This window comes from Janthinobacterium sp. 17J80-10 (genome assembly GCF_004114795.1).
In the GTDB taxonomy this organism is placed as follows: domain Bacteria; phylum Pseudomonadota; class Gammaproteobacteria; order Burkholderiales; family Burkholderiaceae_D; genus Paucimonas.
Window position 1 is genome coordinate 1,537,431 of the sequence record NZ_CP035311.1, and the last position, 115,027, is coordinate 1,652,457.

104 protein-coding genes, 1 tRNA gene and 1 pseudogene (1 of these 106 running past the window's edge) are annotated in these 115,027 nt (G+C 58.6%); 67 read left to right on the top strand and 39 right to left on the bottom strand.

All coding sequences use genetic code 11. The features are described 5' to 3' along the window. The 9 genes from epsC to EKL02_RS06995 all read left to right on the top strand — a co-directional run. Positions 1-348: the 3' end of a serine O-acetyltransferase EpsC gene (gene epsC, locus EKL02_RS06955; RefSeq protein WP_128901375.1), read on the top strand. The gene continues 588 nt to the left of window position 1, outside the view; only the last 348 of its 936 coding nucleotides appear in the window; its start codon lies beyond the left edge, outside the window; it ends in the stop codon at positions 346-348. A 9-nt stretch (positions 349-357) separates the two neighbouring features. Then, positions 358-627 carry a helix-turn-helix transcriptional regulator gene (locus EKL02_RS06960; protein ID WP_128901376.1) on the top strand — a complete coding sequence of 90 codons (270 nt, stop codon included), beginning with the start codon at positions 358-360 and terminating at the stop codon, positions 625-627. A 76-nt stretch (positions 628-703) separates the two neighbouring features. Beyond that, positions 704-1,630: a family 2A encapsulin nanocompartment shell protein gene (locus tag EKL02_RS06965; RefSeq protein ID WP_128901377.1), complete on the top strand. Its 927-nt coding sequence runs from the start codon at positions 704-706 to the stop codon at positions 1,628-1,630. Then, entirely contained in the window at positions 1,605-3,485 is a 1,881-nt protein-coding gene (locus EKL02_RS06970) for a family 2A encapsulin nanocompartment cargo protein cysteine desulfurase (protein ID WP_128901378.1), read from the top strand. The genes EKL02_RS06965 and EKL02_RS06970 overlap by 26 nt, the downstream gene beginning before the upstream one ends. A 164-nt stretch (positions 3,486-3,649) precedes the next feature. After that, positions 3,650-5,230, top strand: coding sequence for an ABC transporter substrate-binding protein (locus EKL02_RS06975; RefSeq protein ID WP_241687814.1), 1,581 nt, complete (start codon positions 3,650-3,652; stop codon positions 5,228-5,230). 55 nt (positions 5,231-5,285) lie between these two features. Beyond that, positions 5,286-6,269: an ABC transporter permease gene (locus tag EKL02_RS06980; protein WP_128901380.1), complete on the top strand. Its 984-nt coding sequence runs from the start codon at positions 5,286-5,288 to the stop codon at positions 6,267-6,269. After that, entirely contained in the window at positions 6,266-7,171 is a 906-nt protein-coding gene (locus tag EKL02_RS06985; protein WP_128901381.1) for an ABC transporter permease, read from the top strand. Before EKL02_RS06980 ends, EKL02_RS06985 begins: the two co-directional genes overlap by 4 nt. Further along, positions 7,168-8,154: an ABC transporter ATP-binding protein gene (locus EKL02_RS06990; protein WP_128901382.1), complete on the top strand. Its 987-nt coding sequence runs from the start codon at positions 7,168-7,170 to the stop codon at positions 8,152-8,154. Before EKL02_RS06985 ends, EKL02_RS06990 begins: the two co-directional genes overlap by 4 nt. Beyond that, a complete protein-coding gene (locus EKL02_RS06995; RefSeq protein ID WP_128901383.1) occupies positions 8,151-9,161 on the top strand; it encodes an ABC transporter ATP-binding protein in 1,011 nt (336 codons plus the stop codon). The genes EKL02_RS06990 and EKL02_RS06995 overlap by 4 nt, the downstream gene beginning before the upstream one ends. Before the next feature lie 16 nt (positions 9,162-9,177). On the opposite strand, the gene EKL02_RS07000 is transcribed toward EKL02_RS06995, so the two are convergent. The 3 genes from EKL02_RS07000 to EKL02_RS18650 are packed head-to-tail and all read right to left on the bottom strand — an operon-like array spanning position 9,178 to position 11,041. Continuing rightward, positions 9,178-9,588, bottom strand: a complete 411-nt coding sequence (locus tag EKL02_RS07000; protein ID WP_128901384.1) for a biopolymer transporter ExbD — start codon at positions 9,586-9,588, stop codon at positions 9,178-9,180. Further along, positions 9,588-10,319 carry a MotA/TolQ/ExbB proton channel family protein gene (locus tag EKL02_RS07005; RefSeq protein WP_128901385.1) on the bottom strand — a complete coding sequence of 244 codons (732 nt, stop codon included), beginning with the start codon at positions 10,317-10,319 and terminating at the stop codon, positions 9,588-9,590. The genes EKL02_RS07000 and EKL02_RS07005 overlap by 1 nt, the downstream gene beginning before the upstream one ends. A 2-nt stretch (positions 10,320-10,321) precedes the next feature. Continuing rightward, positions 10,322-11,041: an energy transducer TonB gene (locus tag EKL02_RS18650; protein WP_277750583.1), complete on the bottom strand. Its 720-nt coding sequence runs from the start codon at positions 11,039-11,041 to the stop codon at positions 10,322-10,324. A gap of 371 nt (positions 11,042-11,412) precedes the next feature. Here EKL02_RS18650 and EKL02_RS07015 point away from each other — a divergent pair, with 371 nt between their 5' ends. Beyond that, positions 11,413-12,006, top strand: coding sequence for a malonic semialdehyde reductase (locus EKL02_RS07015; protein WP_128901387.1), 594 nt, complete (start codon positions 11,413-11,415; stop codon positions 12,004-12,006). A 70-nt stretch (positions 12,007-12,076) separates the two neighbouring features. Here EKL02_RS07015 and EKL02_RS07020 read toward each other — a convergent pair whose 3' ends face one another. The 9 genes from EKL02_RS07020 to EKL02_RS18135 form a co-directional block, all read right to left on the bottom strand. Further along, positions 12,077-13,153: an ABC transporter substrate-binding protein gene (locus EKL02_RS07020; protein WP_128901388.1), complete on the bottom strand. Its 1,077-nt coding sequence runs from the start codon at positions 13,151-13,153 to the stop codon at positions 12,077-12,079. Then, on the bottom strand, positions 13,153-14,202 hold the full coding sequence (locus EKL02_RS07025; protein ID WP_128901389.1) for an ABC transporter substrate-binding protein: 1,050 nt from the start codon (positions 14,200-14,202) through the stop codon (positions 13,153-13,155). Before EKL02_RS07025 ends, EKL02_RS07020 begins: the two co-directional genes overlap by 1 nt. Before the next feature lie 218 nt (positions 14,203-14,420). After that, positions 14,421-15,314 carry an ABC transporter ATP-binding protein gene (locus EKL02_RS07030; protein WP_128901390.1) on the bottom strand — a complete coding sequence of 298 codons (894 nt, stop codon included), beginning with the start codon at positions 15,312-15,314 and terminating at the stop codon, positions 14,421-14,423. Then, a complete protein-coding gene (locus tag EKL02_RS07035; protein WP_128901391.1) occupies positions 15,311-16,558 on the bottom strand; it encodes an MFS transporter in 1,248 nt (415 codons plus the stop codon). The genes EKL02_RS07030 and EKL02_RS07035 overlap by 4 nt, the downstream gene beginning before the upstream one ends. 4 nt (positions 16,559-16,562) lie before the next feature. After that, positions 16,563-17,330, bottom strand: a complete 768-nt coding sequence (locus tag EKL02_RS07040; protein ID WP_128901392.1) for an ABC transporter permease — start codon at positions 17,328-17,330, stop codon at positions 16,563-16,565. A 32-nt stretch (positions 17,331-17,362) separates the two neighbouring features. Further along, positions 17,363-18,172: an ABC transporter permease gene (locus tag EKL02_RS07045; RefSeq protein ID WP_241687815.1), complete on the bottom strand. Its 810-nt coding sequence runs from the start codon at positions 18,170-18,172 to the stop codon at positions 17,363-17,365. Positions 18,173-18,218: 46 nt separating this feature from the next. Beyond that, the gene (locus EKL02_RS07050; protein WP_206732464.1) at positions 18,219-19,310 is read right to left on the bottom strand and encodes a PhnD/SsuA/transferrin family substrate-binding protein; all 1,092 of its coding nucleotides are present in this window, start codon (positions 19,308-19,310) and stop codon (positions 18,219-18,221) included. A 58-nt stretch (positions 19,311-19,368) separates the two neighbouring features. Next, positions 19,369-20,112 (bottom strand): class II aldolase/adducin family protein, encoded by a 744-nt coding sequence (locus EKL02_RS07055; protein ID WP_128901394.1) that lies wholly within the window; start codon positions 20,110-20,112, stop codon positions 19,369-19,371. A gap of 72 nt (positions 20,113-20,184) precedes the next feature. Then, the gene (locus EKL02_RS18135; RefSeq protein WP_164931972.1) at positions 20,185-20,322 is read right to left on the bottom strand and encodes a hypothetical protein; all 138 of its coding nucleotides are present in this window, start codon (positions 20,320-20,322) and stop codon (positions 20,185-20,187) included. Between the two features lie 201 nt (positions 20,323-20,523). On the opposite strand from EKL02_RS18135, the gene EKL02_RS07060 reads away from it, so the two are divergent. After that, positions 20,524-22,290 carry an ABC transporter ATP-binding protein gene (locus EKL02_RS07060; RefSeq protein ID WP_128901395.1) on the top strand — a complete coding sequence of 589 codons (1,767 nt, stop codon included), beginning with the start codon at positions 20,524-20,526 and terminating at the stop codon, positions 22,288-22,290. 181 nt (positions 22,291-22,471) lie between these two features. Here EKL02_RS07060 and EKL02_RS07065 read toward each other — a convergent pair whose 3' ends face one another. Genes EKL02_RS07065 through EKL02_RS07075 form a run of 3 tightly spaced genes read right to left on the bottom strand, consistent with a single transcriptional unit; the run spans position 22,472 to position 25,153 of the window. Then, positions 22,472-23,560 (bottom strand): ABC transporter substrate-binding protein, encoded by a 1,089-nt coding sequence (locus tag EKL02_RS07065; RefSeq protein WP_128901396.1) that lies wholly within the window; start codon positions 23,558-23,560, stop codon positions 22,472-22,474. 31 nt (positions 23,561-23,591) lie between these two features. Then, positions 23,592-24,935 (bottom strand): LLM class flavin-dependent oxidoreductase, encoded by a 1,344-nt coding sequence (locus EKL02_RS07070; RefSeq protein ID WP_128901397.1) that lies wholly within the window; start codon positions 24,933-24,935, stop codon positions 23,592-23,594. Next, positions 24,932-25,153, bottom strand: a complete 222-nt coding sequence (locus tag EKL02_RS07075) for a hypothetical protein (protein ID WP_128901398.1) — start codon at positions 25,151-25,153, stop codon at positions 24,932-24,934. Before EKL02_RS07075 ends, EKL02_RS07070 begins: the two co-directional genes overlap by 4 nt. Before the next feature lie 112 nt (positions 25,154-25,265). On the opposite strand from EKL02_RS07075, the gene EKL02_RS07080 reads away from it, so the two are divergent. Beyond that, positions 25,266-26,024 carry an ABC transporter permease gene (locus EKL02_RS07080; protein ID WP_128901399.1) on the top strand — a complete coding sequence of 253 codons (759 nt, stop codon included), beginning with the start codon at positions 25,266-25,268 and terminating at the stop codon, positions 26,022-26,024. 17 nt (positions 26,025-26,041) lie between these two features. Next, on the top strand, positions 26,042-26,830 hold the full coding sequence (locus EKL02_RS07085) for an ABC transporter permease (protein ID WP_128901400.1): 789 nt from the start codon (positions 26,042-26,044) through the stop codon (positions 26,828-26,830). 44 nt (positions 26,831-26,874) lie between these two features. On the opposite strand, the gene EKL02_RS07090 is transcribed toward EKL02_RS07085, so the two are convergent. Continuing rightward, positions 26,875-27,687 carry an ABC transporter ATP-binding protein gene (locus tag EKL02_RS07090; protein ID WP_128901401.1) on the bottom strand — a complete coding sequence of 271 codons (813 nt, stop codon included), beginning with the start codon at positions 27,685-27,687 and terminating at the stop codon, positions 26,875-26,877. Between the two features lie 127 nt (positions 27,688-27,814). On the opposite strand from EKL02_RS07090, the gene EKL02_RS07095 reads away from it, so the two are divergent. The 12 genes from EKL02_RS07095 (at position 27,815) to EKL02_RS07150 (ending at position 43,494) form a co-directional block, all read left to right on the top strand. Beyond that, a complete protein-coding gene (locus tag EKL02_RS07095; protein WP_128901402.1) occupies positions 27,815-30,412 on the top strand; it encodes a TonB-dependent receptor in 2,598 nt (865 codons plus the stop codon). Positions 30,413-30,434: 22 nt separating this feature from the next. Continuing rightward, positions 30,435-31,511 carry an ABC transporter substrate-binding protein gene (locus EKL02_RS07100; protein ID WP_128901403.1) on the top strand — a complete coding sequence of 359 codons (1,077 nt, stop codon included), beginning with the start codon at positions 30,435-30,437 and terminating at the stop codon, positions 31,509-31,511. A gap of 11 nt (positions 31,512-31,522) precedes the next feature. Next, positions 31,523-32,653, top strand: coding sequence for an ABC transporter substrate-binding protein (locus EKL02_RS07105; RefSeq protein WP_164931973.1), 1,131 nt, complete (start codon positions 31,523-31,525; stop codon positions 32,651-32,653). 49 nt (positions 32,654-32,702) lie between these two features. Beyond that, on the top strand, positions 32,703-33,764 hold the full coding sequence (locus EKL02_RS07110) for an ABC transporter substrate-binding protein (protein ID WP_128901405.1): 1,062 nt from the start codon (positions 32,703-32,705) through the stop codon (positions 33,762-33,764). A 31-nt stretch (positions 33,765-33,795) separates the two neighbouring features. Continuing rightward, positions 33,796-34,485, top strand: coding sequence for a class II aldolase/adducin family protein (locus EKL02_RS07115; protein WP_128901406.1), 690 nt, complete (start codon positions 33,796-33,798; stop codon positions 34,483-34,485). A 292-nt stretch (positions 34,486-34,777) separates the two neighbouring features. Beyond that, positions 34,778-36,646: an ABC transporter ATP-binding protein gene (locus EKL02_RS07120; RefSeq protein ID WP_206732465.1), complete on the top strand. Its 1,869-nt coding sequence runs from the start codon at positions 34,778-34,780 to the stop codon at positions 36,644-36,646. Between the two features lie 4 nt (positions 36,647-36,650). Then, positions 36,651-38,516, top strand: coding sequence for an ABC transporter ATP-binding protein (locus EKL02_RS07125; protein ID WP_206732466.1), 1,866 nt, complete (start codon positions 36,651-36,653; stop codon positions 38,514-38,516). A gap of 194 nt (positions 38,517-38,710) precedes the next feature. Continuing rightward, complete coding sequence (locus EKL02_RS07130) at positions 38,711-39,829, top strand: LLM class flavin-dependent oxidoreductase (RefSeq protein WP_128901408.1); 1,119 nt, start codon at positions 38,711-38,713, stop codon at positions 39,827-39,829. Between the two features lie 27 nt (positions 39,830-39,856). Continuing rightward, on the top strand, positions 39,857-41,008 hold the full coding sequence (locus EKL02_RS07135) for an LLM class flavin-dependent oxidoreductase (RefSeq protein WP_128901409.1): 1,152 nt from the start codon (positions 39,857-39,859) through the stop codon (positions 41,006-41,008). A 37-nt stretch (positions 41,009-41,045) separates the two neighbouring features. Then, on the top strand, positions 41,046-42,107 hold the full coding sequence (locus EKL02_RS07140; RefSeq protein WP_128901410.1) for an ABC transporter substrate-binding protein: 1,062 nt from the start codon (positions 41,046-41,048) through the stop codon (positions 42,105-42,107). 58 nt (positions 42,108-42,165) lie between these two features. Then, positions 42,166-42,858 carry a class II aldolase/adducin family protein gene (locus EKL02_RS07145; RefSeq protein ID WP_128901411.1) on the top strand — a complete coding sequence of 231 codons (693 nt, stop codon included), beginning with the start codon at positions 42,166-42,168 and terminating at the stop codon, positions 42,856-42,858. A 129-nt stretch (positions 42,859-42,987) separates the two neighbouring features. Beyond that, positions 42,988-43,494 (top strand): DUF1993 domain-containing protein, encoded by a 507-nt coding sequence (locus tag EKL02_RS07150; protein WP_128901412.1) that lies wholly within the window; start codon positions 42,988-42,990, stop codon positions 43,492-43,494. A gap of 61 nt (positions 43,495-43,555) precedes the next feature. Here EKL02_RS07150 and EKL02_RS07155 read toward each other — a convergent pair whose 3' ends face one another. From EKL02_RS07155 to EKL02_RS07205, 11 genes are all read right to left on the bottom strand, one after another. Next, on the bottom strand, positions 43,556-45,907 hold the full coding sequence (locus tag EKL02_RS07155; RefSeq protein WP_128901413.1) for a TonB-dependent receptor: 2,352 nt from the start codon (positions 45,905-45,907) through the stop codon (positions 43,556-43,558). A 369-nt stretch (positions 45,908-46,276) separates the two neighbouring features. Further along, positions 46,277-47,440 (bottom strand): LLM class flavin-dependent oxidoreductase, encoded by a 1,164-nt coding sequence (locus tag EKL02_RS07160; RefSeq protein WP_128901414.1) that lies wholly within the window; start codon positions 47,438-47,440, stop codon positions 46,277-46,279. Positions 47,441-47,482: 42 nt separating this feature from the next. Beyond that, the gene (locus tag EKL02_RS07165) at positions 47,483-48,559 is read right to left on the bottom strand and encodes an LLM class flavin-dependent oxidoreductase (protein ID WP_128901415.1); all 1,077 of its coding nucleotides are present in this window, start codon (positions 48,557-48,559) and stop codon (positions 47,483-47,485) included. Positions 48,560-48,924: 365 nt separating this feature from the next. Further along, positions 48,925-49,440, bottom strand: coding sequence for an orotate phosphoribosyltransferase (gene pyrE, locus EKL02_RS07170; RefSeq protein WP_128901416.1), 516 nt, complete (start codon positions 49,438-49,440; stop codon positions 48,925-48,927). A gap of 25 nt (positions 49,441-49,465) precedes the next feature. Further along, on the bottom strand, positions 49,466-51,346 hold the full coding sequence (locus EKL02_RS07175) for an extracellular solute-binding protein (RefSeq protein ID WP_128901417.1): 1,881 nt from the start codon (positions 51,344-51,346) through the stop codon (positions 49,466-49,468). A gap of 12 nt (positions 51,347-51,358) precedes the next feature. Beyond that, the gene (locus tag EKL02_RS07180; protein WP_128901418.1) at positions 51,359-52,969 is read right to left on the bottom strand and encodes a dipeptide ABC transporter ATP-binding protein; all 1,611 of its coding nucleotides are present in this window, start codon (positions 52,967-52,969) and stop codon (positions 51,359-51,361) included. After that, positions 52,966-54,129, bottom strand: a complete 1,164-nt coding sequence (locus tag EKL02_RS07185) for an ABC transporter permease (RefSeq protein WP_128901419.1) — start codon at positions 54,127-54,129, stop codon at positions 52,966-52,968. The genes EKL02_RS07180 and EKL02_RS07185 overlap by 4 nt, the downstream gene beginning before the upstream one ends. Position 54,130: 1 nt before the next feature. Beyond that, positions 54,131-55,192, bottom strand: a complete 1,062-nt coding sequence (gene yejB, locus EKL02_RS07190; RefSeq protein WP_128901420.1) for a microcin C ABC transporter permease YejB — start codon at positions 55,190-55,192, stop codon at positions 54,131-54,133. 33 nt (positions 55,193-55,225) lie between these two features. Continuing rightward, positions 55,226-56,575 (bottom strand): LLM class flavin-dependent oxidoreductase, encoded by a 1,350-nt coding sequence (locus EKL02_RS07195; RefSeq protein WP_128901421.1) that lies wholly within the window; start codon positions 56,573-56,575, stop codon positions 55,226-55,228. Between the two features lie 114 nt (positions 56,576-56,689). Continuing rightward, a complete protein-coding gene (locus EKL02_RS07200) occupies positions 56,690-57,358 on the bottom strand; it encodes a class II aldolase/adducin family protein (protein ID WP_128901422.1) in 669 nt (222 codons plus the stop codon). 26 nt (positions 57,359-57,384) lie between these two features. Then, a complete protein-coding gene (locus tag EKL02_RS07205; protein ID WP_128901423.1) occupies positions 57,385-58,464 on the bottom strand; it encodes an ABC transporter substrate-binding protein in 1,080 nt (359 codons plus the stop codon). Positions 58,465-59,001: 537 nt separating this feature from the next. Here EKL02_RS07205 and EKL02_RS07210 point away from each other — a divergent pair. The 8 genes from EKL02_RS07210 (at position 59,002) to EKL02_RS07245 (ending at position 71,637) form a co-directional block, all read left to right on the top strand. Beyond that, positions 59,002-61,335 (top strand): TonB-dependent receptor, encoded by a 2,334-nt coding sequence (locus EKL02_RS07210; protein ID WP_164931974.1) that lies wholly within the window; start codon positions 59,002-59,004, stop codon positions 61,333-61,335. A gap of 90 nt (positions 61,336-61,425) precedes the next feature. Then, positions 61,426-63,210 (top strand): ABC transporter ATP-binding protein, encoded by a 1,785-nt coding sequence (locus tag EKL02_RS07215; protein WP_128901425.1) that lies wholly within the window; start codon positions 61,426-61,428, stop codon positions 63,208-63,210. Continuing rightward, entirely contained in the window at positions 63,200-65,113 is a 1,914-nt protein-coding gene (locus EKL02_RS07220; protein WP_128901426.1) for an ABC transporter ATP-binding protein, read from the top strand. The genes EKL02_RS07215 and EKL02_RS07220 overlap by 11 nt, the downstream gene beginning before the upstream one ends. 230 nt (positions 65,114-65,343) lie before the next feature. Further along, complete coding sequence (locus tag EKL02_RS07225; protein WP_128901427.1) at positions 65,344-66,381, top strand: ABC transporter substrate-binding protein; 1,038 nt, start codon at positions 65,344-65,346, stop codon at positions 66,379-66,381. A gap of 61 nt (positions 66,382-66,442) precedes the next feature. Beyond that, on the top strand, positions 66,443-67,033 hold the full coding sequence (locus tag EKL02_RS07230; RefSeq protein WP_128901428.1) for an NAD(P)H-dependent oxidoreductase: 591 nt from the start codon (positions 66,443-66,445) through the stop codon (positions 67,031-67,033). Positions 67,034-67,053: 20 nt separating this feature from the next. Next, positions 67,054-68,412, top strand: coding sequence for a sigma-54 dependent transcriptional regulator (locus EKL02_RS07235; protein ID WP_241687816.1), 1,359 nt, complete (start codon positions 67,054-67,056; stop codon positions 68,410-68,412). Between the two features lie 88 nt (positions 68,413-68,500). Then, entirely contained in the window at positions 68,501-69,757 is a 1,257-nt protein-coding gene (locus tag EKL02_RS07240) for an MFS transporter (protein WP_128901429.1), read from the top strand. Between the two features lie 14 nt (positions 69,758-69,771). Next, positions 69,772-71,637 carry an ABC transporter ATP-binding protein gene (locus tag EKL02_RS07245; RefSeq protein WP_128901430.1) on the top strand — a complete coding sequence of 622 codons (1,866 nt, stop codon included), beginning with the start codon at positions 69,772-69,774 and terminating at the stop codon, positions 71,635-71,637. Positions 71,638-71,804: 167 nt separating this feature from the next. Here EKL02_RS07245 and EKL02_RS07250 read toward each other — a convergent pair whose 3' ends face one another. Further along, entirely contained in the window at positions 71,805-72,854 is a 1,050-nt protein-coding gene (locus EKL02_RS07250; protein WP_128903416.1) for an NADP(H)-dependent aldo-keto reductase, read from the bottom strand. A gap of 278 nt (positions 72,855-73,132) precedes the next feature. Between EKL02_RS07250 and EKL02_RS07255 the strand changes: the two are divergent. From EKL02_RS07255 to EKL02_RS07305, 11 genes and pseudogenes are all read left to right on the top strand, one after another. Then, positions 73,133-73,480 (top strand): annotated as a pseudogene (locus EKL02_RS07255) (aliphatic sulfonate ABC transporter substrate-binding protein); the annotation flags it as partial. A 124-nt stretch (positions 73,481-73,604) separates the two neighbouring features. Then, positions 73,605-74,609: a sulfate ABC transporter substrate-binding protein gene (locus EKL02_RS07260; protein ID WP_128901431.1), complete on the top strand. Its 1,005-nt coding sequence runs from the start codon at positions 73,605-73,607 to the stop codon at positions 74,607-74,609. 35 nt (positions 74,610-74,644) lie between these two features. Beyond that, a complete protein-coding gene (gene ssuE, locus EKL02_RS07265; RefSeq protein WP_128901432.1) occupies positions 74,645-75,235 on the top strand; it encodes an NADPH-dependent FMN reductase in 591 nt (196 codons plus the stop codon). A gap of 227 nt (positions 75,236-75,462) precedes the next feature. After that, entirely contained in the window at positions 75,463-75,657 is a 195-nt protein-coding gene (locus EKL02_RS07270) for a hypothetical protein (protein WP_128901433.1), read from the top strand. Positions 75,658-75,712: 55 nt separating this feature from the next. Beyond that, entirely contained in the window at positions 75,713-75,928 is a 216-nt protein-coding gene (locus EKL02_RS07275) for a TOBE domain-containing protein (RefSeq protein ID WP_128901434.1), read from the top strand. A gap of 28 nt (positions 75,929-75,956) precedes the next feature. Beyond that, entirely contained in the window at positions 75,957-76,790 is an 834-nt protein-coding gene (locus EKL02_RS07280; RefSeq protein WP_128901435.1) for an EAL domain-containing protein, read from the top strand. Between the two features lie 315 nt (positions 76,791-77,105). Beyond that, a complete protein-coding gene (locus tag EKL02_RS07285) occupies positions 77,106-78,239 on the top strand; it encodes a porin (RefSeq protein WP_128901436.1) in 1,134 nt (377 codons plus the stop codon). A 215-nt stretch (positions 78,240-78,454) separates the two neighbouring features. Then, complete coding sequence (gene cysT, locus EKL02_RS07290) at positions 78,455-79,315, top strand: sulfate ABC transporter permease subunit CysT (RefSeq protein WP_128901437.1); 861 nt, start codon at positions 78,455-78,457, stop codon at positions 79,313-79,315. Positions 79,316-79,323: 8 nt separating this feature from the next. Beyond that, positions 79,324-80,220 (top strand): sulfate ABC transporter permease subunit CysW, encoded by an 897-nt coding sequence (gene cysW, locus EKL02_RS07295; RefSeq protein ID WP_128901438.1) that lies wholly within the window; start codon positions 79,324-79,326, stop codon positions 80,218-80,220. A gap of 60 nt (positions 80,221-80,280) precedes the next feature. Continuing rightward, entirely contained in the window at positions 80,281-81,363 is a 1,083-nt protein-coding gene (locus EKL02_RS07300; RefSeq protein ID WP_128901439.1) for a sulfate ABC transporter ATP-binding protein, read from the top strand. After that, a complete protein-coding gene (locus tag EKL02_RS07305) occupies positions 81,360-82,289 on the top strand; it encodes a CysB family HTH-type transcriptional regulator (RefSeq protein ID WP_128901440.1) in 930 nt (309 codons plus the stop codon). The genes EKL02_RS07300 and EKL02_RS07305 overlap by 4 nt, the downstream gene beginning before the upstream one ends. Positions 82,290-82,302: 13 nt before the next feature. Here EKL02_RS07305 and EKL02_RS07310 read toward each other — a convergent pair whose 3' ends face one another. The 3 genes from EKL02_RS07310 to aat all read right to left on the bottom strand — a co-directional run bounded on the left by EKL02_RS07310 (position 82,303) and on the right by aat (position 84,993). Further along, a complete protein-coding gene (locus EKL02_RS07310) occupies positions 82,303-83,349 on the bottom strand; it encodes a quinone-dependent dihydroorotate dehydrogenase (protein ID WP_128901441.1) in 1,047 nt (348 codons plus the stop codon). A 120-nt stretch (positions 83,350-83,469) separates the two neighbouring features. After that, positions 83,470-84,192 carry an arginyltransferase gene (locus EKL02_RS07315; RefSeq protein ID WP_128901442.1) on the bottom strand — a complete coding sequence of 241 codons (723 nt, stop codon included), beginning with the start codon at positions 84,190-84,192 and terminating at the stop codon, positions 83,470-83,472. Positions 84,193-84,270: 78 nt separating this feature from the next. Then, entirely contained in the window at positions 84,271-84,993 is a 723-nt protein-coding gene (gene aat / locus EKL02_RS07320) for a leucyl/phenylalanyl-tRNA--protein transferase (protein WP_128903417.1), read from the bottom strand. A 182-nt stretch (positions 84,994-85,175) separates the two neighbouring features. Between aat and EKL02_RS07325 the strand changes: the two genes are divergently transcribed. Continuing rightward, positions 85,176-86,378: an ammonium transporter gene (locus EKL02_RS07325; protein WP_128901443.1), complete on the top strand. Its 1,203-nt coding sequence runs from the start codon at positions 85,176-85,178 to the stop codon at positions 86,376-86,378. Here the strand turns inward: EKL02_RS07325 and EKL02_RS07330 are convergent. Next, positions 86,375-86,944, bottom strand: a complete 570-nt coding sequence (locus EKL02_RS07330; protein WP_128901444.1) for an NUDIX hydrolase — start codon at positions 86,942-86,944, stop codon at positions 86,375-86,377. The two genes, EKL02_RS07325 and EKL02_RS07330, sit on opposite strands and share 4 nt — an antisense overlap. Before the next feature lie 143 nt (positions 86,945-87,087). Here EKL02_RS07330 and EKL02_RS07335 point away from each other — a divergent pair. The 10 genes from EKL02_RS07335 to EKL02_RS07380 all read left to right on the top strand — a co-directional run bounded on the left by EKL02_RS07335 (position 87,088) and on the right by EKL02_RS07380 (position 99,276). Beyond that, positions 87,088-87,164, top strand: a tRNA-Met gene (locus EKL02_RS07335). Between the two features lie 145 nt (positions 87,165-87,309). Beyond that, complete coding sequence (scpB, locus tag EKL02_RS07340) at positions 87,310-88,230, top strand: SMC-Scp complex subunit ScpB (protein ID WP_128901445.1); 921 nt, start codon at positions 87,310-87,312, stop codon at positions 88,228-88,230. Next, positions 88,211-89,842, top strand: a complete 1,632-nt coding sequence (rluB, locus tag EKL02_RS07345) for a 23S rRNA pseudouridine(2605) synthase RluB (RefSeq protein ID WP_128901446.1) — start codon at positions 88,211-88,213, stop codon at positions 89,840-89,842. Before scpB ends, rluB begins: the two co-directional genes overlap by 20 nt. 272 nt (positions 89,843-90,114) lie before the next feature. After that, positions 90,115-90,603 (top strand): ribosome maturation factor RimP, encoded by a 489-nt coding sequence (gene rimP / locus EKL02_RS07350; protein ID WP_128901447.1) that lies wholly within the window; start codon positions 90,115-90,117, stop codon positions 90,601-90,603. Continuing rightward, positions 90,600-92,159 carry a transcription termination factor NusA gene (nusA, locus tag EKL02_RS07355; protein ID WP_128901448.1) on the top strand — a complete coding sequence of 520 codons (1,560 nt, stop codon included), beginning with the start codon at positions 90,600-90,602 and terminating at the stop codon, positions 92,157-92,159. Before rimP ends, nusA begins: the two co-directional genes overlap by 4 nt. Before the next feature lie 46 nt (positions 92,160-92,205). After that, positions 92,206-95,031 carry a translation initiation factor IF-2 gene (infB, locus tag EKL02_RS07360; protein ID WP_128901449.1) on the top strand — a complete coding sequence of 942 codons (2,826 nt, stop codon included), beginning with the start codon at positions 92,206-92,208 and terminating at the stop codon, positions 95,029-95,031. Between the two features lie 96 nt (positions 95,032-95,127). Next, positions 95,128-95,517: a 30S ribosome-binding factor RbfA gene (gene rbfA, locus EKL02_RS07365; protein WP_128901450.1), complete on the top strand. Its 390-nt coding sequence runs from the start codon at positions 95,128-95,130 to the stop codon at positions 95,515-95,517. Next, a complete protein-coding gene (gene truB, locus EKL02_RS07370; RefSeq protein ID WP_128901451.1) occupies positions 95,501-96,430 on the top strand; it encodes a tRNA pseudouridine(55) synthase TruB in 930 nt (309 codons plus the stop codon). Before rbfA ends, truB begins: the two co-directional genes overlap by 17 nt. A gap of 198 nt (positions 96,431-96,628) precedes the next feature. After that, positions 96,629-98,467, top strand: coding sequence for a translational GTPase TypA (gene typA, locus EKL02_RS07375; protein ID WP_128901452.1), 1,839 nt, complete (start codon positions 96,629-96,631; stop codon positions 98,465-98,467). A gap of 113 nt (positions 98,468-98,580) precedes the next feature. Next, entirely contained in the window at positions 98,581-99,276 is a 696-nt protein-coding gene (locus EKL02_RS07380) for a DUF4197 domain-containing protein (protein ID WP_128901453.1), read from the top strand. 30 nt (positions 99,277-99,306) lie between these two features. Here the strand turns inward: EKL02_RS07380 and EKL02_RS07385 are convergent, their stop codons facing one another. Next, entirely contained in the window at positions 99,307-100,635 is a 1,329-nt protein-coding gene (locus tag EKL02_RS07385) for an aspartate aminotransferase family protein (protein WP_128901454.1), read from the bottom strand. Positions 100,636-100,770: 135 nt separating this feature from the next. On the opposite strand from EKL02_RS07385, the gene dusA reads away from it, so the two are divergent. Continuing rightward, entirely contained in the window at positions 100,771-101,775 is a 1,005-nt protein-coding gene (gene dusA, locus EKL02_RS07390) for a tRNA dihydrouridine(20/20a) synthase DusA (RefSeq protein WP_128901455.1), read from the top strand. A gap of 138 nt (positions 101,776-101,913) precedes the next feature. On the opposite strand, the gene EKL02_RS07395 is transcribed toward dusA, so the two are convergent. Together EKL02_RS07395 and EKL02_RS18140 are read right to left on the bottom strand one after the other, a co-directional pair. Beyond that, positions 101,914-102,480 (bottom strand): hemerythrin domain-containing protein, encoded by a 567-nt coding sequence (locus EKL02_RS07395; RefSeq protein ID WP_128901456.1) that lies wholly within the window; start codon positions 102,478-102,480, stop codon positions 101,914-101,916. After that, positions 102,449-102,601 carry a hypothetical protein gene (locus tag EKL02_RS18140; protein WP_164931975.1) on the bottom strand — a complete coding sequence of 51 codons (153 nt, stop codon included), beginning with the start codon at positions 102,599-102,601 and terminating at the stop codon, positions 102,449-102,451. Before EKL02_RS18140 ends, EKL02_RS07395 begins: the two co-directional genes overlap by 32 nt. A gap of 178 nt (positions 102,602-102,779) precedes the next feature. Here EKL02_RS18140 and cls point away from each other — a divergent pair, with 178 nt between their 5' ends. After that, entirely contained in the window at positions 102,780-104,129 is a 1,350-nt protein-coding gene (gene cls, locus EKL02_RS07400; RefSeq protein ID WP_241687817.1) for a cardiolipin synthase, read from the top strand. A 58-nt stretch (positions 104,130-104,187) separates the two neighbouring features. Here cls and EKL02_RS07405 read toward each other — a convergent pair whose 3' ends face one another. Next, positions 104,188-105,030 carry a PIG-L family deacetylase gene (locus tag EKL02_RS07405; protein ID WP_128901458.1) on the bottom strand — a complete coding sequence of 281 codons (843 nt, stop codon included), beginning with the start codon at positions 105,028-105,030 and terminating at the stop codon, positions 104,188-104,190. A 523-nt stretch (positions 105,031-105,553) separates the two neighbouring features. Here EKL02_RS07405 and EKL02_RS07410 point away from each other — a divergent pair. Then, a complete protein-coding gene (locus tag EKL02_RS07410; RefSeq protein ID WP_206732467.1) occupies positions 105,554-105,964 on the top strand; it encodes a BON domain-containing protein in 411 nt (136 codons plus the stop codon). Between the two features lie 72 nt (positions 105,965-106,036). Beyond that, complete coding sequence (locus EKL02_RS07415; RefSeq protein WP_128901459.1) at positions 106,037-107,140, top strand: sigma-54 dependent transcriptional regulator; 1,104 nt, start codon at positions 106,037-106,039, stop codon at positions 107,138-107,140. 170 nt (positions 107,141-107,310) lie between these two features. Here the strand turns inward: EKL02_RS07415 and EKL02_RS07420 are convergent, their stop codons facing one another. Beyond that, positions 107,311-107,649 (bottom strand): hypothetical protein, encoded by a 339-nt coding sequence (locus tag EKL02_RS07420; RefSeq protein WP_128901460.1) that lies wholly within the window; start codon positions 107,647-107,649, stop codon positions 107,311-107,313. A gap of 385 nt (positions 107,650-108,034) precedes the next feature. Here EKL02_RS07420 and EKL02_RS07425 point away from each other — a divergent pair, with 385 nt between their 5' ends. From EKL02_RS07425 to EKL02_RS07440, 4 genes are all read left to right on the top strand, one after another. Then, positions 108,035-108,598 carry a hypothetical protein gene (locus EKL02_RS07425; protein ID WP_128901461.1) on the top strand — a complete coding sequence of 188 codons (564 nt, stop codon included), beginning with the start codon at positions 108,035-108,037 and terminating at the stop codon, positions 108,596-108,598. A gap of 188 nt (positions 108,599-108,786) precedes the next feature. Further along, positions 108,787-109,713 carry an ATP-binding protein gene (locus EKL02_RS07430; RefSeq protein ID WP_128901462.1) on the top strand — a complete coding sequence of 309 codons (927 nt, stop codon included), beginning with the start codon at positions 108,787-108,789 and terminating at the stop codon, positions 109,711-109,713. After that, positions 109,710-110,216 (top strand): siphovirus Gp157 family protein, encoded by a 507-nt coding sequence (locus tag EKL02_RS07435; protein WP_128901463.1) that lies wholly within the window; start codon positions 109,710-109,712, stop codon positions 110,214-110,216. The genes EKL02_RS07430 and EKL02_RS07435 overlap by 4 nt, the downstream gene beginning before the upstream one ends. A 42-nt stretch (positions 110,217-110,258) precedes the next feature. After that, on the top strand, positions 110,259-110,756 hold the full coding sequence (locus tag EKL02_RS07440; protein ID WP_128901464.1) for a YetF domain-containing protein: 498 nt from the start codon (positions 110,259-110,261) through the stop codon (positions 110,754-110,756). 31 nt (positions 110,757-110,787) lie between these two features. Here the strand turns inward: EKL02_RS07440 and EKL02_RS07445 are convergent, their stop codons facing one another. Then, entirely contained in the window at positions 110,788-111,924 is a 1,137-nt protein-coding gene (locus tag EKL02_RS07445) for a glycosyltransferase family A protein (protein WP_128901465.1), read from the bottom strand. Positions 111,925-112,161: 237 nt separating this feature from the next. Between EKL02_RS07445 and EKL02_RS18145 the strand changes: the two genes are divergently transcribed. Next, entirely contained in the window at positions 112,162-113,001 is an 840-nt protein-coding gene (locus EKL02_RS18145) for an SRPBCC family protein (protein ID WP_164931976.1), read from the top strand. An 86-nt stretch (positions 113,002-113,087) separates the two neighbouring features. Next, positions 113,088-113,375 (top strand): hypothetical protein, encoded by a 288-nt coding sequence (locus tag EKL02_RS07455; RefSeq protein WP_128901466.1) that lies wholly within the window; start codon positions 113,088-113,090, stop codon positions 113,373-113,375. A 240-nt stretch (positions 113,376-113,615) separates the two neighbouring features. Here the strand turns inward: EKL02_RS07455 and EKL02_RS18150 are convergent, their stop codons facing one another. After that, positions 113,616-113,795: a hypothetical protein gene (locus tag EKL02_RS18150; protein ID WP_164931977.1), complete on the bottom strand. Its 180-nt coding sequence runs from the start codon at positions 113,793-113,795 to the stop codon at positions 113,616-113,618. 67 nt (positions 113,796-113,862) lie between these two features. On the opposite strand from EKL02_RS18150, the gene EKL02_RS07460 reads away from it, so the two are divergent. Further along, entirely contained in the window at positions 113,863-114,663 is an 801-nt protein-coding gene (locus EKL02_RS07460; protein ID WP_164931978.1) for a glycosyltransferase family 9 protein, read from the top strand. Positions 114,664-114,705: 42 nt separating this feature from the next. Continuing rightward, on the top strand, positions 114,706-114,999 hold the full coding sequence (locus EKL02_RS07465) for a hypothetical protein (RefSeq protein ID WP_128901468.1): 294 nt from the start codon (positions 114,706-114,708) through the stop codon (positions 114,997-114,999). Positions 115,000-115,027 lie beyond the last annotated feature (28 nt).

Genomic DNA, 115,027 nt, shown 5'->3' on the forward strand with positions numbered 1-115,027 from the left:
GCCAGGATCGGTGCCGGATTTTTCATCGACCATGGCACCGGCGTGGTGATCGGCGAAACCGCGACGATCGGCAGCCGCGTGCGCATCTATCAGGCGGTTACCCTGGGTGCCAAGCGCTTTCCGACGGATACGGAGGGCAAGCTGCAGAAAGGCTTGCCGCGCCATCCCGTCGTCGAGGACGACGTCGTGATTTATGCCGGCGCGACCGTGCTCGGACGCGTCACCCTGGGGCGTGGCGCCACCATCGGCGGCAATGTCTGGGTGACCAGCGATGTCGCACCCGGCAGCCATGTGACCCAGGCCAGCTTGCGCCTGGAGCAGGGTGCAGTCAGTGCCGCACTGGCCTGAGGATCGGCAATGCAGGATTTGACCCGCTGTTTCGGCCTGACCATCCGCCAATTGCGGGAATTGCTCGACTGGTCTCAGGAGGCCCTGGCGGAAAAAGCCAACCTGAATCGCTCGTATCTCGGCGAGATAGAGCGAGGCAAGGCGATACCGTCGCTGGTGACAATGGACAAGCTGGCGGTCGCGCTAGCGGTCAGCCTGCCGGAGTTGCTCAACCAGTGCGAGCAGCGGCGCCGTTCCCAAACCATCAAAGCCATCAATTTGATGGCTATAGCATGTTGAAATATGGCAATAGACGCCTGAAACTGCCAAGAAGATCCAGTCTTATCCTCAACCACATTTATCAATGGAGCCTACCATGGCAGATCTGCCCAATCCACAGGCACTTGGCGACAACGCCGCGCGCCAGTTAGCCAACGCGACCAAGACTGTTCCCCAGCTTTCCACCATCACGCCGCGCTGGCTGGTGCATCTGCTGCAATGGCTGCCGGTCGAGGCGGGTATCTATCGCTTGAACAAGGTCAAGAATCCGAAGGATGTACGGGTAGCATGCTCGCAGCGCGACGAATCCGAATTGCCCCAGACTTTTGTCGATTATGACGAGAAGCCGCGCGAATACTTCCTGAATGCGGTTTCCACCGTGCTCGACGTCCACACCCGCGTTTCCGATCTGTATAGCAGCCCGCACGACCAGATCAAGGAACAGCTGCGCCTGACCATTGAAACCATCAAGGAGCGCCAGGAAAGCGAACTGATCAATAATCCGGATTATGGCTTGCTGGCCAATGTGCACGATGACCAGCGCATTTCGACCCTGACCGGCGCCCCCACGCCCGACGATCTGGACGACTTGCTGACCAAGGTCTGGAAAGAGCCCGGCTTTTTCCTGGCGCATCCCCTGGCGATTGCCGCATTCGGCCGCGAATGCACCCGGCGCGGCGTGCCGCCGCCGACCGTCAGCCTGTTCGGCTCGCAATTCCTGACCTGGCGCGGCGTTCCACTGGTGCCGTCGGACAAATTGCCTATCGAGGATGGCAAGACCAAGATCCTGCTGCTGCGCGTGGGGGACAAGCGCCAAGGCGTGGTCGGCCTGTTCCAGCCAGGCCTGGCCGGCGAACAGAGTCCGGGTCTGTCGGTGCGTTTCATGGGCATCAACCGCAATGCGATTGCATCCTACCTGATTTCGCTGTACTGCTCGCTGGCGGTGTTGACCGACGATGCGCTGGCAGTTCTCGATGACGTTGAAATCGGCAAGTACCATGACTATCCTGACACCTACAAGTGAATCGCGGGCGTCGGAAGCCCAGGCAGCGCAGGGGCTTCCGGATGAATCCCTGCTGAACCGGCTGGCCGGCGAGTTTTTTTCGATGCTGCCGCAGGCCGGCGCGCGCCTGGGTCCCGGCATTGCTGGTCTAGCCGTGCCGTCTGCTGCGACCGCCACGTCGCTGCCGCAGTCTCAAACTGCGCCGGTGCTCGAACCGGTTGCCGTTGGCGCCCCGGCGGGCGCAAGTGCTGCGCCCACGGGTGCAGCCGGCTTTGCGCAAGGCGTGCCGCATGCCTATGCTGCAGCCTTGCCGCAGTCTGCTTCGCTGCCGCAGGCGCCGCAAGCCGGCGGCGCAGCCGCGCCGGCTTCGCCCTATTACTTCCTGGGCGAGTCCGGCGGCTATCAATCTTCGTCGCAGGGGCTCGACCAACTGGCCAGCCAGGCCGCGCCGGAAAATCGCGTCACGGCGCAAAGTTTCGGCTTGCCGGGGCAAGACCAGTTGCTGCAATTGCTGGGGCAGCTGTATCCCGCCACCGGCAATCGCGCCGCACCGGCGGCCGCTTCCGGCAACGGTTCCAGTTTTTACTTCCAGGATGCCGAACAATCCTACTGGGATACGGCGCCGCGCGCAGGGCAGCAGGGCGCAATTCCCCGTCCGCCTTTCGACGTGAATGCAATCCGCCGGGATTTCCCTATCCTGGCCGAGCGTGTCAACGGCCGTCCGCTGGTCTGGTTCGACAATGCGGCGACCACGCAGAAGCCGCAGGCGGTGATCGACCGGCTGGCGTATTTCTATGCGCACGAGAACTCCAACATCCATCGTGCCGCGCACGAACTGGCGGCCCGCGCCACCGATGCGTACGAAGGTGCGCGCAACAAGGTCGCGCGCTTCCTTGGCGCCGCCTCGCCCAATGAAATCATTTTCGTGCGGGGCGCCACCGAAGCGATCAACCTGGTCGCCCAGACCTTCGGCAAGAAATTTATCGGCGCTGGTGACGAAATCATCGTGTCGCAGCTGGAGCATCACGCCAACATCGTGCCCTGGCAGCAATTGGCGGCTGAGAAGGGTGCCGTCATTCGCGTCATTCCCGTCGACGACAGCGGCCAGATCGTGCTCGACGAATACCGCAAGCTGCTCAATGGCCGCACCAAGCTGGTGTCGGTGACGCAAGTGTCGAATGCCCTGGGCACGGTCACGCCGGTCAAGGAAATCATTGAAATCGCCCATCGTGCAGGCGTACGCGTGCTGATCGATGGCGCCCAGGCAGTCTCGCACCTGCGCGTCAATGTGCAGGCGCTGGATGCCGATTTCTATGTCTTTTCCGGTCACAAGGTGTTCGGCCCGACCGGCATTGGCGTGGTCTATGGCAAGCAGGATTTGCTGGAGCAGTTGCCGCCATGGCAAGGCGGCGGCAACATGATCGCCGACGTTACGTTCGAACGCACGCAGTACCAGGGCGTGCCTTCCCGTTTCGAAGCCGGCACCGGCAATATCGCCGATGCGGTCGGCTTGGGGGCTGCGCTCGATTACGTCGAGCGGACTGGGCTGGAAAGCATCGCGTTGTACGAGCATGCGCTGCTGGAATATGCCACGCACGGCTTGCAAAGCATTCCTGGCGTGCGCCTCATCGGCACCGCGCGCGAAAAAGCCAGCGTGGCATCGTTCGTGCTGGCTGGCTACAGCACGGAAGAAGTCGGCCAGGCGCTCAACCAGGAAGGCATCGCGGTGCGTTCGGGCCATCACTGCGCCCAGCCCATCCTGCGCCGCTTTGGCGTGGAAGCGACGGTGCGTCCTTCATTTGCGTTCTACAACACCTGCGAGGAAATCGATCGCCTGGTGGCCGTGGTGCGCAGACTGGCAGGTGCGCGCAGGTAGCAGTCCAAGGCGTACGCTGTCGGACATGCAGGGCGGCCGGATGATGAATCCGGCCGCCTTTTGTTTTTTTAATGCTTGTATACTGTATTTCGCAAGTCGTCCCTTATTTGTCCTTTTCCCTGGATGCCCCGTCCAGATGTACTTCAAGGAAACCCATGCTTGCCATGCAGATTAAAAAAACGGCGTTCGCCGCTATCGTCGCCGTTTTGGCGCTGTCGGCAGGCCTGGTGGCTACGGCTCCGGCGCAGGCGGCCGATCTGCGCATCGGCCTGGCCGCCGATGTCTCCTCGCTCGATCCGCACTACCTGAACATCGCCCCGAATATCGCACTTGCCTCGCACCTGTTTGATACGCTGGTGGCAGTCAGCCCCGACGGCCAGCTGATACCGGGACTCGCAAGCTCGTGGCGGGCGGTCGATGCGACCACCTGGGAATTCAAGCTGCGCTCTGGCGTCAAGTTCCATGACGGCAGCGATGTCACGGCAGAGGATGTGCTGTTTTCGCTCGACCGTCCGGCGAAGCTTGTCAACAGCCCCGGCCCCTTTACCAGCTATACCCGGCAAATCGTTGGCAAGCGGGCGGTTGACCGCGCTACCATCCGTTTGCAGACCGCGGCGCCTTATGGGCCGCTGCCGCTGGACCTGAGTTCGATTTTTATCGTCTCGAAAAAAGCGGCGCAGCAGGCTTCCAGTGAGGATTTTAATAGTGGCAAGGCACTGGTCGGCAGCGGTCCGTTCAAGTTCGTTCGCTTCCAGCGCGGCGACCGCATCGAGCTGGCGCGCAACGAGCGCTACTGGGGTGACAGGCCAGCCTGGGACAAGGTGACTTTCCGCATTATCAGCAGCAGCGCGCCGCGCCTTGCCGCGCTGCTCGCTGGCGACGTGGATGCGATTGAAAGCGTGCCGACCGCGGACATCGCCCGTCTCAAGAACAACCCGAAAGTCCACCTTGAACAAAAAGTCTCCTGGCGTACGATTTTCTGGCTCCTGGACCAGTCGGCCAGGATATCGCCGTTCGTGACCGACAAGTCAGGCAAGCCGCTCTCCAAAAATCCCTTGCAGGATATTCGCGTGCGCCAGGCAATTTCCAAGGCGATCAACCGTGAAGCGATGGCCAGCCGGACCATGGAAGGACTGGCGTTGCCGGCATCGAATATCGTTGCGCCCGGCATCTTTGGCCACAATCCGGAGTTGAAAGTGGAGAAATACGATCCGGAAGGCGCAAAAAAGCTGCTGGCGCAAGCCGGCTACCCTGATGGCTTCGCATTGACCCTGCACGGACCGAACAATCGCTATATCAATGATGACCTGATCGTGCAGACGATGGCGCAATTCCTGAATCGCATCGGCATCCAGGCAAAGGTGGAAACATTGCCGCTTTCCGTCTATTTCGGCAAGGCGCGCAATGGCGAATTCAGCGCGTCCCTGCTGGGCTGGGGCTCTTTGGCAGGCGATTTCGCCCTGCGTACGTTGCTGGGCACGCCGAACCCTGAAACCGGCTGGGGCAGTTGGAACTGGGGGAAATACAGTAACCGCACGGTCGATGGGCTGGTGCAGGAAGCGCTGGCATCGGTGGATGATGCCAGGCGCGAGGCCGCGGCAAAAAAAGCCGCCGCCATCGCACTGGGCGACTATGCGCTGGTGCCGCTGCATCATCAATATGCGACCTGGGCAATGCGCAAGGGTTTGCGCTACACTGCGCGCACCGATGAATTCACTTTTGCCCACCAGTTTCAACCACAATAAGCCGCCGCGGGCCTGCCGCGCCGGCGCGCCTGATTGCGTGGCGGGGGACTGAGCGATGGCCGCCTTTCTCATCCGTCGCCTGCTGCAAAGCCTGCTCGTGCTGCTGGCGATGTCGGTGCTGGTCTTCGCCGGCGTGCACGCGATCGGCAATCCGGTGGATGTCCTGATCGGCCCGGACGCCAGCCAGGCCGAGCGCGCGCAAATTATTGCTTCCTTCGGGCTTGACCAGCCATTGTGGCGGCAATACCTGTTGTTCCTGAAAAATGCCTTGCAGGGCGATGTAGGCCGTTCTTTCGTGTTCTCCGCGCCTGCGCTGGGGCTGATCCTCGAACGCCTGCCTGCCACGCTGGAACTGGCGCTGGCGGCGATCCTGATCGCCATCGCCACCGGCATTCCACTTGGCCTGTGGGCCGGGCTGCGGCCCAGTGGCATTGCCGCCAAGGCCATCATGGCGGCATCGATCCTCGGGGTGTCGCTGCCGACCTTCTGGGTGGGGTTGATGATGATCATGGTGTTTGCCGTGCAACTCGGCTGGCTGCCCGCGAGCGGGCGCGGGCCGACCACGCTGCTGTTTGGCGTGCCGGTCAGTTTTCTGACGTTGGAAGGCTTGCAGCACCTGTTGCTGCCGGCCCTGAATCTGGCGCTGGCGAATGTCGCACTGGTGATTCGCCTGACGCGGGCCGGCACGCAGGAAGCGCTGCTGCAGGAGTATGTCAAGTTCGCCCGCGCCAAGGGCCTTTCCAATGGCCGCATCATCGGCGTGCATGTCCTGAAAAATATCCTGATTCCGATCGTGACGGTGCTGGCGCTGCAATTCGGCGCCATCATCGCGTTTTCAATCGTGACGGAAACGGTGTTTGCCTGGCCTGGCATGGGCAAGCTCATCATTGATTCGATCCGGGTGCTCGATCGACCGGTGATCGTCGCGTACATGCTGCTGGTGGTCGTGATGTTTGTCATGATCAACCTGGTGACGGACCTGGTGTATTCGGTGCTCGACCCGCGTGTGCGCTTTGCCGGAGCGGGAGGCCAGGCATGACATCGATGCCTCGCGTATTGCTTGCGCAAACGCCAGTCCGGAGTTTTGCGCGCGATTTTTTTGCCAGCCGCATTGCTACCGTCGGCATCTTCCTGCTGCTGCTGATTTTGTTGGCGGCGCTGTTTGCGCCGCTCCTGTCGCCGCAAAACCCTTACGACCTGGCGCAACTGGATTTGCTGGATGCGCGCATGGCGCCGGGCGCAATAGCGATGGATGGCAAGCTGACTTTCATGCTCGGCTCCGACGCGCAGGGACGCGACATGTTGTCGGCGATCCTGTATGGCATCCGCATCTCGGTGACGGTTGGCGTGGCGAGCACGGCAATTGCGCTGGCCATCGGCCTGGCGCTGGGACTGGTTGCCGGCTACCGGGGCGGTCGCATCGATGCCGTGCTGATGCGCCTGGTGGATATCCAGCTCTCTTTTCCATCAATCCTGATCGCCTTGATCCTGCTGGCCCTGACCGGGCCGGGTCTTGGCAAGATCATCCTGGCGCTGGTGGCGGTGCAGTGGGCCTATTACGCCCGTACTGCGCGCAGTGCCGCGCTGGTGGAGCGCCGCAAGGAATATATTGAAGCGGCGGTTTGTCTCGGTCTTTCCTCCAGCCGCATCATTTTCAGGCATCTGCTGCCAAATTGCATGTCGCCGCTGGTGGTGGTGGCGGCACTGCAGGTCGCCTCGGCGATTTCACTGGAAGCGACCCTGTCCTTCCTTGGGCTGGGCTTGCCGGTCACCGAGCCGTCGCTGGGGCTGTTGATTGCCAATGGCTTCCAGTACATGATGTCCGGGAAATACTGGATCAGTGTTTTCCCTGGCATTGCATTGCTATTGCTGGTCATGGCCATCAACCTGGTGGCGGACCGCTTGCGCGATGTATTGAACCCACGCCTGCAGGTGTCATGAGCACATTTGCCCCGTCATCCGAACCCGTGCTGCGCGTTGCGCATCTGAGCACGCAATTTTCAGTGCGGGGCGCGGTGCTCAAGCCGGTGGACGATGTATCGTTCTCGATTCATGCCGGGCAGATCATGGGGCTGGTCGGCGAGTCCGGTTCCGGGAAGTCGATGACTGCTTATTCGATCATGGGACTGGTTGATTCGCCGCGCATCAGCGACGGCAGCATCCTGTTTCGGGGACGCGACTTGCGCGGTTTGCCGGAAGAGGGCATGCGCGCGATCCGCGGCAACCGCATCGCGATGATATTCCAGGATCCGATGATGAGCCTGAACCCGGTACTGCGCATCGATACCCAGATGGTTGAAACCATCCTTGCACATCAGGCGGTCAGCCGCAGCGCCGCGCGGCAGCGGGCGCGCGATGCCTTGGCGCGGGTTGGCATTGCGGCGCCGGATGAAAGGCTGCGGGCCTACCCGCACCAGCTGTCCGGCGGCATGCGGCAAAGGGTTGCGATTGCCATCGCCCTGCTCAACCGGCCAGACCTGATCATCTGCGATGAACCGACCACCGCCCTCGACGTCACGATACAGGGCCAGATCCTGCTGCTGATGCAAGATCTTTGTCGCGAGTCCGGAACGGCCCTGCTCTGGATCACGCACGACCTGTCTGTGGTCGCCGGCTTTGCCGATACGGTGGCGGTCATGTATGCTGGCCGCATCGTCGAGAACGGCACGGTAACGCAAGTCTTGCAGCATCCGCGCCATCCCTATACCCATGGATTGATAGCCTCGGCACCATCGCGCACGCCCCGTGGCGAAGCGCTGCCGCAAATTCCGGGCATGGTGCCCGCCTTGTCGGCATTGCCAGCTGGCTGCGCCTTTCGCGACCGCTGCACGCGCGCGACGGAAATCTGCCGTACCGTGCCACCGCTGGAAAATTTCGACGAGCGCCTGCTGCGCTGTTTTCATCCCGTGCGGGAGCCTGCATGAACCGGCCTGAAACTCCTCTGTTGACGTTGTGTGAAATCAGCAAGATTTTTTCCCCGCCGGTCGATTTCGCCAGCCGGGTGAGCAAGCTGTTTGGACGCGGGACGGCATCTGCCGGCGTGCATGCGCTTGACAAGGTGTCGCTTGCGGTCGCCGCCGGGGAAGTGCTGGGCCTGGTAGGCGAATCCGGCTGCGGCAAGTCCACACTCGGGCGCATCGCGGCCGGCTTGCTGCAGCCTTCGGCCGGCAGCGTGGCCTGGAAGGGCGTGCCGGTGAATTCGAAGGAAATGCCGCAGCAACGGCAGATGCGGCTCACTACCCAGCTCATCTTCCAGGATCCTTACGCCTCGCTCAATCCTGCGTTGCGCGTGGCCGACATCATTGGTGAGGCGCCCCAGGTGCATGGCATCGTCAGGCCGGATGAAAAAGCCGACTATGTCGCCAGCCTCTTGCGGAAAGTCGGCCTGGATCCGGCATTGTCGTCACGTTACCCGCACCAGTTTTCCGGCGGCCAGCGGGCGCGCATCGGAATTGCCCGCGCGCTGGCGGTAAGGCCGGAATTCCTGGTGTGCGATGAGGCGGTGGCGGCGCTCGACGTGTCGATCCAGGCACAGGTGATTAATCTCTTCATGCAGCTGCGCGCCGAAATGCAGCTGAGCTACCTGTTCATCAGCCACGACCTTGGTGTCGTTCGGCATGTGTCGGACCGGGTGGCAGTGATGTATCTCGGGCGCGTGGTGGAAGTGGCGCCAACCGTGACGCTGTTTGCCGAAGCGAACCATCCTTACACCGTGACGCTGCTGGCAGCCATGCCGACGCTGGAGGTCAAGAAAAAGTGCTTCATCCCGATTTCAGGCGAAGTGCCGTCGCCACTGGCGCCGCCTGAAGGTTGCCATTTTCATCCGCGTTGCCCGCATGTGATGCCGCGTTGCCGGGATGAGGTCCCGGCCTTGCTGGAGGTGGCGCCGGGACATTTCGCTGCATGTCATCTGAACGAGCAGGGGCGCTAGGCCCCGCCCGACCAGTTTATTGTGTCGCAGTAATGACAGCCAGCTTGCTGACGCCGGCACGCTCAATTACAGCCATTGCCTTGGCCACCGCCCTGTACGGCACTTCCTCGTCTGCCTGCAGATGCAGGGTCAGGTCAGGATTGGCAGTACGCAGCGCCTTCAGTTCGATTTCCAGCGTTTCGTTGGTGATTTCCCGCTTGTCGAGGTAAACCTTCGATTGCTTGTCCACTGAAACGCTTACCGGCTTCTTTAATTCCGGCGGCTGGGTCGTCACTGTTTTTGGCAGGTTGACCTTGACGGCGTTATTCATCAGCGGCGCCGTGACGATGAATGCGACCAGCAGCACCAGCATGACATCGACCAGCGGCGTGATGTTGATTTCACTGACAATGTCGTCGCCGCCTTCGCTTTGCGTGGAAAAAGCCATTATGCGTATACCTCGCGGGTTCCCGCAGTTGCCGGAGCCTTGGCCGCAGCCGATGCATCTTTCTTGGCGGCTGCAGCCGGTTCGATGCGGAAGTCGGCTCGTTGGGCCAGATTGATGAAATCGGCGCCGAAATCGTCCAGGTCGCCCCAGACAGCTTTCAGGCGGCGGCTGAAATAGTTATAGGCAAGCACCGCAGGTACAGCGACCGCAATACCGATGCCGGTGGCCAGCAGGGCTTCGCCGATCGGGCCTGCCACCACATCGAGGCCGGCCGAGCCGGTCTTGCTGATTGCGGTCAGCGCCTGCATGATGCCCCAGACGGTGCCGAACAGGCCGACGAAAGGCGCGGTGCTGCCGATACTGGCCAATACCGCATGGCCGGTTTCGAGCGAACGGCGTTCCTTCTGGATTTGCTGGCGCAGGTGACGTTCAAGCAATTCCTGACGCTCGCCGGAGTGTTCCAGGTCGTGCACGCCACTGCCAGCCTGCTTCAATGCGGTGAAGCCGGCACCGGCAAGCCGGGCAACCGGTCCGACCGCTTCCGCGCCGAGATTGGCAGCGGCTTGAAAGTCCTTGGCGCCCCAGAACAGTTTGAGATAGCGGCGATTTTGCTGTTTCAAGCGGAAATGCTGCACTGCCTTGACCACAATCAGGGTCCAGGTGGCGACCGAGAACGCGATGAGCGACCACAGCGTCCCTTCGACGATGAGTTGGGTATTGATGATTGACATGTTTAAGACCTTTCTAGTTTGAATTCGATAGGAACGGTTGCCCAGCCGTCCACTGGCGTATCGCCACGGCGGGCGGGGGCAAACATCCAGCCCTGGACTGCCGCGATGGCGGCTTCGTCCAGCATCTTGCGGCCGCTGGAGTTCTGGATTTCGACGTTGGACGGCTTGCCGGTGGCCAGCACGCGCACGCGCAGGATGACCTTGCCTTCGAGACCCATGCGCTGGGCATTGGCCGGATAGGCTGGCGGTGGGTTATGCAGGTAACCGGCATAGCCTGTGGCCTGCGTAACGGTTTCCTGTACCGGTGCGGCAACCGGCGCGGGTGGCGCCGGCGGCGGTGCCGCCACCGTCACGGCCGGTGGCGGTGTATTCGGAGCCACCGGCTCGATCTTGGCTGGCGCTGGCGCCGGCTTGGCAACTTGCGGCACGACCCGCGGCACAGGCCGCGGCGCCAGCTTCTGCGGCAGCGGCTTTGGCGGCTCCACTTCCGGTTCAGGTTCTTTCGGCTTGACCAGTTCCACCACCACCTGCTCCTGCTTGACCAGGGGCGCTGGCGGGGTGTTGTCCCAGGACGCTGCGACCGTCAAATGCAAAGCGACCACGCCCAGGCTGGCCAGCAACACGCCGACGCCTTTGCGGCGGAATGCCGAACGGTTGCCGCTGGCATCCGGCTTGATTTCCGCCGGCACCACGATACTGGTTTGGGCTTTTTCGCGAGTCACGGCAGGGGCCTGACGGCGCCGTTGCCTATTTCGGGCCGATCCCGAATGGACGCCGCCGAAGGCGTCCCAGGTTGATACAGTCATCACTTTCTCCTATGAAGCTGCAAGTGTGCAATGCGGTATCTTTCGCAAGCTTTGTGCCAGCCAATTCGCGGATAAATTGGCCTCTATGAACGGGCGCCGTGTGCGGGTGTGCACATCGACTGTTGATATCTGCGCAGCTGCAGGGCTGGGGTGCTGTTGATTGCACAGCCAAGGCGCCACGTCATACCAACGATTACACATAGCGACAGGTAACAGTGTTGACATTTGGTAATGCTAGCTGGCACGCGTCCTGCTCATGAATTCCTTTTCACTTTGCAGAGGAAGCCATGTCAGCAGCACTTGATGCCCGATCTTTGGATCAATTGTTTCGTGAGGCACGTACCTATAACCATTTTTCTTCGGCCACAGTGTCCGATGAAACGCTTCGCAGTGTGTATGACCTCGTCAAATTCGGGCCGACGGCCTTCAATGCGCAGCCCACGCGCTATGTCTTCATCCGTTCGCAGGAAGCCAAGGCACGGCTGGCGCCCGCTCTGTCATCGAGCAACCGGGATAAAACACTGGCGGCCCCAGTGAATGTACTGATTGCCTATGACAGCCAGTTTCATGAACACCTGCCGAAACTGACGGCGAGTCCGAATGCGAAGGAATTGTTTGAAAAAGTGCCTGAGCTGGTCGAGCCGACGGCGCTGCGCAGTGGCTCGCTCCAGGCCGCTTATCTGGTCGTGGCAGCGCGCGCGCTCGGCCTGGATGTCGGGGTGCTGACCGGCTTCAAGCCGGAATTGGTGAATGCGGAGTTCTTCCCGGATGGCCGTTACAAGGTCAATGTGATCGCCAATCTTGGTTATGACGGCGATTCCGCCACGCTCCGTCCGCGCGCTTACCGGTTTGCATTCGAGGAAGTGGCACAACTGTTGTGATCCACGATGAAAATTCTCGCCAGGCGCTGAAGCATTTTGCGCCCGGCGGGAATCCGCTGTCAGGAAAATCTCAGCGGGGCGCTGCAGCGACGGGCTTGTGCGCCGACCAGAAAGTGGTCAAGCCCAGGTTCTTGATGGCGGCATTGACGAACTTCGGCTCCAGCAACTCGTCCGCGTTCAAGTTCTTGCGGATCAGGTTTTGCTCTTTCGCGAACGCGACCACGCGCCGGTAATGGCTGTAGACCACGTCATCGTACAGCGGTGACCAGCGGTCCTTCCAGGGCAGGGTGGGGTCATCGTAGCTGCGTCGCACGACACTTTCCGGCGTGCCATTGCGGGTACCATCCTTGATGATGGCGTCGCGGTTGGCATCCTGCGCCGACCAGTGCTGTGCCCGCAACCACGCGGTGACGACCAGTTCGGTCAGTGCCGGATTGTTTTGCGTGAAGTCCTTCTTGGCCCAGAGCTCAGCGCGCATTTTCCGGTCAATCCGGCCCTTGCTGCTCCAGATGATGCGGCCGATGCCCTTGTCTTCGACCGGATAACCATTGATCATGAACAAGGCATCAACCGCACCGCTTGCCAGTGCGGCGGTGCCGGGCTTGACGTCCATGTTGACCAGCTTGAAATCAGTCGGCTTAAGCCGGTTATCCTCGAGAAGATGGCGAAATCCGAGTTCCCAGGGACGCCCGCGGTGCACGCTGATGCGCTTGCCTTTCAGGTCGTGGATCGACTTTGCGGTGGAGCTTGTGGGGACCAGCAAAAACTGGTCGGAACCTTGTCCTGCCGGCACCACCACGTGGGTACGCACATTGCCGGCGTTCAGGATCACCGAAGGCAGGTCGCCGTAGCTGGCAAAATCGATGCGGCCGCCGGCGAAAGCTTCATTGATGGTGGCGCCGGTGTCGCCAGTCACCGGGAACCATTCCAGCCTGACGCCGCGCTTTTTCAATTCCTGCTCCAGCCAGCCGTCCAGTTGCACCCGGTAGGCGACGCCGTTCAGGGCCGTCTTGCCAGCCTCGGCAAAGGCAGTGGTGGCGATGCGCACGACTTCGGGCTGCTGCGACCAGGCTGGCCCTGCTGCACATAGCAGCAGGGCCAGCTTCAGGGCAGCGCCGGCGTGTTTGAAAATGCCAGCACCCGCCATCACGCCGCCTGTTTCAGCAGGGCTTGGGCGGCTTCGAATGGTCGTGCATCGATCCAGCTGCGCACGTCCACCGGGTTCGGCAGGAATTTCCAACGATACAGGAAGTCGCTGAAATCCTGCAGGCCGGCAATCGAGGTTTCCGACAGATCGGTGCGCAAGCGCAAGTGGGCATCGTCGCCGTAGGCTTTGGTGACCCAGAATTCGCTGGTATTGCTTTCGCGTGCCAGGAAACGGCGCGTTTCGTCCGGATGGGTGTGGGCCCAGGCTTCGGCGCGCAACACCTGGTCGACAATGCGCACAGCCGAATCGAAATGCTGGTCGAGCAGGTTCAGGTCGACTGTCAGGGTACGAGGCGTGCCATTGTTGGCGCGGATCAGCGGCTCGGGGTGGATGCCGGTATCGATCACGGTATGCAGGCCGAACTGATTGGCTGCATGGGCGGCGTGTGCGCCTTTCAGGAAGATCGCATCGACTTCGCCACGCAGCAGGCCGACCAGCTCGGAATTCTGGCCGGCGCGACGGCCGCTGAACACATTGACGCCGGCGACCCGTTCGGCCGGCGCATCGCTCTGGCCGGCATCGATCACGTAATCGACCAGTTCGACATCGGCCACGCTCAGGCCGTCGAGCTTCAAGGCGTTTTCCAGGCCGCGGATGGCCTGGGCGCGGGAAAAGTCGATTTGCGCGTTGACCCATTTCGGCAAGCCGAAGCGGCGGCCCTTGAGGTCGCGCACGGTGTTGATGCCGCTGTCGGGCAGGGTCAGGATGCGTTGGGTTTCGTCGGCCCAGGACAGGCCGAGCACGCGCGTTTCGCGGCCGATCGAGCGGGCCCAGATCGCCGGGATGTTGCCGCCATGGCGCACCGAGTTTTGCAGCGTATGATCGAAGTGCGATTCGCGAACGGCCTTGTCATTGGACTCGCGCAGCGAAGCGATGTTGGTGGATTGCGCGCGGAAGGCATCTTCCAGCCAGCCTTTTTGAACAGCGATGCCAAGGCCGGTCGGCACCGGGCAACGGGTATACCAAAGCGTGTCGAGTGCATTGCTCATTACATTCTCCAGAAATTGAGGGCGTTAATAGGTGGAAAAACGGCATTCGCCAGTCATTTGGCAGTAGACGCGTCGGACATGCTGTTGCAAGAGCGATGCCAGAGCTATGCGCGGATTTTTGCCAGAAACTGGCGTTGACAACGCTGCGCGAGCGACCGGTTTGTTGATATGCCAGCAGCGGGCTGCTGGCATATGCGCAAGTTGCCCTTGCGTGCGGCCTAGAGCGCAATACGGCTGGCCCAGTCATCGGCATTCCATCGGCCGATCGCGGCGGGGGCAGGCAGTGGCGCGTCGCCATCCACGAGTTCGACGAAATCCGCATGCAAGCCGTCGCGGATGGCGACAAATTCGGCCTGGCCGCGCTGGCGCGGGTGGGCCAGCGGTACCGTCTGAATGCGGCGAATACGGCCGGGCCGTGCATCCAGGACGACGATGCGGTCGGCCAGATAGGCCGCCTCCTCGATGTCATGGGTCACCATCAGCATCGTGATGCCTTCATCCTGCCACAGGCGGCGCAACTCCTGCTGCATGCGCAACCGGGTCAGCGCATCAAGCGCGCCCAGCGGCTCATCCAGCAGCAACACATCCGGTCGTCCCACCAGCGCCCGCGCAATCGCGGCGCGCTGCGACATGCCACCGGAAAGCTGGTGCGGGTAGGCATCGGCAAAGCCGTCCAGACCGACACGGGAAATTTCCGCGGCAACACGTTCGCGCCTTTGCGCCGCCGGCACATCCGTATTGGTGAACGCCAGGCTGACGTTCTGTTCGACTGTCAGCCAGGGAAACAGCCGGTGATCCTGGAACACCAGGCCGCGACGCAGGTCGGTGCCGTGGATCGCCGCGTCGTCGTGCAGGAGCTGGCCTTCATATTCGGTGTCCAGCCCGGCCAGCAAGCGCAGGAGGGTGGATTTGCCGCAGCCGGAGGCGCCGACGATGGCCACGAACTCCCCTGGCTCTACGCGAAAGCTGATGTCGTCCAGCACTTTCAGCTGCTCGCCCTTCAGTTGAAACGATTTGCTGACATGGTTGATCACCAGGCCGCCGGAAGCGCGCCGGGCGCTGGCCTGAGAGGCAGACTGATTCAGTATCGCGGCGGGTATGGGGGCATTCATCGTGTTACTTCTCCTTGTGGGGGTGCCAGCGCGTCCAGCGCAACCGGGGGACGGGTGGCAAGCGCATCGCGTCGGTCGCTGCGCTGCCCATGAAAATAAAACCAGGCGGCCAACCAGGGGGCCAGCCAGATCAGGAAAACCTGGCGCAATCCGATCACGTCGGCCAGGTGGCCGGCGGCCAGCGCACCGATGGTCCCGCCGGCCATGCCGAACAGGGTCAGGTGCGAGGAAATCTTGGCCTTGTCGACAGGCGCATGCGCGATGCGGTCAGTGTTGACCAGGCTGTTGACCCCCAATCCCAGACCGAGGAGGGCGGCGGCAAATAGATAGGTGGCGCTGGTCGGAAACAGACCAAACAACAGCAGCGACAGCATGATGGCAAGGTGGGCCAAGGCGTAATAGCGGTCGCGGTGCCTGCTCTGCAACACGGCCTTGCCAAGCAGTAGCAGCACCGCAACAAAGCCCAACCCCTGCGTGGCCATCAGCCAAACTGCATGTTCCTGCGGCCAGCGCAACACGCGGATCGCCAGCAGGATCGAAAATACGCCGACGCTCGATGCGGTGAAGCTTGCTAGGATCTCGAACAGATAGGTGATGCGCACGGCCGGCAGTTGCAGCAGTTCGCGCCAGCTGCTGGCGTGGATCTGACCGCCTACGGTCTTTCTGCTGCCGGTAGAGCTCGGCAGGATTTGCCAGCCCAGCACGGCGAGGATGGTAAACATGAGCGCCGAGACGACAAAGCCGGCTTGCAGGCCCAGATGAGCGATCAGGTAATTGCCGCTCAGGGGGCCGAGGAACTGAATGCCCAGCATCAGCGTGCCCTTGTACCAGCCAGCCTTGCCCTGGCCGAGTTCAGGCAGGCGCACCAGGAAAACGGTGCTCATCGCGACAACGCGTAGCGAGATGCACAGCCCCACCAGGAACATGATCAATGCCACCCATTGCCAGTGTGGCAACCATGGCAGGATGCAGAATATGGCTGCCAATGTCAGGCTGACGCCTGCGTACAGATATTTCGGATTGCCGCGCGAGAGGATATAGCCGGCCGGCAGCGTGCCCAGCGCCATGGCAAAAGTCTCGGCGCTGCTGATGGTCGCCAGTTGCAGGTTGCTGACGTTCAGATGCAGCCCGAGCAGGGTGGCGAGCACCTTGTTCATGCCGATGGTCAGGCCTGACACCAGGGTCAGGCCGACGAAGCCGATCAGGAAATTCCGTATCTCGGCGGGTGTGCGTAGCAGGCTCATCGCGTCACTGGCTGCTCTGGCCACGCACCACAAGCCGTGCGAGCCGGTTGAAGGCAATGTTCATGGCTTGTGCCGACAGTGCAATGACCAGCACAGCCAGCAGCACCACGTCCATGCGGCCGGCCACTTCGCCATTCAGCAGCAGCGAGCCAATGCCGGGACCGGCGGAAAACAGCAGCTCTCCGCCCATGCATGACAACCAGGCGAATGCCAGCGCGTGCGTGATGCCGGTGACGATCGATGGCATTGCCGCCGGCAGCAGCACGCGCAGGAATGTCTGCGTGCGCGACAGTGTCAGGATACTGCCGACCTCGCGGTAGCGCTGTTCGACGTGGCGGATGCCTTCGCAGGTATTCAGCACGGTCGGGTAAAACGAGGCGATGACAATGACCAGCAGCTTGGCTGGATCGCCATTGCCAACCCATAAACCCAGCAGCGGTATCAGGCCAAGCAGAGGGACCTGGCGGATACTGTGGAAAAGCGGACCGATCAGGCGCTCGGCAATGCGTGACTGCGCCATCAGTGTGCCAACCGCGATGCCGATGCTGGCGCCGATGCCCAGGCCGGCGAGAGTGCGCGACAGGCTGGCGCGCAGGTGCAGCCACAACTCGCCCGAGCCGATCATCTGCAGCAGGCTATGCCATAAATCCGTCAATGAGACGAATACATAGGCTGCATGGGCGCCCTGGCGCGAGCCCCATTCCCAGGCCGCGAGCAGCAATGCCGGCAGCAACAGGCCTTTTATAACAGCGATGAATCGTGATTTTTTCATGACTATTTTTGCAATTAAAAATTCAATAACATTCAATGGCGCTTCCAGCGCATCAGATACGATTCGAGCAAGCGAAAGCCGCGGTCCAGAGAAAAGCCGATCAAGCCGGTAATCACCACGCCGACCATGACGATATCGAGGCGAAACATCTGCCGTCCCATTTCCATCATCTGGCCCAGGCCGCTGTCGGCCGCCAGCAATTCGGCGCCGACCAGCACCATCCACGACCGTGAAAGGGCAAGCCGCACGCCGGTCAGTGCGGCGGGGACAATCGCCGGCAAGACGATCCTGCGCACAACCTGGCCGCGCGTGAAGCAATAGACTTCACCTACTTCGAACAGGCGCACCGACAGGCTGCGGATTGCGTCATGTACCGTCAGCGCGACGACAAAAAAGGTGGCCTTGACGACGATGAATACTTTAAAGCTTTCCCCGATGCCGAAGAGCAGGATGAACAGCGGAATCAGCGCAACCGTGGGCAACTGGCGCAGGACGTTGAACAGCGGGTCGACATAGCTGCGCAAGGCGGAGGACAGGCCCAACAGGATGCCGAAGGCAAGCCCCGACAGGCAGCCCAGGCCAAAGCCGGCGAACAGCCGATAGAGGCTGACGCTGAGGTGGTCCAGCAGGTCGCCGCTTTGCGCAAGTTCGAGCGCGGATTGCGCAACCTGCAGTGGCGACACCAGGATTTGCTCCGGCATCCACTCCAGGCGGGTTGCGAGGGACCAGAGCAGCAGCAATAAAAATGGCGAGGTCCAGGCTGACCATGGCGCGGCCAGCCAGCGCTCTGCCAGGCTGGTGCGGGGTCTTGCCGCTCCCGGCGCGATGGCGGATGGAAGCAAAGCTTGATTTGATGTAATTGCAGAACTCATGAGCTTGGCGCCAGGATCAGGGTGTCCAGAAATTCTGGAGTTTCAGCTGTGTCAATGCTTGCTCGACAAACTGCGGCGCGAATAATTCATCGACTGCAACCGCCTTGTTGATCAAACGGGATTCTTTCGCATAGCCGGCCACGGCAGCGTAGTGGCTGCGCAAGGCCGGTGAAAACAGTGGCGCCCAGCGGGCTTTCCACTGCGCATGATCGTCCGCCAGCTCACGGCGCACGACACTTTCCAGTTGCCCTGATTCGGTTTCATGGCGGATGAATGCTTCCTTGCCGCTGTCGACTGAGGCGTTCTGGTGAACGCGTACGTAGGCGGTTGCCACCAATTGTGCCAGCTGCGGATATTTTTTCAGGAAGCCACTGTCACCCCAGAGTTCGGCACGCATTTTCCAGTCGTGTGGCGGTTTCTTGCTGGACCAGATGATTTTCCCAACCTGCTTGTCTTCCAGCAGGAAGGCATCACTCAAGGTGAAGAATGCATCCGCGCCCCCAGTGGCAACCGCTGCGGCGCCGGCCTGGGGATTCAGATTGAGAATCTTGACGTCCGACAGACGCATGCCATTGGCCGCCAGGAGTCGCGAGAAGGGATATTCCCAGGGGCGGCCGCGATGCAGTGCAATTTTCTTGCCCTTCAAGTCCTTGATCGATTGTGCCGTGGAGTTCGCCGGTACGACCAGGTAGGTGTTGTTCAGGCTGCCGCCCGGCACGACCAGTTGTGTGCGCAGGCCGGACGCATTGGCGATCACCGACGGCAGATCGCCGTACTGCGCAAAGTCGATCGATTTGTTGGCGAACGCTTCATTGACTTGTGCGGCGACCGAGTTGGTGGTGACAGGCACCCACTCGAGCTTGACGCCCAGCTTGCCAAGCTCGGTTTCCAGCCAGCGCTGTTCGACTACCAGCGCCGACGAACCTGAGAACAGGGTTTTCCCCGACGTTGCATTGCGCGCGACTGCGGCGATGCGAACCGATTCCGGCAGCCCGCCATTGGCCGCGTGAACGCTGCCTGCCAGAGGCAGCATCGATATGAGCGCGATGCATGCGAGGAAACCGGCGGCGCGTCGGCGCCTTGCGGAAAATGTTGTAGATGCAGACATGATAATTTTTCCTGTGAATACGAGAAGCCGCCGATACGCGCCGCGCAAACTTGCTTGCTTATAGATCTGTTGCCGGCAACAACGAAAGTGAGCGCGCTTTTTCAACCAGGCCGCTCATCTTCCACTGCTGCAGCAACACGCCGGGTCCGAAATCGCGCGAGCCGCCAATGGCCTCGGCGGCGATCTGGATCGTCGCGCCTTCTTCCAGGATCAGGATGAATTCGGCCAGTTTTTCCAGTCCCTGTTTGCCCCAGACAGTGGAGCCGCCGTTAGCCTCCAGAATGGCAGTGGTATGCGGATTTTTTTCGATTTCGTCGAGAATGAAATCGACTTCGGCCTGGCGGCGATCGATGTAGATCGGAATTTCCCTGAACAACTGGTAACGCTGCACCGGCACATAGCGTACCGGCAGCGTGCGGTGGGTCTGCGCCCACGCGCCGAGCGAGGGTGAGTGCACGTGTGAGATCGAGGTGACATCAGGATGGGTGCGGAACAGTTTCAGATACCGGTTGCCCCCGCCATTGCTTTTGCCAGCGTACACCTGGCCGTCGAAGCCGATTACTGACGCGACCGGCGGTTGCCCTTTTTTGAATGGCCCTGGATAGTTGACAATCACAATTTTATCTTCGCCAGGGATGCGCTCGACAAAGCCGACGGTGCCGTTGGCGGTGATGCTGCCGGTTTCGCGCAGCACGTCAAACGCGTGCTGGGCGGCCTGGCGGGTTTTTTCCGTAAACTCCAGAGCAGCCTTGCTCAGGGCTGGGCTGACTTGAGATTTGCTTGCTTCTGCTGTTTCAGACATTGTGCTCTCCGTTGGTGGATAGGACGGGAAATAAATTCTCTTTGCTTTTTTAAGCAGTCGACGTGACGTCACTCATTCTGCAAGTGGTGTGCCAGCAGCAAGAATAGGGAACAGGAGCAGCGCAAACCATTGCAGGTGCTGGCTTTCAAGCACTGGAGCTAGCGCAGGTTGAAACACCGTGTGTTGAATTGGCAGCAGTTCGTGTTGCATTGTTGTTGCTTCCCAAGCAGGTGCGTAAGGCCGCGGTGCGGCTTTGCGCGCAACAAGTGCCGACCAAAGTCGCGGGACATGCAGGGCTGGCGCTGAAACAGCGCATATTCTTATGCGCTTTTTTACTGACGGGCATAAATCCTGCTGATTAAGTGGGCGCCTTGCGCGTCCCGGAATCAATTTCACTTCTAATATCCATCCATGAAAAATCTCTGGAGAACTATCCAGTTCATCCCCGAATACCGCAATCGTGTGATCGGCGTGATCGCCGTGGGTACCATGATCGGACTGATCGGCACTGCGACCCCTTACCTGTACAAAGGCATTGTCGATGCGATAGCGTCGATGCTTGCCGGTCGCATCAGCCATGAACAGGCGACTTGGACCGTGACCCTGCTCGTCGGGCTGTTCTTTGCATTGCGATTGGGCATCGTGATTTTCGGTGCGTTGCAGAACAAGCAGGCCGATGATTTGTGGCTCGATACAGTCAGCACGTTTCGCCAGCGCGTCTTCGACAACATGACGCAAAAGTCGATCGACTATTTCGAGAAGACCCGGGTTGGCGAGATCATGGACCGCTTCGGCACCATCACCAGCATCACGATGTGGCTATCGGCACTGACCGAAGGTACCCTTGCCAACGTGCTGCAGATGCTGTTCATCATTGGCGTTTTGCTATTCAAGGCGCCAGTGATTGGCTTGATCATGGCTGGCGTGTTGATCTTTAACTTCTGGATATCGTATCGCACCGTGCACTGGACCAGGCCTTACCGGCGGGGTTGGCAGGCACTGGCGGGCCGCATGACCGGCTTGCTTGCAGAAATGGTCGGTAATATCGCCACGGTACGCAGCTTTGGAGGCGAGCCAGCAGTCAAGCAGCGTTACGACGACACGCAAGCACAGTGGAAAGTCGCACGCAACCAGTTGCATGTGACTGAATGGCGCTCCGAGCAGGCCCTGAACGTGGTGAATACCTTTGGTGTGTTCGCCGCAGTGGCGCTGGCTGCGCACGGCGCCTTGCAGGGACGTTTCACCACTGGCGATATTCTGCTGGTATTGACGCTGACGCAAACGCTGATCAATACCATCGGGCCGATCGCCCGCCAGATCAACCAGGCTGGCGAAATCGAAAGCACGGCCGAACGCCTGGTGGAATTGCTCGATGTGGAGTCGGAACTGGCAGACAGGCCGCATGCGCAAGCGTTGACAAAACTGGAAAGCATCACCTTCGAGCATGTGCATTTCCGCTATCCTGGCAAAGAAGACTATGCATTGCAGGATATTTCCTTTCATATGGCAGCAGGGCAGTCGCTGGCGCTGGTTGGCACCAGCGGCAGCGGCAAGACCACGATCGTCAAGTTGCTGATGCGCTTTTACGACCCCACCTCGGGCCGCATTCTGATCAATGGTCGTGATCTGCGCGAATACCAGCAGCGCAGCGTCCGGGCGCTGCTGGGCGTGGTGTTGCAGGATGTCGCGCTTTTCAATGACAGCATCGGCGAAAACATCGCGTTCGCCCGTCCTGGTGCGACCCTGGAGGAAGTGCGCGATGCCGCCCAGGCTGCGCACGCAGATACGTTCATTCAGCGCATGGAGCGGCAATATGAGACGCTGGTGGGCGAGCGCGGCATCAAGCTGTCCGGTGGCGAAAAGCAGCGTGTTGCGATCGCACGGGCGATTCTCAAGGATCCGCAGCTGATCATACTCGACGAAGCGACCAGCGCGCTGGATTCGGAATCCGAACATCTGGTGCAGCAAGGCCTGGAACGACTGGTATCGGGCCGCAGCTCGGTGATCATCGCGCACCGCCTGAGCACGGTCATGAATGCTGACCAGATCCTGGTGCTGCAGGGCGGAAAATTGCTCGAGCGCGGCCGTCATGCTGAACTGGCAGCAAGCGAAGGCGGGCTGTATTCGCGCCTGTTCACGTTGCAGACGCATGGGCGTCTGCATGCGGCTGCCGGCTAATTTCACTCGCAAAAAAAGCCCGCCGAAATTGCTTTCGACGGGCGCAATCCAGTCTCGGAGAGTGAGAGTTGGAGGAGACAGGTTCACTATACTGCGTGAGGCCCTGTCCTGTAATCGAATTTAATCGTATATGGATAGATGCGAAATGCTGGCGCCGTTGCCGGCGACAGGATCGATGGTTTCATGCAGCCCGTTTTTGCGTGCCTGCCGCGTATGACAAGTCGTGCAAACGGCGTTGCGCTTCTTCGAGTGGACGCGGATCGATCCAGGCATCGTAATCGAAGTCGCGGTCAAGAATGCCATACGCCAGCTGAAAGTCTTTTTGCTGGCGGAAGAGGGCGACTCGTTCGGCAGACAGGTCCGGCGCCAGCGACTGGTGGAAGCCGTCGCGGTAGGCGGCGGCCACGCCTTCTGCGGTGCCTCCGGTTTCCGCCTGCAGGATTTCGTGCACGGCGCTCAGGTTGGTCTTGGCCCATTCGGCGGCGCGCAGGGTTTGCGTCAGGAAGCGCACCAGCACGTCAAAGTGATTTTCGATGAAGTGTTCATGCACAGTGATCGGCCGCGGCGTGCCATTGTTGACACGGAAGCGCTTCTCCGGCAGCTTGTCCAGGTCGATGCCGACCGTCAGCCCCTGCTTGCGCGCGCCATCCGCAGCGGCGGCCCCCTTGACATAGACGCCATCGACCTTGCCGTCAAGCAGAGCCTGCAGGCTTTGTTGCCAGCCGCCGAACTTGTCGCCGCCAGTCGCGGCGGGATTGCCTGAGCCGATTTCGACCAGAGTGACGTCGTCGAGCGTCAGCCCTGCAGAAGCCAGCGCGCCCTTGTAGCCCGCCAGACTGCCGAACCGGGTAATGCTGCGGCCGCGGCGATTTTCGGCGATGTCGGCATCACGGAACGCCGGCAGACCCAGACGCTTGCCTTTCAGTTGCTGCGGCGTGCGGATGTCGGAATCCGGTCGCACGATGATGGACTGGCCTTCGTCGATCCAGGTCAGGCCGATCAGGCGGGTTTTTGCACCCTGTGCCTTGGCCGGAATGGCAAACAGGTTGCCGCCTTCGCGAATCAGGGTTTCCAGGCCATGTTCATAATGGTGGTGCCGCAGGGACTGGTTGCCGTCTTCCTGCAGTGAGCGCAGCTGGATGCCATCATTTATGAATTCATCATCCAGCCAGCCGAGCCGGTAGGCGATGCCGGAGGCGGTAGGAACGCCGCCGCGTCCGCTGCCAGCGCAGCGGGTGAACCAGAGGGTATCGATCTTGTTGTTACTCATGGCATTACCTTTCGTAAGAGTGGAACGGGAGTCATGCGGCTTTGATGGCTTTTAAGGCATTGGCATTCGGCGGACGATGCAGGCCGAGATGTTCTCGCAGGGTGGTGCCCTCGTATTCGGTGCGGAAGATGCCGCGCCTTTGCAGTTGCGGCACCACCAGGTTGACGAAGTCGTCCAGAGAACTTGGCAAGAGCGCGGGCTTCAGATTAAAGCCGTCGGCGGCACCGTTATGGAACCAGTCAGCCAGCTGGTCGGCGATGTCGTCCGGCGTGCCAATCACGATGCGGTGGCCCTGGACGGTGGCAAAGCGCAGGATCAGTTCGCGGATCGTGAGGTTTTCCCGACGTGCCAGCGCAACGACCTGTTGCCAGCGTCCGCGACCATTGACCGGCTCGGGAATGTTTTCGGGGAGCGGCCCGTCCAGCGGATAGGCGGAAACATCGACACCCATCAAATTGCGCTTGCCTGACAAATCCACCGCCTGCAGGAAGGAATCGTATTTTTCCTGCGCTTCCTGGCGTGAGGCGCCGATGAAGTAAAACAGGCCGGGAGTCACTTTCAGGTCGTCAGGCTCGCGCCCGTACTTGGCCAGCCGCCCTTTCACATCGGAATAGAACGCCTGTGCCGCCTCGATGGTTTGCGCGGCTGCGTAAATGACCTCTGCATACTGCGCGGCAAATTCGCGACCGGCATCCGAATTTCCTGCCTGGAAAAACACCGGGTAGCCCTGAATCGGGCGGGCGATATCCAGCAAGGCATCGACTTGAAAATGTTTGCCTTGATGATGTACCGGATGGCCGCGTTTGCCTTCCAGGAAAACCCCGCTTTCCTTGCTGGCGTAGTCGAAGGCATCGTCATCCCAGGAGTCCCAGAGTTTTTTGGAGACGTCGATGAATTCGGCCGCGCGCTCGTAACGTCCCGCATGGTCGAGTGGCTGGGCCACGCCGAAGCTTTTTTCCGCGCCCTCCGACAATGACGATACGACGTTCCAGCCGCTGCGCCCGTTCGTCAGATGGTCAATCGAGGCCAGTCGACGTGCCAGGTTGTATGGTTCATTGAAATTGGTATTGACGGTGGCGACAAGTCCGATATTTTTGGAGAAACTCGCCAATGCAGCCGTCAGCGTAAGGGGCTCGAAGCCGCCGCCGCGAGGCCGGCGCTCGATCGTATTGACTTCATCGCCGCCATTGCCAACAAAGTCGGCAAAAAAGGCGAAGTCGAATTTGCCACGTTCCAGCGTCTGGACGATTTTTACCCACTCCGCGAGACTCGGTGTGCCGCCAGCCCTGACGCCCGGCTGGCGCCAGGCATGGGCGTGGGTCCCGTATAGCTGAACAAATACCGAAAGGGATAATTGGCGTTTTCTTTGGCTCATGGTGTATTAGATGTCGGCCCATCGATGCGCTGGCCTTTAAGGTTGAAAAAATCGCTGCATGGCGGATGTACCAAGTAATAGTCAGCACAAATCACGCCAGTTATTTCAGCTTGTGCGGCGCGCGGATGGTGTTGCGTTCGCTGAAAAATCAACAGGCGCGCAGGCTGGATGATTGGAATATCAACAGCGCCTGCGTTCCATTGCTGCGAAGGCAGCAAATTGACGGCATGGATTTTCTTGGCAAGCGCCAGACTAGATGCCGCTCATTGCCAGGCAAGGCGGGCAAGGTGCAAGGCGTGCCGCAGGCACGAATATTGCGAAACCTGATGGATGAAGCATTCCATCCGTTCCACATTCATTGCTGCGCTTCCCTTTGTGTTGCTGCTTCTTGTCTGGCACCATGTCACGGCGCAAGGCTGGTATTCGCCCAAGCTACTGGTGCCGCCGCAGCAGGTCTGGCAGGCTTTTACCGAATTGCTGCAATCACAGGAATTGCAAAACCATCTCGGCATCAGCCTGCAGCGCCTGGCAATCGGTCTTGCCATCGGCAGCGTTTGCGGCATTCTGTTCGGCGTGGCGATGGCGGCATCGCGCAATCTTGAACTGATTGCGACGCCCACATTCAACGTTGTCCGCCAGGTGCCCTCGGTGGCGTTGATCCCGATATTTATCCTGATCTTCGGGATTGGCGAGACGTTCAAGCTGCTTATCATCGTCAAGGCATCATTTTTTACGCTTGCAGTGGCTGCGTATGGCGCCGTCAAGGGCGTGTCGGCGCGTTACATCGAGGTATCCCGCGCATACTGCCTGCCACGCCGGGTGGTGCTTCTCCGCATTCTGTTGCCGGCGACTGTGCCAGACATGCTGACCGGATTTCGCCTGGCGGTCGGGCGGTCCTGGGGTAGCCTGGTAGCCGCCGAATTGCTCGCTGCCGAAATCGGCATCGGGCAAATGATGGAATTTGGCCGTCAAATGTTCCGGATGGACGTCGTAATGGTCGGCATGCTGATCACAGGCTTGATCGGATTTGCCCTGGACCGCAGCGTGAAAGTCGTCGAACGCCGTCTCAACCGCTGGCGTCCTGCCTGAGTAAGGATCATACGTATATGTCACAAAATCCGAAAACAAAGATCTCCCGCTGCAAGGAAATCCTGCTGGGATTGGCATTTCCTGTTGCCGTGCTGCTGGGCTGGGAGTCGCTTTCCCGCATCAGTGTCGAATACGCGTATGCCTTCGTGCCACTGTCCAGTATCGGCGATAGTTTCATCGAACTCCTGACGGGCGGCGAACTTGTGGTCCATCTTGCCGCAAGCCTGACAACTGCAATCAAGGGATTTGCGATAGGGTGTGCCAGTGGCTTTGGCATCGGATTTTTGATGGCCTTCCTGCGTCCGCTCGATCTGCTGCTTAACCCGCTCCTGCAGGCGCTACGGCAAATTCCCAATCTGGCGCTGATCCCGTTGATTGGACTTTGGTTTGGCAATACCGAGTTTTCCAAGATGCTGATTGTCAGCCTGGCGGTGTTTGAAGTAATGGCATTGAATGCCTATGAAGGATTGCATCAGGCCGATGCCCGTCTGCTGGAGGTGGCGCGCGCGCTCAAACTCAGCCGCTGGCAGACCTTCCGCCGGATCATGGTCCCAGCCGCAATGCCGTCCGTCAGCATCGGCATTCAGCATGCGGTCGCGTTTGCCTGGCTGTCGACGGTGGGAGCCGAACTGCTGTTTACTGTTGGCCCGGGTATCAGTGGCGTGATGGAGCGCGCCCAGACAGGGGCCAGGATGGACCTCGTGATCGTTTGCCTGGTTTTCATCGCAGGGCTCGGCTATGCGATGCAGAAATTGTGCCGCAAGGCCAGCGACAGGCTTCTGCGCTGGCGAAACGCCGCTTACTGATAGCTTGCCCCTGGTGGCGGTTTGCTTCGGATGATTCCGGATGTTCAGTCGTGACGATCATCGGAAAAATCACTGAGCACATCTTCCTTGATTGCTTGAAAAGCAGTTGAGGAACGTGTCCTTGGACGTGCAATTGGCACCTGCACGATGCGTCGAATCGTTCCCGGCCGCGCATTCATGACGACAATGCGGTCGCCGAGAAAAACCGCCTCTTCGACATCATGGGTGACCAGGATCGTCGTCAGGCTTTCATTTTCCCAAAGACGCTGTAATTCCTGCTGCAATTTCAGGCGTGTCAAAGCATCCAATGCACCGAATGGCTCGTCCAGCAAAAGTAACTTCGGACGCAGCACCAGGGCGCGGGCGATTGCAACGCGCTGCGACATGCCGCCGGAAATCTGGTGCGGGTAGGCTCCTTCGAATCCGGTGAGTCCCACAGTCCTGATCTGCTCCGCCACACGCGTGCGCCGCTCTGCGTTTGGCACGGAAGTGGCTTCGAAGGCGAGGGCAATGTTCTGCTCGACTGTCATCCAGGGAAACAGGCGATGCTCCTGGAATACGATGCCGCATTCGAGCGATGGCCCTTTCACCGTGCTGCCTTGATAGACAATGGCTCCATCATGGTCGATATCCAGTCCGCCGATGAGGCGCAGCAGGGTCGACTTTCCGCAGCCCGATGCGCCGACAATCGAGATGAACTCGCCTTCCTTGATATTCAGGTTGATATTGTCCAGTACGCGCAATTCATTGCTTTCCAGCGTGTAGGTCTTGCCCACATCTTCGACGCGTAATGCGATTGCAGTGCAATCGGATGGAGTTGCCAGGATAGGTGCGCTGGCTTCTGTAATTGCATTCATTGAGAAATAACGAAAAGTTGAAAAATTCAGCGTCCAGGTTGGACTTGATCGCCGGCGCTTTTTGATATGCGACGAATTGACGTCATCCTCAAATACATAAGCAGGTTTTGCGCCAAGTGCTTTCGCATTGAATAGACAAGCGCTGTCGCGCAGCTGCTGCAGTTGCAGCAGCGATCAATCGTTATTTCAACAACTGCTGATTTCCGATCATGCGTACGACAGCATTCTTGATATCCGTCGCGCAGCTCATGGAGTCTCTTGGGCCATTGCGCCGGGATTTCGCCGTTTTTCATTCGAAGATGAACATGGCACAGCTTTTGCGTTGACAGTACGAAAGATATTTTTGAACTGTCATTTCCAGGAGAGTAATTTGAAGCACGTTCCATTTCGACAAAAGAAGTTGGCTTATGCGTTGACTTTGGCAATCGCCGCCTTCGGCGCGTCATCGTCCTACGCCCAAAAGGCGCCAGCGACTGACGTCAAGGATAAAAAAGAAAGCACTGAGAACAAGGCTGCGGTCAACGGTGACAATCCGCTGGGTTCAGTGGTCGTGACGGCGCAACGTCGTTCTGAAAAATTGCAAGAGGTTCCTGTCGCTATTTCCGTCATCGGCGCAGACACGGTGCTCAAGTCTGACCAGATCCACACAGCCAATGACATCACCCAGTTTATTCCAAACGCGTCCGCAGCATCCACCGACGGGCGTTCGCGCCCGCGCTGGTTCTTACGTGGCATTGGAACGAATGAGACTGCGGCGTCGACGGTCAGTCCAATTGGCATTTATAACGATGACGTTTTTTTGAATAACGTCTATATCCAGGCATTCCCCTTGTTCGATACCGAGCGTGTCGAAGTGTTGCGCGGCCCGCAAGGCACGCTGTGGGGCAAGAATACCACCGGCGGCGCGATCAACTTCATTTCCAAGAAGCCGACCTTCGATACCAATGGCTATGCCAAGATCAGTTATGGCAGTTTCAATGAAAAAATACTTCAGGGTGCAGTCGGCGGAACCCTGGTCGATGACAAGCTCGCTGCCCGCATTTCGGTTTATGACGAGAACCGCGATGGCTGGGTAGATAACATCACCACTGGCACTAAAGCTGGTGCGGTATCGGATTCCGCGCTTCGTGCCCAGGCACTTTGGCTGCTGACTGACGATCTCGACTTGCTGTTCAGCCTGCGCACGCGCAAGGCCAAGGGGGATGTCAATCCTTCATTCTATGTGCGTGGTCCGCAACAGGTGATCCCTAATCCGATTTACCTGGGCGCGCAACGCGGCGCCGATGCCATCGCAGCAGCCAGTAATGGCCAGGAAGAAATCGAATCCGACGGCGCGTCGGTTACGGCAAACTGGGCAATCGGTCGCTATTCGCTGACATCGATTACTTCATTCGACAAAGGCAAGCGCACCAATTTAAGTGCTTCGACGTTCGCACTGCCGATCAGTAATGGATATCAGTTGACGGACAGTCGCCAGTTCACCCAGGAGCTTCGTCTGGCTTCGCCCAAACAGGATAAGGTCAGCTGGATTGTCGGCGCCCATTATTTTGACGAGTCCATGAGTAACAATTCGGTCAGCCGAAGCAACCGTGTTGCCAATGCAAGCCGTACTTCTGCGGCCGGATTTTCTGCCGCCAGCTGGAACCAGGAACAATACGATCAGGATACGACATCCAAGGCAATTTTCGGTAGCCTGACTTATAACATCACCGAGAAGCTTGCCCTGATTACCGGCCTGCGGCGCAGCACCGAGTCAAAAGACTTCAATCTGAATTATCTGCAAAGCACCAACTCCGGTAGCGGTGCGGCGAACTCGGCGACGTTTAATGATACGGTGCCGTTCTACTTGCCCGGATCCGTGACCAATGGTCTGGACCCGTTGCAGACTGCAAACCAGTCCGCGACGTGGAGCAATACTACTTATGATTTTACCCCGCAGTACAAGATTAACGAAAACATCAATACCTATGCCCGCTACTCGCATGGTTTCCGTGCAGGCGGTTTTGTCGTTGATCAACCCACCGCCGCCACCAGAACGATCAAGAAACTCGAGCCGGAAACGCTGGATGCGTTGGAATTGGGGTTGAAGACGCAATGGCTCGACGGTCGCTTGACGCTGAATACCGCAATTTTTGGCTACAAGTACAAAGACAAGATTGAAGCTGTGCTGTTGCCAAGCGCGACCTCCGCAAGCGGCACGCGCCAGGTTCAGGAAAATGCTGCCGATGGTTATTCGCGCGGCCTGGAAGTGGAACTTGGCTGGTTGCCGACTTCAAACTTCCGCGTTTCCGGCAGCCTGGGTTACCTGAGCACGAAGTATACAAACTACTCGTCGACCGCATCCGGCCAGACGCTGAATGCGACCGGCAACAAGTTTAGCCGGGCGCCGGAATTGAGCGCGACGCTGGATCTCGAATACCGGATCCCGCTGGCGAGCGGCGCAGGCATCGTCCTTGGCACTGACTGGAGTTACCGCACCAAGCAGTACTTCAACGCGATCGATCAGGCAGAGCCGACGTTGTGGCAAGACGCCTATTCGTTTGGTAACGCCCGCATTGCCTACCAGGCGGCTAATGGGAAATATGAAGTGGCTGCATTTGTGCGCAATCTGACCGATGAAGTTTATTCGGTTCTGGCAACCGGCAGTGCCACTGGCAATTCGGCGACGCGTGAAGTGTACGGTCTGCCGCGTACATTCGGCGTGACATTGACTGCCAAATTCTAACCGACCAAGGAGGAGACTTACCATGAGCGCAACAACACCGAGGAAGCTTGATACGATCTGGTATACCCGCTGCAATATTCCGACGCCGCTCGGCATCAGTGCCCAGTTGGGCTTGTACCAGGAGGAATTTGCAGGTGACGGCATCACGATCAAGTCACTGCAGGAATCCGACAATCCGGCCGAGCAGGATTCCCACTTCGAGCATACCTTGCCGCATTCCTTCCGCCTTGGCGGGGCGGTGCCGGCAATCTGGGCGCGTGCCAAGGGTCAGGATACCCGTGTGATTGGCATTTCCTGGATCGACGAGTACCAGGCCATTCTCGCCTTGCCGGAGTCCGGCATCCGTTCGGCAAAAGATCTCAAGGGTCGCAAGCTTGGCCTTCCAAAAAGGCAAGGCCGCGATGACAGCGTCGATGTTGCGCGGGCCTCGGCATTGCGGGGTTTGCTGGTCGCCCTGGAAACAGCCGGTCTCGGACACGGCGACGCAGAATGGGTGGACGTGCCGAGCCGTCGTGCCGAGCGTGATTCCAGCGATATCGCAGCGCCTGACACCAGCGTTCGGCGCCGTCGTTCGCATAGCTATACCGCGGTTGCGCATGCGCTGGTCAAGGGTGAGGTCGACGCCATCTACGTCAAGGATGTGCGCGGTGCCGAAACTGCGCATTTGCTGGGCGCGCGCGTGGTGACCGACCTGGGGTTCCACCCGGACCCGTGGGTGCACGTCAATAACAGCACGCCGCGTCCATTGACCATCAATGCCGCAACGCTGAAGGACCATCCGGATCTGGTGCGGCGTTTCCTCAAGCGGATCGCGGAAGTGGACAGCTGGGCACGCCGCAATCCCGAGGAGGCAGTGAAGCAAATCGCTCGCGAGACAAACTGGACGGAATCCTGGGTGACTTTCGCCTATGGTAACGCTGTGCATGAAAGCCTTGGTGTCGATTTGCAGGAAAAATCTGTCAAAGGTCTGACCTTGTTCAAGGACTTCTTGTTCCAGTGGGGATTCATCAGGCAGGATTTCAATATTCAGGACTGGATTGATCCGCAGCCGTTGCGGTCGTTGCATTCGGAAGCGGCTGGCAACCGTCAGGTTGCGTGACAGGGATGGTCATGGATCCGAGAAAGCGTCAGACCCTCGAACGCCTTGCCGCCCTGGCGGCAGGTGCCTTGTCCATCCCCGGCGTGGCACAGGCGCAGGGCCTTGCGCTGCCCAAGGCCGTGCGCCTTGCCGGCGGCGCCTCTTACGCCAATGGCAGGCTGCGGCTGGGAGGGCTGGCGCACTTCATTGCCGAACAAGGCTGGCTGGAACAGCAGCTCAATCAGCGCGGCAGCAAGCTGGAATGGTTTGGCACGTCACATGCTGCAGTCGGGCCCATGATCAACGAGGCATTCACCAATGGCAGTGTGGACTTCGCAAGTTACGGAGACTTGCCTTCCGCAATCCTGAACGCGGGGGGCGTTGATACGCGCTTGCTGGTTCCTAACGGCTTGGGGCAGGGTGATGCCTTTCTTGTGGTGCCGCGCGAATCCAAGGCCCGATCCATCGAGGATCTGAAAGGCAAAAGCCTTGCGGTACACAGGGGGAGGCCGTGGGAGTTGCCCCTGGTGCGTTTGTTGCAGGCCAAGGGATTGAAATACAGCGACTTCAAGTTATACAACATCAATCCCCAAACCGGTATGTCGGCTCTGGCGAGCAAGCATGTCGACGCGCTCTTCACGATGACCGATGCCTACCTTCTGGAGGACAAGGGCGTCGGCCGCATCATCTGGTCTACCAAGGAGGCGCCGCTCGACTGGAAAACCCGTACCGAGCTATGGGGCTCCAAGGCATTCATCGACAAGTATCCGGATTTGACCCAATTAGTCGTTACTGCCTACATCAAGGCGGCGCATTGGGCTTCGCAGGAAGCCAATCAGGATGCGGTATTCGCATTGGCGACCGCCAACGGCACTCCCGAGAGCGTGGTGCGACGCTCGTATGCCGATCGAAAGTATCCATGGAAAGAACGTTACACGCCGTTATTCAACGAGGTCGTGTATGAGCACTACCGCAATACGATAGCTTTCGCTTACGACCAGAAAATTATTCAACGAAAAATCGACCTGGATACCTGGTTCGACAAGCGCTTTGTACCCGTGGCGTTGAAAGACCTGGGTATCGAAAATTACTGGAAACCGGTGACATCGACGCATGGCACTGAACGAGCGACGCAGAAATCAAAGCTGGCCGCGCATCGTTGATAGTCTGAAAAAAACCCCGTACGTACACCCAACATGAAGGAGCACGGCCATGGCCGGTAATAAACATCTGGATACACTTTGGTACACACGCTGCTCGGTGCCAACGCCCCTGAGCTTCGCGGCGCAATTCGGCTGGATCGACCAGGAATTCAAGCCCGACGGCATCGTTATCAAGTCCTTGCGCGAATCGAATGATCCGGTAGAAAGGGCTTCGCACTACGATCATAATCTGCCGCATTCCTTTCGCCAGGGCGGCAGCATTCCGCCGATCTGGGCGCGCGCCAGTGGCGCCGACACGCGTGTAATCGGCTTGAGCTGGACCGACGAATTCCAGGCGATTATCACGCTGCCGACCTCAGGAATCCGCAGCGTCAGAGACCTCAGGGGACGGCGCTTTGGACTGCCTTTGCATGAAACACGCATCGATCATAACCGCGCTTCGGCGCTGCGCGCCTTGCTGGTGTCCTTGCAGCTCGACGGTATCGCAGCTGACGCGGTCGAACGCATCGATTTGCCCGATCATAGCTATCCGGTGACAGGCGCCGGCGAGGCGCATGAGGTCGAATTTTCCACGCCTGCACGCAAACGGCATACCTACGCGAATGAGGTCTTCGCCCTGGTCCGCGGCGACGTTGATGCAATCTACGTGAAAGACGTTCGTGGACTTGAAGTAGTCAAGCTGTTGGGCGCGCATATCGTCGCCGATCTCGGCTTTCATCCGGATCCGTTCGTACGGATCAGCAATTGCACGCCGCGTCCGCTCACCGTCAATGCCAATACGATCGACGAGCATCCGGAAGTCGTCGCGCGATTCTTGCGCCGTGTAAGCGAAGCCGCAGCCTGGGCGCGCCGCCATCCGGAAGAAACCAATACCTGGATCGCGCGCGAAACCGGCTGGTCGGAACGCCTGGTACGGCAATCATTCGGGCCGGAGGCTCACCTGCATTTCGATATCGACCTGTCACAGGACAAGATCGACGGCATCAATATCTTGAAGAATTTCCTGGTCGAGCACGGCTTTTTGAAGAACGATTTTGACACGAATGACTGGATTGATTCGCGTCCGCTTGCTGCAATCGCCACTTTGCCGCCGCTGCGGCAGGCAGCTTGATTATTTTTGGCATTTAACGAAGGAGTAATAAATGAGTAATGCTTCTGTAGCTGCAGTCAACAACGTCGCCGCGATTCCACCTGCCGAATTGTCGGATTTCGCGCATCGTTCACGCTATGAGATCCAGGAGGCAGGCCGTCTTTTGAAAGAATGGGGCACGCTGTCTACCCGCGGCAAAGGTGCATTCAACGCAGCCGTTCGCGTTCCCGGCGAGGACCGGCTGGTCATCGGTGACTTCAATGATGCCGCGCTGGTCGGCTTCGATGGCACGCATTATGAAGGAAAGTTGACCCGTGGCCTGCGTGAAGTCATCGGCGTTTATGCAGCCATATTTCGCGAGCGTCCAGACATCGGCGCGGCGCTGCATACGCATTCTCCTTACCTCACGGCGCATGCAATCGCACATAAGCCATTTCGGATCAATTACTGGTCGGTGACGAAGCGCGCGGGCGTGGAAGAAATTCCGCTGGGCGACTTTGCCCCGCGCTATGCGCCCGAGCCCATTCTGAAGTCCCTGCGTGAGCATCCGAACGCGCCAGCAGTATTGCTGCGCAACCGCGGCCTGTTCACCTGGGGTAAGTCTGGCATTGTCGAAGTCGCTAAATTATTGAATAGCCTCGAAGAAGCTGCGGAAATTGGCGTCTACGCAAAGCTGCTGGGCGGCGGCCAGGCGCTGCCAGAAGGGGCTCTTGACGCCTTTCTGGCAGAACGCAAGGGCTAGTTGCCCTTCGGCGTCAGCTTGATTCAAGTGGCGCCGGCACTGAAAAGTGCAACTGCATGGCGATCATGCAGTTGCATGCAGTTCTAATCTTGGCAACTAGTCGTGTCCGGCGATGGCATCGCTTTTGCGCTTGACCGGCAATTTTCAATCTGCTGATCAACATCGGCAAGTTTGACCGGCGCGGTAAAGCTGCAGTTGCCCGCGCTCTGGCGCATATTTCTCCCCAAATGATCCGCCAGCTTCAGCGATCCCGAAAAAGCAATTTATCTTCCGAATTTGTGATGAGTGTCCTGTGAACCGCTTGAAGAACTATCCGTTGCTGAGATGCCTGGCCTTGTACCGATTGACGCCACGGCGTTTCTGGTTGACCACCGGTCTTTTTGTTGTAATCAATATCAGTCTGGCATGGCAGCAATGGCTGTTGGGCCGGGCAGTCAACGATGTCCAGCGTGGCGTTGCCGTGCAATCAATGCCTGATGGAAGTCTTGATGCGCACGTTGCCTGGCGCTGGCTGTGGATCATGGCTGCGGTGGCATTGGTGCGCGCGGCGCTGCAGTATGGGACCGGCATCCTGGCGCTCGTAATCCAGCAAGAGTTGCTGAGCACATTGCGCGCAATGATCCTGTCGCAGGCGCAGCGGCTAGACTTGTCTTACCACCTCGGGCACGGCGCCGGAGAAATGGTGACGCGGACGACGCGCGATTCGGACAAGGTGCGCGATGCCCTGATCAGTTTTTGGCGGCAATTGGTCGATACCTTGTTGGTAGTCGCCAGCGCCATGGCCTACCTGTTCTGGTACGACATCTGGCTGGGAACCGTTCCTTTGCTGTTGACAGTGCTTGGCCTTGGCATCCTGGTCAATCAGGCGGACAGGCTTGTGGCGCTCGATCGTATTGTCGGCGATACCTATGATGGGGTAAACCAGGAGCTGAACGAAGGCATTCATGGGGTTCGCGTCATCAAGGCATTCGGCCTGGAGCCACAACGCGTCGGTCGATTTCGCCAGCATGTCCAGCTGTTCATCCGGCATTCCCTTTCTGCGCTCGCGTATTCATCAAGCCGTATTCCGTTTCCGCAAATGATCGTGGCCTTCGGCCAGGTGTGGGTTCTCGGTTTTGGCATCTATCTTTTGACCCATGGGAAGCTCAATCTTGGCGAGCTGGTTGCGGCACTGCTGATGGTTAATATCCTCGTGTTTCGCATTGAGGGTGTCGGCAGGATGATCAAAGTGTTTGCCGATGCACGGGCTTCAGCCGCAAGAATATGGGAGCTGCTGGATGCGGAGCCGGCTATCCAGGGCGGTTCCAGCGCGCTGATGTACGGTGCCATCGGCGCCAGGCTGGATGACGTCGTGCTGACGCCGCCCGGTGGCGGCAATCCCGTGCTCGATCAATTGACTTTGAAAATCCATCCGGGCGAAGTGCTGGCGCTGGTCGGGGCGACCGGCGCCGGCAAGAGCACGCTGGCGAATCTCTTGCCAAGGCTGGTGACGCCGACAAGCGGCGACCTGTTTCTGGGCCGCGAGTCCGACTGGCAGATGTCGCAGGATATCAATCTCGCCAGTCTGCGCCGCAAGATCCATGTCGTGCCGCAGGAAAGTTTCCTGTTTGCCGATACGGTTGCCGCCAACTTGCGGCGAGCTGCGCCGGATGCCAGCGACGAAGATCTTTGGTGGGCGTTGCGCATGGCATCGGCGGAAGACATTATCAGCAGGCTGCCAAATGGTATAGAAACAAAGATAGGCGATCGCGGCGTCACCTTGTCCGGCGGGCAGCGGCAGCGCTTATGCCTGGCGCGCGCACTGCTCGCGCGTCCGGCGATCCTGGTTCTGGACGATTCCACCAGTGCGCTGGATGCGCTGACGGAACGCCGCATACTCGACAATATCCGCACAATGCAGCAGCAAACCGGACAGGCGACAACCGTGCTGATGATTGCAAGCAAGCTATCAAGCATCCTGCTGGCCAATCGCGTGGCCTTGCTGGCGCGCGGCAGCATCGTTGCGATCGGCAGCCACCAGGACCTGGCCGCGGGGAGCCGGGAATATCGCGAGCTGATGGGCCTCGACGATGAGGACGCCTCATCGTCGCCGGCAACCGGCGTGGGTTTGCAGCCCGGCTCGTTGTATCAATTGCGCCGCGGCGCATCTCTTGCGGAGTAAGGCTGTGGCGACCAATACATTTTCCCGGACGCGTGTGTTGTCCGATATCGAGCTGGAACAATTGCTGGCTCAACAAGACCTTGACCGCGGCATGTTCTGGCGCCTGGTGCCGCTGTTGCGGCCCGTATGGCGCGTTGTCGCCGGCGCAATTGTTCTCGAAATTATTCTGGCATTGATCAATTTTGTCCGGCCCTGGATCGTTCGCGTTGCCATAGACGATGGCTTGCTGCGAACGGCTGAGGGCGGCTGGAATGCGCATGCCAATTTGATTGCGTGGGCCGTGGCCGGCTTGCTTCTGGCCTGGGCTGCCCGCTTCGCGATTTCGGGTGCGTCGCAGTATCTGGCAGGTGCTGCGGCGGTGCGTGTAATCAATGATTTGCGGGTGCGTGTATTTGCGCATGTGCAGAATCTCAGCGTCGGCTATTTTGACCGCACCAAGGCCGGCCGCATCATTTCGCGCGTCGATCGCGACGTCGACGCCCTGGAGCCGCTGCTGATCCAGGGCCCGCCGGAACTGTTGTCCGCTCTGCTGCGCTGCGGCATCGCCGGGATCCTGTTGTGGCAGATTTCGCCACTGCTGTTTTTCAGTTTGGCAGGCGTGGTGCCGGTGCTGGCGCTGGCGACCTGGCTGTTCAAACGCATGTCGTCGCATGGGTATGCCCGTACGGCGGAAACGCGCGCGCGCTTTACCGCCCACCTGGTGGAGTCCGTCGCAGGGGTGCGCATGATCAAGCAGCTCGTACAGGAGCGCCCGAATCTTGCAAGTTATCGTCTGCTGGTGGCCGATTTCGTCGCGTCGCTGGTCCGCAACAGCAAGGTGAATGGATGGTTTGCCCCGTTCGCGGGCGTCCTGACGACTGTCGGCACGGCCGTACTTTTGATCGTCGGCGGCCAGGAAATCGCCCGAGGCCATATCACGTTTGGACAGCTTACCGCCAGCCTGTTCTATGTGCAGCTGTTTCTCGGCCCCTTGCAGGAGTTGACGGATCTGTTCGAGCGCTATGCCAATGGTGCCGCCTCGGCGCAGCGGATTTTCCTGTTGCTGGACACGCAGCCGGATATTGTCGACCCGCCACTGCCACAGACGCTGCCGCAGGTGCGTGGCGATGTGGCGTTCGAAAATGTGGTATTTGCCTACGATACCAGTTTGCCGCAACCGGTCATCAACAACCTGAGTCTGCATATTCCAGCAGGGGAAGTCCTGGCCATCGTCGGGCCTACCGGCCATGGCAAGAGCACTCTGGTGCAGCTGCTGACGCGCTTCTACGAAGTTCAGTCGGGGGCGGTCCTGATCGATGGCGTCGACATCCGGCGGCTGGCGCAAGCCAGCCTGCGACGCCATGTGGGCGTCGTATTGCAAGACAATGTTCTGTTTTCCGGGACCATACTCGATAATCTGCGCCTGGCACGGCCTGGCGCCAGCGACGCTGAATTGATCAATGCAGCCCATGAATTGGCTGTGCATGAAGTAATCGAACGCCTGCCGCATGGATATCACACCGAAGTTGGTGCGCTTGGCAGCCACCTGAGCCACGGTCAACGCCAGCTGGTATGCCTGGTGCGCGCCTACCTGGCCGATCCCGCGGTTCTGATCCTTGACGAAGCGACATCTGCGGTCGATGTCCAGACCGAGCGACGCATCCAGCATGCTTTGCGCAGGCTTTGCCAGGGACGCACCGCGATCATCATCGCCCACCGTCTGAGCACCATACGCGATGCCGACCGCATCGCAGTTATTCAGAGTGGTCAGGTAATCGAGCTCGGCAATCATGCGCAATTGTTGTCCCGGCAAGGCGCCTACGCATCACTGTATCGCGCCTATGAACAAAATGTGCTGGTGGAGCCGGACGTGTCTTCTGCATGCGTTTGATATTCACCAGACAGAAAATTCCTGCTGCTGGAATGTAAGCAGGGACTTGTCTGGCTGTTGATTTTTCTACAGGGACGCTTGCCAAAACTGCCGCATTTCCTTCTTTCCTGCCTTTCGCAGGGCATCCATCGCGGACTGCCATATGGCACGTTTTCTGCTGATAGTGGGGCACGATTTTTAGCGAGGAGAAGAAAATGGGTATTGAGGTGTTTTGGCAACTGCCGGTGCACGGCGACGGACGTGCAATCAGTCCGGAACTGTGGAACCGTGGCGATTATTCGGCCCGACGCAAGGAGCCGCATCCCTACGCGCGTACCGGGGTGCAGCGCGACGGCTATACGTTTTATGACCACCTGTCGCAAATTGCCGGCGCAGCGGATCTGGCACGTTTTGATGGTGTATGGATTCCGTTTACCGCGGCCGGTGAAGATCCCCTGATCACGGCCGGCGCGTTTGTGCGAGAAGCGCGGCATCTCAAATTCGTCCCGGCATTGCGGGCACCGCTGCTGTCGGCCGTCTATGCGACGAAAATCGCCAACAGCTTTCAGCGCCTGAGCGGCGGCCGCCTGATCTGGAACCTGGTCACGGAAGAAGATCAGCCGCGCACCTGGCACGGCCGCCACTGGAGCGTCGAGGAGCAGATCGAGCGCACCGGCGAATTCCTGGATGTCGCCAAGGGTTTCTGGCATGACGCGCCCTTTACCTACAAGGGCAAGTACTTCGAAGTCGAGAATGGCGGCTTTGCGCCGGCCTTGCAGGGACCGAAATTTCCCCAGGTGTACCTTTCGGGCGAGTCCGAGGCGGCTTATGCCTTGAGCGCACGCCATGCTGACGTCCATATCCTGCCGCTGTTGCCGCCAGAAGAGCTGAAGCCGCGCATCGCGCGCCTGAACGAACTGGCCGCAACGCACGGGCGCACGGTACGGTTTGCTGTCGAGGCCGACATTGTCGCGCGCCAGACCGCAGACGAAGCATGGGGGGATTTGCTGGTACGCTGGACCGAGGCGACTGCCAATCCGGTGGTGCCTATTTCCGCCAACGCCGCAGTCAACGTCAAGCCGCCGCTGTTCGACGAACTGGTGGCTGGCAAGAATCTCTGGTCCGGCTTTGGCCTGGTGCGCCCTGGCGCCTCGGCAGGCCTTGTCGGCAGTTATGACGACCTGGTCGAACGCGTTCGCGAATACCTCGATATCGGTGTCGACAGCTTCATATTTGCCGCCAATCCGGCGCTGGAAGAAGCCTACCGCCTGAGCGAAAAGCTGCTGCCGCGTCTGCGTGCACTCAATACCGTCGGCCAGGCCAAGGCGGCCTGACCTGCAACCCTATTCAAGGAGATTTACATGGCACAGTTTCACTGGAGAATTCCGATTCACGGCGACAAGGGCGATATTAGTTCGAACAACTATACGCGCGGTACCTGGGGACCGCTGGTCGACGGCAATCATGCGCCGACCGTCATCAATGGCGAGGCCGACTACCGCACGCCGTATCATGATTATCTGCTGCAGGTCGCCAAGGCTGCCGAGATCGCCGGCTTTGACGGCGCGCTGATCCCGTCCTTCGCCGATTCGGAAGATCCATGGGTGATCGCATCCTCGATTGCGCGCCATACCAAGACGCTGCGCTTCATGATTGCCTACCAGCCCGCCTGGTTCGATCCTCTGTATGCAGCCAAGGCATCGGCCAGCCTCCAGCGCCTGTCTGGCGGCAGGCTGCTTTTCAATATCATTACCGGCGGCGGCGGCCCCGGCCAGTTGTGGTGGGGCGATCGCATCGCCCATGCGGACCGCTACACCCGCACCACCGAGTTCCTGGATGTGCTCAAAGGCGTATGGGAAGGCAAGCCGTTCAAGTATAACGGCAAATTCTTCCAGTTCGAAGAGGCGTTCCTGCCCGAGCCGCTGGCCGGCCAGCGCTTCCCTGAGCTGTATTTCGTCGGTTCGTCCGATGTCGCCCTTGCGGCGCAAGGCAAGCATGCCGACTTCGACCTGACCCACCTTGAACCGGAACAGAACCTGATTACCAAGTTCAACCGGGTCAAGGAACTGGCATCCAAGGACGGCCGTACCGTCAAGCCGGCCGTGCGCTTCAATATCATTGCCCGCCGCACGCCGGAAGAGGCATGGGCGGTGGTGCGCCGTGCCTGGCAAAACGTCAATTGGGATGCTATTGAAGCCCGCCGCCGCAACCAGCGCGGCGGCGATGGCGTCGGTTCCTGGCGTATCGATGCAACCCGCAATTCCAGAGTTGAGGACTTGATCGTCGAAGATTTGTGGGGCGGCTTCGGCACGCTTGGCAGCCAGGGTTCACCGCTCGGATTCGTCGGCAGCTACGAGCAGGCGGCAGAGCGCATCGACAAGTTCATCCGCCTCGGCGTGGATGGCTTTGTCCTGTCCAGCACGCCGGCGCTGGAAGAAGCCTTCCATGTCGGTGAAGAAGTATTGCCACTGGTGCGCGGCAGTGCGCCCACACTGAAACTGGCCAAATTCTAGGCCAATCTGCTGTTCAATCTATCCTCAAGGAGTATTCATGGCAGCATCACAGGAAAACAAGGTCGATACCGTCTGGTTCACCCGATGCCCGGTACCGACCGCAACAGGGCTTGCCTACAAACTGGGCTGGCTCGGCGAAGATTTTGCGCAGGATGGCATCGAGCTCAAGACGTTGCAGGAAGTTGGCGGCGAACTGGCGCGTCATCACTATGACCACGAATTATCGACTCTGGTGCGCGAGGGCGGCAATCTGCTTGCGTTGCCGGCCAGGGCGCAGGGCGCGCCGACGCGGCTGGTCGGCCTGACCTGGATCGACGAGTGGCAGGCGATCCTGGTGCGTCCGGATTCCGATATTCGTACGCCCCAGCAATTGAAGGGCAAGCGCCTGGCATTGCCGGCATTTCGCGAAGACGACCTCAAAAACAACCGGCGTGGCCGCAGCATTGCGCGCGGCATGAGCCTGGCAGGCTACAAGGGCGCCCTGGCCTCTGTAGGACTGACGCTGGATGACGTCACACTGGTCGAGCTCGGCGGCAAGACGTCGTCGGGAAACAATCGCGACAACCTGGGCTTCAGTCTGTGGGAAGGCCTGGCGCCGCTGATCAACGGTGAAGTTGACGCCATTTACGTCAAGGGTGCATCGGCGGCCGAGGCAGCGCGCAAGGCTGGCGCCATTGTCGGCATCGACCTGGACAAGCTGCCGGAAAAGCGCTTCCGCGTCAACAATGGCACGCCGCGTCCGATCACGGTGCATGAAGACTTGATCAACAATAACTTCGAACTTCTTGTGCGCTTCCTTTACCAAACCCTGCGGGCGGCGGAATGGGCGAAAAGCCACAAGGATGAAGTGCTGCAAATCCTGCAGGGCGAAACCCGCGCCGGCGGTGAAGGGGTGGCAGAGGCGTATCGCGACGGCTTCCATCTGTCGCTGGCACCGGACTTGTCGACCGAACGTGTCGAGCTGTTCCGTCAGCAAAAGAACTTCCAGCTCGTGCACGGTTTCCTGGATCGTGATTTCGATTTCGATGCCTGGATTGATCCGCGTCCGCTGGCCGAAGCCGAGCGTCGTTTGCGCGAAGCCAATCGCGCCGCGGCCTGATAACAGCGCGCCTCGCAAGGGCGCGCTTTCATTTTTCATCCTTATCAAGGAATAACACATGTCAGCACAACTCAGTCCGGCCGCCGAAGCGTTTGTCGAAGAAGTCAAGCGTCAGGCCGCCAAGGCCTTTGCCGTATACCGCGCCACCAATACCATTACCTCCAATGGCACGGTCGGCTTCACCGAACGCATTCCGGGAGAAGACAAGCTGGTGTCGGTCTCCTATCCAGGCCCATGGGATGAAGACAAGCCGCTGCAAGCCAATGTCGTCGGTCTGGATGGCACCGTCTATCTCGGCCAGTCGCGTGGCGACCGCTGGATCAAGCTGTTTGCCAAACACCCCGATATCACGACGATTTCGCATGTTCATGCGCCCAAGCTCGGCGCCTGGGCGCAGACCCATCGCACCTTGCCGATCCGCTATGTGCCGGTGCAGCGCAATCATCTGATTCGTGAGATCCCGGTGTATATCGATCGCCGGCAAAGCCAGGAAGACTTCATCCTGGATCAACTCGAGATCAATCCCCATAACACAGCCATCCTTGAAGCCAACGGTGGCGCCACCGTGTGGGGACGCGAGGGCCTGCGCAAGACTGCCGAGTTCATCCTGCTCCTGGAAGAGGGCGCCGGTGTCCAGATCGAAGCCGAATCGATTGGCGGTTCGCGGGAATATGGTCCGGGCGTATTGCAGCAGCAATGGGGCCGTCGCAACCTGGTGGACAAGGCACGCGAGCTTGGCTTTTCGGTTTGAAACTTGAGCTTTAAGTGGCGCCGGCATGCATTGACCCGCTAAGGGTGCGCGTGCCGAACGTAACAGCAAAGCCGGCCAGGGCCGGCTTTTTTATATCGATTTTTTACCGCAACTAATGGAGTATTTCGAATGAGCGTTTCCCTGTATCAGGTGTCCGTGCCGGTATTTACACGGTTTCTCAACAATCTTTCCGCCGTCCTGGAAACAGCCGCCGCGCATGCGGAGCAAAAGCGCGTCGAGCCAGCGGTGCTGCTTGGCAGCCGCTTGTATCCGGACATGTTCGCCCTGTCCAAGCAAGTCATTCGCACTGCCGATGCTGCCGTTGGCGGGGCCGCGCGTCTCGCGGGCCTGGAGGTTCCAACATTCGAGGCCAATCCCGATTCATTTCCAGGCCTGGTGAATTACCTCAAGCAGGCAGTGGAATTCCTGGCGACATTGACCGCCGCACAGATCGACGGCCAGGAAGAACGCGTCATCACGCTCAAGCGGGGCAATGACACCAGGACGGTGCAAGGGCAGCAGCATTTGCTGAACAATGTCTTGCCAAATTTTTACTTTCACCTCACCACGGCGTACGGCATTTTGCGCCATAACGGCGTGGAAATTGGCAAACAGGATTTTCTGGGCCGCGCATAAAAAAAAGGCAAGCGCTGTTGGCGCTTGCCGCTCTTGGTCATGCCGGCCATGCCGGCATGAATCAGAATTGCGCCTTGTAATTGACGCCGATGGTGCGCCGCTGACCCCAGATCACCGTGTCGCCGTCGACCGTGCCAGGAACAAAGCTGGTCAAGGCATGGTTCTGGTAGATGGTATCCGCCAGGTTGTTGACATAGGCTGTAAAAGTGTGTTTTCCGCCAGGTAGCACATAGGATACGCGGGCATTGGCAATGGAGTAGCCATCCTGGTTCAGGAAGCTGCGCGCGTTCGTTTGCGGATCGACGTAGAAAAACTGCTTGGATGTATAGCGCCAGTCGCCGCCGAGAATCACCTTGCCGCCATTGCTGACGGGGATGCGGTAGTCGGCCGCCAGCAAGGCGGTCACATGCGGCGAACGGACGAATTCATTGCCGGCGCGGCTGCCACCGTTGTTCTGGATATCGAACTCGTCAAAGCGGGTCTGCAGCAGGCCCAGATTCGCATTGATATGCAGGTTTTCGGTTGGCAGCGCTTCGATTTCCAGTTCGGCGCCGTTGACATGGCCCTTCGCGACGTTTTGCAGATAGCTGACGGATTGAGTTGGGTCGCCGTTGAACAGGCCAGTGATATTCACCTGGGCATTCTTGTACTTGTAGTGGAATACGTTGGCATTCAGGTGCAGGCGGCCGCCAAGCCATTCCGATTTCAGTCCGAGCTCGAACGCATCGAGTTTTTCCGGGGCCACTGTATTAAGCGCTAGCACATTGGAGGCGCTGGTGTTGTAGCCGCCAGACTTGACGCCGTGCGCGTACTTGAAATAGGTCCGCAGGGTTTCGCTGATCTTGTATTCCGGCGTAACGTCATACGTCCACGATTTCCAGGTGGTCGACGGCGTGGATGTGAAATTGCCACTGGCGACTGCAGCGGCAGCAAAATTGCCGCCAGTAACGGTATTCCACCAACTGTTGACATTGCCGAACGTGGCCGTATTCGATGCTGCCTGGATGCGCCTCAGATTCAGGTCTTTGGTTTCTTTGGTCCAGCGCAATCCAAAGGTGCTCAGCAGCTGTTCCGAAAAATTGACTGTCGTGCTGCCGAAAAGCGCGAAGCTCTTGGTCTTGTGATTGTAGGTGGAATTGTTATAGGTCACCGGCTGCGTGCTGCCTGCGAGTGCCGGCACGGAACCGTTGGGCAAGCGCGCAGACGATGAATTGGAATCGATATCTTCAGTGAAATAGTGCAGACCCGTTACCCAGTTCACCCGGTCTTCCCTGGGCGAGGCAAGACGGAATTCCTGTGAAAATTGCCGGCTTTCGCCTGTGGATTGGCTGCGGCTGACTTCCAGTGGTGTGTTGTCACCATCGCCAACACTCTCGGATTTATAATTTTCATAGCCGGTGATCGAGGTCAGTGCCAGCTTGCCTAACTGATATTGCAGGTTCAGTTGTGCGCCAGCCTGCGTGGTATCGCTGCGCGCAGGTGCGTTGGAGCTGACATCGTCGGGATTTTTACTGGGGATATAACCATTGCGATAGACGCCGTTGGCGGCATAGCTGGCCACTGTGCTGGTTGCGCCAGAGGTTTTGTAATCACGGTAATGCAAATTCAGGTTGGCGACCAGATCATCGCCTATCAACGCCTGCAACTGGCCGCGCACGGCACTGTCACGCAGCTTGCCATCCTTCTCGCCGGTAAACAGGTTGTTGAAACGCCCTTTGCCCTGATCTTCGGAGTGGAAAGCAATGCGTCCGGCAAGCACGTCTTCCTTCAGCGTGCCGCCGACTGCGCCTTGAATCAGCTTGGTATCGTAGCTGCCGTAATCGGCCTTGAAATAGCCATCGTTCTTGAACGAAGGCTTGTTTGAAATGACGTTGATGGCGCCGCCGGTCGTGTTCTTGCCCCAAAGGGTGCCTTGGGGACCGCGCAGGACTTCAACACGATCGAGATCGAACAGCGGAAACCCGGTTGCACTGGCATTGCTGATATAGACGTCATCGAGATAAAGGCCGACCGGGTTGGGGAAGTCGATCTGCTGCTGGCCAGCACCAATGCCGCGGATCCACCAGCGCGGACGTCCGTGCTGCTGGGTGCCGGCGGTCGCATTGGGGACATAGGTCAGGATTTCGCTTGCCGAGCGGCCGATGCCATTGTCCAGCAAGTCTTTGCCACCCAATACGGAAATGGCACTGGGAATTTCCTGCGCTTTTTCTTCACGTTTCTGTGCCGTGACGGTTACCGTCTGCAGTGCTGCGGCATCCGAGGTGTTCTTTTCCTGGGCATGTCCGAGATTTGCGGCGAGCAGCGCGCTGCCGCCAAGCGCAATGGCAAAGACAGTACGTAATTCGCTGGCGAGCTGGGTGTTCTTGAGAACCGGTGGACGCAATGTTGGCGATGACTTTTTTCGACTGGACATGGGCACTTTCGTTGAATGAATTAATACAGGTACTAATGAATTTGATCCGGGGCGATGTACAAATGCATTTGGATTGCTTTAATGCATTAGTGCAAACTTCATGCCTGCACTTTCAAGATATGGTCGTATCCAGGGCTAGCCTTGAAGCGCGCCGTGAATTCCTGCCATGGCAGTGGACGGGCAATTTGCTCTGCATCGGCAAGATTTGAATGGCTGCTTTTATTTCAGCAAAAATGGCGGGGAATGTTGGATCGGAAGCACTGCCAATGGCGATACTGTCGTTACCCAAACATCAGAAGTCTGATGTTGACAAGTGTCCGGCTTTCAAAATGTTGAGGAGAGGGGGGCTCTCCTCAACATCGGCTAGATTTAGCCTACCGCGCGCAATGCCTGCGGATTGGCATGCCCTCGTACCAGCGGCAATACTTCTTCACCCACTCGGTAGGCTTCTTCCAGGTGTGGCGTGCTGGCGAGGATAAAGGCATCCGCGCCGAGTTGTACCAGTTGGTCGAGCCGTTCGGCGACTTGCTGGTAGCTGCCGACGATTCCATTGGTTTGCCCGCCGCGCAGCAAGCTGAAACCTGACCAGACGTTCGGCTCGATGATCAGGTCGCGGTAACTGCTGATGGTTGTCGGGCGGCTGGCGCGCTGGCGGTTTGCGCCCACCGAGTCGCCCGCATCGGCAGTGCCGAGGAATCGTTTCAGGGCTTCCGGATCAACTTTTTCAAAGCCGCGCCGCACTTCTTCCCAGGCCTCTTCTTCCGTTGCGCGGGCGACGATATCCACGCGCACGGCACATTTGATCTTTCGGCCGAGCAGCTCAGTGTTTTCTTTCACGCGGCGGAATTTTTCCCGCAGCGCGTCGAATGGTTCGAGCCAGGTCAAATAATAGTCGGCATGTTTGGAAGCAGAGGCAAGTGCGGCATCGGAGGAACCTGAGAAATATATTTCCGGGAATTCTTCGCGCGACAGCGGATCCGGCAGGCCGGCGTTCTCGACCTGGTAGAACTTGCCCTGGTATGAAAACGGGCCGCCTTGCCAGACGCCGCGCACGACATCCAGGAATTCGGTGGTGCGGCGATAGCGGTCGTCATGGCCGGCGGAGTCGCCCCACCACAGTTGCGCGGGGCCGCCTCCGCCGGTAATCACGTTATAGAGTGCCCGGCCGCCGGTCGCACGTTGCAGGCTGGCAGTCATTCGTGCGGCGACGATTGGATTCAGGAAGCCAGGCTGGAACGGGATCATGAATCGGAAGGTTTTGGTTTCGCGTGCCAGGATAGCGGAAATGGCCCACGGCTCGTCGGTCATCGGGAAGGAGGGAATCAGGCCGCCCTGAAATCCGGAAATTTCAGCGGCGCGGGCGATTTCGGCCAGGTAGTCGATATAGGTAAAGCCATCTGCACCGCCACCGCCAAGGCCGGCCTGGCGCAGATTGTCATTGCCCGGAAACCAGTCGCCGCGAAAGGGCGTACGCGCGCGATGCGAGCTGGGTTCACCATGGGTCGGGATTCTCCAGAATACGTCGATTGTCATCATTTACTCCTGAATTGTTTTTGAAGATGGAAGTTGGTGCGTTCAGGCGGCTTTTTTGGCGCCGTTCGCAATGCGTTCGCGCAGCTGCGGCAATACATGCTCACCTATCCGGTAGGCTTCTTCCAGGCTGGGAATCGCGGCCAGAACGAAGCTGCCAATGCCGGCCTGTACGTACTCCTCCAGCCTTTGCGTCACTTGCTCATAGCTGCCGACTATCGCCGACCGTGCACCAGTGCGCCCTGTGGATAATCCTTCCCACAGGTTCTGGCCCACCACCGGGTCTGCCGTTCCGGGCTGGTAGCCGGATTGCCGCAAGTAACGATGGGCGTCATGGAATGCCTCGTCTTCGGTTTCCCTGGCAAGCACATCGATGCGCAGGCCGATGGTCAGGATCCTCCCGGTTTCGGCGGCAAGACGATGCAGATCGGCGATCGCCGGCGCGAGTGCGTCGACGGGGGCTGCGTCGAGAAGATGGACGTCAGCGTGTTTTGCAGAAAGCCGGTACGCTTCGTCGGTATCGCCCGACAGGTAGATCGCGGGCGGAGGGTTGCCGGCCAATGGCCCCTTGAAGCCGCCATCCTGGACCTCGAAAAAGCGCCCTTTAAAGTTGAAAGGCGCGGCAGTTTGCACGCCGTGCGCGACAGTCAGGAATTCATCGATTCTTGCCGGGACGTCGGGTGCACTGACGAAATCTCCCTGCTGGCGGCGTTGTTGCAGCTCGCTGCCAGCGCTGATTTGCCATGCCAGGCGGCCACCCGTAAAGCGCTGGAAACTGACCGCGTTCTTGGCTGCATAAACGGCGGAACCCCAGGCGGCCTCGAATTCGGTCACCAGTTTCAGGTGCCGGGTGCTGCGGGCCAGATAGCCGGCGACTATCCAGGATTCGTCGCCTTGCAGATCGTGGCGAATCTGGACGCCGTTGAAACCGGACAGGTCGGCAGCGCGCGCCACCTGATGCAGGTAGTCGAAATAATTGAAACTCGCTCCGCGCGGATCGCTGACGCCCGGCGTAAACGGCGGGCGGGTCGAGGATGTGCGCTCGCCGCGCCGCGTCGCCTCGGCATTTGCAAGTCGGCCATCGCCGCTGGTCGGCAACTGCCAGATGAATTCAACGGTCATGAATGCTGCTCCTTTATGGATAGGGTAAAGAGATAGCAAGATGGCTCAGGCTGCCGGGGCTTCAGCAGGCCGTGCAATCACTCGCCATGACATTGGAAAGGCAGAAAGCGTGCCATCAACGGCAAGCTGGAACAACCGCGCAAAGAGATGGGGATCGTGCCGTGGATACCTGTTATCACCATGCGATCTGGTGGATATTCAACAATCCGTTGCTGGTACTGTTACTCACCTACCAGTTAGTGTTGCGAAATGATCAGATCAGGTCTATGTGGTCTATGCCGATGGGGGAGCGAAGGGGTAAGGGAGGAACGCATTAAACCCCAGGAATCGGCAGGAGGGATTTGGTAGGGCGCGAGACGCGAGGATCAGGAATTTTCAATCGCGGAAAACGTGAGAAGCGAGTCCAGGGACAGTCCGACGCTTGCGAGTGTCTCCTTGCCGCCAGTTTCCCGGTCAATGACGCAAATGGCGGCGGTTGGCGCGAGTCCATCGCGCCGTAATTTTTCCAGGGCGTCGACGATCGCGCCGCCGCTGGAGATGACATCTTCAACCAGGATGAAGTTTTTGCCAGAAAGGGAAGCGCCTTCGGCATAGCGGCAGGTTCCATACTCCTTGGGTTCTTTGCGGATAAATGCTGCGGGCAAACCGGTTTCCTGGCTAAGCATCGTGACGATGGGTATGCCACCCATCTCAAGACCTGCCAAGACCTCGGTGCCCGGTGGTATTAAACCTGCCAATTCCACTGCGATGGCTTTTAATAACGCAGGGTCCGCCTCGAACTGATACTTGTCAAAATAGGTATTGCTTACTTTGCCAGATCGAAGCGTGAAGCTGCCCGAAAGTCGCGAACTTTGTTTTATCCTTGCTGCCAGTGTTGCCATGCCAGTTCATTGCCTCGTAACGCAGTTATTTGACAGCGAGTTTTTCCGCTGTGCGGTCCCACCAGGTACCGATTACCCATTCATTGGCGCCGTAGTACTGCGGCAGGACCGCTGGCCCCTGCAGGCGCTTGTTGTAGATGAAGTAATGATTCTTCAGATAGCGCCATGGCAATATGTAATGGCCATGCAACAGCACCCGGTCGAGCGCTTTGCCAATGGTGATTTGTTCTTCTTCCGAATTGGCGTCGAGCAGTTTCTTGATCAGCTCGTCCACTACGGGCGACTTGACTCCGATGATGTTCTCGGAACCAGCGACGTCGGCATCGCTGCTGTTAAAGTTGCGCCACAGTTCGGCGCCGGGCATGCGGGCTTCGCGAAAGTTGATGGTGGTGAAGTCGTAGTCGAACTTGTTCATCCGGCTGCGGCCGGTGGCGCTGTCAGTGAGCTTCTTGCGAACCACGACACCGATTTTCGTCAGGTTCAGGTAGAAGGGATCCATGAATGGGCTTTGCCCGCGCGAACCGGAAATTTCAATGACAAAAGGCTCGCCCTTGTCATTGCGTAAAACGCCATCCTTATGATGCCACCCCGCTTCGGCAAACAGTTTCAGGGCAGTCGCCAGGTTCCTGCGCAGTGTCTGCGGCGGACGGGTGTTGGGTTGCACCAGGGCTGGTCCGAACACGGCAGCATCGAGCTGTGCGCGGTACGGCTCCAGCAGTTTCAGTTCGGCTGCGCTCGGCAAGCCATCCGCTGCCAGCGGCGTTCCGGTGAAGTAGCTGGTCACGCGCGTGAATTCGCTGTTAAAAATCTTCTGGTTGGTCCACTCGAAATCCAATGCATAGTTCAGGGCCAGACGCACGCGCGGGTCCTGGAAACGGTCGCGGCGCAGGTTGACCGCATAGCCGTTCATTGCCGGCGGATTCTTATGCGGGAAAAGTTGCTTGACCAGCTCGCCCTCATCGAAGCGCTTGCCGATGTACTGGCAGCACCAGTAGCGCATGTGCGGCTCGTTGAAAAAATCGAAGTCGCCGGATCGCAGCGCGTTGACCTGGGTGTCTTTGTCCTTGTACAGCTTGTAGACTACTCGTTCGAAATTGAACATGCCGCGTCGGACTGGATTCTCGCTGCCCCAGTAATCCGGATTGCGCCGATACGTTAATCCGCGCCCGGCAGTGGATTTTTCGATCAGGTACGGTCCTGTCGTAATAGGCGTTTCCAGGCGCAATTGGTCGAAGGCCGTAGGCTTGCCATCGGATTTTCCCCATTTCGGCGAAAATATCGGCAGGCTTCCTGCAACGAAGGGAAGGTCGCGTCCCTTGCGCGTGAAATCGAAACGGACGGTGCGTGAATCGATGATGGTCAGTTGCCTGATTTCCGAGAAATAGGCCTTGAAGCGCGGGCTTGCCTTTCGGCTTGTCAGCGTGTCGAAGGAATGCTTGACGTCGCGAGAGGTCACCGGATCGCCATTTGAAAAGCGCGCCTGCGGATGCAATCGAAAGGTCACGGAACTCAAATCCGGCGCAACCTGGATATCTTCGGCCAGCAGCCCGTATTGCGTATTTTTTTCGTCGAGGCTATAGACAGTCAGCGTTTCGAACATCAGTTCCAGTACGCCGGGCGCGGCGATGCCCTTCAGACTGAAGGGATTGAACTTGTCAAAGCTGCTGTTCTGGCTGGTATTGGACAGATTCAGCGTGCCGCCTTTGGGTGCTTGCGGGTTGACGTAGTCGAAATGGCTGAATCCGGCCGGATACTTCGGTTCGCCGAATTGCGCGACACCGTGCGCTGCCAGCGCAGTCAGCGGCGCCCACAGGAGCGCGAGGATGAGTCCGCGAGCGTTAAGGCGTCGGAGTCGCGATCGCAATGGCTGCGGGGCGGATGACAATGGATTGAAAATTGGTTTCATGAATTGCAGAGCTTAGAGCGCGGCTTGCACCAGGCGCTGGGTATAGGGATGGCGTGGCTGCGCAATGACCGCGGTGGTTTCGCCCTCTTCGACGATGGCGCCGTCCTTCATTACATACAAACGGTGCGCGAGGGCGTTAATCACGGCGAGGTCATGGCTGATCAGGACATAGCTAAGGCCGTACTTCTTTTGCAGTCCTACCAGCAGTTGCAATACCTGGTTCTGGATCGATACATCCAGGGCGGACGTCGGTTCATCCAGCACCAGCACCTGTGGCTCCAGCACCAGGGCCCGGGCAATGGCGATGCGTTGGCGCTGGCCACCGGAAAACTCGTGCGGGTAACGCGGCAGCGAAGCCGCCGGCAGGCCGACATCGTCCAGCACGGCGATGATCCGTTGCAAGCGTTCTTGCTTGCCAAGTTTGGGGAAATGCAGCGCCAGGCCTTCGCCGACGATTTGTTCGATCGTGCGGCGCGGCGACAGCGAACCGAACGGGTCCTGGAATACGACTTGCAGGCGCGCCCGTAACGAACGATTCGAATGTTCATGCTTTTTGGCGCCCTTGCCGAGGTCCATGCCGTCAAAATAGAGCGCGCCAGAATGCGCTGGCAGCAGTTGCAGTATTGCCTGCGCAAGGGTCGATTTGCCGGAGCCGGATTCGCCGACCACACCGATGGTTTCGCCAGCGCGCACCCTCAGGTTGGCGCCTTCAACGGCAACAAAGCTGCCATTTTTGAACCAGCCACGCCAGCCTGCCAGTGGCTTGGGATATTCGACGCGCAGATCCCGGGTTTCCAGCAGGGTAGCGCTATCTTGCGCGACCGGCTCGATGGCGCGTACCGGCAGGCTGTTGAGCAGCTTGATCGTATAGGGGTGTTGCGGCGACGCGAATAGCTCGGCTGTGGTATTAACTTCGACCAGATGCCCCTGTTCCATCACTGCCACGCGCTGGGCGAAGCGCCGCACCAGGTTGAGGTCGTGCGTGATCAGCAGGATCGCCATGCCATCGCCATTGCCGAGGGCGGCTTCTTCCTGCTGCAGATCGAGCAGCAACTGAACGATGCGTGCCCGTATGGTCGAGTCCAGTGCCGTCGTCGGCTCATCGGCAATTAACAGCTTTGGCCGGCAGGCCAGCGCCATTGCGATCATGGCACGCTGGCGCTGTCCGCCGGACAGCTGGTGCGGCAAGCTGTCGATGCGCCGTTCCGGTTCGCGGATGCCGGTACGCGTCAGTAACTGGATTGCCTTCGCACGGGCTTCCCTTACCGATAACTTGTCGTGCAGGAGCAGCGTTTCAACGATCTGATTTCCAATGGTAAGGAGCGGATTGAGTGCGCTCATCGGCTCCTGGAAGATCATCGCCACTTCGGCGCCGCGCACGCGGCGCAATTCATCGACGGGCATCGTTTGCAAGTCGCGTCCCTGCAGGTTGATGCGGCCGCGTATGCGCGCCTGCTCCAGCAGGCGCAGGATCGCCAGCGCAGTGACCGTTTTGCCCGAGCCGGACTCGCCGACCAGCGCCAGGCGCTCGCCGGGCTGGATTTGCAAGTTCAGGTCATGCACGGCGTGCTTCTTGCCGAATGCAATCGACAGGTTTTCGATGGAAAGCAGAGGCGACTTCATGCGGCATTCCTTGCAAGGGCTTCGGTAGCCGGAATGGCTGTATTGGCTGCCTTTTCCTCGGCCTCGTCTGCGCCCAGCGTTTCATCGGCGATGCGCGCATCCAGCGCATCGCGCAAAGCCTCGCCCATGAATGTCAGGAGCAGCAGGGTGGCGACCAGGACGCTGAAGGTCGATAATGCGATCCACCATGCATCCAGGTTGGCCTTGCCCTGCGAGAGCAAGTGCCCGAGGCTGGGCGCTGGGGCGGTAACGCCAAGGCCAAGGAAATCGAGGCTGGTCAGCGCCATGATGCCGGCGCTCATGCGGAATGGCAGGAAAGTGATCACCGGCGTCAGGCTGTTGGGCAGTATATGGCGCCAGATGATTTGCCAGCTCGACAACCCCATGGCGCGCGCGGCCTTGACGTATTCGAGTTGGCGGTTGCGCAGGAACTCGGCGCGCACATAGTCGGCCAAATGGATCCAGCCAAACAAGGACAGCAGGACGAACAGCAGCAGGAAGCTGTGTTCGAAGACCGAGGCGAAAATGATCAGCAGGTACAGCTCCGGCATGGATCCCCAGACTTCGATCAGGCGCTGCGCGACCAGGTCGATCTTGCCGGCGAAATAGCCCTGTACCGCGCCAATGAAGATGCCAAGGACGGTGCCGGCCAGCGTCAATGCCAGCGCGAAGGTGACCGAGACCCGGAAACCATACAGCAAGCGCGCGGCGATGTCATACCCTGCGATATCGGTTCCCAGCCAGTTCTCGGTAGTGGGCTCGCCGGGAAAGTGATCCGCGGTCGAAAAAGCGTTCAATGTATCGTAATAGTAGGGATTGAGCGGATACAGTGCAAAGTTTCCTGGGCTTTGCAACTGTCCACGGATGAATGGATCCAGATAATCGGCCTGGATCGGCAAATCGCCACCGAACACGGACTCCGGGTAGTCCTTGAACAGGGGGAAATACCACTCGCTCTGGTAATACACCAGCAGCGGCTTGTCGTTGGAGATCAGTTCGCCGGCCAGGCTCAGGCCATAGATGGTGATGAACAGGATAAAGCTCCAGTAACCGACGCGATGGCGTTTGAAGCGCTGCCAGATGCGCCGCCCGGGTGAAAGCGGCGCAATGGCCGGAGCTGGATCGCCTGACTCAGGTGAAACGGAAACTAATGTGCTCATTTCAATGCTCCTGTGCGGAAAACTTGATCCGCGGGTCGACCAACACGTAGGCAATGTCGCCAACCAGTTTGGTGAAGAGGCCGATCAGCGTAAACAGATAGAGCGTTCCCAGCACGACAGGGTAGTCCCGGCTGTTGATCGATTCGAACGATAGCAGCCCGAGGCCATCGAGAGAGAACAGGGTCTCGATCAACAGGCTGCCGGTAAAAAATGCCCCGATGAAGGTGGCCGGGAAGCCCGTGACAAGTGGCAGCAGCGTATTGCGGAATACGTGTTTCCAGAGTACCTGCCGTTCAGACAGGCCCTTGGCGCGGGCGGTCAGTACATACTGGCGGCGTATCTCTTCAAGGAACATGTTCTTGGTCAGCAGGGTCTTCATGGCAAAATGGCTGACCACCGAGGCGGTGACGGGCAGGGCCACGTGCCAGAGGTAATCGAGGATTTTGTCGCCGGTGCCAAGCTCGCTCCAGTTATCCGAAGTCAGGCCGCGCAAGGGGAAAATATCCCAGAACGAACCACCGCCAAATAGCAGAATCAGCAACACGCCCAGCACGAAGCCCGGCACTGCATAGCCGGCCAGGATGATCAGGCTCGTGATGAAATCGAAGCGACTGCCCGCGCGCACTGCCTTGGCGATACCGAGCGGCACCGATATCAGGTAGGTAAGGAAAAACGTCCAGACGCCCAGCGACACCGAGACACCAAGCTTGTCCTTGATCAGCGACCACACGCTTTGATTGCGGAAATAGCTATCGCCGAAATCGAAGCGCACGAAATTCTTCAACATCTGCCAGTAGCTTTCCAGCGGCGGCTTGTCGAAGCCGTATTGGGCGGTCAACTGGTCAATCTGCTTGGCATCGATGCCGCGCCGGCCGCTGTAGCTCCATCCGCCCCCGCCGCTTTCCCCGTCGACGCCGGAGCGCGTGCTGGCCTGGTCGATTTGCGACAGGATATGGTCGACCGGCCCGCCGGGCACGAACTGTGTCACCAGGAAGGTGAGTGTCAGCACGCCGAACAGCGTCGGCACCAGCGCGGCAAGGCGCTTGAACAGGTAAATCCACATGGGCTTGTTTCCGGATGATTATTCTGATGCCGTTCAGGCCGCTGCGCGTTGCAGCTTCTGCACGGTATTCGGATTGCCGGGGCGGTCGAGCCCAAGGTTTTCCCGATACGTCTTTCCCTGATATTCCGTCCTGAAGATGCCGCGACGCTGTAATTCCGGAACGACGAGTCGGGTGAAATCCTCGAAACCCTGCGGCAGGTAGGGCGGCACCACATTGAAGCCGTCGGCGCCACGTTCGGCGAACCATTGCTCGATCAGATCAGCGACTGTCTTGACCGAGCCGATCGCCTGCAAGTGGCCGCGCGCGACACGGAAGCGCAGAACCAACTGGCGGATCGTCAGGTTTTCACGGCGCGCCAGTTCCAGCTGCTGCTGGAAGCGGCCCTTGCCATTTTCGCCGGACTGGTAGGGCAAATCCGGCAGGGGCCCGTCGAGCGGATATTGCGACAGATCGAAGCCGCCAAATTCAAGATTGCTGAAATCAACCAGATCCTGCAATTCGCCGAAGCGGTCCTGCGCTTCCTGGTCGGATTCCGCCACCACGACCGACAGGCCGGGTGTGATCTTCAACTGGTCTTCGCTGCGGCCGTACTTGGCCATGCGGCCCTTCACATCGGCATAATAGGCTTGCGCCACGCCGAGCGAGGTTGCCGAGCAATACGTCATTTCAGCGACGCGCGCCGCGAATTCGCGGCCGGTTTCGGAATTGCCTGCCTGGACAAAGACCGGATAGCCCTGGATCGGACGGGGGAAGTCGAGCAAGCCCTCGGAGGAATAATATTTACCTTCGAAATTGACCGGATGCGCGGATTGCGGATCGTAGAACTGGCCTGCGGCGCGATCGGGATGGTCGAAGGCGTCATCGTCCCAGCTATTCCACAGCGCCTTTGTCAATTCGACGAATTCCTCGGCGCGTTCGTAGCGTTCTGCGTGGCTGCGGGGTTCCTTCAGGCCGAAGTTTTTGGCGGTATGGTCGCCGAAGGAGGACACCACGTTCCAGCCGGCACGGCCGCCGCTGAGGTGGTCAAGCGAAGTCATCTTGCGCGCCAGATGATAGGGATGGTCGTAATTGGTATTGACGGTGGCGACCAGGCCGATATGCTTCGTTACAGCGGCGATCGCGGACAACAGGGTAAACGGCTCGAACTGGTAGCTGGCGCCGCTGCGACCGGTGTCCGGCGTGATCTTGCCGGAACGCCCGATGAAGTCGGCAATGAAAAACGTGTCGAATTTGGCTGCTTCTGCCAGCCTGGCTGCCTTCAGCCACCATGCAAGATCAGGGCGGCCATTGTCGGTTGAACTGGGATGCCGCCAGCCGGCAGGATGGTGCCCGAAGCGTTGCAGGAAAACGTTCAATACGAGTTGGCGCTTGTTATTGCTCACGGTGTTGCTTTCTCAATAGTCGACAAAAATTCGGAGCAGCAGGCGCTTCGGCGCGCCCAGTGCTCCGAATACAACAGGCATCGAGCCTGCCTGGCTAATCAGCCGCAATAAAAATCAGCCGCTATAGGCCTTGGATTTCTCCAGCAGTCCGGTGCGCTTCCATTGCAGCTCCAGGGCGCCAGGGGTATACACCTGGGCGCCGCCGATCTGTTCGGCCAGCGCCTGATAGCGGGCCGCTTCTTCCACGAACAGGATGGTTTCGGCGGTCTTGATGATGCCCTTGCCCCAGAAATTGGCGCCGCCATTGGATTCCAGCAGTGCAGGTGGCGGTGCCAGTTCAGGATGCTTGTCCAGCCGTTCGCTGATCACTTCAAGAACGCTGCGGGTGCGTTCCAGGTGGTTTGGAATTTCCCGCGCCAGGAGATGGCGCGCGGCAGCAACGTACAGGATCGGAAACGGCTTGTGCGCCAGCGACCAGGCAGACAGGTAACTGGTGTGCACATGGATCGCGGTATCGGCATCCAGTCGCGCCTCGTTCAGGATCGAGCCCTTGGCTTCGGAGAATTTCGACAGGCCGATGGTTGGCGCCTGGTCGCGCGCGAGGCCGCCGGGAAAACGGATCGACAGCAGCAGGTCGTGGCCCGGGACGCGATGGGAAATATGGAAGGTCAGGCTGGCCGACAGCGTGCCGTTCTGGCGCAATACGTTGAAGGCATGAATGGCATCGGCCTTGGCTTCGTCTACATAGGAAACCAGGTCGATATCGGAAAGTTGGTCAGACATGTTGATGCTCCTTGTGTTTTGCGCGTTCAGGCGGCAAGTTGGGTGGAAAATTCGGTTGCGTGCGGCTGCTGCTCGACCAGCTTGTGTGCGGCGGCGAGCGGCTCCCGGACGATCCAGTCGTTGACATCAAAATCGGCTTTCAGGTATCCCCAGTCGCGCAGGAAGTTTTTTTGCACTTCGAGGCCGGCGATGTATTCGGCTGACAATTTCGGCGTGAAGGACAGGTGGACATCGCTGCCGTGCGATGCCAGCACGTCGGCGGCATCGCCGCCGCTGTCGGCAGTCAGCAGCGTTGCGACGTCATGGGGATTTTTTGCTGCCCAGTTGGCGGTACGCAGCAGCACGGCAAGATAGCGCGCCACAATATCCGGGTGGCGATCGAGGAAGGCGCGATCGACCGTGATTGGACGTGGCGTACCGTTATTGACACGGGCCAGAGGGTCGGGCAAGTCGTTGATGTTGAGGATCTGGTGGAAGCGCGGATCCTGCGCGGTACGATAGCCGCGCGCAAAACGCAAGAAAATCGCATCCACATAACCGGTCTCGAGCGCTCTGCTCACGACATCAGGGTGCTCGCCGTTGGCGCGCTGCGCAGAATCGCGCACTTTGTGGTCGGGCACTTCGATATGCACGAAGCTGACTTGCTCCGGTGTCAGTCCTGCCAGCGACAATGCCGTGGCAAACCCATGCTGCGCCGCGCCACGCTGGAAATCGATCAGGGCGTTGCGATGCAGCGGCACGCCGAGGCGCTTGCCCTTCAGGTCTGCGATCGAATTGATGCCGCTGCCGGCGCGCACCAGGATGCCCTGGTATTCATCGAGCCAGGTGATGCCGACGACGACGGTATCACTGCCGCCCGCCTTGGCCCAGATTGGGGGGATATTGCCGCCTTCGCGGAACATGCCGCTCTGCCCGTGATGATAGTGCGAGTTGCGCACTTCCAGGCTGTCGGAGTCACGCAGCGAGTGCAGCACCGTGCCGCCTCGCGCGAATTCCGCCTGCAGCCAGGACTTGCGTATCGCCAGCGCTGAAGCGGTCGCGGCTCCGCAGCGGGTGTACCAAAGTTCAACCGGATTGCCTTGTGGTGATGCGCTCTGCTGAGTCATGTGAGTTCCCCTGAGATGAATGTCGATCTTGTCGTGGCGGAACACATCAGCAAACTTCGGGCCAGGCCTTCTTCAACCGGTTATCGGGTCTGGCAAGGCCTGAGAACGCGCAAATCGTCCAATTCCCTGGTTTTTTCGCGCGGATTTCAGCACCGGTTGTTAGGAAATAAACAGTGCCGCAGTCGCGCTGTTGGGTTTGACGCATTGCGGGGAGCGCCTGACACGCGGCGATGGGCCGGCGGGATTTTCCATGGATCGCGATACCAATTGATTGATTGTGAGAATGCAACATCTTCTGCGCGGATTTGTGCAGTCTTGCTGATTTCGCTACATGAGGATCAAGGATTTTTCAGTGTTTGTCGGGATACAGGACGTTTTCTGTGTGGCATGAATCCTGCGGAGATGGCATCAGCTTCTTGTTCAATTCCATGCCCGTCTACCCTTATCCCGAATCAGGAAAGAAGAATATTCATGTCAAGTTATGCCGCAAATGATCAGTGCATCCCCACTGCGAAGAAAACCGCCCCGCGATTAAATTTGCGTCGTACGCTGCTTGCGCAAGCCGTTGCGCAAGCGTGCATCGCCAGTCTGGCCGGGACAGTCCTGGCTGGCAGCGCCTATGCCGCCGATGTAGACAAGCCCAGGCTCAAGCTCAAAGCAAATCAGGAAGAGACCGCCAACGTCCTGAATAGCGTGGTGGTCACTTCACAAAAGCGCGAAGAAAACATTGAAGATGTACCGTTGCCGATCACGGCAATTACCGGCAACGCCATTCTCGAAAAAAACATCACCACGTCGGCGGATATCGAACGACTGGCGCCTAACTTGTCTGCGCAATCATCCGGCGGCAGGGCGTCGAAGCCGCGTTGGTTCCTGCGCGGAATTGGTACCAATGACCCCAATGCCAACAACGAAGGGCCGCTCGGCATCTATGTCGATGAAGTCGTCGTTGGTCTTCAGGGTAATCAGAATTTCCCGATCTTCGACCTCGAGCGCGTTGAGGTCTTGCGGGGCCCTCAGGGCACGTTGTGGGGCAAGAACAATACCGGCGGTGCGATCCATTTTGTATCCAAAAAGCCGACCATCGACAATGAGGGTTACACCAAGGTTGGCGTTGGCAATTACGGTTCGCGGACGGTCGAAGGCGCATTTGGCGGTGCCATTCACGATGAAGTCGTGGCAGCACGTGGATCCTTTTATTATGAAAAAGGCGATGGCTGGTCGAAAAACCTCGCTTCCGGTGAAAACGGGCCATCTCTGCAGGATTTTGCCGCACGCTTCCAGGTTCTTGCCAATCCGACGCCTGACCTCGAAGCCTTGCTGAGCATTCGCTTGCGTCAGCGTGATGGTGGCAATACCCCGACCAAGCTGGTTGGCGCAACCAGCGTTGGCGGCGTCACCACCCCTAACGTCAATGGTGCGATTGCGCAGGGTGGCGGCCTTTACGTTCCGCCGTATGGCGCCAATCCGACGGCGACCAGTGAATACTGGGCAGGTGACGGTTACAACAAACAGGATTCAAATGGCGCGACATTAAAAGTGAACTGGGAATTGGGTCAGCTCACGCTGACTTCTATCACCGCATTTGATAACTCCACCGGGAAGAGCTATTCTGCGGTTGGCAATCCGCCCGGCACCACGCTCGACCAAAGCAGCTCGCGGGGGACCGATTCGTCGCGCCAGGTCACCCAGGAATTGCGCCTGAGTTCGCCCAGGGATCAGCGCCTGAGCTGGATTGCCGGCGCATACTATTACAATCAGAATGCCCGTGTGAACAATCAGGGAGCGCGTTTCAACAATACCGAGCAATACACGGAAAGCTCATGGGACCAGGACTCGATCAGTACGGCGCTGTTCGGCAATGTCCGTTATGCGGTGACGGACAAGGCTGCCGTCACGCTGGGATTGCGCCACACGCGCGAACGCAAGAATATCGTGGAAACAGCGCTGACTGCCACCGATAATGCGGGCGGTGCCAACGTCGTGTTCAACAATGCGAATGCATGGTGGCTGCCCGGTGCTGTCACCGGAACTGCCGTGGTGGCGGCGCAACAGCTGTCAAGTGCCGCCAACTGGACGAAAACCACCTGGGATATTACGCCGGAATACCGCTTCAGCAAGGATTTGCTGGGTTATGCCAGGGTGGCAACCGGCTTCCGTTCCGGCGGCTTCAACCAGTCCATTGTTAACAACAGCATCCGCCAGACCAATCCGGAAACGATCGTCGATTACGAACTTGGGCTCAAATCCAGCTGGCTGGATGGGCGCGTGACGGCCAACATCGCAGCGTTCTATTACGATATCAAGAATCTGCAACTCAACATTCAGCAGATCGTGCCGGGTACCACCATCACCAGCACCGCTGGCAGTTCTGATGGCAATATCAAGGGGATCGAGCTGGAAGTCCAGGCATTGCCGACCGAACGCCTGCGCATCGGCGCCGGCCTGGGTCTGCTGCGTTCCGGGTACACCGACTTCATCTACAGTGTCGGCCCAGTTCAGCTGAATGCCAGCGGCAATGAGTTTTATCGTACGCCGCGCGTCTCGTTGCGCCTGGATGCCGAGTATCGTATTCCGCTGACGACTGGTGGGGAAGTGCTGCTTGGAACTGACTGGTCTTATCGCAGTCACATCTTCCACAATGCGACCGTGCAGAACGATCCGATCCAGGAAACTCCGGCCTACTGGAACGGCAACCTTCGTGTGGGCTACCTGACCGCCAACAAGAAGACGCAGGTCACCGCGTTTGTTAATAATGTGACGGACCAATCCAGCAAGGTGCTGTCGCAGATCGTCAACACGCGCGGTGTATTCCCGACCAGCTTTGCGCCGCCACGCCAATACGGTGCGCAGGCGACAATTTATTATTGATCGGGTTTGGCTGGCACTGCCTGTTGTGCCAGCCAGTTTCACATGCCGGCAATTGCGCGTTGCACATGCGGCATGATCTTTCGAGTGCTGATGAAAAATTCCTCCCCCCTGTGGCGCTGTCTGGCGCTATACCGTCTGATGCCGTGGCGATTCTCGCTCACGGCATTGTTGTTTATCCTGTTTAACCTCAGTCTCGCCTGGCAGCAATGGCTGATCGGCCGAGCCGTGCATGATGTTGAGTCAGGGCATGCCGCGGTGCGGCTTGCCGATGGCAGCCTCGACTTGTCGGTGATACGGTTCTGGCTGATCCTCCTGATTGCAGTCGTGCTTGGTCGCGCGATCCTGCAATATCTGGGAGGCGTGATGGCGCTGGTCATTGGCCAGGAACTGCTGTCCATTTTGCGCCAGAGGATTTTGCTGCAGGTGCAAAGACTCGATCTTGCGTATCACTGGCGCCACGGGGTCGGTGAAATCGTCACCCGCACCACGCGCGACGCTGACAAGGTGCGCGATGCGCTGATCAATTTCTGGCGGCAGGTGTTCGAAGCCGGCCTGGTATTGCTGGCCTCCGTCGGCTTGCTGTGCTGGTATCACCCCTGGCTGGCAGTGGTGCCGCTCCTGCTCACCTTAACCGGCATCAGCATTTTTATTTTTCAGACCGACCATCTGGTGGCGCTGGATCGCGCGGTAGGCGATGCTTACGACCGCGTCAATCAGGATCTGAGCGAGGGTGTCAATGGCGTGCGGGTCATCAAGTCGTTCGGCCTGGAGCAGCGCCGCACGGACATCTTCACCGCGCACGTGGCAAGCTTCATGCATCAGGCCCGTGCGGCGCTGGCCTATTCGGCGTCGCGGATTCCCATTCCACAGGTGGTGGTTGCGCTGAGCCATGTGTGGATCCTGGCGTTCGGCGCCCACCTGGTGCAGCAGGGGCAACTGAATATCGGTGAACTGGTCGCATCTTTGTTAGTTGCCAACACGCTGGTGTTTCGCATCGAAGGGGTTGGCCGCGTCATGCAGGTATTTGCCGATGCGCGTTCGTCGGCTGCCAGGATCTGGGAATTGCTGGATGCAGAGCCAGCGATTCAGCCTGGCAGAAAGACGCTTCCCGATGGCCCGCTCGGACTGCGCTTGTCTGACGTCGGCGTCAATGCGCTGGGCGATGGCGCGTCCATCCTGCAGCAATGTAATTTCGAAGTTGCGCCCGGTGAGGTCGTCGCGGTGATCGGCACTACCGGAGCCGGTAAAAGCACGCTGGCCGGGCTGTTGCCGCGTTTGCTCGAACGCAGTGAAGGCGCAGCGCTGGTCGGTTCGCCCTGGGCTGGCTGGCAAGATATCCACGATGTCAGCCTGGATGAGTTGCGGCGCAAGGTTCATGTCGTGCCGCAGGAGAGCTTCCTGTTTTCCGATACGCTGGAAGCCAACCTCAGGCTGGGTAATCCCCAGGCCACGGAACAGGACTTGCGCGACGCATTGGCGCTGGTGTCTGCCGGCGATGTTCTGGAACGGCTGTCGGACGGTTTTGCGACCCGTCTCGGCGACCGTGGCATCACGCTGTCGGGTGGGCAGCGTCAGCGCATCTGCCTGGCCCGTGCCCTGCTGGCGAAGCCGGCAATTCTGGTGCTCGACGATGCCACCAGCGCACTCGATGCCCTGACTGAGCGTACCGTGCTCGACAACTTGCGGCAGTTGCGGACCGACAGCGGCCATAAGGTGACCGTGGTGCTCATCGCCAGCAAGCTGTCGACGATCTTGCTGGCCGATCGTGTCGCCCTGCTGGCGCAGGGACGCATCGTTGCCGAAGGCACGCATGCAGTGCTGGCGGCGAGCAGCGCCGATTACCGCGATCTGTTGGGGGTGGAACATGGCAAATGATTTTCGCGGCAAAGCCGCCATGAACGATATCGAGCTGGAACAGGCTCTGGCGAAAAAGTCCCTTGATCGCAGCATGTTCTGGCGTCTGTTGCCACTGCTGCAGCCGGTTCGTGGAAAGATCCTGGCGGTCGTGTTGCTCGAAGCGCTGTTGGTTGGCACGATTTTCGTGCGCCCGTGGTTCTTGCGCGAAGTAATCGATCATGGTTTCATCCGGACCACTGCCGGTGTCGCCCTCAATGCCGGCCTGCTGGGCTGGATGGCGTTCGGGCTGGGGCTGAGCTGGAGTGCACGCTTCCTGCTTGCCGGTGTATCGCAATACCTGGCCGGCAGCGCTGCCATCCATATCCTGAACGATTTGCGGGTCAGGGTATTTGCCCATGTGCAGGCGCTGAGCGTGCGCTATTTCGACCAGACCAAGGCGGGCCGCATCATCTCGCGCGCCGATCGCGACGTCGATGCCCTGGAGCCGCTGCTGATCCAGGGACCGCCGGAGCTGTTGTCGGCCTTGCTGCGCTTCGGCGTGGCTGCAGTGGCCTTGTGGTGGATTTCGCCGCGCCTGCTGGTGGCCCTGGGCGTGATCGTGCCGGCGCTGGTGTTTTTTACCTGGCTGTTCAAGCGCATCTCGCAAAAAAACTGGGCGCGCGTGGCGGAAGCACGGGCGCGGTTCACAGGGCATCTGGTGGAAACGGTTTCCGGTGTTCGCATAATCAAGCAGACCGTCACTGAAACGCCGAATGCCACGCATTACCAGGCCCTGCTGAATGACTTCAACCAGATCTTGATACGCGGCAATGTCCGCGCCAGCTGGTTCCTGCCACTGACGCAGGTGCTGAGCACCATCGGCATGGGATTGCTGCTGGTGACAGGATCCATCGGCATTGCCGACGGCCAGATGACGGTTGGCCAGATGGCGCAGAGCCTGTTTTACGTGCACCTATTCCTTGGGCCATTGCAGGAATTGAACGATCTGTTCGAGCGCTACTCTTCCGGGGCATCGTCGGCGCAACGCATTTTCCTGCTGCTCGATACCGAGCCGGAAATTGTCGACCCGCCGCAGCCGCGTGTGCCGGCCCGCCGCGCCGGGGAAGTCGAATTCCGCGACGTGACATTCGCCTACGATCCGAGGGCAACCCGCCCCGTCATCCGCAAGCTGAACCTGCACATTCCGGCAGGGCAGGTGCTGGCGATCGTCGGACCTACCGGTCATGGCAAGAGCACCCTGGTGCAGTTGCTGACCCGACTGTATGAAGTCCAGGCTGGCAGCGTGCTGATCGACGGCCAGGACGTGCGCGACTATGCCCAGCAGCACCTGCGGCAGACCGTCGGCATTGTCCTGCAGGACAATGTGCTTTTCTCCGGCAGCGTACTGGACAACCTGCGACTGGCGGCGCCTGCAGCCAGCGACGATGCACTGATCGCCGCCGCGCGCGAACTGGGCGCCGACGACGTTTTGGAGCGCCTGGCCGATGGCTACCATACCGAGGTCGGTCCGCTCGGGGCGTCCCTGAGTCATGGTCAGCGGCAGCTGGTGTGCCTGGTGCGCGCCTATCTGGCCAACCCGGCAGTGCTGGTACTCGACGAAGCCACCTCCGCGGTTGACTTGCATACCGAACGGCGGATCCAGGCAGCCTTCCGGCGCCTGTGCGAGGGGCGCACCGCCATCATCATCGCCCACCGCCTGTCCACCATACGCGATGCCGATCGCATCGCCGTGATCTGGAACGGCGAGCTGGCCGAAATCGGCGGCCACGCAGATCTGATCGAAAAGGACGGGGCCTATTCCCGGCTGTATCGCGCCTATGAGGCAGCTTCGCTCGACGCAACAGTGGCAACTGCGGCCACCGCCGTGTCAGCCATGCCGCACGCGGCCGGCGCCGGTGCCGCGGTGGCGGCCAGGTCGTGATCCTCCATTCGCTATCGGCCTGTTGCGTGAGCAGCAGCTGGCGAAGGTCGGCTGCTGCTGCGGCAGCACTCGCGTTGCCATATCTGCTGTTTTTGTTCTCTTTGCGAGAAAAAGTTTAGCAACTTCACAGCTCTTGACTGGCATGAAAAATGCCAGTCAAGACGGCGAGTGTCATCCGGGCAGCCGCGTCATGCGGCCACCGGTTCCATGCAGAATATTAATTTCAGGAGATGAACGTGAGTGAAAATAAGCAGATTGACAGCCTCTGGTACACGCGTTGCCCGGTACCTACGCCGCTGGGCCTGGCCGCGCAACTGGGATGGTTCAACGATGAATTTGCGGGTGATGGCCTCACAATTCAAACCTTGCAGGACACAGTCGATCCGGCGCTGCGCGAATCGCATTATGACCACCGTCTTCCGCACTCATTTCGTCAAGGCGGCAATGTACCGGCAATCTGGGCCCGTGCCCGTGGCGCCGATACGCGTGTGATTGGATTGAACTGGGTCGATGAAGCGCAAGTAATTGCCGTCTTGCCTGACGCCGGCATCCGCAGCCCGCAAGACTTGCAGGGGCGGCGCATCGGATTGCCGCGGCATGCCAACAGTATCGACCACGCGCGCGCCGGCGCCTTGCGCGGCTTCCAGGTGGTGCTGGCCGAAGCTGGCCTGCAACTGGAAGACGCCACAGCGGTGGATTTGCCTGTTGCAGCCAGGTCCACCGGCGCAGGGGGGGGCGCGCGAGGGGGCAATGCCTATGCGACCGAATTTGCGGCACTCAAGGAAGGCGTGGTGGATGCGATTTTTGTCAAAGGCGCACGCGGCCTGGCCGCCGCCGAACTGAATGGCGCAACCATCATTTATGACATTCGGCAGCATCCTGACCCCAAAGTGCGCGCCAATAACGGCGCACCGCGCCCCGTCACCGTCGATGCGGCGCTACTGCAAAGCCGTCCTGATCTGGTCGTGCGCTTTCTCGCGCGGATCGTGCAGATCGGCGACTGGGCAGCGAGCCATCCGGCGGATACTGTGGCCTATATCGCCAAGGAGTCCGGATCAACCGAGGGTTGGGTGCGCAAGGCCTATGGCGACGATATTCACCTGCGCCAGGGCACCGATCTGAATCCGGCATCAATTGCTGCCCTGGAAGGGTACAAAAACTTCCTCTATGAAGCCGGATTTCTGCAAGCCGACTTTTCCGTCGACGCGTGGATTGATCCGGCTCCGCTCGCCGAAGTACAGCGGTTGCTGCAACGCCTGGCGGCCTGAGTCCAGGGCATGCGCCCCCGCGCATGCCCTGGCAACGTAATTTCATTCAAGAGAATCGTCTATGTCCAATACCATCAAAATTCTGGCCTTCGCGGGCAGTACCCGCACGGATTCGATTAACAAGAAGCTGGTCGCGGCAGCTGCGGAGGCTGTGGCGGATCCAGGCGCGAGCGTCACCTGGATCGATCTCAAGGACTTCGTCATTCCGCTCTACGATGGCGACATTGAGGCTGAATCCGGCCAGCCGGCGGCGGCATTGACGTTACGTGCGCTATTCAAGTCCCATGACGCATTGCTGATTGCGTCGCCAGAATACAATGGCTTTTTTTCTCCATTGGTAAAGAATACTTTTGACTGGCTTTCGCGTCCGCTGGATGGCGAAGAACGTCACGCTGCTTTCAAGAGTAAGCCGACACTGTTGCTGGCAACGACACGTGGTGAATCCGGTGGTGGTCGCGGGTTGCAGCAACTGCGTCAACTGCTGCAAAACCTGAAAGCGCTGCCGCATGAAGAGGTTTATTTGTTGCCCAAAGGAAATGACGCATTCGATGAAAATGGCAAGCTCAAGAGCGAACAGGATCAGGCGCGCCTTTCCGGCCTTGTGAATGAATTTATCGGACAGCTGCGTCTCAGGATCGTGCGCGCTGCCTGAGCACCCTTAACGCCAAGGTCATGTCTGACAAGCCGCTCCAGCTGTTGCATCTGACTGGTCCCGAGCCGTCCAGTGGCGCGGCGGCCGGGCATGTTCATGATGCGCTATCGGAAGTTGGTATGCGAAATCCGGATAAGTTAGTTCGGGATTATTCGTTCACTAATGTGTGTTCTTCCGGATATATTAGTCACATGGAACTTGCGCATAATTTCTCAGCCGACTTTGCCCGTAGCGCCAACATCGCAAAAGGCGTCGATGCTGAGGCCGACCCCCTAATTGCTTTTCGCGATGCGCAGCAATTAAGTCTTCTGGTGCGCGCCACTGCCTTTGTTTTCTCCGATCCGCGCTCAAGGGCATTGCACGAATTGATCGAGCGGGTGGCGCCAAGCGATGCCACCGTGCTGATTACCGGCGAAACCGGAACCGGCAAGGAACTGGTGGCACGTCATGTCCATTCCTTGAGTAATCGCCGTGATGCCAATTTTGTTGCGGTGAATTGCGGTGCGTTTTCCGAAACCCTGGTTGAAAGTGAATTGTTCGGCTACGACCGTGGCGCATTTACCGGCGCCCAGCAAGCCAAGGCCGGCTGGTTCGAAACTGCCAACGGCGGCACGCTCTTCCTCGATGAAGTCGGCGATCTGCCATTGTCGATGCAGGTCAAGCTTTTGCGCGTGCTGCAGGAGAGGGAAGTGGTGCGTCTCGGCTCGCGACGGCCGATTCCGATCGATGTTCGCCTGATTGCCGCGACCAATGTCGACCTGGCGGCAGCAGTACAGGCTGGCCGTTTTCGCGAAGACTTGTATTACCGGCTGCAAGTGATTGGCCTGCCGCTGCAGCCATTGCGTGAACGTCCGGGTGACGTGTTGCCGTTGACCCGACATTTCCTGCGTACTTATTCGCAGAGACTGAATCTGGTAGATGTGACGCTGTTGCCTGAAGCGGAGCAGGCATTGTTGACGTATTCCTGGCCTGGAAATATCCGCGAACTTGAAAATGTCATTCACCGGGCACTGCTGGTGTGCAGAAACGGTGTTGTCGCGCCTAACGATTTGCATATGCCCGGCTGGCAATCCGCCAGTTTCATCGCCGCCGCATTGCCTGTGCCGCAGTCGGCGCCCGTGCAGGATTTTGCCGGTGGTGCAGCATCAGACCAAGGTGTTGAAGTTGTGCAATCGCCTGTTAGTGAAATGGGGCGATTCAAAGCTGCCTGGCAAGCATTGATAGAATCTGGAGAAGCGATCCAATTCGAGTCTTTGCAGTATGAGCTGGTGCTGGATGCCTGGGAAAATAATCACCGCAACCAGGTACGCGCGGCCAAGCACTTGAACATCAGTCGCAATGTGCTGCGAACTTATCTCAAAAAGGCAGGCATCCTCTGAAGCCTTGTGCAGGCTGCCATCTGTTTGCATGCCACTGGCCTGATTGCAGAAGCTGCTGGCAAGTTCTGTTTCTGCCTGAAAAGTCGTTATGTCTTTGATCTCCTATAACGGGTTGAGCGTATTACGGCATCGTAATTTCGCCCTGTACCTTGCCGCACGTTTGCTATCCACAGTCGCTGTGCAGATGCAAAGCGTGGCGATAGGCTGGCAAGTGTATGCGCTGACCGGTAACGTATTCGATCTGGGATTGATTGGACTGGCGCAATTCGCTCCATTTTTTTTGTTGATCCTGATAGCCGGGCACGTCGCTGATCGCTACAACCGCCGCAATATCATTGCTGTTTCCATGGGAGTACAGCTGCTATGCGGCTTGCTGCTCCTTGCATTTACCCTTTCCGGTCTGACGGTGGTCTGGCCAGTATTTGCCGTACTGGTGCTGTTCGGTAGCGCCCGTGCCTTCATGATGCCAGCCAGCCAGGCAATTCTGATCAATTTGGTGCCGATCGAGAATTTCAGCAAGGCGGTTGCGCTCAATTCGTCGACGTTTCATGTTGCCGTGATCCTCGGGCCGACGCTTGGCGGTCTGTTGTACCTGGCCGGCCCCAATGTGGTCTATGCAGCCGTGATTGCCTTGCTGATTGCGGCGGTCGTGCTGATGCTTGCTACTCGCGCGGGAGCACAAATTTCGCACCGTGAACCCGCAACCTGGCATTCGCTCCTGGACGGTTTGCGTTTCGTCTGGTCGAGGCCGGTAGTGCTCGGGGCGATTTCCCTGGATCTGTTCGCTGTGCTGTTCGGCGGCGCCACAGCCTTGTTGCCGGCATACGCCCATGATGTGCTTGATGCCGGGCCAACGGCACTTGGGCTTTTGCGCACGGCACCTGCTGCCGGGGCCGCATTGACGGCAATCGTACTGGCTTTTCAGCCGATCACGCGCGGCATAGGGCGCTGGATGTTTGGCGGCGTCGCCGTATTCGGTGCGGGCACCGTTGTGCTTGGCTTGTCGGACAGCCTGGCAGTCGCGCTGGTGGCGCTGGTGCTGATGGGGAGTGGCGACATGGTCAGCGTCTACATCAGGCACATCCTGGTGCAGTTCGAGACGCCGGATGCGATCCGCGGCCGCGTCAGTGCCGTCAACGCGGTGTTTATCGGCGCATCCAACGAATTGGGCGAATTCGAGTCGGGCGTGACCGCCGGCTGGTTCGGCCTGACGCGTGCGCTGCTGCTCGGCGGTGTCGCGACGTTGGCCGTCACGGCGATATGGATGTGGCGATTCCCGGTGTTGCGGACGATGGCGCGCTTCCCGCACGCTAGCGATGACGAGAAAGCGCTCGCGCAAAATTGACACAATTGAATCTCATGCAAACTACTGATCATTTTCAACGTGCCCCGGGCGCCCCTGATTTGCCGGCGACGCCATTTCGTTTCATTTGGCATTTTGTCGCGAGGTACCGTTGGTGGTACCTCGCGATGGTGCTGTTCGAGGCCGCCAATGCCGCTTGCGGCATCCTGCTGCCTTATGCGATCGGAAAGATCATCAAGGGGGCAACATCCTCGAATTTGCAGGCGTCGGCATTGGTCGATGCGCTGCAAGCGCCGCTGTTGCTGTTCGGCGCCCTGTGCATTGGCGAAGTGCTTTGTGGCCGGATTGCCGGTGGTATCCAGATTCGCGTAGGTCCGCGGCAACGTCAAAATGTCACCCGGGCGATCTATCACTATCTGCAATATCATTCTCACCGTTATTTCAGCAATAATTTTTCCGGGGCGCTGGCGCATCGCATCAGCGAAACCTCCCAGGGCGTGACACAAACGCTGTGGTCACTGATTACTGAATTCTGGCCAGTCGCAATTGTTTTCGTGGTATCGATCGTGTTGCTGTTCAAGGCCCATATGCAACTCGGCATTTATGTGTTTTTTTGGGCCGCAATTTTCATCGGCGTTTCTTACTTTCTTGCCCGGCGCTGTCAGCCCTATGCGTACAGGGCGGCTGTGGCGCGCAGCGACACTACGGGCAAAATTGTCGATTCGGTGACCAATCTGGCAAGTGCCCGCCTGTTCGCGCGCCTTGGATTTGAACGTGAGCAGCTGGAATCCGCGTTTTCCAACGAGTTGACGCTCGTGCGTATTTCCGGGCGCTATAACGAGCGTGTACGCTGGTTCCAGTTCATATCGGCTGCATTGTTAAAATTTGGCGTTTTGTATTACGCACTGACGCTGTGGGCTACCGGCAAAATCGGCGTCGGGGAATTCGTGATGTCGGTCAGCCTGTCATTGTTGATTATTAACGAGGCGCGTAATTTGAGCCGCCGTTTTCTGGAATTTTTCGAGTATATCGGCAATGTTGCCAATGGCGTGCATACGATCGTGCGCACGCACGAAGTCGTCGATCGTCATGATGCGACTTCGCCGACGATCCGGCGTGGCGCCATTGAATTTCGCAATGTGAATTTCGGCTACTCGGCGGAGAGCCGGGTTTTCGAGGGCTTGAACGTTACGATACCGTCCGGCCAGCGCGTTGGCCTGGTCGGCTTTTCCGGCTCCGGCAAGTCGACCTTTGTGAATTTGATTTTGCGTCAATTTGAAGTGCAGGGAGGCACAATTGAAATCGATGGCGTCGACATCCGCGCCATGACGCAGGAGGCGCTACATGCGCAATTAAGCCTGATTCCGCAGGACCCGAGCCTGTTCCACCGAACATTAATGGACAACATTCGTTACGGTCGTCTGGATGCAAGCGACGATGAAGTAATCGAAGCTGCCAGAAAAGCCCATGCGGATGAATTTATCCGGCAGATGCCGCAGCAATATCAGTCAATGGTCGGCGAGCGCGGCGTCAAGCTTTCAGGCGGGCAGCGGCAGCGCATTGCAATTGCGCGGGTGATTCTGAAGGATGCGCCGGTCCTGATCCTCGACGAGGCGACCTCGAGCCTCGACTCGGTGACTGAAAAGGCCATCCAGGATACGTTCGACGATGTCATGCGGGACAAGACCGTGATCGTGGTGGCGCACCGGCTGTCAACCATCGCCCATCTGGATCGCATCCTGGTATTCGACCAGGGGCGCGTGATCGAAGATGGCAGTCACGTCGAATTGCTGGCGCTGGGAGGTACCTATCATCGTTTGTGGAGTCACCAGTCGGACGGATTTTTGGCCGAGGAGATTGGCGACCCTGGTGTCCAGTTCAATGCAGGACGCCGCATGGTTGGACTGGCCGAGTCACGATAAAAAAAATCCGCCGCCATTGCTGGCGACGGATAAACCAAATTACCGGAGTTATTTGGAAGAGACGCATCTACTATAGCGCGGCAGCAGCAAGCTGTAATCGAATTTGATTGCATAAGCATATGCGCCGTCGCCCCCGGCTGCTGCAGCGCGGGTTGACGCTGTTCCGATCATGGCGCAGGGTTGGGATGCCGCGTATGGATTGCTTCGATCTCTTCGATGATGCCTGCATTGAGCGTCAAATGCAGGCTGCGCAAATTGGACTTCAGCTGGACGAGGTCGGTTGCGCCAATAATATTGCTGGTCAAAAAAGGCCGGGAATTGACGTAGGCGAGTGCCAGATGCGTGGGATCGAGTCCGTGCCGGCGTGCCAATCCGACATACTGTTGCGAAGCTTGCTGCGCTTGTGCATTGCTGTAGCGGGAAAAGCGATCGAATAGCGTCAGGCGCGCACCCTCCGGGCGCACGCCGTGCTGGTACTTTCCCGAAAGGACGCCAAAAGCCAGCGGCGAATATGCCAGCAAGCCGACCTGCTCGCGGAAGGCAAATTCCGCCAGGCCAATTTCAAATGTGCGATTGAGCAGGTTGTAGGGATTCTGGATTGACACGATGCGCGGCAAGTTCATTTTTTCTGCCGCACGCAAAAACCGTGCTACGCCCCAGGGGGATTCGTTCGATATGCCGATCTGGCGAACTTTGCCTGATTTGACGAAGCCGGCCAGCACACTCAAGGTTTCTTCAATCGGGATGCTTTCTTCCTGCGCTTCATGGGTGTAATTGAGCTTGCCGAAAATATTCAGGCTGCGGTCCGGCCAATGCAATTGATACAGGTCGATATAGTCGGTCCGCAGGCGCGCAAGGCTTTCATTCAAGGCAGCCGTCAGGCCTGTGCGGTCAAGATGGTTATGGCCGTCGCGTATGTGCCGCGGGTTGTGGGGCATGCGTGCCGGGCCAGTGGCTTTGGTCGCGATCAGAACCTGGCCGCGCTTGCCGGATTTCTTTAGCCAACTGCCAAGATATTGTTCGCTCAAGCCTTGCGTTTCCGGTCGTGGCGGCACCGGATACATCTCCGCCGTATCGATGAGGTTGACGCCGAAGTCGACGGCCATATCCAGTTGGGCATGCGCTTCGGCCTCTGAATTCTGCTGACCCCAGGTCATGGTGCCCAGTGCAATGTTGCTGACCTTGATGTCGGTATTTCCAAGCTGGCGGTATTGCATGCTCATGAATCAGGATCCTTTTTTAAAAAAATGCTGTCATGTGAAAGATTGATGGCAGCAATGTATTGTAGATTCCGTCTGCCTCCCGCATAACGAAGTAAAACGCATATCGATATGCGACGTTCGGTCGGATGTGCATTCTTCAAAAAACCGATATTGATCTGCGAAATCATTCGTTTGATTGAAGGGCTGCGCTCCCAACAATGCAGCTTTTAGTCGATTGCGGATCGCGCCTATCTATTTTTCCTATCAAGCCGGCGCCCCGGGCATTATTGTTTATGGCTTCTGTACTGCCGCTGGCCGCGATCCTGCCAGCTCACGCGCAAAAAACGTCCGAGACAGTGCGTATTGGCTACCAGAAATCTTCTACCTTGCTCACCATTATCAAGACGCGGGGCACCCTGGAGCAATTGCTGGCGCCACAAGGTGTAAAAATCAGCTGGCACGAATTCACCAGCGGTTTGCCGCTGCTGGAAGCGCTTAATGTCGGCGGTGTCGATCTGAGTGCAGATGTCGCGGATACCGTTCCGGTGTTTGCGCAAGCAACCGGCGCCAAGCTGAGCGATGTGGCGCAGGAAGCGCCTTCACCATCTGCGCAGGCGATCCTGGTGCGCGCCGACTCGCCCTGCAGTCCAAAAAGTCCTATATGCGTAAAACGCATAAGAAACCACGAAAGTATTCGTTCTTTTTGATTTTGCATCAGTTTAATCTTCAGTTTCCCGCAACCCACATGCTGTTAAGGATAAAAATATGCTGCTGAAAAAATTGCTCCAGGTTGGAATCGCCCTCGCAGTTACTGCATCGGCTGTCCATGCTGCTGAAGTGTCGCTGTTGAATGTCTCCTATGATCCGACACGCGAGTTGTACCAGGAATTCAATGCCGCCTTTGCCAAGCAGTACAAGGCCAAGACCGGCGATGATGTCAAGATCAAGCAGTCGCATGGTGGTTCCGGCAAGCAGGCCCGTTCAGTCATCGACGGCATCGAGGCAGATGTCGTGACACTGGCGCTGGCATACGATATCGATGCGATTGCCGAAAAAGGCTTGATCGCCAAGGATTGGCAAAAGCGGCTGAAGCACAATAGCTCGCCTTATACCTCGACCATCGTGTTCCTGGTTCGCAAGGGTAATCCGAAAGCCATCAAGGACTGGAGCGATCTGGTCAAGCCTGGCGTAGCCGTGATCACCCCGAATCCCAAGACTTCAGGCGGTGCGCGCTGGAATTATCTGGCAGCCTGGGCGTATGCCTTGAAGCAACCTGGCGGCACTGAAGCAAGCGCCAAGGAATTCGTCGCCAAACTGTTCAAGAACGTGCCGGTGCTGGACTCGGGCGCGCGCGGCTCGACCACCACTTTTGTCGAGCGCGGCATCGGTGATGTCCTGCTGGCCTGGGAAAACGAAGCTATCCTCGCGATCAAGGAACTCGGCCCGGACAAGTTCGACATCGTGGCGCCGCCCCTCAGCATCCTGGCTGAGCCGCCGGTGACTGTCGTGGACAAGAATGTCGACAAGCGCGGCACCCGCAAAGTTGCAGAAGCTTACTTGCAATACCTGTATTCCGATGAAGGCCAGGAAATCGCGGCACAGAATTACTACCGGCCGATTTCTGAAAAAATTGCAAAGAAATACGCTGCGCAATTCCCGAAAGTGAAGCTGTTCACCATCGATGAAGTGTTCGGTGGCTGGGCCAAGGCGCAACCAGCTCACTTCGGTGACGGCGGTACCTTCGACCAGATTTACCAGCCGGGCAAGTAATCATTGGTGGTCTTGGGGCTAAACCTGGAGAAGAAATGAGCATACTCTTGATTGCGGGTAGCCCCTCGGCACCATCGCGTTCCTCCCGCCTGCTGCAATACACCAGCGACCAGCTGGTGCTGCGCGGCCACCGTACCGACATCTTGCAGGTGCGGGATTTGCCGGCCCAGGCACTGCTTCACGCCCAATTCGGCAATGCCGAATTGAAGGCGGCGCAGGCGCAGGTGGCCGTGGCGGACGCCGTGATCATTGCGACGCCGGTCTACAAGGCAGCCTATAGCGGCTTGCTGAAAGCCTTCCTGGATGTGCTGCCGCAGGATGGCCTGGCTGGCAAGCTGGTTCTGCCCCTGGCGACTGGTGGCAGTCAGTCGCACATGCTGGCGCTGGACTATGCCCTGCGCCCGGTACTAAGTTCGCTTTCAGCGCGCCATGTCTTGCCGAGCATTTATGCCACCGATGCCCAGGTCGTCTGGTCGGATGATGCGGGGTTGGCAATTGATCCGGCGATCCTGCAGCGCCTGCAGGCCGGTATCGACAACCTTTCGGCAAGTTTACTGGCCTTGCAAGAAGTTGCTCCCAGCAGCTTCGAACCTGTGCATTTTTCGCAGGTGCGATGTAGCGTCTGAGATTCCCGCCATAGCTGTTTTACCGTCGTAACCGCGTCGTTCAGGAAGGCTTGCCAGGCCGTCAATGGGGCTGGCAGGACCAGCTTCATCCGAAACTCCACACAAAATGGAATTCACATGACGATCCCGCAAGAAAAGCGCAATGCCAAGCGTCGCGCCTTCGGTCCGATGGTCGCTGTGGAGGCCGGCGCGCTGGACTTCTCGCTGCCGGCCAGGCAGTACGGTCGGTGCAACCAAGGGTGCGCGCGCTGGTGCACGATCCGCAATTGCTGCTGCTGATCGAAGACGGCCGCGTCACGCTGCATGAGCGCATCGAGTTGCCGCGCCCCCGTGTGCTCAACCTGCCGGCGGCGGCACCGGATAGTGCGCTGGGCGACGTTACCTTCAGCGCAACGGTGAACCAGGTCGTCTGGGCTGTCTGAACTTGATTTTAATAATTTATTGTATCCTAATTTTAACCACCTCTCAGGAGAGAACATGAGTATCCAAGCCATCAACGTCCGTAACCAGTTCCGCGGCAAGGTCAAGGCGATCATTGACGGCCCCGTCGTGTCGGAAGTCGATGTCGAAACCCCTGCCGGCATCGTGACTTCGGTCATTACCACCCGTTCCGTCAAGGACCTTGGCCTCGTCGTCGGCTCTGACGTCGTCGCGCTGGTGAAAGCGACCGAAGTCTCGATCGCCAAGATCTGATTAGTACGCCTTTGTCCGGAGAACAGCCATGGCATTCCCAGCCTTGCAAGACTATCTGAAGCGCCTGCCGCATGCGACAGAATCTGACACGCGGGTCTGGATCGATAGCGATGGTCGGGCACAGGGGCGCTATTTCAACTGCCGGCTCACTTCTGCCTTTCAGCCCATACGGGAGCTGGATTCGCCGCGCATTACCGGCTTTGAGGCGTTTGTGCGCAGTTATGCCGAGCAGAGTGAGGGGCTGTCCATATGGAAGTTACTGGATCATGCGGCAAATGACGAAGAATCGGTCGAACTTGACCGCCTTTGCCGCATGCTACATGCGATCAACTTTTATCGCCAACCCGAAGCCCTGCAAGCGGACTTGTATCTGAGCGTGCATGACCGCTTGCTGACTGCCGTGAGCGGCAACCACGGCATGGCATTTCGGCGGATTCTCGGTGGATTGGGACTGCCGGTCGACAAAATCATCTTGCAACTGCCTGCAGTCACACCGAACCAGGGATGGCTGTTGAACTATGTCACAGACAATTACCGGTTGAATGGCTTTCGTTTCGCCATCAATGTCAGTAATCCCGGCGAAGCCTTGCAGTTGCTCGAGCGTGTGAGACCCGATGCCATCAAGCTGGATGCGCGCGAAATTGCCGATGTGTCTTTGACCCGCAAGCTGTTGCAACAGGCTCACGATGCCGGTATCCGGCTGGTATTCAAGCGGCTGGAGAGCGAGCGGGTGCTGGAAGTGTTGCGGCAATTGTCCATCGAGACCGGGCACGGGATCTATGCTCAAGGCCATTTGCTGGCGGCACCCGGGTCCACGCTGGCGGAATTTAACGCAACTGGCACGTCGCTACATCAGCAATAGGAACCGCTGGAGGCGGGGAAAGGGGAGCCCGGTCAATATAAGCATAGTTATTATAAATGCATGTTTTTTTGGAATGGAATTTGATGGCAGGCAGCTCATCGAGGAATAGGTGTCTCATTTTTGTAAAGACCCATTTTTTTTGTGAGGCATTACGCGGAAAATTCTTTGCGATTTCGAAATGAATTGTTGTATTTCTGCGAAACAATAGTTCCGTGTAACTATCCTGTCATATACACTGCGTACCATTCTGTTATCGCTAATAAGCGAGTAATCGCAAAAAGATTTATTTTGCTTCATAACTCTGGGAGAAATTGAATGAAGAAGTCCCTCATTGCACTGGCCGTTCTGGGTGCATTTGCAAGTGCCGCACAAGCGCAGACCAATGTTCAAATCGGTGGCCGCGTCCAGGCGACTGTCAAGAGCTACAAGGTCGGTGATACCGCACGTGTTGCCAACAATGAATTGCGTATCGACGACGACGAAACCTCGCGTTTCTGGCTGAGCGGTACCGAAGACCTGGGCGGCGGCCTGAAAGCCCTGTTCTATGTTGAAAACCGCTTCAACACTGACCAGCGTCAATCGACCGGTCTGGCCAACGGCTCTGGCCTGGCTGACGGCAACACCTATGTGGGCCTGGCCGGTAACTTTGGTCAAGTGACCGCCGGTAAGCATACTTTCATGGAAGACCAGGGCAATGCCGTTCAATACGGCGCCAAGGGTACTCAGGCAGTGCCTTCCGGCCTGCTCGGCAGCAAGGCGATCCTGAACTACGTTGACGGTGTTGGCGCAGCCAACCGCGTCGGCATCAGCACTAGCCGCGTTGTTAACTCGCTCCAGTACATCACGCCGAATTTCAGCGGCTTCAAGGGTATCGTTGGCTACTCGACCCAGCCGAACGGTGCCGAAGGCGTTATCGGTGCACCTGCTGGCGTGAATTACAGCAAAGGCCAAGCTTACTTCTTGGCTGGTAACTATAGCAATGGCCCGGTCTTTGCGAACCTGGCGTACTACGATCACGCCGTCGAAGGCCGGCCTGGTGTCGGCGACCAGAAGCAAGTGCGTCTGTCGGCTTCGTATGCCTTCCCGTTCGGCCTGAAGGCTGGCTTCCAGTATGACCGCGCAAGCATCGAAGCAGTCGGTACCGATCGTACCCGTAACGCATGGCAAGTCCCGGTCAGCTACCAGTTCGGTGCCAGCACCATCCTGGCTAGCTACACCAAGGCTGGTGACGTCAATGGCGAAGCCAATTCCGGCGCCAAGCTGTGGACCCTCGGCTACGATTATGCCTTGTCCAAGCGCACCAACGTCGGCGTGTTCGTCGGCAAGCTGAACAACGATTCCGCTGCGAGCTATCAGGTCGATGGCGCAGGCACTTCGCAAAACGGCACCACGCTGCTGGCTGGCGAATCTGCACGCATCATCCAACTTGCTGTTAAGCACACTTTCTAAGGCAACATGACCGGGTTACCGGTCTTGTTGTACTCCGAGAGAAAAACGGGCGCTTCGGCGCCCGTTTTTTATTGCCGTGATAACACCGGTCGTCTTACTCCGCGCATTTCTATATGCGTTTTTGTTCTATGAACATGCAGAAATATTCGTTCTCTTTATAACATTGAAGTGTAATTATGGCCCTCTATTAGTCGCAAAGGTAATAAGAGGGCTTTATGTCGGCAGCAACTATTTCTCAAAATGCAAGGATTGCCCCGCGGGTAATGCCAGGATTTCACTTATCCCTTGGCTTCACGCTGTTCTATCTTGGCCTGATTGTCCTGATCCCGCTTTCTGCGGTGTTCCTGAAAACTTTCACCCTGACCTGGGAAGCTTTCTGGAACGCCGTGACTTCCGATCGCGTCATGGCGTCTTACCGTCTCAGTTTTGGCGGTTCGCTGCTGGCCGCGTTACTGAATGTCGTCTTTGGCGGCATCGTGGCCTGGGTATTGGTGCGTTATCGCTTCCCCGGCAAGAAAATCATCGACGCCCTGGTCGATCTGCCGTTTGCGCTCCCCACTGCCGTCGCCGGCATTGCGCTGACCGCGCTCTATGCGCCGAATGGCTGGATCGGAAAGTATCTGGAACCACTCGGCATCAAGGTCGCCTTCACGCCGCTGGGCGTGTATATCGCGTTGACGTTCATCGGCTTGCCCTTCGTGGTGCGCACGGTACAGCCGGTGCTTGAGGAAGCCGAGCGCGAACTCGAGGAAGCCGCTGCCAGCCTCGGCGCCAGCCGGTTGCAAACCTTTGTAAAGGTGATTTTCCCAACCATCATGCCCGCCTTGCTGACCGGCTTTGCATTGGCGTTCGCCCGTGCGACCGGCGAATACGGCTCGGTGATTTTCATCGCCGGCAACATGCCCATGGTGTCGGAAATCACGCCGCTTTTCATCATTACCAAGCTGGAGCAATACGACTATGCCGGCGCCACCGCGATCGCCGTGGTGATGCTGCTGGTGTCCTTCATCCTGCTGCTCACCATTAACCTGCTGCAAGCCTGGGCCCGCAAGCGCGGCCAGTCGAACAAAGAGTAAGGAACGTCATGTCTGCTGCATCCCTTCCTATCGCCAGTCAAGGACGAGCCGAGCCAGCTTATGTGCCGGCGGCGACGCAAGAGCCTTTCTGGGTCCGCGCCTTGCTTATTGGCTCGGCGCTGGCCTTTCTTTCCGTATTCCTGTTCGTGCCGCTGGTCGCGGTCTTCGCCGAAGCCTTCAAGAAGGGCTGGGACGCCTATGTGGCGGCAATCATCGAGCCGGATTCCTGGGCAGCGATCAAGTTGACCCTGATTACAGCGGCGGTCGCCGTGCCGCTGAACCTGGTGTTCGGTGTCTCTGCCGCCTGGACGATTGCCAAGTTCGAGTTTCGCGGCAAGAACGTTCTGCTGACCCTGATCGACCTGCCGTTCTCGGTGTCGCCGGTGATCTCCGGCCTGATCTATGTACTGATGTTCGGCGCCCAGGGCTGGCTGGGTCCCTGGTTGCAGGCGCACGATATCAAGATCATTTTCGCCGTGCCTGGAATTATCCTCGCCACCATTTTCGTGACCTTTCCATTTGTCGCACGCGAATTGATTCCGCTGATGCAGGCACAGGGCACGGAAGAGGAAGAGGCGGCCCTGGTGCTGGGTGCTTCGGGCTGGAAGACCTTCTGGTACGTGACGCTGCCGAACATCAAGTGGGGGCTGTTGTACGGGGTGATCCTGTGTAATGCCCGCGCCATGGGTGAATTCGGCGCCGTCTCGGTGGTTTCGGGGCACATCCGCGGCGAGACCAATACCATCCCGCTGCAAGTGGAAATCCTCTACAACGAATACGCCTTCTCGGCGGCATTCGCGGTGGCTTCGCTGCTGGCTTTCCTGGCCCTGGTGACGCTGGCGCTGAAGAGTTTGATCGAATGGCGGCTGCGTGACGAAACCAGCCGGCCACTGCAGGAACATTAAAGACGGACTGTCATCAGGTCGCGGCGGAATAAATGCAATTTTTTGAAGTGAGTACACATCATGGCAATTGAAGTCAGGAATATCAACAAGCGTTTCGGCAATTTTGTCGCACTTGATAATGTCTCGCTGGATTTCCCGACCGGCGAACTGACCGCGCTGCTTGGTCCCTCGGGCTGCGGCAAGACGACGCTCCTGCGCATTATCGCGGGCCTTGAGCAGCCCGACGGCGGCCAGGTGATCCTCGATGGCGAAGATGCCTCGGCGCGTCATGTGCGCGAACGTCAGGTCGGTTTCGTGTTCCAGCACTACGCGCTGTTCAAGCACATGAGCGTCTTCGAGAATATCGCCTTCGGCTTGCGCGTCAAGCCGCGCGCCGAGCGGCCGTCCGAGCAGGAAATCCGCAACAAGGTGCATCGTCTGCTGGACCTGGTGCAGCTCGACTGGCTGGCCGACCGCTACCCGCCGCAGCTTTCCGGCGGCCAGCGCCAGCGCATTGCCCTGGCGCGCGCGCTGGCGGTCGAGCCGCGCGTGCTGCTGCTGGATGAGCCCTTCGGCGCGCTGGACGCCAAGGTGCGCAAGGAATTGCGCCGCTGGCTGCGCCGCCTGCACGACGAACTGCATGTCACCAGCATCTTTGTCACGCATGACCAGGAAGAAGCCCTGGAAGTCGCCGACCAGGTCGTGCTGATGAACAAGGGCCGGGTGGAACAAATTGGCGCGCCGGCCGAAGTTTACAACCATCCGGCGTCGCCTTTCGTGTATGGCTTCCTCGGCAACGTCAATCTGTTCCAGGGGCGCCTGCATGACGGCGTCCTGGATGCAGGCGGTGTCGCTTTCGATGCCCCGGACCATGCGGCGATCCAGGATGGCCGCGGCGTCGGCTTCGTGCGCCCGCACGAGCTGGAAATCGAGCGCGAGTCGGCCGGCGGCGAGGGCATCGCGGTACGCCTGAAGCGCGCCCATGCGATCGGCCCGCTGGCGCAGCTGGAACTGGAACGCAGCGATAACCGCGAACTGATTGAAGCGGTGATTTCCAGCGACCGTTATGCACAGCTACAACTCCAGGAAGGCGATGCCTTGCTGGTACGTCCAAAACGCCTGCGCGTGTTCGTCGACCAGGCAGCCAGATCGGAGCAAGCATGAATTTCCAGCAATTGCGTTCGGTGCGCGAAGCTGCCCGGCGCGGCTATAACCTGACTGAAGTGGCCAATGTGCTCTTCACTTCGCAGCCTGGCGTCAGCCGCCAGATCCGCGAGCTGGAAGAGGAACTTGGCGTGGACATTTTCGAGCGCAACGGCAAGCGGCTGACTGGCCTGACCGAGCCAGGCAAGGGGATCCTGCATATCATCGAACGCCTGTTGCTGGAAGCGGAAAACCTGCAGCAGGCAGGGCTGGAATATTCCGGCAAGACCAGCGGCACCCTGGCTGTTGCCGCTACCCATACACAGGCGCGCTATGCACTGCCGAAAGTGGTGCAGGGTTTTCGCGCGGCGTTTCCGGATGTGCGCATCGCCTTGCAGCAAAGCTCTCCCGAGCATATTGCGCAGTGGGTCATCTCAGGCAAGGCCGATGTGGGCATCGCGACCGAAGGCCTGAGCCAGTTCGAGGAACTGGTGTCCTTCCCGTGCTATCGATGGAACCACGTGGTGGTGGTGCCGGAAGGCCATCCGCTGCTTGCCGAGGATAAGCTGAGCCTGCAGGCGCTGGCCGCCTGGCCGCTGATCACCTATGACGTCGGCTTTACGGGCCGGGGTCATATCGACGACGCGTTCCGCCAGGCCGGCATTGCTCCCGACATCGTGCTGACCGCCATGGATTCGGATGTGATCCAGCAATATGTTTCACTCGGCCTTGGTGTCGGCATCGTCGCGTCAATGGCCGTCGAGCAGGGGTGCGGTGCCGGCTTGCGCCATGTTGAAGCCGATCATTTGTTCGCTGCCAACGTGACCCGGCTGGCCGTACGCCGGGGGGCTTACCTGCGGTCCTATACGTACGATTTCATCCAGCAGTTCGCGCCGCAGCTGACGCGCGAGGAAATCAAGACCGCGCTGCAAGGCGGCGGCGAATAGTCTTCAACGCCTGCTAGCGGCCGGCGCCACGCAACGCCGCCGCGCATTCGCGCACCAGCGCCGGTCCGCGGTAGATCAGGCCGGAATACAGTTGCACCAGCGACGCACCGGCGGCGATCTTGGCGCGCGCGTCTTCCCCTCCGAGAATGCCGCCGACGCCAATGATCGGCAGGGCGTCGCCGAGTTCGGCTTTCAAGCCGCGGATGACCGCATTGGAAAGTTCCCGCACCGGTGCGCCTGAGAGGCCGCCGGTTTCCTGCGCATGCGCGAGTCCCTGCACGGCGTCACGCGTAATGGTCGTGTTGGTGGCGATGACTGCATCGATCTTGTGGCGCAACAGCGCCGCGGCGATTTCCTTGACCTGCTCCGCATCGATGTCCGGTGCAATTTTCAATGCTACCGGCACATAGCGCTTGTGCTGATCGGCCAGGCGCAACTGCGCCGTTTTCAGTTGCGACAGCAGCGCGTCCAGTTCCGAGGCGCCCTGCAACTGGCGCAGGTTCTTGGTATTGGGCGAGGAAATGTTGACGGTCACATAGCTGGCGTAGGGATACACCTTCTCCAGGCACTGCAGGTAGTCATCCACGGCGCGCTCGATCGGCGTATCGGCATTCTTGCCGATATTCAGGCCGATGATCCCGGCGCGGTTCTGGTAAAAACGCGATGCCTGGACATTCGCGACGAACGCATCGACGCCGCCATTGTTGAATCCCATGCGATTGATGATCGCCTGCGCCTGCGGCAGGCGGAACATGCGCGGCTTAGGATTGCCGGGCTGCGCGCGCGGGGTGACCGTGCCGATTTCGATGAAGCCGAAGCCCAGCGCGGCCAGCGCATCGATATACGCGCCATCCTTGTCCAGTCCGGCAGCCAGGCCAACCGGGTTGGCAAACGTCAGTCCCATTACCTGGCGTTCGTCGCGCGCCGGCTTCTGCAGCAGGCGGGTCAGGCCGAGCGCCTCGGCTTTCTTGAGCGAATTCAGGGTCAGGTGGTGGGCCGATTCGGCATCGAGGGAGAACAGGCAGGGGCGGGCGAGCGAATACAGGAGTTTGTCAGACACGGGCAATCCAGCGCAAAAGTAAGGGGCGGTCGGGGACGGGGGCGCCGGATGGCGGCCGAAATAACCCGCTATTTTAACGCGCCATGGACGCGCCGGGACGCCCGCATCTGCCGGCGCCTGTCACAGCGGTTCCCAGCGGCCCTGGCGCAGCGCCTCCAGCGGCTGGAAGTTCACCTTGTAGGCCATTTTCCGGCTGTCCTGGATCCAGTAGCCCAGATAGATGTAGTGCATGCCGAGTCGCTGCGTCTGCTCGATCTGCCACAGGATGTTATAGGTGCCCAGGCTGGCGCCTTTGACGTCCGGATCGTAGAAGGTATAGACCGATGACAGGCCGTCGTCGAGCACGTCGATGATGCTGACCATGCGCAGGATGCCGCCAGGTTCGCGAAATTCGACCAGGCGCGTGTTGACTTTGCTTTGCAGCAGAAATTGCGCGTACTGGTCACGGCTGTCCTGGTCCATGCCGCCACCGGCATGGCGCACCGACTGGTAGCGCAGGTACAGGTCGTAATGGTCGCGCATGTAGGTCAGGCTGGTGACCTGGGCGATCAGGTTGCCGTGGCGTTGCCAGGCGCGGCGCTGGCTGCGGTTGGGCACGAAGTCGGTCGCCAGCACGCGAACGGGCGTACAAGCCTGGCAGCCATCGCAGTGTGGTCGGTAAGTAAAAATGCCACTGCGGCGAAAACCGTTCTGCACCAGTTCCGAATAGATATCGGCATTGATCAGATGCGACGGCGTGGCGACCTGCGAGCGTGCCTGCTTTTCTTCCAGGTAGCTGCAAGGGTAAGGGGCAGTCGCATAAAACTGCAATGTGGAAAACGGCAGATCCTTTAGATGCGTCATGAGCGTTTGATAACCAGCGGGTTGACGGCAGATGTATCGATAATTTACACCGATTGCGTCCAGGATTTCACACGCAGCTCAAAATAATGGCAAGGGTTTCCAGTTCGTGATGTCGGGTTGCATTACCGCCTGCCGCAAATGGCCGAGGAATCGCTCCCGCGGAATCGGCGCCGCCCCCAGCGATGCCAGGTGCCGGGTCTCTTGCTGGCAGTCGATCATGGCGACGCCATTGGCGTTCAGGAAGTGCGCCAGGTAAGCCAGGGCAATCTTGGACGCATCGCTGACATGGGCAAACATCGATTCGCCATAGAACATGTGGCCAATGCAGACGCCATAGGCGCCGCCGACCAGCCTGCCGTCCAGCCAGGCTTCGGCGCTATGGGCATATCCCCGCTGATGCAGTGCGCCATAGCCGGCCATGATTTCCTCGGAAATCCAGGTGCCGGGGCCGTCGGCGCGCGGCCCCGCGCAGGCGCGCATGACCGCTTCAAAGGCGCTGTCGAAACGGATATCCCAGGCCCCGCCCGTGGTACGGCTGCGCTCGACTTTTTTCAGGGTTTTGCGCAGGCTGGCCGAGATGCGCAAGTTGGCCGTCATCAAGACCATGCGGGGATCGGTACTCCACCAAAGTATGGGCTGGCCCTCGGAAAACCAAGGGAATATTCCATGCCGGTAGGCAAGCAGCAAGCGCTCCGGCGACAGGTCGGCACCTGCTGCCAGCAAGCCGCCGGCGCCGTCTTCTTCAGTCAGGGCCTGCGAGACATCGGGGAAAGGATCAGCCAGTTCCAGCCAGGGAATCATTGTCATGCGCTAATTTGCATCACGAGCCTGCACTAAGACGGTGCGGAGAATGGGCTTCGATAGTTTTGGGAAAAAATTTCTCATAAAAAACAATGACTTGAAAATTTGCACCAAAAAGGAATAGATCTTGCTTTAAAGATGCACATTTTTATGACTTTGCACATTTATTGGGAGAATTTTTGATGGATGGTATTAAAAATGGTGCAGATGCCTTGTTTGTCTTGCTCGGTGCCATCATGATTTTGGCGATGCATGCAGGTTTTGCCTTCCTTGAGCTTGGTACTGTACGCAAAAAAAACCAGGTAAATGCGCTGGTTAAAATCTTAGTCGATTTTGCCGTTTCTACCATCGCCTATTTTTTTGTCGGCTACAGCGTTGCTTACGGGATCCATTTCTTTTCTGGCGCAGAAATCCTGGCGCAGAAAAATGGTTTTGAACTGGTTAAATTCTTTTTCTTGCTGACGTTTGCTGCTGCGATACCGGCCATTATTTCTGGCGGCATCGCCGAGCGCGCCAAGTTTTATCCCCAGCTGGCGGCGACTGCCCTGTTGGTCGGCCTGGTCTATCCCTTCTTTGAAGGGATCGTCTGGAACCAGCATTTTGGCGTGCAATCCTGGCTGAAGGCGATGTTTTCCCATGAATTCCATGATTTTGCGGGTTCGGTGGTGGTGCATGCCGTGGGCGGCTGGGTCGCCTTGCCAGCCGTGCTGCTGCTGGGTGCCCGGCGTGGGCGATACAACAAGGAAGGCGGCGTTACCGCTCACCCGCCGTCCAGTATTCCTTTTCTCGCCCTCGGTGCGTGGATCCTGACGGTGGGCTGGTTCGGTTTCAATGTCATGAGTGCCCAGACCCTCGAAAAAATGAATGGTTTGGTGGCGATTAATTCGTTAATGGCGATGACGGGCGGCACGCTGGTCGCCTTGCTCATGGGGCGCAATGACCCCGGCTTTGTGTACAACGGCCCGCTCGCCGGACTGGTGGCAGTGTGTGCCGGCTCGGACCTGATGCATCCCCTGGGTGCCCTGGTGACCGGCAGCGTGGCCGGCGCGATTTTTGTCCAGATGTTCACCCTGACGCAAAACAAGTGGAAAATTGACGATGTGCTGGGTGTCTGGCCCTTGCATGGCTTGTGCGGCGCCTGGGGCGGCCTGGCGGCGGGGATTTTCGGCCTGAAGGCGCTTGGCGGCGCGGGCGGCGTTGCTTTCATGTCGCAACTGGCTGGCACCCTCCTTGGCGTGGCGATCGCGCTGGCGGGAGGCTTTGCAGTGTATGGCGCACTGAAGATGTTCGTCGGCTTGCGCCTGGACCCTGAGCAGGAATTCGAGGGGGCCGACTTGTCGATTCACAAGATCAGCGCCACCGCCGAGCGCGACGTTCTGGGCTAACGACGCACTTCCGGCTTGCGAATGTCTTCTGTATGAAAGCCAAAGCCGTTGCCATCGCGGCTTTGCGCGAGGTCCGCAAAAAACAGTTGCAAGGTGCGGCTTACGGTAGAAAAGGCCAGGTCTTCCCAGGGGATCTCGCCTTCGGTAAACAGCCGTACTTCCAGGCTTTCGGTGCCGGGAGAAAAATCGAGATCCAGCAGGCGCGCCCGGTAAAACATGTGCACCTGATGCACGTGCGGCACATTCATCATCGAGAACAGGGGTTGCAGGGCGATGCGTGCGCCGGCTTCTTCGTCGGTCTCGCGGATCGCCGCTTCTGCCGTCGTTTCGCAGTTTTCCATGAAGCCGGCCGGCAAGGTCCAGTAACCGTAACGCGGTTCGATTGCCCGCTTGCACAATAGCACGCGGGTCGTGCCGTCGTCTTCCCAGATCGGGATCGAGCCGATGACCATTTTGGGATTCTGGTAATGAATGGTGCCGCATTGCTGGCAGACATGACGCAAGCGATTGTCATCTGGCGGAACCTGGAGCGCAACGGGATGCGCGCATTCTGAACAGAATTTCATACGGGATCAAATGAGCATCAAGGGAGCGGTGCGCAGCCAGCCATCGGCCGCATCTGCCAATTGCCTCAAGTGTAACATCCTCCAACTGTAATTCGGCATGGTTTGCAATATAGACCAATCCGATGTATAGTGTTCGACTCAGACGCGGGGTGGAGCAGTCTGGCAGCTCGTCGGGCTCATAACCCGAAGGTCACAGGTTCAAATCCTGTCCCCGCAACCAAAGTCTTGAATTTTCCCGCCCATCTTTACCTCCTCACGGGCGCCGGAACGCAGCATCTGCAGGTTCTCTATCGACGACATACTGGCATCGGTCGTTTAAACCTCTGCGAAACTTACTAATAAAACTAGCCGTGCAAGAGCCGTACATGATTACAGCTGAGGCGAAAAAAGTCCTCGAAACCGCATTGCTATGCGCGCATGAGCCATTGCCTATCAATGACCTGAAGAAGTTGTATCTCGCGCATGGCGAAGCCGAGGCAGAGGTCCATGCTGATGCCATCAGGCAGATGCTGGAAGAATTGCGCGGCGACTGGAGCGACAAGGGTATTGAGCTTGTGTGCCTGTCGACGGGCTGGCGGTTTCAGAGCCGCCCTGAAATGAAAGTCTATCTCGATCGCCTGAATCCGGAAAAGCCGCCCAAATATACGCGCGCAACGCTGGAGACGCTGGCCATCATTTCTTATCGGCAGCCTGTCACACGCGGCGATATCGAGGAAATTCGCGGCGTCACGGTGAATTCGCAGACGATCAAGATGCTGGAGGATCGTGGCTGGATTGAATCGATCGGTCACCGCGATGTGCCGGGGCGTCCCGCGCTGTTTGCGACAACCAAACAGTTCCTCGACGACCTGGGATTGACCTCGCTCGATCAGTTGCCGCCCCTGCAGCAAGTCGGCGCCGGTGAATTGCAGGAGGGGAGCTTGCTCGAAATCCAAGCCCTGGAGGCGAGTCTGCATGAAAATCTCGTGCAGGCATCAGGCGCGGCATTGCCCGATGCGGAGCAAGCCGATGCCGGACCGGGCGGTGCCGCCGAGCGGCTCGCCGATACGATGGAAATCGCAGTGGATGCCGACTCGGCGCCCGCTGCCGACGCTGGCGAAACCAGCGCAACTGCTGTGGCTGCCAATGTGGCTGCAGCTTCCGAAATTGACGACGTGGCAGTCGGGGATGCGTCCATCGCTGCCATTGATCGGACGCTCACGGGTGAAGCGATATCCGCAGATCCCCGCGATGCAGCGCCTGACCTGGATAACCAAGACACAAACAATGACTCTGCCCACTCCTGATGACGTAACCGCGGCATCTGCTGCGCCTTCCTCGCCTGACAGCCCCGCCCAAGGTGGCGAACAGTCGGCAGTTCCTGCCGGTGATGCGCGCCAGGACGCTGCTGGCGCCAAGCCTGCCAAGCGTGGCTTGCGCGGCCCGCGCAACATGCGGCGCAATCGCGCTGCCCAGCGCGCCGCCGACCAGGCGGCGGGAGTCGAAGGGGCTGGCGCGGAGGCGGTCCTGGCCGATGCTGAAAGGCCGGCCGAGACGCCCGCGGGCAATCCGCAGCAGCACCGTGCCGAACGAGCCCCGCGCGAGCCGCGCGAAAATCGGGCCAGGTCGGGCAAGCCGGCCAAGCCGGTTGCCAAGGGACGCGGCAAGCCAAATTCTGGCGGCGCCAGGGCCGGTGGCGGCGATGCCGATGATGTGTTTTCTTTTGTGACATCCGATACGTTTGATCAGAGCGTGTCCGAGGCCGAAGGGGCTGCTGCTGGCCGGCGCCAGGCGCCGGCCAAGAATGTACGGCGCGACTTGACGTCGGACGATGATGCGCCCAAGTTGCACAAGGTGCTGGCCGACGCGGGACTCGGTTCGCGACGCGACATGGAAGAATTGATCGTTGCCGGGCGCGTGTCGGTCAATGGCGAGCCGGCGCATATCGGCCAGCGCATTTTGCCGACCGACCAGGTGCGCATCAACGGCAAGCTCATCCAGCGCAAGGTAAGCAAGCGTCCGCCGCGCGTACTTGTGTATCACAAGCCGGCTGGCGAGATCGTCAGCCATAGCGACCCGGACGGACGCCCGTCGGTGTTCGACCGCCTGCCAACCATGAAAACCGGCAAATGGCTCGCAGTGGGCCGTCTCGACTTCAATACCGAGGGCTTGCTGCTGTTTACCACGTCCGGCGATCTCGCCAACCGCCTGATGCATCCCCGTTATGGTATCGACCGCGAATACGCGGTGCGTACGCTGGGTGAGCTGGAAGAGGGCATGCGCCAGAAATTGCTTGCCGGGATAGAACTCGAAGATGGCCTGGCGCAATTTACCCGTATTGCCGATGGTGGTGGCGAAGGCATCAACAAGTGGTACCGGGTCACGATCGGCGAAGGCCGTAACCGCGAGGTCCGCCGTATGTTCGAGGCGGTCGGCCTGACAGTCTCGCGCCTGATTCGCACCCGCTACGGCGTGCTGACGCTGCCGCGCGGCCTGAAGCGCGGCCGCTGGGAAGAAATGGAAGAAAATGCCGTGCGTGACCTGATGGGCATGGCCGGCCTGGAGAAAACCGGTGGGGCAAGCGCTGCCAAGGGCCGCGGCCCGCGCCAGGGGCAGGGGCAAGGGCAGGGGCAAGGACAAGGTCAAGGTCAAGGGTATGCCGAAGGCGGCAAGCAGCGCCGCGGCCCGGGTGTGGGGCAAGGTCAGGGCCAGGGCCAAGGCCAGGGGCGCCCCCAAGGGCAATCGCGCAGCCGCCAGCCGGACCCCCTGCAAACGGCGCTCGGCTTTGCCGGCATGGAGCAGCCGCGCCGTCGCACCGGTGGCCAGGGGCGAAGCCAGGGCCAGGGCACGTATGGTTATGGCGGTTCAGGCATCGGCGGCGCACCGACGATCGGCGTAAAGCGCCGCCCACGCGGGTAATCCGCTGCGGCGCTGGTCTTGGCAGGGAATATTTCGACCAGGAAATGCGATTTCCTGGTCATCTTCTTTCTGTTGCTCATTCCCGCATTGCAGGTGGGGCGTGTATCGTTTATAATTTTGTGTTTACAGAAGTTGGTGCGCAAGTGCTTCCGAGCTGGATTCCGGCGGGCTTGAATCATAAGAAAGATGGGCGGTAGGCCCATTTTTTTTTGCTCGATCCGCTTGCGGCTTGTGCGTCTGGGTGGCGCGCCGGCATGAAAACGGAGAATCTTGTGCATTTGCAGCAATTGATCGAAACAAGCCTGGCCGGCATGGGCTATGAGCTGGTCGACGTCGAGCAGGCCGGACGAGGCCTTTTGCGCGTCTATATCGACCTTGCCACGCCCGGGCCGGATGGGTATGGCACTATCACGGTAGAAGATTGTGAAAAAGTCAGCCACCAGCTGACGCACGTGTTCACCGTCGAAAACGTGAATTACGAGCGACTGGAAGTATCGTCGCCGGGTCTGGATCGTCCCCTGAAGAAACTGGCTGATTATGTCCGCTTCGCTGGCCAGGAAGCGCTGGTGAAATTGCGCATGCCGATGGCAGCGGCTGCCAACCGGAAGAGTTTTCAGGGTATTTTGCTGGCGCCGGAAAGCGATCAGCTGAAGTTGGAATTTGAAGCAAAAGATGGCCCGGCGGTGCTTGATTTTACGCTCGCTGACGTGGATAAGGCACGCTTGGTGCCGCAGGTGAATTTTAGGAGTCGCAAAGCATGAGTCGCGAAATTTTATTGCTGGTCGATGCGCTGGCACACGAAAAAAACGTCGATAAAGAGGTCGTGTTCGGTGCGCTAGAGCATGCGCTGGCACAGGCCACAAAAAAGCGCTACGAAGGCGATGTCGATATCCGTGTGTCCATCGATCGCGATAACGGCGAATTCGAGTCTTTCCGCCGCTGGCACGTGGTGCCCGACGAAGCCGGCCTGCAATTGCCTGATCAGGAAATCCTGCACTTCGAAGCCAAGGAACAGATCGGCGACATCGAGGTCGATGATTACATCGAAGAGCCGATCGAATCCGTCGATTTCGGCCGCCGCTTTGCCCAGGACACCAAGCAGGTCGTCCTGCAGCGCATTCGCGACGCCGAGCGCGAACAGATCCTGGCCGACTTCCTCGAGCGCGGCGATTCCCTCGTGACCGGCACCATCAAGCGCATGGAGCGCGGTGATGCCATCGTTGAGTCCGGCAAGATCGAAGCCCGCCTGCCGCGCGACCAGATGATTCAGAAAGAGAATCTGCGTATCGGCGACCGCGTGCGTGCCTATATCCTGCGCATCGACCGCAATGCCCGCGGCCCGCAGGTGATCCTGTCGCGTACAGCGCCGGAATTCATCATGAAGCTGTTCGAACTGGAAGTGCCGGAAATTGAACAGGGCCTCCTGGAAGTCAAGTCGGCGGCGCGCGACTCGGGCGTGCGCGCCAAGATTGCGGTGTTTACCAGCGACAAGCGTATCGACCCGATCGGCACCTGCGTCGGCATGCGCGGCTCGCGCGTGCAGGCCGTCACCGGCGAACTCGGCGGCGAACGCGTCGATATCGTCCTGTGGTCCGACGATCCGGCACAGTTCGTTATCGGCGCGCTGGCGCCGGCCAACGTCAGCTCGATCATGGTCGATGAAGACAAGCATGCCATGGACGTGGTTGTGGACGAAGAGAACCTGGCAATCGCCATCGGCCGTGGCGGCCAGAATGTGCGCCTGGCCTCCGAATTGACCGGCTGGCAGATCAACATCATGACTGCGGAAGAGTCGGCCGACAAGTCGGCTGCAGAGACCGCGGCGATCCGTACCCTGTTCATCGAGAAGCTCGACGTTGACCAGGAAGTGGCCGATATCCTGGTGCAGGAAGGTTTTGCCACCCTCGAGGAAATCGCCTACGTGCCAATCCAGGAAATGCTGGATATCGACGCGTTCGATGAAGATACCGTCAACGAATTGCGCAACCGTGCACGTGATGCCCTTGTCTCCGAGGCGATCGCTTCGGAAGAAGGCATGGAAGGCATGGAAGAGGCGCTGGTCAATTTCGAAGGCATGGACCGCGCAACGGCCGGCAAGCTCGGCCTGGTCGGCGTCAAGACCCTGGAACGTTTCGGCGCACTGGCTTACGACGAGTTCGGTGCGATCCTGGCCTTGCCTGCTGACCGCGCGCAGCAATTGATTGACAATGAATTTGAAGATGTGACCGATGAAGAGATGAAGCTCATCGACGCTAAATACGATGAGCATGCCAAGGCCTTGCAGGCCCGCGCATGGAGCCTGGCGGAAGCGAAGTGAGCCGCAGGCTTTTTCACACACCGAGTCACATAGAAAAGAGGACTGAATGGCGAGTAACAATGTAGCCCAATTTGCCACCGAACTGAAAATGCCGGCGGATCTGCTGCTGACGCAATTGCGCGCGGCCGGCGTTGAAAAGAGTTCGGCGTCCGACGCGTTGTCCAAGGAAGACAAGGACAAGCTGCTCGGCCACTTGCGTCGCGCCCACGGCGCGTCACCCGATGCCGAGAAAAAGAAGATCACCCTGACGCGCAAGGAAACCACCGAGATCAAGCAGGCTGATGCCACCGGCAAGTCGCGCACGATCCAGGTGGAAGTGCGCAAGAAGCGTACTTTCGTCCAGCGCGAAGAACCGGTTGCACCTGTAGTGGCTGCGGCGCCGGCTGCTCCCGTCGTTGACGAGGCTGAACAGGCGCGTCGCGTCGAAGAAGCGCAGCGCCAGGCTGAGCTGATCGCGCGACAGGAAGCTGATTTGCGCGAAAAGCAGGAGCGTCTTGCCAAGCTGGAAGCCGAGAAGGCTGAACAGGAAAAAGCCCTGAAGCAGCAACAGGAACAGGAAGCCAGGAAGGCCGCCGAAGAAAAGGCCGCTGCTGCCGCTGCGGCGGCAATGCCTGCTGCGCCTGCTGCCGAGAAAAAGGCCGACAACGCTGAAGAAAGCCGCAAGAAGGCCGAGCAGCAAGCCCGCGATGTCCAGGATACCAAGGACGCCGTCGAGCGCGCCGCCGCTACCGAGAAGGCACGCAAGGCAGTCGCTGACGAAGTGGCGCAGATCCGCGCCATGATGAATGCGCCGCGCAAGGTCATCAAGGCCCCGGAGCCGGCGCCTGTGGCCAAGGCTGCCGAAGGCACGCTGCACAAGCCGGCGGACAAGAAGCCAGGCGAAAAGAAAGAAGAGAAGAAGCCCGCTCCCGGCGACAAGAAGTCCATCAAGTCGGCCAATGTGTCGTCGACCTGGCAGGATGATGCCGCCAAGCGCCGTGGCGCCGGCATGAAAACCCGTGGTCCAGGCGCGCCGACTGGCGGCCGCGATGGCTGGCGTTCAGGCCCGAAGGGCCGTCGCCATGGCGGACATGATGATGATCGTGAAAGCAACTTCCAGGCGCCGACCGAAGCCGTTATCAAGGATGTGTATGTGCCGGAGACCCTGACGGTCGGCGAACTGGCGCACAAGATGTCAGTCAAGGCGTCCGAGGTCATCAAGCATTTGATGAAGCTGGGCCAGATGGTCACCATCAACCAGGTGCTGGATCAGGAAACTGCCATGATCCTGGTCGAGGAAATGGGCCACAAGGCGCATGCCGCCAAGCTCGATGACCCGGAAGCGCTGCTGGCCGAAGGCGAAGAACACACCGACGCCGAGCAATTGCCGCGTGCCCCGGTGGTCACTGTCATGGGTCACGTCGACCACGGCAAGACCTCGCTGCTGGATTACATCCGCCGTGCCAAGGTTGCCTCCGGCGAAGCCGGTGGCATTACCCAGCACATCGGTGCCTACCACGTGGAAACCCCGCGCGGCATGATCACCTTCCTGGATACCCCGGGCCACGAAGCGTTTACTGCCATGCGTGCCCGTGGCGCCCAGGCGACCGATATCGTGATCCTGGTGGTGGCCGCCGACGACGGCGTCATGCCGCAGACCAAGGAAGCCATCGCTCACGCCAAAGCTGCCGGCGTGCCGCTGGTGGTGGCGATCAACAAGATCGACAAGCCCGGCGCCAACGCAGACCGCGTGACGCAGGAACTGATCGCTGAACAAGTCGTGCCGGAAGCCTACGGCGGTGATTCGCCTTTCATCAATGTCTCCGCCAAGACTGGCCAGGGCATCGACGAATTGCTGGAAAACGTCTTGCTGCAGGCCGAAGTGCTTGAACTGAAGGCGCCGGTGGAATCGCCGGCCAAGGGCCTGGTGGTGGAAGCCAAGCTGGACAAGGGCCGTGGTCCGGTCGCCACCATCCTGGTGCTCTCGGGTACCTTGAAGCGCGGCGACGTGGTGCTGGCAGGTTCTTCCTATGGCCGCGTGCGCGCCATGATTGACGAGAACGGCAAGTCCATCACGGAAGCCGGCCCGTCGATTCCAGTGGAAATCCAGGGCCTGACCGAAGTGCCGGCCGCCGGCGAAGAAGCCGTCGTGATGACGGACGAGCGCAAGGCGCGTGAAATCGGCCTGTTCCGTCAAGGTAAGTTCCGCGACGTCAAGCTGGCCAAGCAGCAAGCCGCCAAGCTGGAAAATATGTTCGAACAGATGGGCGAGGGCGAAGTCAAGAATCTGCCTTTGATCATCAAGACCGATGTGCAGGGTTCGCAGGAAGCGCTGGTGCAGTCGCTGCAAAAGCTGTCCACCAACGAAGTGCGCGTGCAAGTGGTGCATGCGGGCGTGGGCGGCATCAGCGAAAACGACGTCAACCTGGCGACCGCGTCGAAGGCCGTCATTATCGGCTTCAACACGCGTGCCGATGCCTCGGCACGCAAGCTGGCCGAAGCCAATGGCGTCGACATCCGCTACTACAACATCATCTATGACGCTGTGGATGAAGTGAAGGCAGCGCTGTCGGGCATGCTGGCGCCGGAAAAACGCGAACAGGCCCTCGGCCTGGTGGAAATCCGCCAGGTCATCGTGGTCAGCAAAGTTGGCGCGATTGCCGGTTGCTATGTGCTCGAAGGCCTGGTCAAGCGTGGTTCCTCGGTTCGCCTGTTGCGCAACAACGTCGTGACCTGGACTGGCGAAATCGATTCGCTCAAGCGCTTCAAGGATGACGTCAAGGAAGTCAAGTCAGGCTTCGAGTGCGGCCTGACGCTGAAGAACTTCAACGACATCCAGGAAGGCGACCAGCTCGAAGTCTTCGAGGTGCAGGAAGTCGCACGTACGCTGTAAGACGCCGCGCGTCTTCAGCCAGCAGCCAGGACGGGCACGCGGTGCCTGCCCTGGCTTTATCAATTCCAAGCCTCGCAAGGGGCGGGAAAGCAGACCATGGCCAAACACAGTAAATCCATCCCCGGCCGCATGAATCGCGTTGCAGACCAGATCCAGCGCGATCTCGCCGAAATCATCGCCTACGAACTGAAGGACCCGCGCGTGTCGATGATCACCATCACCGAAGTGCAGGTCACGCCCGATTACGCCCACGCCAAGGTGTTTTTCACGATGCTGCCGGACGATCCCACCAGCGTGCAAAACACCCTGCAGGGTTTGCGCAAGGCGGCCGGCTTCATCCGCGGCCAGCTGGGGCGCCGCCTGACCATTCATACGACGCCTGACGTGCACTTCGTGCACGATACGTCGACTGCGCGCGGCATCGAGCTGTCGCGCCTGATCGATGAAGCCAACGCCACGCGCGCCGCGGATGCAGACGAAGCCTGAGAAGCGCCAGCGCCTGGCGCTGGACGGCGTGCTGTTGCTGGACAAGCCGGTTGGCCTGTCCAGCAATGATGCGCTGATCAAGGCCAAGCGCCTGTTGAACGCCAAAAAGGCCGGCCATACCGGTACGCTCGATCCATTCGCCACCGGCTTGCTGCCGCTGTGCTTTGGCGAGGCGACCAAATTTTCGCAAGACTTGCTGGAAGCAGACAAGACGTATGAAACCGTGGTGCACCTTGGCATTCGCACAGGCACCGGCGACACCGAAGGCGAAGTGCTGGAGCAGCGCGATGTGGCGGTCACGCGCGAACAGGCCGAAGCCGTGCTGGAAAAGTTTCGCGGCGCAATCGACCAGGTGCCGCCCATGCACTCGGCATTGAAGCGCGACGGCAAGCCCTTGTACGAATACGCGCGGCAGGGCATCACGCTGGAACGGGCGGCACGGCGGGTGACGATCCATGCGCTGGAATTGCTGGCGTTTGAAGCCCCTTTTCTGACGTTGCGGGTTACCTGCAGCAAGGGTACGTATATCCGCGTCCTCGGCGAGGATATCGGCGCGGCGCTGGGGTGCGGTGCGCACCTGAAAGCATTGCGGCGGACCCAGGTCGGCAGCCTGACGCTGGACGGTTGCGTGACGCTGGAGCAACTCATGGCGATCGAGGATGGGCAGCGCACCGCGATGCTGGCCCCCGTCGATGCCTTGCTGTCATCATTTCCCGCCGTTGAATTGCCAGAGATCCTGGTGCAGCGCTTCCTGCATGGGCAGCGTCTGGCCCTGGGTAAGGAAAATGTGACCTTGCCGGAAGCTGAAGGGCGCGTTCGCGTATATGCAGCCGCGGATGGCAGGCTGCTGGGAACGGCGCTGTTGCAAGCTTATGCCGTGCTGGCGCCCGAGCGGCTGGTGGTGGCGCATTAACGTGTCGTCACCGGTCGTGACAGCCTGATATTCCTTTAAAAACATTGTGTTAAAGGAATTTATTGAGGCATGGAATTTCCCCTGTAATTCCGGCAAGCCATTGAAATATCAAGGAATTTTTCTTTTCATGCGCCGCAACATGCTATAATTTTGGGTTGCCTGAATTTCGAGCCCCGTACCTTAACGATCCGAACAAATATGTCCACTACCAAACGCGCCATTCGTAATATCGCCATCATTGCCCACGTTGACCATGGCAAGACCACCCTGGTCGACCAGTTGCTGCGCCAAAGCGGCACTTTCCGCGACAACCAGCAAGTCGATAGCCGCGTGATGGATTCCGGCGATATCGAAAAGGAGCGCGGCATTACAATCTTGTCGAAGAATTGTGCGGTGGAATACGAGGGCACGCACATCAATATCGTCGACACCCCAGGCCACGCCGATTTCGGTGGCGAGGTCGAGCGCGTGCTGTCGATGGTGGATAGCGTGCTGCTGTTGGTCGATGCGCAGGAAGGTCCGATGCCGCAAACCCGCTTCGTCACGCGCAAGGCATTGGCGCTGGGCTTGAAGCCAATCGTGGTGTTGAACAAGATTGATCGCCCGGGCGCGCGCGCGGACTGGGCCATCAACGCGACCTTTGAATTGTTCGACAAGCTGGGTGCGACCGAAGAGCAGCTCGACTTCCCGATCATCTATGCATCCGGCCTGAACGGCTACGCCGGCTTGACGCCGGACGTACGCGGCGGCGACATGAAGCCCTTGTTCGAAGCGATCCTGGAACACGTTCCGGCGCGCCAGGATGATCCGGATGGTCCGCTGCAACTGCAAATCACTTCGCTGGAATACTCTTCCTACGTCGGCAAGATCGGCGTTGGCCGCATCCTGAGCGGCCGTGTGCGCGGCCTGCAAGATGTCGTGTTCATGAACGGTCCGGACGACAAGCCAACCAAGGCCCGGATCAACCAGGTGCTGACCTTCCGTGGGTTGGACCGGGTACTGGTCGATGAGGCATTGGCTGGCGACATCGTGCTGATCAACGGTATCGAAGACATCGGTATCGGCTCCACGATTTGCGCACCCGAAGCGCCGAACGCCTTGCCGATGCTGAAAATCGACGAGCCGACCCTGACCATGAATTTCATGGTCAACAATTCGCCGCTGGCCGGCCGCGAAGGCAAGTTCGTGACTACTCGTCAAATCCGCGATCGTCTGGAACGCGAATTGAAATCGAATATGGCCTTGCGCGTGGTGCAAGCGGAAAATGACGATTCGACTTATGAAGTGTCGGGTCGCGGCGAGCTGCATCTGACCATTCTGATCGAAAACATGCGCCGGGAAGGTTTTGAACTCGCGGTATCGCGCCCACGCGTGGTGTTCAAGATGGTCGATGGCGTGCGCCATGAGCCATACGAAAACCTGACCGTTGACGTTGAAGAAAACAACCAGGGCGGCGTGATGGAAGAACTCGGTCGTCGTCGCGGCGACCTGCAAAACATGGAACCGGATGGCAAAGGTCGGGTGCGTCTGGAGTATCGTATTCCGGCCCGTGGCCTGATCGGTTTCCAGGGCGAATTCATGACGCTGACCCGCGGTACCGGCTTGATGAGCCATGTGTTCGACGACTATGCGCCAGTCGATACCTCCAAGGGCGAGATGGCTGGCCGCCGCAACGGCGTGCTGATTTCGCAGGATGACGGCGCGGCGGTGGCTTACGCGATCTGGAAGCTGCAGGATCGCGGTCGCATGTTCGTGGTGCACAACGATCCGGTCTACGAAGGCATGATCATCGGCATTCATTCCCGAGACAATGACCTGGTGGTCAACCCGATCAAGGGCAAGCAATTGACCAACGTGCGCTCGTCAGGTACCGACGAAGCGGTGCGCCTGGTGCCGCCGATCCAGATGTCGCTCGAGTATGCGGTCGAATTCATCGAGGACGACGAACTGGTCGAAATCACGCCCAAGAGCATTCGCCTGCGCAAGCGCTTCCTGAAAGAGCATGAGCGCAAGAAGGCATCGCGCGACGCGGCGTAAGCCACTTCGCCGAACCAGCAGGGCCGTCGCATCGCAGGATGCGGCGGCCCTGTTTTTTTGTGAGACGGAATTGGGTTACACTGTTTTTCCCATTACGTTCGAGGAGACGTCCCATGTCCCGCTTCTTTACCTTCAAGACGGCAACGCTGCCGATGCTCTGCATGACGGCATCGCTCGCCTTTGCCGTTTCCCTGTCGGACCTGTCGAACCAGGAAGCCAGCAGCGGCCTGAAGGCGGCGTTGGAGAAAGGCTCGGTGGCGGCCGTGGCGAAGCTGGGCGTCACCGATGGGTTCCTGGGCAATGACAAGGTCAAGATCCAGTTGCCCGGCGTGCTGGAGCAGGCCCGTCCTCTCCTGAAGATGAGCGGGCGCGGCCAGCAGCTGGACGACCTGGTGGTGTCGATGAACCGCGCAGCCGAGGCTGCCGTGCCTCTGGCCAAGCCACTGCTGGTCAACGCCGTGAAATCGATGTCGGTGACGGATGCCAAGAATATCCTGTCAGGTGGCGAGACCTCGGTCACCGATTTCTTCCGCGAAAAAACTTCGGGGCCGCTGGCCGTCAAGTTCCTGCCGATCGTCAAGGGCATCACCGACCGTTCCGGCCTTTCCGCCCAATACAATGCGACCATGGCCCAGGCTTCCAAATTCAAGCTGGTCAATGAGCAGCAATCCACGGTGGAAGGTTACGTCAGTCAGCGAGCGCTCGACGGCCTGTATTACATGATCGGCGAAGAAGAAAAAGCCATCCGCCGCGATCCGGTCGGTTCCGGCAGCAAGATCATCGGCAAGGTGTTCGGCAGCCTGAAATAGCGCAGGGGCGGCGCCGTCGCGCCGGCTGCGCTACAGGTCCCGCAAGACTTCCGCTATTTTGCCAAACAGCTGTTCGATCTGCGGGTGGTTGACGATCAGCGGCGGCGACAAGGCAATGATGTCGCCCGTCGTGCGGATCAAGAGGTTTTTCTCCCAGAAACACTTCAGGAAGACATCGAACGCCCGCGCACCCGGCTTGCCAGGAATGCTTTCCAGTTCAATGCCGCAAACCAGGCCGAGATTGCGGATATCCTTTACATGCGGCAGGCCCTTGAGACTGTGGGCTGCCTGTTCGAAAAAGGGCGCGGAGGCGGCGGCCTGCTCGAACAGCCCTTCGCTGGTGTAGACGTCGATGGCGGCGATCGCCGCGGCGGCAGCTAGCGGATGACCCGTGTAGGTATAGCCGTGGAAGAATTCAATGGCATTCTCCGGCGCGGCTGCCATGAAGGCATCGTGGATGTCCTGGCGCACCAGTACCGCGCCCATCGGCACGGCGGCATTGGTCAAGCCTTTCGCGCACACCAGCATGTCGGGCACCACGCCGAAATAGTCGGCGCCGAACCTGGTGCCAAGGCGGCCGAATCCGGTAATCACCTCGTCGAAGATCAGCAGGATGCCGTACTTGTCGCAAATGGCGCGCAGCTTTTGCAGGTAGCCGGCAGGAGGCAGGATCACGCCGGTTGAGCCCTGGATCGGTTCGACGATGACGGCGGCCACCGTGGCCGGGTCGTGCAGGGAGAGCAGGCGCTGTTCCAGTTCGTCTGCCAGCTCCGCGCCTTCCTGCGGCAGGCCGCGGGTGAACGCATTGCGCGCGATGTCCAGCGGATGGCGCAGGTGATCGACCGCCGGCAGGGCGGGGCCGAAATGCTTGCGGTTGCCGGCGATGCCGCCGACGGAGATGCCGCCGAAGCCGACGCCGTGGTAACCGCGCTCGCGGCCGATCAGGCGGTGGCGCAGGCCGTCGCCGCGCACCCGGTGGTATGCCAGCGCGATCTTCAGGGCGGTATCGACAGCTTCGGAGCCGTCGTTGCTGAAAAATACGCGGTTCAGGCCGGCCGGCGCGATGCCAGCCAGGGCGCTTGCCGCTTCAAAAACGAGCGGATGCCCCATCTGGAACGCCGGGGCATAATCCATGGCGCCGGCCTGGCGCTGGATCGCTTCGGTGATTTTTGGGTGGCAGTGGCCTGCGTTGACGCACCACAGGCCAGCGGTGCCATCGAGGATCTGGCGGTTGTCGTCGCTGTAGTAATACATGCCGGACGCAGCTACGAGCATGCGCGGCTTGTTCTTGAATTGCCGGTTGGCCGTAAAGGGCATCCAGAAGTGGCTGGTATCGAGCGTATCGGAGGACTTTGACATGGCGGGCATCCATCGAATTGGGTTCAATAATGCCATCATAGTACGGCAGCCGCACAGCCGAGGCGAATTTTCCGTATACTTCGGGGATCCCGCCGCCCGGTATGCCGCCGTGCTGCCATTGATGCCGAAATTGAAATGAACAAGACCCTCCCGCCCCGCCGCCTGTCGGTCGCGCCCATGATGGACTGGACGGACCGCCATTGCCGCGTATTCCATCGTCACATTACCCGCCATACCTGGCTATATACCGAAATGGTGACGACCGGGGCGCTGATTTACGGCGATGTCGCGCGTCACCTGAATTTCAACGAGGAAGAACATCCGGTGGCATTGCAGTTGGGCGGCAGCGAGCCGGACGACCTGGCAAAATGCGCAAAGCTGGGAGAGCAGTGGGGCTACGACGAAGTCAACCTGAATTGCGGCTGCCCCTCTGAGCGCGTACAAAAGGGGGCGTTCGGCGCATGCCTCATGAATGAGGCGGCACTGGTGGCCGATTGTGTCAAGGCCATGCGCGACGCGGTGTCGATCGATGTCACCGTCAAGCACCGCATCGGCATCGATGATGTGGCGTCATATGACTTCGTGCGCGATTTTGTCGGCACGGTAGCCGACGCCGGTTGCCACACTTTCATCGTCCATGCGCGCAACGCGATCCTGAAAGGCTTGAGCCCCAAGGAGAATCGCGAGATTCCGCCTTTGAAGTACGAATATACTTACCGCATCAAGCAGGATTTCCCGGACCTGGAAATCATCATCAACGGCGGCATCAAGACGCTGGCGGAAATCGACCGCCACTTGCTCAATGTCGATGGCGTCATGCTGGGGCGCGAGGCCTACCACAACCCTTACGTGATGGCGGAGTTCGATGCCCGCTATTACGGCGATGCGGCCCCGCCCAAGTCGCGCGCCGACATTGTGCAAGCGATGCTGCCCTACATCCGCCAGCAATTGGCGCGCTACGGCGACAATGGCAAGGGATTGCGGATGAACAGCATTACCCGCCACATGCTCGGCCTGACGACCGGCATGCCGGGTGCACGGCATTTCCGCCAGACTTTGTCCGATGCGCGCCGCCTGGCGGCGGGAGATCCGCAATTGCTGGTCGACGCGCTGGAGCGCATGCCCCCGCTTGCTGCCTGAGCGAGGAAAATGCTTCTTCATCCCGTCTGCCGGCGTGGCACGGAAGATACTCGCAATTCGGACGTATTGGGAGCAATAGCGTTTGCGGAATCGATAAAAATGAATTCTGCTGGCGCCGCACATGCGGCGCCATTTTTTTCAGGCACGTGGATGGCGCGCCGGCTTTTTTCCGGCCTTTGTTTTGCTCTGGAGGACTCCGCTGATCTGCGCTTCCTCTTCGTCGATATCCAGGCCCAGTTCTTTCATGAGTTCGTGTTTGCGATCCCGCATGTCCGCCCCTAAAGCATCCATGTCCAGCCCTGCTTTTTTGGCCTTGGCAAAAATTTCCTTCTCCTCTTCTTCGATATGATGCTTTACGTATTCACCCAGTACGGTGAATTTTGCATCATATAAATCTTCGTCCGGTTCCATGGACTCAAGATCTGCGATCAGTTGCTTGGCCATGTCGTGCTCTACCAAGGCTTCATCGAGAAAATCTCGTTCATCGAGGACATCGCGTAAAGCGGGATAGAAAAGTTCTTCTTCGATCTGGGCGTGAATCGTCAATTGCGAACATGCGTGTTCAACCAGCTCTCGCTTGGTTTCATCTTCCTTGTCTTTTACTTTTTCGAACTTGGCAAACAGTTGCAATACCTGTTCGTGATCCGACTTTAAAAGCTCAATCGCATTTTTTTCATGTGGCGCTTCCGTGCTTTTCCTGGTCATGCTGTTCTCCTTGTAAAGGCAAAATGGCATTTGTCGCAAGTGCCATGCCATCGAAGATGGTGACGCGCGCCTGCATAAAACCCGTTTTTCCAGATAAGCTGTTGTCGCTACGAATAATCATGGAAAAATTTACCCGTAAGCCGATAATTTCTACATAGGGCCGGTGGGCATACAATGGTTATGGCAACGCGTCGACATATGTAGCAGCGCCATAAGGCGTTGAATATTGCGCGATGGGGAAGGGATGAATAATGTATCCATTCAGAAAAATAAGACCGCGTCTAACTGTATTACTTCTCTTGATTTCGAGTATTTCAGGCTGCGCAACGCTCCCCGATATCCATCAGTTGAACCATGCCGGCAACGGCAACGGCAACGGCAACGGCGCCTTCGCCGTTGCCGGCTCCGCCGGTTTGCTGTCACCGCAAAAAAGTGCGGAGATTCTGCGACGCCTGCAACAAGAAGGAAAGACGGATCTTCTCGAACGACATCTTGCGTTCATGCAAGAAATTCATTCCAAGCCATTGATGGTAGGAAATGCCACACGCCTCCTGGTCGATGGTGCGTCAACTTATCACGCCATGTTCCAGGAAATCCGGTCGGCGCAAGACCACATCAACCTGGAAACTTATATTTATGACGAGGAAGGAATCGGTGAGAGGCTGGGGAAATTACTTGTAGAAAAACAGGCGCAAGGTGTCCAGGTCAATCTCATGTATGACAGCATAGGCAGCCTGTCAACAAGGAAGGAATTTTTTGAGGAACTTCGTGAGCAGGGGATTAATGTCTGTGAATTCAATCCGGTAAATCCTTTGCGGGGAAAAATATTCTCGCTGAATAACCGCGATCACCGAAAAATTTTGGTGGTCGACGGGAAAGTGGGATATACCGGCGGCATCAATATCAGTAGCGTTTATTCTCGCAGCTCGACCGTCCGAGCAAAACGCACGGGCACACCGCATCCGTGGCGGGATACGCAGATCGAAGTGCGAGGGCCGGCAGCAAAGGAATTCCAGGAACTGTTTCTCGATAGCTGGCAACGCCAGCAGTGTCCTGAGCTCGCGAGAAAAAATTATTATCCTGCGGTTGCCCCGCAGGGAATCACCGTGGTACGCACGCTCGGCAGCAGTCCCCGCGACGAAGTGAATCTGATCTATATCGAGCTTTTGTCAGCGATACTCCATGCCAGCAAAAGTATCCACATGACCATGGCTTACTTTGTGCCGGACCCGCAAACGGTAGATGCATTGAAAAACGCGGCCCAGCGCGGCGTCACGGTAAGTCTGGTCCTGCCGAGCGTCAGTGATGTCTGGAGCACCTTGTATGCAGCGCGCTCGTATTACACGGAGTTGCTCCAGGCTGGCGTCATGATCTACGAACGCAAGGGCGCGCTTTTGCATGCCAAGACGGTTGTCATCGATGGTGTCTGGTCCACTGTAGGGTCAAGCAATATCGATTTCCGAAGTTTCCTGCACAACGATGAAGTCAATACCATTGTCTTGGGAAAGACATTCGGTGACGAAATGGAGCGGGCCTTCGCAGCGGATCTCTCGGCATCCGAGAAAGTGGATCCAGCGCGCTGGGAAGAGCGGAGTATGGTTAACCGGATCCGCGAAAATCTGGCACGCATGTGGGCGTATTTTCTTTAGCGCTTCTGACGGGCCGCCTCGGCCAAGCCATTTTTCGCAGAATGACTGGCGTCCGGCGTCAAGCAGCGCTTAGGCGCCAATACCCCTCTGGCGCAAAGATGTCACTGTGTCCCGGACGCCCAGGTGCGGCAAGCGCACGCAATTGGCTGGCATAGCATTGCACCGCGTGCCGCTTGCGTTCAGCCTGGGCGTGAGTATCGAAGGCGACAGGCGTGGCTTCGATACCAAAATGAACCAGCCCGGTCAGGCGCTGCTGCAGGAGCGTCGGCATGCGTCGATAAAAGCTGTCTTCATAAAGCAGCCACTGGCGCTGGGGATCGCGTGTTCGTGCCATCAACGCGGCCTGATGCGTAAGGATATGATCCGCATGATATAGCCCCGCAGGCAGCATGACGCTATCAGGATTCTCCTCGTCAAGCACTGCGGCAATTGTCTCGGCCAGCCCGATTGCGCCTGGAGGGTCGCTATATTGACTGCCCAGGAAGTCGAGCAATATCGGCGTGGCATGCAAGAGCTCGACGGCACGCCCGTGTTCTTCGCGCCGCTGGACAACAGCCTCGTGTGTATTGGAAAACCCGCCTGCTGCGTCCCAGTCCGTCAGCGGCAATGCAGGTGACGGGAGACCTGCAAAAAGCGATACGAGGATAAGGCCACGCCGACTGGCCATTACCTCGCCGCATGCAAATATGGCGTCATCGCCATGCGGGGAAATTATCAGCAGTTTGCCGAGTTCAGATACCGATTCCATCGCATCCCTTCCAGGCGCTGGCTCGCCCTTTGCGGCGAGCCAGCGGAGTAATCGCGCATATCGATCATGCGTCAATAAATTCAAGGCTGCATTCCAATCGACAATTGAACGCGGGAAATGAAATCGCGATTGCGACGCAATGTCCAATTGCAAGTTCTTCGCCAGTTCTGCTCGGCATGCAGATAGTCACATGTTCAATCAGCTTTTTAATCGCGGTATTGATAAAGCCGACATACTGTATTCAAGACCGCTCGCCAATGCAGTAGTTTCCTGCCTGCGAGCAGACTGTCGCCATCATGATTCGTTGCACGGGAATGGCACGCCAAGGAAAGTGAGAAGCCAAAGTATGGCGAGATCGAAACTTCATTATGCTGATGAAATATCTTTTCATCAGCATGTCGATCGCTTCGTCATAAATCGCCTCCGGATTGATATCCCTCACTCGCCTTCCCAAGTGCATCCTTCACTATGGCTTCACTGCTGCCGCATGCGTAGCCACGCCAGGATTTTTATCTAAGCGCAAACGCTTCCTTACGCTGGCATAGGTAGTAGTCGTTGGCTTTTGACAAAATTTCCCCGCTGCATGCGAGTTCTGTTGTCAATATGAATTGCCAAGAACTTATTACATGTCATGGAGTCTAGGAACGACCATCCAAAAACAAGGAAAGGATTGAAAATGAACAAGATTTCCTATTTCACAAAAACTTTATTGTTGGTCTTTGCTTTGGGAGCAGCAATGACCGGGTGTGACCGTCGTGCCGCTGATCAGACCGGGACGCAGTCCTCCGGTGCAACGTCATCGCCACGATCGGAATCCATGTCCTCGGGAGCGCGATCATCCGGGGCAAGTACAAGTGGTTCGGCAGAAAGAGCGATTGATGATTCCGTCATCACTACCAAAGCCAAGTCGGCATTACTGGCAGATACGACAGTCAAGGGCACTGATATCAACGTTGAAACCAATCGCGGCATCGTTTCGCTCAGCGGCATGGTTGACAATGACCGGCAGCGTGATCGTGCTGCAAGCATTGTGCGCGGTATCGATGGCGTCAAGAGTGTGGAAAATAAAATGACTGTAAAGCATTAATACATTCTGGTTCCGGCCCGGTATGGCAGCCGCTGTACCGGAAGCCGGTGTGAACACGGAGGAAATGACGTTATGCCACACGTACTAGCCTTCGAAAATGAAAGTGAGCTACCCCCGATTTCGGAAAGCGTCAGGCTGAAGCCTGACATTGCAATGCTGTACGTAGGACGGTTTGGCAGCATGCTGGGCACTGCGCCGGCCATGCAAAAGTTTTACCATCATGTTGCACGTGTTGCCCCGACGGACGCCACGGTGTTGCTTTTGGGTGAAAGTGGTACCGGCAAGGAACTAGCTGCACAGACGATCCATACATTGAGCTTGCGGCAGAACGCGCCATTTTTGCCAGTGAATTGTGGTGCCATTTCACCGCAACTGATTGAAAGCGAGATTTTTGGTCACGAGAAGGGTAGCTTCACTGGCGCTGAACGGCAACATAAAGGGTACTTCGAGCGCGCTAACGGCGGGACTTTATTTCTCGATGAAATTACCGAAATGCCGCCGGAATTGCAGGTCAAGCTGTTACGGGTTCTGGAGAGCGGCTCTTTCATGCGCATCGGGAGCAACCTGGAAATTGATTCGGATGTCCGCATCATTGCTGCAAGTAATCGTGATCCAGAGCAGGCCGTTTCTGAAGGGAAACTGCGTCTAGACTTGTACCATCGTTTGAACGTGTTTCCCCTTTATCTTCCGCCATTGCGCGAACGTACCGAAGACATGGAGCTGTTGGTACAACATTTTCTGGATGAACTCAATCTAACGTATGGCACCACCAAGGTGATGGCACCGGAAGCCTTGGCCAACCTGGTTACGCGCAGCTGGCCAGGGAATGTGCGTGAATTGCGCAATCATATTCAGCGGGCCTACATTTTGGCCGACCAACTTATCGGGGTCGCCGCTCTTTCACCTGATATGTCGGACCACGTGTCCAATGCTGATCTGACTTTAGCCATTCCAGTGGGAACGTCATTAGCAGAGGTCGACAAAAAAATAATTTTTGCGACCTTGCAGTTGTGCGATGGGGTCAAGAAACATGCAGCAGCAGTTCTGGGCATTAGCTTGAAGACGCTCTATAACCGGCTGCAAGAATATGGTTTGGCAGAACAACTACCGGACGCGGAAGACGAAAGGATGCTGAGGGCGGTCGACGAAAAAAACGTACCTGGTTTTACAGGGTGAAGGATGTTACGCCGTGATGATTGGTCTTGTCATTATCCAAATGGCACGCGCATCGGATTGGCGGGATTGATCGTGTAGCCAGGAAAGCATTGAGTGCGGCCAAAAAGAACTGTATGTAAATACAGTTAAAATCATTTTTGTGCTATGATTTTTTTGATGCGTCTTGTTGCTTATTCGCCGGTCTGAAACTGTTGTTGGAAATGACGAATCAAACTGTTACGAGCTTCATGCGGTTGGGCGCGAAAATATGCCAGTGCAGTTGCGACAAAGATTTTTTCTTTATCATCCAGTGGTAAGACAAGAGGATCGTGTTCACGGTCCATCCAACCATGCGGCAAACGGAGCCGTGTCTCCATGATGCGCGCAAGATTGCCACCAATGTTTTTACGATTGCATTTGATATGACTGAGGTAGCGTTCCGATAGCCCGAGATGGTGTGCAAACAGTTTCAGCATGCCGTGTTTTGGTTCTCCCGGATTGTTATGCATGAAATCGTTAAACAATTTCATGAAATTCCGGTGTCGAATTTGGGCGCTGTCGAGAAGCATAATCCCTCCCGCTTATAGATTGACGGCATGACGCTGAGGTATTGGCAAGTGTCACTTTCTCAAGTTATTACTTACCTTTCCAGCCGCTCATATTTTAAACGGACAGTTGTTTTTTTATGTTGATAATTCACAACCAAATTGGTAGTGAATGGGCTGCATCCCTTTGGAGGAGTGCCAGGATCAGTACGGCTGTCGAGGCATTTACAAGCCGGACGCATCTTGTCGGTTCCGTTGCGCGAGACGTTGGCGACTTTACTTTTACTTCATGGAGTAAATCGATATGCGACACACTTTTACACCCAGGCGCCCTTTCACCCGGCAGGCAGTTTTTCCGACAGCGCCTGAATTGATGGAGGCAATTTCGGCGACTGCGGAATTATGTGGGCATCCGCTTTCTCCTGCAGCCTCCGCTCTGCTGGCCAATGACCTGGCTGCCCTGGATCGGAAAGCTGTGCTGGCTGCTTTGGCACGTTGTCGTGCGGAATTGCCGCGAGGCTTGAATATTGGCGAGGTCTTGACCAGAGTCGAGGATGGTCGTCCCGCCGCAGAAGACGCCTGGCGCATGCTCCCCCTTAGCGAAGCGGAATCGGTCGTCTGGACAAAAGAAATGGCGCAAGCCTGGGGCAAGGTCTCAAGTCGGCTGCTCAATACCGAGCGCGAGACCGCCCATGCGATTTTCGTGCAATGCTATACACAGGCTGTGTTGATGGCGCGCTGCACGCAGGAAAAAATTACCTGGACACCTTCGCTGGGCACCGATCCTGTCCACCGTGAACAGGTGTTGCTGGATGCCTTGCAGAAGGAACGATTGACTGCTGATTATGTCAAAGATTTACTACCTTATAGGGCGTTGAGTTTGCCGGCACGGCAAGTGTTTTCTCAATTACGCCTGGATATTTTTCCGAAATAAAATTAATTTTTCGCACTTTCGCCAACAGTAAAAGCTACCTAAATGAGCTGATTGTTAGCTCGTACCAAACCTTGCATCTGCCTATGGATGACATTCAGGATTTTGGAGATGGCGGTTTGCAGTGGTTTGCGCAAATTGGCCGTCTTGAGCAATTCGAGTACGAAAGTTTTGAAAGGATATATCGGATCATGAGCGAATTCGAAATTCACCGTGCAACCAAACGTCGCGCAAAACTGCGTCTTGGAATGTCGGGTCCTGCCGGTAGCGGCAAGACCTATTCTGCCTTGCTGATTGCGTCAGGACTGGGCGGCAGGATCGGCTTGATCGATACCGAGCATGGCAGTGGCGACCTGTATGCGGATTTGCTGCCGGAAGGCTATGACGTATTGCGCCTGGCACCGCCCTTTACCCCAGGGCGCTATATCGAGGCAATCCGTGCAATGGAGCAGGCCGGGGTGACGACCATTATCATCGACAGCCTGACGCACGCCTGGAGCGGCGAAGGCGGCTCGCTGGACCGGCAAGGCAAGATTGCCGACCGTTCCGGCAATTCTTGGCAGGCCTGGCGGCAAGTCACTCCCGAACACAATGCACTCGTCGAAGCCCTGTTGCAAAGCCGCTGCCATATCATTGCAACGATGCGTGCCAAAACAGAATATGTGCAGGAAAAGGATGAGCGCACCGGCAAGCAGGTGGTACGCAAGATCGGACTGGCGCCGATCATGCGTGATGGCATCGACTATGAGTTTACAATTTTCATGGAGCTCGATATTCAGCACATGGCTTACATCGGCAAGGACAGAACTCGGCTGTTCGATGGCCAGATTGTGAAGCCTGACGTCGAAGTCGGGCGGCGTTTGCTGGCGTGGTTGCAGTCCGGTGAGGAAGAGCCACAAGTGGAACAGGCAGCGATGGGCGACGAGCAATTGGCGGACCTATCCAATTCCATCAGGCGTGCGCGCGATCTCGATGAGTTGTATCACGTATTTGCCGCAGCCTACCGCACGGCCAACGCACTTCCGGATGCGGCGGCGATAGCTGAACTTACGCGCATCAAGGATGAACGCAAGGCGGCGCTGGAAGCTGAAGAGGCAGAGTATGGAGAGCATGCATGAATCCGGTATTCGAGGCATTTGAGCTGGCTGCGCACTATCGGCGTCTGGCCGAATCGCTCGCCGAGCAGCATGAAGATCCACAAGTCATTCAGGATACCCTGGAAGCAGAGTCAGGCCGGCTTGACGACCATCTGGAAAATCTGGCCAAGATGGTGCGCAATATCGAGAGTGCCGACAGCGGCGTCTTGCGTACCATGGAGGATTTGGCGGCGCGCCACGCCGGCTTGCAGCGTGCCGCCGTGCGCGGACGCAAGTTGCTGTTGGATCTGATGCAGCGTGCCCAGCGGGACCGGGTCACAACGGCGCTATTTTCAATCGCTGTCCGGAAAAATCCACCTGCTGTGGTTGTCGATTGTGCCGCGGATTTGCCCCTGGCTTTTCTGCAGTTTCCGGAACCGCCAGCCCCGGTGCCGGATAAAAAGGCCATTGCAGCCTCATTGAAGGCCGGGCTCAACGTGCCAGGTGCGCATCTCGAACAAGGCATGCGCTTAGAAATCCGATAGCGGTATGGGAATTGCTTGGTTTTTTCTATAGAGGAAAAACCTATGAATTCCTGGTTGCATGTCGATTGGCAAGCTTTATTTCACCTCAGTGCCCCGGCTATCGAAATCATCGTGCGGGGCACGGCAGTCTATTGGTTTCTCTTTTTTATTTTCCGGTTTTTAATACGCCGTGACGTCGGCAACGTCGGGATTGCCGACATTCTATTACTGGTGATTGTGGCCGATGCATCCCAGAATGCCATGGCGGGAGATACCCATTCCGTCAGCGATGGGATGTTATTGGTTGCCACCTTAATCGGCTGGAATATGTTGCTGGATTGGCTGAGCTACCGTTTCATATTTGTGCGCAAATTTGCCGTACCTTCTTCTCTTTGCCTGATTAAAAACGGCGCATTGATTAGGCGGAATTTGCGGCGGGAATTAATCAGTGACGACGAGTTATGGGCCAAATTGCGAGAGCAGGGAGTCGCCGATCTGCAAGAAGTAAAACTGGCGCATCTCGAACCGGACGGTGAAATCAGCATCATCAAGAAGGAATAGCGGGCATCGAAAATCGCTTGCGGCTCGACATCTACAGGAATACGAGTCGGAAGCGCAGCGCCCCCACGACATGCCAGAACACGCCTATCGGGGGTAATAACAGCGAAGTCCCAATGATGCCGAAGATGTTGACTGCGGATTTTTCAGCGCCTCTCAGGCGTTGAAGGCATAAATGCGCCGTAAGCAACGTCCAGGTCGCAGTGGCAAGGAGAAATAGAAAGATATTGTGCAGAATCAATGCACCGGAAATGCATAGAAGCGCCATGACGATCGCAGGATAGTGCCACGGCATATGCCGTCGAATTCTCTTGTGTTTTATGCGAGGATGCTTCCTGTAAAGCAGTGCCTCGAACTGGGTGTTTTTCTGTTGCTGCAGACTCGATGCCCAATAAGTCATTTCAGCAGGATGCTGGACTACAGCGAGTGGTGCTTCGCCAATTGCCGCGTCGGCTTCCAGCAAGCGTAAATAGAGATCGGCATCATCGCGTCCGGCATTGCCAAAGCGTTCATCGAAACCGCCCAGGTCTTCCAGCACCCGTCGCAGGCAAAAGCAGTTAAAGCTGGCAAACTCGGCGCTCTCCCGAGTTTTGTCTGCTCCCTCATGTGCTTTCGTAACCTCGGAAAATGTGTTGAGGCTTGTTCCTCGCACTGCCTGCTTGGTGCCGTCAAATGCGCGCAAACCCTGTTTTAACCAGTCTGCATCGGGAATGGAGTCTTCTTCGGTAAACGCAACAATCGCCCCGCGAGCAATTTGCCAGCCATGATTTCGTGCCGCGGCGGCACCCGTCTTTGTATCGACAGGCAGGTAAATGAGACAGGGTTTGTTTCCAAACTGATTCAAGTGATTTTCCACGACTTCACGGCTGGCATTACTGGGGGCGCTGTCGACCACGATGATTTCATATTGGCAAAACGGCAGTGTCTGACGCATGAGTGCAGCAAGACAGCGATTCAGGAGCCCCGGGTTGCCGTGCGCAGGCACCACGGCAGAGACGACGATACTGCGTTTGCGCGAATTCCAGATGGGCTGAATGGAGGCCGCGCGAGCTGGCTGGTTCAAGGCCCTGTCGAGCAAGGCATTGGCAGGCTGGGCGGCGCGGATTTTTTTCTGCTTGCCGGTATTGCGGGGGCAACAGGATTTTCCGGGGAAGGCAATGATTTTCGCCATACGTATGATCCATTTGAAAAAGCTGCCTTGATTCCATATGACTGGACATAGCAATTCTCGTTCCGGCTTTTCACTTGCATGTGTGGCGACAGCTTGATGTAGGTGGCAATTCGCGCCTCTTGCACGAAAAAAGAAAATTGTCCGCGTGTTTGTCGGAGGGGAACCGTCGCTTAAACAATTGCCACGCTTTCCAGTCTAATAAAAGTAGTCAGGGGGTTGAGGCGAGAGGAGCGATCCATGGTCATAATCGAACGATCGATCGAGGTGAATGTGCCGGTAAGCCTTGCATATCGCGAACTGAGCCAGTTCGAAGAGTTCCCCCGGTTTATGAAAGGCGTACATTCCGTGCATCAGCTGGACGCTGCCCATTTGCACTGGCGCGCCGAAAGGGGCGGGAAGGAAATGGAATGGGATGCCGAAATCACCGAGCATATTCCGGAGCAGCGCATTGCCTGGCGCAACACCAACGGTCCGCGCAGCGAAGGCAGGGTTCTGTTTGAAGCGCTGGAGCCCGAAAAAACCCGGATTTGCCTTTCCATGGAAACCGACGAGGAGAGTATGGACAAGCCCGGAGGGCAGAATGCTTATCTCCCCCATGACGAAGGAGATTTGGCACGCTTCAAAAAAATGATTGAAAGCAAAGTGCGTGCGGACGGCCAGCGCGAAACAACCGTGTCACCGGGCGAAGCCCCGCTAAATAAAATTGGCCGCGCTCGTGCAGGCGCATTGGCAGCAGCGCCGCAGGCCTGGGTGCCGACGGTTGATCTTGTCCAGGATGCCGGCCAAATCTACATCAGCGTCGATTTGCCTGGTGTGAGCAAGCAGGACGTGCATATCGAAGTCGCTCGAGGCCAGTTGACAATCGAGGGCGATCGCCGCAGAACGTATGGGGCTGAGCTTGAAGAGCAAGTGCTGGGCGAATGCAAATATGGGCGGATCTTTCGTGCGATCACTTTGCCTGCCGGTGTGGACTCACAGTCAGGTGTGGCCAGGATGCAGGACGGCGTACTCGAAGTTACCTTCAAGATTGCTTCCGCCCCGGACTTGGCAAGACGCCTGGAAATTCAGGAGGAGTAGCGCATGGCACTCGCGGCAATTCATCCAGCGTCATCAATGGAATGGCGGGTGGGCAGACATGTTCCTGCCTGCAGGGACTGTGCATCATGACGGAACTAGTTGGCTGGCTCAGCGCAATCGTCCTTGCGCTGACCATCTCTTCGCAGGTCTACACGCAGTGGCGCACCAAGAGTAGTGCGGGGGTTGCAAACTGGTTTTTCATCGGACAAATGCTCGCTTCGCTGGGCTTCGTTGCCTACAGCATCTTGCTGGAAAACTGGGTTTTCGTCTGGACCAATGCCTTCAATTTCACGGCGGCCCTGCTGGGACATTCGATTCATCGCCATAACCGGCGCACCCAATGCCAGATCGCCCCAGTAAGGCAGGCGGATTGATATCAGGCGGATGGGAATTTTTACCGCGGGCGGTAGTAACTACAACGCATCATTACCGACCACTGCTGCTTTTTTGGACTGCCGTTAGTCCTCGCGCCAGGCAGGCCGTGCCGTCATGCGAAGCCGGTTTGCGGCATTCGAGAGCAGACAGTCGTTGAGTCGTTATGATGAGCACAGTCACAATCAGTGCAGCCAACGAACACGTCAGCTCTTGAAGGGGGTTTGCATGGATGCGGGAGGTCATGCCTGTCGTCTGCTTGATGCTTGCGCGGCATCCGCGCGGCCAAAAATCGCGATATTCCGAGCCATGCATCTGGGCGAGATGCTATGTGCCGTTCCCGTGTTCAGGGCATTGCGCACGGCCTTGCCTGCCGCCGACATCACATTGATCGGATTGCCCTGGGCATCCAGTTTTGCCAAGCGATTTTCACAGTATATCGACAGTCATGTAGCCTTTCCGGGATTTCCGGGTTTACCTGGGCAGCCCGTGGACTTGCCGCGCTTGCCTGGCTTTATCGCCGACATGCAGCAGCAGAAATTCGATTGCGTGTTGCAAATGCATGGCAGCGGCGCCCTGACCAATCCTCTCATCCGGACTTTCAATGCTGCGAGAAACGCAGGCTATTACCGGCAGGGCGATTACTGCCCGGATCCCCTGCATTTCATGCCCTGGGACGAAAGCCAGCACGACATCCTGCGATTGGCGCGTCTCATGGCGTTTCTTGGCGTTCCGGTATCCAGCCTCGAACTTGAGTTTCCACTGGCAGAGGCGGATTGGCAGGCACTGCGCGCCGGCCATTCGGCGTTGCCGGCGGCTGGGTCCTATGTCTGCATTCACCCAGGCGCACGCCTGCCTGCCCAGCGCTGGCCCGCTGCGCATTTCGCCGAAGTGGCAGACAGCCTGTCGGCGGAAGGATTGCAAGTCGTCCTGGTAGGCTCATCCCAGGAGCGCGGCATTGCCGCGGCGGTTCAGTCGCACATGGCCGGTCCCGCCTTGAACCTGGCCGGCACCCTCGGGTTGGGCGCATTTGCAGCACTGCTGGCCCAAGCCCGCCTGGTGATCTGCAACGATACCGGGATTGCCCATATTGCCGCTGCATTGCACACGCCTAGCCTGGCGCTGTCTCGTGATGGCGGCGCGCGGCGTTGGGCACCGCTCGACCGCCGCCGGCACCGTAGCGTGGATTCTGCTGCGGCTGAGCCAGGCTGCAGACACTCGTCCGCAAGTACGCTGGTGATGCGGCGGGTGCGCGAATTGCTGGACGATACGGGCATGCCGCTTGCATGAATAAAGTGCGTTTGCTTGCAGTAAATTTGACCGGGGATAACCATGGAAAACAGTGCTCGGGATACGCCCCTCGCCAACAGGATGTTGACCTGTGGGATGGTGACCCATGCAGCGCGGCTGGGAGTGTTCACCATGCTCGTACTGACGCTATCGGCTTGCGAGAGGCAGGGTGTGCCGCCATCCCCCGCAGACCCGGTCAAGCCGAAAATGCAGGTTGGCAGGAACATGGGTGAAGTGCAAAAGGCAATCTATCATTACATCCGCCCAGTTCGCAAGGCATCGTCCTCGATGCAACCTGATCCCGCCGAAGGCCCAGGCGGGAGATTGCAGGTTTAGCCAGGGGCAGCTACCACGGCTGCTCAGA

Excerpts from the sequence above, each read along its gene's own strand:
- EKL02_RS18145 (WP_164931976.1), top strand. The coding sequence starts at position 112,162 with ATGGTCATAATCGAACGATCGATCGAGGTGAATGTGCCGGTAAGCCTT.
- EKL02_RS07260 (WP_128901431.1), top strand. The coding sequence starts at position 73,605 with ATGCTGCTGAAAAAATTGCTCCAGGTTGGAATCGCCCTCGCAGTTACT.
- EKL02_RS07430 (WP_128901462.1), top strand. The coding sequence starts at position 108,787 with ATGAGCGAATTCGAAATTCACCGTGCAACCAAACGTCGCGCAAAACTG.
- EKL02_RS07060 (WP_128901395.1), top strand. The coding sequence starts at position 20,524 with ATGAAAAATCTCTGGAGAACTATCCAGTTCATCCCCGAATACCGCAAT.
- EKL02_RS07420 (WP_128901460.1), bottom strand. The coding sequence starts at position 107,649 with ATGAAATTGTTTAACGATTTCATGCATAACAATCCGGGAGAACCAAAA.
- EKL02_RS06975 (WP_241687814.1), top strand. The coding sequence starts at position 3,650 with ATGCAGATTAAAAAAACGGCGTTCGCCGCTATCGTCGCCGTTTTGGCG.
- EKL02_RS07445 (WP_128901465.1), bottom strand. The coding sequence starts at position 111,924 with ATGGCGAAAATCATTGCCTTCCCCGGAAAATCCTGTTGCCCCCGCAAT.
- EKL02_RS07055 (WP_128901394.1), bottom strand. The coding sequence starts at position 20,112 with ATGTCTGAAACAGCAGAAGCAAGCAAATCTCAAGTCAGCCCAGCCCTG.
- dusA (WP_128901455.1), top strand. The coding sequence starts at position 100,771 with ATGAACAAGACCCTCCCGCCCCGCCGCCTGTCGGTCGCGCCCATGATG.
- EKL02_RS07145 (WP_128901411.1), top strand. The coding sequence starts at position 42,166 with ATGTCAGCACAACTCAGTCCGGCCGCCGAAGCGTTTGTCGAAGAAGTC.
- EKL02_RS07080 (WP_128901399.1), top strand. The coding sequence starts at position 25,266 with ATGAAGCATTCCATCCGTTCCACATTCATTGCTGCGCTTCCCTTTGTG.
- cysW (WP_128901438.1), top strand. The coding sequence starts at position 79,324 with ATGTCTGCTGCATCCCTTCCTATCGCCAGTCAAGGACGAGCCGAGCCA.
- EKL02_RS07305 (WP_128901440.1), top strand. The coding sequence starts at position 81,360 with ATGAATTTCCAGCAATTGCGTTCGGTGCGCGAAGCTGCCCGGCGCGGC.
- EKL02_RS07000 (WP_128901384.1), bottom strand. The coding sequence starts at position 9,588 with ATGGCTTTTTCCACGCAAAGCGAAGGCGGCGACGACATTGTCAGTGAA.
- EKL02_RS07040 (WP_128901392.1), bottom strand. The coding sequence starts at position 17,330 with ATGAAAAAATCACGATTCATCGCTGTTATAAAAGGCCTGTTGCTGCCG.
- EKL02_RS07455 (WP_128901466.1), top strand. The coding sequence starts at position 113,088 with ATGACGGAACTAGTTGGCTGGCTCAGCGCAATCGTCCTTGCGCTGACC.
- EKL02_RS07200 (WP_128901422.1), bottom strand. The coding sequence starts at position 57,358 with ATGTCTGACCAACTTTCCGATATCGACCTGGTTTCCTATGTAGACGAA.
- EKL02_RS07025 (WP_128901389.1), bottom strand. The coding sequence starts at position 14,202 with ATGAGCAATGCACTCGACACGCTTTGGTATACCCGTTGCCCGGTGCCG.
- EKL02_RS18140 (WP_164931975.1), bottom strand. The coding sequence starts at position 102,601 with ATGATTATTCGTAGCGACAACAGCTTATCTGGAAAAACGGGTTTTATG.
- EKL02_RS06960 (WP_128901376.1), top strand. The coding sequence starts at position 358 with ATGCAGGATTTGACCCGCTGTTTCGGCCTGACCATCCGCCAATTGCGG.
- EKL02_RS07235 (WP_241687816.1), top strand. The coding sequence starts at position 67,054 with ATGTCTGACAAGCCGCTCCAGCTGTTGCATCTGACTGGTCCCGAGCCG.
- yejB (WP_128901420.1), bottom strand. The coding sequence starts at position 55,192 with ATGTGGATTTACCTGTTCAAGCGCCTTGCCGCGCTGGTGCCGACGCTG.
- EKL02_RS06980 (WP_128901380.1), top strand. The coding sequence starts at position 5,286 with ATGGCCGCCTTTCTCATCCGTCGCCTGCTGCAAAGCCTGCTCGTGCTG.
- nusA (WP_128901448.1), top strand. The coding sequence starts at position 90,600 with ATGAGTCGCGAAATTTTATTGCTGGTCGATGCGCTGGCACACGAAAAA.
- scpB (WP_128901445.1), top strand. The coding sequence starts at position 87,310 with ATGATTACAGCTGAGGCGAAAAAAGTCCTCGAAACCGCATTGCTATGC.
- EKL02_RS06990 (WP_128901382.1), top strand. The coding sequence starts at position 7,168 with ATGAGCACATTTGCCCCGTCATCCGAACCCGTGCTGCGCGTTGCGCAT.
- EKL02_RS07100 (WP_128901403.1), top strand. The coding sequence starts at position 30,435 with ATGAGCGCAACAACACCGAGGAAGCTTGATACGATCTGGTATACCCGC.
- EKL02_RS07230 (WP_128901428.1), top strand. The coding sequence starts at position 66,443 with ATGTCCAATACCATCAAAATTCTGGCCTTCGCGGGCAGTACCCGCACG.
- EKL02_RS07065 (WP_128901396.1), bottom strand. The coding sequence starts at position 23,560 with ATGAGTAACAACAAGATCGATACCCTCTGGTTCACCCGCTGCGCTGGC.
- EKL02_RS07245 (WP_128901430.1), top strand. The coding sequence starts at position 69,772 with ATGCAAACTACTGATCATTTTCAACGTGCCCCGGGCGCCCCTGATTTG.
- EKL02_RS07385 (WP_128901454.1), bottom strand. The coding sequence starts at position 100,635 with ATGTCAAAGTCCTCCGATACGCTCGATACCAGCCACTTCTGGATGCCC.
- EKL02_RS07330 (WP_128901444.1), bottom strand. The coding sequence starts at position 86,944 with ATGAAATTCTGTTCAGAATGCGCGCATCCCGTTGCGCTCCAGGTTCCG.
- EKL02_RS07150 (WP_128901412.1), top strand. The coding sequence starts at position 42,988 with ATGAGCGTTTCCCTGTATCAGGTGTCCGTGCCGGTATTTACACGGTTT.
- EKL02_RS07130 (WP_128901408.1), top strand. The coding sequence starts at position 38,711 with ATGGGTATTGAGGTGTTTTGGCAACTGCCGGTGCACGGCGACGGACGT.
- EKL02_RS07440 (WP_128901464.1), top strand. The coding sequence starts at position 110,259 with ATGAATTCCTGGTTGCATGTCGATTGGCAAGCTTTATTTCACCTCAGT.
- EKL02_RS07205 (WP_128901423.1), bottom strand. The coding sequence starts at position 58,464 with ATGACTCAGCAGAGCGCATCACCACAAGGCAATCCGGTTGAACTTTGG.
- EKL02_RS07285 (WP_128901436.1), top strand. The coding sequence starts at position 77,106 with ATGAAGAAGTCCCTCATTGCACTGGCCGTTCTGGGTGCATTTGCAAGT.
- EKL02_RS07465 (WP_128901468.1), top strand. The coding sequence starts at position 114,706 with ATGGAAAACAGTGCTCGGGATACGCCCCTCGCCAACAGGATGTTGACC.
- EKL02_RS07435 (WP_128901463.1), top strand. The coding sequence starts at position 109,710 with ATGAATCCGGTATTCGAGGCATTTGAGCTGGCTGCGCACTATCGGCGT.
- EKL02_RS07165 (WP_128901415.1), bottom strand. The coding sequence starts at position 48,559 with ATGACCGTTGAATTCATCTGGCAGTTGCCGACCAGCGGCGATGGCCGA.
- EKL02_RS07115 (WP_128901406.1), top strand. The coding sequence starts at position 33,796 with ATGAGTAATGCTTCTGTAGCTGCAGTCAACAACGTCGCCGCGATTCCA.
- infB (WP_128901449.1), top strand. The coding sequence starts at position 92,206 with ATGGCGAGTAACAATGTAGCCCAATTTGCCACCGAACTGAAAATGCCG.
- EKL02_RS07410 (WP_206732467.1), top strand. The coding sequence starts at position 105,554 with ATGAACAAGATTTCCTATTTCACAAAAACTTTATTGTTGGTCTTTGCT.
- aat (WP_128903417.1), bottom strand. The coding sequence starts at position 84,993 with ATGATTCCCTGGCTGGAACTGGCTGATCCTTTCCCCGATGTCTCGCAG.
- pyrE (WP_128901416.1), bottom strand. The coding sequence starts at position 49,440 with ATGGCAACACTGGCAGCAAGGATAAAACAAAGTTCGCGACTTTCGGGC.
- EKL02_RS07250 (WP_128903416.1), bottom strand. The coding sequence starts at position 72,854 with ATGCAATACCGCCAGCTTGGAAATACCGACATCAAGGTCAGCAACATT.
- EKL02_RS07215 (WP_128901425.1), top strand. The coding sequence starts at position 61,426 with ATGAAAAATTCCTCCCCCCTGTGGCGCTGTCTGGCGCTATACCGTCTG.
- EKL02_RS07135 (WP_128901409.1), top strand. The coding sequence starts at position 39,857 with ATGGCACAGTTTCACTGGAGAATTCCGATTCACGGCGACAAGGGCGAT.
- EKL02_RS07105 (WP_164931973.1), top strand. The coding sequence starts at position 31,523 with ATGGATCCGAGAAAGCGTCAGACCCTCGAACGCCTTGCCGCCCTGGCG.
- EKL02_RS07070 (WP_128901397.1), bottom strand. The coding sequence starts at position 24,935 with ATGAGCCAAAGAAAACGCCAATTATCCCTTTCGGTATTTGTTCAGCTA.
- EKL02_RS07090 (WP_128901401.1), bottom strand. The coding sequence starts at position 27,687 with ATGAATGCAATTACAGAAGCCAGCGCACCTATCCTGGCAACTCCATCC.
- EKL02_RS07280 (WP_128901435.1), top strand. The coding sequence starts at position 75,957 with ATGGCATTCCCAGCCTTGCAAGACTATCTGAAGCGCCTGCCGCATGCG.
- EKL02_RS07140 (WP_128901410.1), top strand. The coding sequence starts at position 41,046 with ATGGCAGCATCACAGGAAAACAAGGTCGATACCGTCTGGTTCACCCGA.
- EKL02_RS07050 (WP_206732464.1), bottom strand. The coding sequence starts at position 19,310 with ATGTCTGCATCTACAACATTTTCCGCAAGGCGCCGACGCGCCGCCGGT.
- EKL02_RS06995 (WP_128901383.1), top strand. The coding sequence starts at position 8,151 with ATGAACCGGCCTGAAACTCCTCTGTTGACGTTGTGTGAAATCAGCAAG.
- EKL02_RS06965 (WP_128901377.1), top strand. The coding sequence starts at position 704 with ATGGCAGATCTGCCCAATCCACAGGCACTTGGCGACAACGCCGCGCGC.
- rbfA (WP_128901450.1), top strand. The coding sequence starts at position 95,128 with ATGGCCAAACACAGTAAATCCATCCCCGGCCGCATGAATCGCGTTGCA.
- EKL02_RS07085 (WP_128901400.1), top strand. The coding sequence starts at position 26,042 with ATGTCACAAAATCCGAAAACAAAGATCTCCCGCTGCAAGGAAATCCTG.
- rluB (WP_128901446.1), top strand. The coding sequence starts at position 88,211 with ATGACTCTGCCCACTCCTGATGACGTAACCGCGGCATCTGCTGCGCCT.
- EKL02_RS07005 (WP_128901385.1), bottom strand. The coding sequence starts at position 10,319 with ATGTCAATCATCAATACCCAACTCATCGTCGAAGGGACGCTGTGGTCG.
- truB (WP_128901451.1), top strand. The coding sequence starts at position 95,501 with ATGCAGACGAAGCCTGAGAAGCGCCAGCGCCTGGCGCTGGACGGCGTG.
- EKL02_RS07160 (WP_128901414.1), bottom strand. The coding sequence starts at position 47,440 with ATGACAATCGACGTATTCTGGAGAATCCCGACCCATGGTGAACCCAGC.
- typA (WP_128901452.1), top strand. The coding sequence starts at position 96,629 with ATGTCCACTACCAAACGCGCCATTCGTAATATCGCCATCATTGCCCAC.
- EKL02_RS07240 (WP_128901429.1), top strand. The coding sequence starts at position 68,501 with ATGTCTTTGATCTCCTATAACGGGTTGAGCGTATTACGGCATCGTAAT.
- EKL02_RS07225 (WP_128901427.1), top strand. The coding sequence starts at position 65,344 with ATGAACGTGAGTGAAAATAAGCAGATTGACAGCCTCTGGTACACGCGT.
- EKL02_RS07380 (WP_128901453.1), top strand. The coding sequence starts at position 98,581 with ATGTCCCGCTTCTTTACCTTCAAGACGGCAACGCTGCCGATGCTCTGC.
- EKL02_RS07030 (WP_128901390.1), bottom strand. The coding sequence starts at position 15,314 with ATGAATGCCCCCATACCCGCCGCGATACTGAATCAGTCTGCCTCTCAG.
- EKL02_RS06970 (WP_128901378.1), top strand. The coding sequence starts at position 1,605 with ATGACTATCCTGACACCTACAAGTGAATCGCGGGCGTCGGAAGCCCAG.
- EKL02_RS07415 (WP_128901459.1), top strand. The coding sequence starts at position 106,037 with ATGCCACACGTACTAGCCTTCGAAAATGAAAGTGAGCTACCCCCGATT.
- ssuE (WP_128901432.1), top strand. The coding sequence starts at position 74,645 with ATGAGCATACTCTTGATTGCGGGTAGCCCCTCGGCACCATCGCGTTCC.
- EKL02_RS07175 (WP_128901417.1), bottom strand. The coding sequence starts at position 51,346 with ATGAAACCAATTTTCAATCCATTGTCATCCGCCCCGCAGCCATTGCGA.
- EKL02_RS07325 (WP_128901443.1), top strand. The coding sequence starts at position 85,176 with ATGGATGGTATTAAAAATGGTGCAGATGCCTTGTTTGTCTTGCTCGGT.
- EKL02_RS07275 (WP_128901434.1), top strand. The coding sequence starts at position 75,713 with ATGAGTATCCAAGCCATCAACGTCCGTAACCAGTTCCGCGGCAAGGTC.
- EKL02_RS07395 (WP_128901456.1), bottom strand. The coding sequence starts at position 102,480 with ATGACCAGGAAAAGCACGGAAGCGCCACATGAAAAAAATGCGATTGAG.
- EKL02_RS18135 (WP_164931972.1), bottom strand. The coding sequence starts at position 20,322 with ATGCAACACGAACTGCTGCCAATTCAACACACGGTGTTTCAACCTGCG.
- EKL02_RS07315 (WP_128901442.1), bottom strand. The coding sequence starts at position 84,192 with ATGACGCATCTAAAGGATCTGCCGTTTTCCACATTGCAGTTTTATGCG.
- cysT (WP_128901437.1), top strand. The coding sequence starts at position 78,455 with ATGTCGGCAGCAACTATTTCTCAAAATGCAAGGATTGCCCCGCGGGTA.
- EKL02_RS07220 (WP_128901426.1), top strand. The coding sequence starts at position 63,200 with ATGGCAAATGATTTTCGCGGCAAAGCCGCCATGAACGATATCGAGCTG.
- EKL02_RS07300 (WP_128901439.1), top strand. The coding sequence starts at position 80,281 with ATGGCAATTGAAGTCAGGAATATCAACAAGCGTTTCGGCAATTTTGTC.
- EKL02_RS07110 (WP_128901405.1), top strand. The coding sequence starts at position 32,703 with ATGGCCGGTAATAAACATCTGGATACACTTTGGTACACACGCTGCTCG.
- EKL02_RS07185 (WP_128901419.1), bottom strand. The coding sequence starts at position 54,129 with ATGAGCACATTAGTTTCCGTTTCACCTGAGTCAGGCGATCCAGCTCCG.
- EKL02_RS06985 (WP_128901381.1), top strand. The coding sequence starts at position 6,266 with ATGACATCGATGCCTCGCGTATTGCTTGCGCAAACGCCAGTCCGGAGT.
- EKL02_RS07015 (WP_128901387.1), top strand. The coding sequence starts at position 11,413 with ATGTCAGCAGCACTTGATGCCCGATCTTTGGATCAATTGTTTCGTGAG.
- EKL02_RS07155 (WP_128901413.1), bottom strand. The coding sequence starts at position 45,907 with ATGTCCAGTCGAAAAAAGTCATCGCCAACATTGCGTCCACCGGTTCTC.
- EKL02_RS07035 (WP_128901391.1), bottom strand. The coding sequence starts at position 16,558 with ATGAGCCTGCTACGCACACCCGCCGAGATACGGAATTTCCTGATCGGC.
- EKL02_RS07020 (WP_128901388.1), bottom strand. The coding sequence starts at position 13,153 with ATGGCGGGTGCTGGCATTTTCAAACACGCCGGCGCTGCCCTGAAGCTG.
- EKL02_RS07180 (WP_128901418.1), bottom strand. The coding sequence starts at position 52,969 with ATGAAGTCGCCTCTGCTTTCCATCGAAAACCTGTCGATTGCATTCGGC.